The organism is Streptomyces hyderabadensis (genome assembly GCF_020404845.1).
Taxonomy (GTDB): domain Bacteria; phylum Actinomycetota; class Actinomycetes; order Streptomycetales; family Streptomycetaceae; genus Streptomyces; species Streptomyces hyderabadensis.
The window spans coordinates 1-115,343 of the sequence record NZ_JAIOJZ010000011.1 but is presented as its reverse complement, the minus strand read 5'-3'; the positions used below and the strand labels follow the sequence as shown (position 1 = coordinate 115,343).

Genomic DNA, 115,343 nt, shown 5'->3' with positions numbered 1-115,343 from the left:
GCGAGCGGCATCAGCGCCAGCGTCGCCACGAGCAGGACGAGCGAGCCCCGCAGCGCCGTCGCGGACCGTACGAGGGCGGGGGCGGCGATGCCGATCAGGGCGCCGGCGAGGTAACCGAGGAAGTTCGCGGTGGCCAGGTCCGCCCCCAGCGAGGCGGAGACTCCGGCCTGCTCGTGCATGAGGGGCAGGATCGGGGTGTAGACGAACCGGCCGACTCCCATGGCCGCGGCCATGGCGGCCGCCGTCCGGGCGACGGTCCACCAGGGCGACGGAGTGCGCGGGCCGGGCGGTGGGGGCGCGGCCCCACGGCTCGTCGGTGACTGCGCGGCTGCGGGCGGCTTCACGACTGGGCACCTTCCTGGCTGAGTTCGCGGGGACGCCTTGGACGCTAGGCCTCCCGCGCACGGCTGTGAAATGCCGGTTACGCTGTCACTATGCGTCCCAGGCATGAATGAGGGAGGGGGTGCCGGAGACATGGACGTCGAGCTGCGGCACCTGCGGGCCTTCTCCCGAGTGGCCCGGCTCCGCTCGTTCTCCCGGGCCGCCGAGGAGCTTGTGATCACCCAGCCGGCGTTGAGCCGCACCGTCGCACAGCTGGAGGACAGGCTGCACGTGCGGCTGCTGGAGCGGTCCTCGCGCCACGTCGAGCTGACCGAAACCGGCGCCGAGTTCCTGGCGCACGCCGAGCGGGTGCTCGCGGCGCTGGACGAGGCCCTCGCGGTGGTGAGCCACCGTGTCACCCTGCGGCTCGGCTTCAGCTGGCTGCTGCCGGACCCCTGGGCCCAGCGCACCGTCAGCCGCTTCGAGGAGAGCACGGGCGCCTCCGTCGCCCTGGTCCGGACCGACGATCCGGGTCAGGCACTGCGGCAGCACACCGTGGACATCGCCCTGGTCCGCGGGGACGTCGCACTGCCGAAGGGGGCGCGCAGCGTGCGCCTGGCCGACGAGCCGCGCACCGCCGTGTGCTCCGAGCACAGCGCACTCGTCGGCCGCGGCCGGCTGGCCTGGTCCGACGTGCGGCACTGGCCGCTCGTGGTGAACACGGTCAGTGGCACCACCGGCCCCTGGTCGTGGCCGGCCGACCAGCGCCCGGAGCGGATCGTCGAGACGGCCAACTACGACGAGTGGCTGGAATCGGTGGCCGCCGACCGCGGCATCGGCATCGTCCCCGAAGTCGCCCGGCGCCGCACCCGGCACCCGGCCCTGCGCTTCGTGCCGCTGACCGGCGCACCGCCGAGCCCGGTCAGCCTGGTCCACCTCGCCGACGCCCCGCGCGCGCTGATCCGCCCGTTCCTGGACGCCGCGCTCCGGACCGGGCACTGAGGGGACCGGCGGCCGGGAGGTTGTGGGCGGGGAGCGCGACGGGGGACACTGAGGCATGCAGTTCGCCTTCTTCATGACCCTGCCCGGGCTGGTCGTCGCGCTGACCCTGCTGGCCTTCGTCGACCAGTTGCTGTTGCGCGCGGGCCGGGCCGGAGCGCTGCCGTGGCGCAACGGTGCGCGTCAGGGCCAGATCTCCGCGACCGGGTTCGAGCAACTGCACGCGAGCCTGTCCCCGGGCAAGCAGAACGAGCTCAAGGAACGGCAGTCGGCCCTGGTGATGCCGGACGACGAGGACGACGGGGCGCCGCCGAACCGGACGACCGTGGATCTGGACGCGGGTACCGCGGTCGTCCGGATGCCGTCCCCCGGACAGTAGCCACCCGGCCGTACGCCGCCCGTCAGGCCCCCGCGGCCGCCGACGATGATGGAGGCATGGCCACACAGGAACCGAACCGGCCCGACGGCGGACCTTCGCTGGAGCAGATCCTCGCCCTGATCGCCCCCGGAATGCTGGATGTCGTCGTCGCGCCGCGCGGCGCCCGGGTGCCGGTGGCCGACGTGGTGCTGCACGACCCGGGCGAGGAGCGGGACGACGGCAGCTGGGCTGCGTCCGGACTGATCCTGCTCGCGGTCGGCGTGGACGTCGCCTCACCGGAGGCGATCGACGTGCTGCGCGGTGCCGACCGGGCCGGCGCCGCGGCCGTGGTGCTCAGACGCGGTGCTCGCGGGCCGCGGACCGCGCTGCTGGAGGCGGCCGCATCGGGGCGTACGGCGCTGCTCACCCGGCGGCCGGGCCAGGGCTGGACGGAGGTGCTGGGCCAGCTGCGCACCGCTCTGGCGCACAGCGTCCCGGCCGGCCCGGCCGGGGTGGAGGGCCTGCGCCTCGGCGATCTGCCGGGGCTCGCCAACACCGTGGCGGCCCTGGTCGGCGGCGCGATCACGATCGAGGACCCCCAGTCACGGGTGCTCGCCTACTCGCGGATGGACCATGAGCCCGATCCGATGCGCAGGCTGACGATCCTCGGACAGGAGGTGCCCCGCTGGCGGGTGGACGAACTGCGGGAGAGCGGCTTCTTCCAGGCCCTGTGGAGCACCGACGGCGTCGTACGTCTGCCCGCCGACGAGCGGTACGCGGAACGGCTGGCCGTCGCGGTGCGCCACGGGTCGGAGGTCCTCGGGTCGCTCTGGGCGGCCGCCGACGGACGGCCCCTTGCCGAGGACGCGGCGGCGGCGCTGCACACCGCGGCGCGGGCCGCCGTGCCGCACCTGTCCCACCACCAGACCTGGGGCCGGGCCGCGGCCAGGGCACGGGAGAGCGCGGTGCGCGCACTGCTCGACGGGAGCGGGCAGGCGGCGCGCGTGGCGCACGAGGCCGGGCTCGCGCCGGGGCGGCCGTACACGGTGATGGTCGCGGAGGCGTACGACCGCCGGGAGCTGCGCGGCGTGCCCGCCGCGGCGCCGGGCGGCACCGCCGAGGAGCGGGTGCTGGACGTGCTCGCGCTGCAGGCCGCGGCGTACCGGCCGGGCTGTGTGACGGCACGGTCCGGGCGACGGCTGTACGTGCTGCTTCCGGCGGGCGAGGACGAGACGGACCCGGCGCGTGCCCTGCTGGCGGCCGCTCGCTCGGTGCCGCGCGGTGTGGTGTTCGCGGGCGTCGGCCCGGTGACCGCCGACCTGTCGCGGCTGCCGGCGTCGCGCGAGGCCGCGGAGCTGGTGGTGCGGGTGCTGGCGGAGCGGGCCGCGCGGCTGCCGGCCGCGGACGTGGGGTCCGCGGGGGCGGCGTTCGGCGAACTGGTTCCCGAGGTGTCCGCGCTGCGGGTGCTCGACCGGATCGCGCCGTTGTGGGAGAGCCTGTCGGGCCCCGTGCACGCGATGGTGGAGCACGACCGGGCCCACGGCTCGGAGTACGGCGCGTCCGTCGCCGCCTACCTCGACGCGTTCGGTGACACGGGCACGGCCGCCGGGCGGCTGAACGTGCATCCGAACACCCTGCGGTACCGGCTGCGGCGGGCCCGGGAGCTGTTCGGCGTCGACCTGGCGGACCCCACCCTGCGGTTCCTGGCGGACATCGGACTGCGGCTGGCACGGCGCACGGGGTGACGGCCTCCGCCCCGGGGGTGCGCGCCCCGGGCCGCGCGGGCATCCGAGGGATCATGATCGGCACATGGTCGAGCCGGACAAGGAACCGGCCGTACCGTCGTCGTGCGGGACGAAGACATGACGGGTGACGCGGAACGAAGCTGTGCGAGGCAGAACGGCCGGCCGCCCGACGAGCGCCGTGCACGACCGACACGTCTGGAGAGTGTTGACAGTGACTTCCGGTTCCCCCCACCGGCGCGCCCGCGCCCGCGAGGCCGCGCTCGCCCGGGCCGTCGAGGACGGCCTGCTGGGTCCGAGCGCCCCCCTGGTCGGCCTCCTCGACGTCGACGGCGTACTCGCCGCCGTCCAGGCGCTGAACGAGGCGTTCGAGGGACCGGCCGAGGTGCGGCACACGTTCGCCGCGAAGGCGTGCGGGCTGGTGCCGGTGCTGCGGCTGCTGGCCGAGGCGGGCATGGGGTGCGAGGTGGCCTCGCCGGGGGAGTTGGAACAGGCGCTGGCGGCCGGGTTCACCCATGACCGGCTGGTCTTCGACAGTCCCGCCAAGACGGTCGGGGAGCTGGAGTTCGCCCTCGCCCACGGGATCGCGATCAACCTCGACAACTTCCAGGAGATGGCCCGCGTCGACCGCCTGCTGGCCGGCCGCGAGGCCCGCGGGCCCATCGGGCTGCGGGTGAACCCGCAGGTCGGGTCCGGCGCGATCGGCGCGATGAGCACGGCGACGGCGACCTCCAAGTTCGGCGTCGCGCTGCGCGACGAGGGGGCCGTCGACGCGGTGATCGAGGCCTTCGCGGGCCGGCCGTGGCTCAACCGGCTGCACGCCCACGTCGGGTCCCAGGGCTGCCCGCTGCCGCTCATCGCCCAGGGGGTGCGGGCGGCGTACGAACTGGCCGAGCGCATCAACGCGGAACTGGGCCGCGCCCAGATCACCGGACTCGACATCGGCGGTGGCCTGCCCGTCAACTTCGGCGGCGAGGACGACCGCCCGACGTACGCCGATTACGTCGCCGAGCTGCGCTCCGCCGTGCCCGGCCTCTTCGACGGCCGCTACGCCCTGATCACCGAATTCGGCCGTTCCCTGCTCGCCAAGAGCGGCACCATCGGCTCGGTCGTCGAGTACACCAAGTCGGTCGGCGGCCGGCGGATCGCGGTCACCCACGCGGGCGCCCAGGTGGCCACCCGCACCGTCTTCATGCCGGACGCCTGGCCCCTGCGCGTCGGGGTGTTCGACGCCGAGGGCCGGTCCAAGCAGGGCCCGGCCGAGGTCGTCGACATCGCGGGCCCCTGCTGTTTCGCGGGCGACCTGACGGCGACCGGGCGCGAGCTGCCGGCCGTCGAGCCGGGCGACGTGGTGGCGCTGTACGACACCGGCGCGTACTACTTCTCCTCGCACTTCTCCTACAACTCCCTGCCACGGCCCGCTGTGTACGGCTATCGCACGGATGCCGACGGCCGGGTCGCCTTCGCACTCGTGCGCGAGGCCCAGAGCGTGCGCGGCGTGGTCGAGGAGAGCGGTCTCGCCCAGGCGGACGCCCTGGTGGAGCTGGGCTCGGGCGGGGCCGTGTAAAAGATTTGCGCTGCCGTATACAGTTCTTGCTTCGCTGCGCGTACAGTTTGAGCGCCCGTGGTGCGGATGTGACGCATACACGTCAGTCGCATGTGCCGCGGCGCAAGGTCGTACCCCGCGCTTCTCGCTTCGACGACCAAGGAGGTCGTTCCATGCGACTACTTCGAACCACCGGCCGATTACTCCGTCACCGATCCGTCCCGACGGCAGCGGGGCTGGCCGTGGCGCTGGGACTCGGACTCGTCCCGGCCGGGGCAGGACCGGCCGATGCCGCCCCGGCCGGTGCCGGGGCTCCGGCCGCCGCCCGGGCGCCGGCCGACCGGACGGTCCTGCTGGTCACCGGCGACCGGGTGATCGTCCAGGGCACGCCGGAAGGTCAGGGGGCCCAGGCACAAGGCCGGCAGACCGTCACCGTCGTGCCGCGGGAGGGCTCCACCGACTCCTACGTCACCGAGCGGCGGGCCGACGGGGACGTCTACGTGATCCCGTCGAGCGCGCTGCCCTTCCTGGGCGACGAACTGGACCCGTCACTGTTCGACGTCTCCGCGCTGGTGCGCGAAGGAGCCACGGACCGGGTGCCGGTGGAGATCGAGGGACGGGCACCCGGCGTCGTCGACGGCACGGTCACCGCACAGAGCGCCCCGGAGTTCGGCGCGGCACTGGCCGAGGCGGCGGCGAGTGCCGCTCCCGACGGCGCGAGCGGACGGCCCGGGCGCCTGTTCGGGACGGCCGAGTCCCTCCGGCTGGACACGTCCACCCAGGACGCCGTGGACGCGCCGTCGTCCGAGGACGCGACGCACCCCCTGGAGCTGCGTGCCCTCGACGCGGCGGGCGCCCCGTACGGCATGCAAGTGTCCGTCGCCAACCTCGACGACGGCAGCAAGTACACCAATTACGTGACCCTCCCGGACGGCCGGACGACGATCGACGTACCGGCGGGCCACTACGAGATCGCGGGCTACTTCCCGACGTACCGGTCCGGAGTGCTGACCGAGTTGCGGTTCGTCGTCCGCGACATCTCCGTCACCGGCGCCGGGACCGTCACCCTCGACGCCCGTACGGCGACCGCCGAGGTCGGCACGACCACCCCGCGCCCTGCCGAGACGGTCACCAACGGGATGACCTACCTCCTGCAGGACGACTCCGGCGACACCGTGGTCGCCTACGGCTGGATCAGCAAGGAGGCCGCGCCGCTCCTCCTCTCCCCGGCGGCCGCGAGCCCCGTCGGCACGCGCCGGATCGTCCTGGAGGAGCACGACCGCTCGCCGCAGGACGCCCGGCACCCGTACACGTACGATCTGTCCTTCACGCTGGAGGGAAGGATCGGCGAGGACCAGCACCGCGTCGTGCGCCGGCGCGACCTGGCCGCCCTGGACCGCGGCTACTACGCCGACGTACCGCGCCGCACCGGACAGGCGCGGTTCGCCGCCCACACCTTCATGGACGGAGGTTTCGCCCTCTACCAGTACTTCGCGGCCCCGCAGCGACGCACGGAGTACGTGCTCGGCTCGCCGGACATCACCTATGGGGACACCATCACCGCCACCCCGGACGGCAGGGCGGCCACCCGCCTGGCGCCGGCCACCTACCGGGCGGGGAGCACCGTGCGCACCGACCTGCTGCGCGGCCCGCTGGCCCCCGGATTCGCCGAGCCGATCCTCTTGGACGCCGCCTTCTCCTGCGGAGCCTGCCGGCAGGACGACTCGCTCCAGCTCCGCGTGGACCAGCTGCTGGACTCCGACGGCCATGGCTACCTGGACCTGAACAGCCCCGGGAAGATCACCTCCCGGCTCACGCTGCTGTCGCCGGACGGCACACCGCTCGCCGACACGAAGCACCCCTACGCCACGGTCGGGGCACCGGCGGAACCCGGGACCTACCGACTGGTGTACGACCAGACCAGAACCGGCGACTGGTTCCGGCAGGCCTCGGTCAGCCGGACCGAGTGGACCTTCACCTCGGGCCACTCCGCCACCCGCACGGTGCCCGCCGGCTACCAGTGCGCGGACGGCACCGCGGAGCGCTGCTCGGCGCTGCCCCTGGTGACCGCCACGGCGCGCCTGCACACCGGGATCGACGGAACGATGCCCGTCGGCCCCGCGCGGATGGACCTGGCCTTCGGGCACGCGCCGTCCGCCAAGGGCGGCGCGATCCGGGACGCGAAGGCCGAGGTCTCCTTCGACGGAGGAACGACCTGGCGCACGGCCCGGCTGTCCAGGCAGGCGGACGGCCGGTACACGGCCCGGTGGTCCAACCCGCGCTCGGCGCAGGGCCAGGACGTGATGCTGCGGCTGTGGGCCCGGGACGCCGACGGGGGCACCCTCACCCGGACCGTGACGGCCGCGTACACCGTCGCCTCAGGAACCGGAGGAGGATGACGAACCGGGTCCTGTGCCAGGCGTCCGCCGTTGGAACGTGGCGTACAGCAGCCACAGGGAGGGGACGAGCAGGACGGCTCCCACGGCCAGGACCACCAGGCAGGCCGCCAGGACCGCACTGTCCGAGGCGGCCTGCCCGACCGTCGTTCCGCCGACCAGCATGGCGGGGTACTGCGCCGCACCCCACGCCCACAGGATCGCGGCGACCGCCAGCGCCGCGGCGGGACGGGCCGCCACGAAGCGGTCGCGGTGCAGCAGGAAGAGGCCGGCGAGACCGGCGACGGCGCTGAGCACGACCAGCGGCAGCGCGCGATGGGTCAGCCCGTGGAAGAGCTCGGGGGCGTCGGCGTGCAGCACCGCGACACCGGCGCCCGCGACGGCGCCGCTGACCAGACCGCTGACGACGGCGCGGCGGGCGAAGAGCGAGGCGAGTGCCCGCTCGCCGTCGCGGGCGGCGTCGGCACACAGGTACACCGCGGCGAGGTGGGCGCAGGTGGTGACCGCCAGGACGCCGCCGAGGGCGGACGTGGGGTTGAGCCAGCTGGTGAGCACGTCGCCACCGGCGAGGCCCGGCGGCACCCGCCCGGAGGCGACGGCCCCGGCCACGGTGCCCAGGAAGAACGGAGTGACCAGGGAGGACAGCGCGAAGAACGCCCCGAACAACCGCTGTTGCCACAGCTCGGTGCTCGCCTTGCGGAAGGCGAACGCGGCGCCGCGCGCGATGATCCCCAGGGCGGCGAACGTCAGCGGCAGGTAGAGCGTGGACATCACCGCGGCGAAGACGGGGGAGAACGCGGACCACAGCAGCACGATCACGAAGATGAGCCACACGTGGTTGGCCTCCCAGACGGGACCGATGCTGTGCTCGATGAGACGGCGCTGCGGCAGCCCGCGCCGGGAGCCCCCGGCGAGCAGGTCCCACACGCCGGCCCCGAAGTCCGCCCCGCCGAACAGGGCGTAGCAGGTCAGGCCCACCCACATGACGGCAAGAGCCGTGTCTGCGAGCACGATCACCTCCAGTGCCGGCCGGCGGGGCGGCACGAGTAGCGGTTGGGGCGGCGGAGCCGGCCGGCGGGGGAGCGCGCCGGGGGACGCGGACGGAGCGGAGCGCCGGCAGGCCGCGCGGCGGTCATACGACGGGATACCTCTCGACGTCCTGCTCCTGGGGTGCCGCCGGCACGGGGGTGCCCCTGGCCAGGCGGCGCAGGACGTAGACGGTGGCGACGGTCATGCCGGCGTAGACGACCAGCACCAGCCACAGGCCGGTCATGAGCCCCGGCGCCGGGTTCACGGCGTCCCGCACGCTCATGATTCCCCAGACGATCCAGGGCTGGCGGCCGAGTTCGGTGACGCACCAGCCGCTCTCCAGCGCGACCACCGAGGCCGGACCGCCGACCGCGGCCAGCGCCAGGAACAGCCGGGACCCGCGCTGGTCGAGCGGCTTCGCCCGCCTGTGGCGCCCGCGCCACCAGGACAGCAGCAGCCAGGCCCCCAGGGCGAGCAGGAACAGCCCGATCGCCACCATGACGTCGAACGCCCAGTGCACACCCGTCACCGGTGGCCACTGGCTGCGCGGCACCTTGTCCAGGCCCTGGACGACGGTGTCCGGCGAGTAGCCGACCAGCAGGGAGAGGCCGTTGGGGATCTCGAGCCCGTAGTGCAGGGCATCGTCGCGGGCGATGCCGCCCAGGGTCAGCGGCACGTGCGAACCGGTGGTGAAGACCCCTTCGATCGCCGCCAGTTTCGCCGGCTGGAACTCCGCGAGGAACCGTGCGGCCCAGTCGCCCACGACGAGCTGGAAGGGCGTCACCACGGCGCCCAGGGTGAACGGGATGTAGAACCCCGCCCGGTGATAGGCGTCCCGGCGTCCGCGCAGCAGCGCGACCGCGTAGACCGAGGCCGTCAGGAAGGACGCCACCATGAACGCGGCGAGGATCATGTGCACGGTCTGCGGCGGGCTCGCCGGATTGAGCATGGCGGCCCACGGGTCCACGTCGACGACTCTCCCCTCGCGCAGCACGAAACCGCGGGGCTGGTTCATCCAGGCGTTGGCGCAGACCACGAAGAACGCCGAGGCGACACCCGCCACCACGATCGGCAGCCCGGTGAGCAGATGCCGTCGGGGCGGCAGCCGGTCCCAGGCGTAGAGGTAGATGCCCAGGAAGATCGCCTCGATGAAGAAGGCGATGCCCTCCAGCGCGAAGGGCAGCCCGATGACCTGGCCGAACCTGCCCATCAGACCGGGCCACAGCAGCCCCATCTCGAAGCTGAGGATGGTGCCGGAGACGGCGCCCACGGCGAAGAGCACGCCCATCGCACGCGCCCACCTGCGTGCCAGCAGCCGGTGGGCGGGGTTTCCGGTACGGATGCCGTACCACTCGGCGATCAGCGTGAGTGCGGGCAGGCCGACCCCGAGACACGCGACGACGATGTGCCAGGCGAGGGAGAACCCCATCTGTGCCCGGGCCGCGGCGAGGTCCCCCTCGGACACGGCCAGGAGATGCATGACGGCCACGCCTGCCTCCCAAGGAACGAACCCTGCCCGGAGCCGTGAGATATGCACCGGTTTGTTCCGTCGAAGGTAGCGACACGAGCCCCTGAAGCCGTTCGCGCCACGCCTCCGCATGCCACGTCGAATGTGATGCGGGCCACTTGGCGGACCGTTGACGGTCCGCTTCTCAAACCGGTTCAGTGAGTGCCGATCGGCCCGGGCCCTGTCCCTCGGCAAGGCCGGTGCCTTCGGACTGGCCTCGCCCGCGAGCCCGAGGACACCGACCTGCGGCACGACGACCCGCGTCCCGCGCTGGTCCACCGGCTCGGACTGCCGGCGGTCGTGGTCGGACCGAGCGAGTGGAGCGACGGACTGACCTCGGTGAGCCTGGACGACCGGCCCGCCTACGTCGACGCGGTACGACGCCTGGCCCAACTCGGCCACCGCCGGATCGCGCACATCGAGGAACCCCAGGAGTTCCGCCACGCGCACCGGCGCCGGTCCGCCTGGGAGGAGACGCTGCGCGAGCTGGGGCTGCCCGAGGGGCCGGTGCTGCCGGGCGGCTTCACCGCGGAGGGCGGCGCCCGGGCCACCCGCGCACTGCTGACGCTGGCCGAGGCGCCCACCGCGATCGTCTACGGCAACGACCTGGCCGCGACCGCCGGACTGTCCGTCGCCCAGGAACTGGGCGTCCCGGTACCGGAACGGCTCTCGGTGGTCGGCTACGACGACACCCCCCTCACCCGCCACACCCACCCCCCCGCTGTCCTCCGCCCGCGCCGACGCACGCCGCTGGGGCGAGGCGGCGGCACGGGCCCTGGACCGGGTCCGGGCCGGCGAGGAGGTGGCACACGCCGTGCTGCCGCCGGCCGAGTTCGTGCCCCGCGCCTCGACAGGCCCGGCACCACGACCCTGACGACGGGCCGCCACGCCGGGGAGCGTGGCCGAGGATGTCCCGCCCGGCGACGAGGCCGGGTGTGCAGAGTTCGGAGGGTCTTCATGCTGAGGAGAACGGCGTACGCGCCGCCTGGCAGGACCGGCCGGGCGTCACCCTCGACGACCTCACCGTCACCGGACCCGACTGGTGGTACAACCTCCCCGGGTCACCGCGGAGGCCGCGCCGACAGCAGGACGTGCCCGCCCACGCGGTGGTCAGGCGAGCAGATCAACGAGGGCGTCACCGCGCGGGGTGCGCCCGAGCCGCACGTACTGGCCCTCGCGCCGCCGGACGATGAGGCCGCTCTGCTCCAGCCTGGCGCAGTGGTGGGTCAGGTTGGCCGGCGAGCAGCCGACGCGGACGGCGACGTCGCCCATGGTGGCGGGGGCGGCGACGGCGCGCAGGACGCGGGCGCGTACGTCCCCGACGACCAGGGCGAGCGTGTCCCCGTCCGGGTCCGGCCGGGGCCCGGCGTCGGCGTCCCAGAGGCGCCCGAGGCCCGGCAGCGGGTAGCCGATCCACACCAGGTCGGTCCGGTCGAGCGCGAACATGCAGGTCCCGGGGCCGGACACGACGGGGACGAGGACGACCCGGCGACCGTCGAGGGTGTAGGTGTCGCTCTGCGGATCCGGAAGCAGCAGGAGGTCGTCGGTCAGCCGGGAGCGGCTGCTGAGCCCGGACAGCACGGTGTCGGCGCAGCCGCGGACCACGGCACTGCCCACACGCTCGGTCTCACGTTCCAGCAGCGGCCGGGCTCGCTCCCACACCGGCACGAACGCCCGCCACACGGCCTGGACCACCTGGGCGTAGGCCCGGATCCACTGGGCGGGGCGGTCGACGACGGGGCGCCACTGGGCGGGGACCGCGCCGCCGAACTCCGTCTCCAGTTCGGCCAGCAGCACGTCCGCGGACAGGTCGCGCAGTTGCTCGCACTGCGTGAGGACGTCGCCTCGGGGCATGCTGGCGGTCGGCGTGACGCAGTCGGGGATGACGGAGTAGCCGGGATCGAAGAGGGGGCGCAGCACCCGGCCGGCCGCGGCCGGCACCGCGTCGAGGACCAACTGCCGCCACTGGACGGGCACTCCGTGGCCGCGACCGCCGAAGACGTCCGCGACGAGCGACAGCACCGTCGCCCCCTGGTGGTCGGCCACCGACACCCGGACGTCGTCGAGCTTCCCGAGGTGCAGTGCCGTGTGCCCGCGCATTCCCCGCCGTCCCGTCACCCTGCCGTCCCGTCGCCCGTCCATTCTCGCCGAGCCCGGCACCGGTCCCGGCGGCGGCTACGCACAACTGCGTAGCGGCTTTTCCTCCTATGCTGAGGGTCCGAGGCCGAAGGGGGTGCGCAGGCACCGTGGGACTGGAGCACCGTGACTACGAGGTACTGCTGGCGATCTCGGTCCACGCGCTGGAGCAGGACGCCGCCGCGTCGCCGTGGCCCACGCTGACCCGGACGATCCGCGGGCATCTCGGCGTGGAGGCGGTGACGTTGACGGAGATCGCCCCTCACCGCAGCCGCCCGCTGGCCTGGGCGCCGGGCGAGGTCGGTGACGGGCGCATCCGCGCCTTGTCACGGCGGTCCATGCGATGCGGCAATCCGCTCATCGGCCACTACCGCCAAGCGCGCGACCCCGTGCCGCGCACCGCGGAGGACCTGACCGGAAGCGCGGGGTGGCGCAACAGCGCGGCGCGGTCGGTGGCCCGCGAGTACTTCGGCGCGGAGCACGTCCTGGGGGTGCCCTGCGCCCTGCCCGCCGGACACTCCGGTGTGCTGCGCGGCTGCGTGGTCTACAGCCGGACCCGCTTCTCACCGGCGCAACGGGCGTTCCTGCACCGGGCGCAGCCGCTGCTGGCCGCGGTGGACGCGCACGAGCGGGCGACGGTCCGCGCCCTCGAGCGGGCCGGCCGGGACTCGACGGACCGGGCACGGGCGTACGGGCTGACCCGGCGCGAACTCGCGGTACTGCTCCTGCTCGGCGAGGCGCTCCCCGCCAAGGCCATCGCCACCCGGCTGAGCATCTCCGTACGCACCGTGCAGAAGCACGTCCAGAACATCTACCGGAAGCTGGGCACCAAGGACCGCATGGAAACCGCGCTGCTGGCCCAGTCGCTGGGGCTGCTGCGGCCGAGGCCCCCGCTCGGCGGTCCGGGGCCGGGTACGCCGGGGGACTCCTGACGCCGCGACCGTCACCGCGGGAGGACGACGCCCGCCCGCCGGGCACTGTGCAGCAGGTCGACGATGCCGAGCACGCCCGCGGCGTCCGTGCGCCGGAAGGAACCGTCGATGACGTCGGCCACCAGGCCGGCCAGCCGCTCGAGGTCGGCCTCCGCACCGCCCCGGGCCAGGCTCAGGGCCGCGTTGAGCCGCTCCAGGCGTGCGGCCACCTTCAGCCCGTCGCCCGCTTTCCAGGGCTCCTGCAGCACCAGCCGGACCAGGTGCGCCACCTGCTGGGGGCCCAGCCCGGCCGAGAGCGCGCGTACGGTGTCGATGAAGCGGGGGACGCCCCACAGCACCAGGGTCGTCTCCTGCAGCCCGGTGGTGACCGTCACCTTGCGGGTGACGGCGAAGGAAGTGTTGCGGACGTCGAGGACGGACGGCAGGAAGACACTGAAGGAGCCCCTGAGCCGGTTGGCGGGGTGCGCCTTGAACACCAGGCGGTAGTTGGTCAGGAAGCAGCGCCCGCCGATGGCCTCCTTGCCGCTCATCCCGATCAGCCACATCAGGTCGTCGAACGCGAACTGGGTGAGCCCGGACTCCTTCACGTCGATCACCGCGTTGGCGTTCTTACGGAGCACCAGGTGTTCGCCGGGGAACATGCTGTCGGGCGGCAGGGACAGGAATGACACGGTCGCTCTCCACGTACTCGGTCGTCAAAGGGGTGTCGTCTCCCCGGGGAACCACTCGGACAGGTCGAGAAGGAGACGGCGGTGCGTGTGGGCGGCCACGGCCGCCGCGATGTCCTTCCACTGCTGCGCGGACAGGGCCGTGGCATCCAGGACCCGCCGCGTCGGCAGGTCCTGGAGCCTGAGGCACAGGGCGACGGGGCCGCCCGGCCGCTCGCGGGCAAACTCCATGGCGGCGATCCGTTCCCACTCCAGTTCCAGCCGGACACGCCACCGCGGGGCGCCCCCGGGCCCGGTCACGGCCTGCTCGACGACGAAGCGGTCCGACGCCGCCGTCACCCGGGCGGACGCCGACGTCGCACTCACCGTGCCCGGAGCGGGGGAGGGCTGTCCGGGTGCCGAGGGGCCAGGGGCGCGCAGACCGAGCGTCAGCGGGATCAGCAGGGCGGGCGCCGAGGCCCACGCCAGCCAGGGCAGGGGCATCCGGCCCAGCGGGGCGAAGTGGGTGGGTGTCAGTCCCGTCGTCACATAGGCGTCGTCGCCGACGATCCGGACGTCGATCTCGATGTTCCCGGCGGACGAGCCGATCCCGGCCAGGGAGTAGTACTTGCCGTACTCCGCCCAGGCCGCTTCGCCGAAGTGGACGTCGATCCTGCGGTACTCGTCGTCGATGACCTCGTCCGGGTCGCCCCGCTCCAGCCGCCGCCAGTCGGAGCAGGTGGCCGTGGTGCCGCCGGTCGCGCACTTCTGCGGCAGGTCCAGCCGGTCCTCCTCGCCGTACGCCATGGCGTAGCCGCTGGAGTGGTGGAGGGAGAACGCCACCCACCCGAGGACCGCGAGGGGAGCGGCCAGGGCGGCCGCCAGGACGGCCAGGCCCAGCCGTCGGCCACCCCCGTCGGCCGACGGCCGGCCGCCCCTTCGAGCCAGCGCCTGGCACAGCAGCCCCCACAGGGGACCTGCCAGCAGGCACAGGAGCACCACGCCCACGCGGGCCCACGGCGGTGGACCCAGCACGCCGACGAAACCGCCCACGGCGAGAACCGCTACCGCGGACGCCACCCACTCCGCCCGCCACGCGACCCGCTCACTCGTGTCCGCGGCTTCGTCCGGCCGTCCCATGTCCTGCCGCCCTCCCCCTTCGGGCCCGGTGGAAGGTGCCCAGGACACCTTCCCGTGCGGGGAAAGCGCAGTTCAACGATTTAAAGGATCGTCGAAATCCGGGACTCGACCTTGTTGAATATGGATGTCATTACCGTCTAATGTCTGACTGACGAACAGGTGCCCGCACGGGCGCCACCGGGGAGGGGTCCTCATGTCCTTGGCAGGCCGGGCGTCCGAAGCCGCCGCGATCAGTGCTGCGCGACACCGGTGCGTCGGGGCGGGGCAGTGTGTGCTCGCCGCGCCGGCCGTCTTCGACCAGGACGAGGAGGAAGGGCTCGTGCTCGTCCTGGACGAGAAGCCTCCCGCGTCGCAGTCGGACGCGGTGCGCGCGGCCGTGCGGGCCTGCCCGTCCGGCGCCCTGGCCCTGCGGTAGCGGCACCCGCCGAGGCTCGCACCACCGCGTCCCGATCGGCTCAGCAGAACGTCAAGGAGAAACATGTCCAGACAGATCGACCGTCGTGCCTTCCTCCGTCGCGGCGCGGCGGGTGCCGCGGCGCTGGCGGTGGGACCCGGCCTGCTGGCGGCATGCGCCACCGACGAACCCGGCTCCGCCGGGCGGTCCGGAGCGGATTCCTCGCCCCGTTCGGGCGGCACGCTGCGGGCCGCCTTCGTCGGGGGCGGCGCCTCGGAGACGCTCGACTTCTTCAACGGCCCCTCCGCGCTGGACCTCGTGCGTGCCCGCGCCTGGCACGGCACCCTGGGCAACCTCGATCCCGGCGCGCCCGACGGGGTGCGCTACGGCGTGCTCAAGGCGATCGACATCTCCGACGACCTGTCGGCCTACACGCTGCACGTGCGGCCCGGGGTCCGCTTCACCGACGGCTCCCGGCTGACCTCCGCCGACGTCCTGCACTCCCTCAGCGCGCTCGCGGGCAAGAGCAAGCTGCCCGTGTACCGGCTCGCCGCCGCCAACTTCGACCTCGCGCGCGCCCGGGCCGACGGGGACCTCAAGGTCGTACTGCCCACCCTGAGGCCCATCGCCGACGGCCGCCTGATCCTCTGTCAGGGCAACTTCCTCGTCGTCAAGGACGGCACCGAACGGTTCCGCCCCGGCATGCCCAGTTGCGGCCCCTTCCGGCTGACCGAGTTCACGGCCGGCCAGGGTTCGGCGTTCGAGCGCTACGACGACCACTACGGCCACGTGCCCCACCTGGACGGTCTGGAACTGCGGTCCATCGCCGACTCGACGGCCAGGGCGGGGGCGCTCACGGGCGGCGAGATCGACTTCGCCCACGACCTCTCGCCGGTCACCGCGCGCACCCTCGCCGACGACGCGAAGGTCGAACTGGCTCCCACGAAGAGCCCTTACCTGGTCGGCCTCTCCTTCCAGATGAACATGAGCGCCAAACCCTTCGACGACCCGCGGGTGCGTCAGGCGTTCAAGCTCGCGGTCGACCGCGAGGCCATGGTGAAGACCGTGTTCTACGGAAACGCCGAGATCGGCAACGACCTGCCCTCCCTCGGCTTCCCCGACTACGCCGACGGCATCCCCCAGCGCGCCCACGATCCCGAGCGGGCCCGCGCACTCCTCAAGGAGGCCGGTGCCGACGGGATGGAGGTCCGGCTGACCACCGGCCCCGAGACACCGGGCATGGTGGAGATGGCCACCCTCTTCGTCGAGGACCTGAAGAAGACCGGTGTGCGGGCCTCCGTCCGTGAGCTGCCCCCGGGCCAGCTCTACGCCGACTTCCCCGCGTACTCCGCGCTGCCGCTGGCCGGTTCGTACCAGATGCCCATTCCGGCGCTGTCGACCTACCAGATGAACACCGCGGGCGGATCGCCGTCCGCGTTCGGCTGGAAGAAGTCCGAGACCGACGCCCTCGTGGCGAGGGCACGCGCCGAGAGCGACCGGGAGCGGGCGAAGCAGCTGGGCACGCAGGCCCAGCGCACCCGCTGGGAGGAGGGCAACCAGGTGCTGCCGGTCTTCAAGCCGAACCTGAACGCCCAGGCCAAGGGCGTCGACGGAATATCCGACGACCTCTTCGAACAGTTCCCCGGCTTCTCCCGGGCGTCGCTGGCGTGAACCTGCTCGCCTTCGCCGTCCGCCGCCTGGCGGGGGCCGCCGTCCTGCTCGTCCTGCTGTCGGCCGCGGTCTTCGCGGCCACGGCGGTCCTGCCCGGTGACGCCGTCAGCGCGGTGGCCGGCGTGGACGCCTCCGCGGCCCAACGCGCCGAAGTCCGGGCCGACCTGGGACTCGACCGGCCCGCCGCCGAGCGGTACGCGGCCTGGGCGGCTGACGCGCTCCGGGGCGATCTGGGCCGCGGCTTCGTGGGGGAGCGGCCGGTCGCCGACGTCCTGGCCACCCGCCTGCCCAACAGCCTGCTCCTCGCCGAACTGACGCTCGCGGTCACCGCCCCGCTCGCCGCGCTGCTCGGCCTGTGGACGGGGATGCGCGGCGGCGGCGCGGACCGCGTCGTCTCGGCGTCCGCCCAGATCCTGGCCGCCGTCCCGGAGTTCGTCGTCGCCGCGTTGCTCGTCGCGGTGCTGGCGGTGTGGCTGGAGGTCCTGCCGCGTGTCTCCGTCATCCCCCTGGGAGGCACCCCGCTCGACGTCCCGCACGCGCTGGTCCTGCCCGTACTGACGCTCAGCACGGTCGGTCTCGCGGTGGCCACCAGGCTGCTGCGGGCCTCCGTCGCGGACACCGCGGCCACCCCGTACTGCGAAGCCGCCCGGCTCAACGGCGTGCGCGGCGTCCGGCTCGCGGTTCGCCACATCACGCCCAACGCGGCGGGCCCGGCCGTGCAGGCGCTCACCCTCACGACGGGGGCCCTGGTCGGCTCCGCGGTGGTGGTGGAGAACGTCTTCGACTACCCGGGGATCGGCCGGGAGCTGCAACTGGCCGTCGCGGCACGGGACGTACCGATGGTGCAGGGCATCGCCACCGCCCTGGTCGCGGTGATGCTCGCGGTGCTGCTGCTGGGCGACATCTGCGCGCGTCTGCTGGGGGCACGGGAGGAGCACGGCCGATGACGACGGTCCTGACACCACCATCGAGGAGGGTTCGCCCGAACCGTCCCGGCACGCCCGCGCGCCGACGGCCGCCGCTGGTCACCGGGGCGGTCGCGCTGCTCCTCCTGCTCCTCGCACTGCTGGGGCCGCAGGCCGCGCCGCACAGCCCCACCGCGCAGCTCGCCGCGCCCTTCCAGCAGCCCGGCGGAGAGTTCCTCCTGGGCACCGACGTGCTGGGCAGGGACGTGGCGAGCCGGGTGCTCAGCGGCGGCCGCGGCATCGTCCTCACCGCGCTGGCGGGAACGGCGGCGGCAGGCGCCGTCGGACTGACCGCCGGTGTCCTGGCGGCCATGGTCTCCCGCCGGCTGGGCGACCTGCTGGTCCGCTGCGTGGACGCGCTCGCCGTGCTGCCCGCCCTCCTGGTCGTCCTCGTCCTGGCAGCCGGGTTCCCCGGCAGCGCCGCCGCCCTCGTGGCCGCCGTGGCCCTGGCCACCGCCCCCTTCTCCACCCGCGTGCTGCGCGCCGCCGCGGACCCGGTGCTGAGCAGCGGGTACGTCGAGGCCGCGGTGGCCCGAGGGGACACCCGGCGGGCCGTGCTGCGCCACGACGTGCTGCCCAACATCGCCGGACCCGCCCTCACGGACACCGCGCTGCGCCTGGTCGCCTCGCTCCACCTCACCGCCACCGCGGGCTTCCTCGGCCTCGGACCGGGAGGAGCGGAGCCCGACTGGGGACGCATGGTGAGCGAGAACGCCCCCGGGGCGACCCTGGCCGTCGCGCCCTTCCTGGCTCCGGCCCTGCTGCTCGTACTGCTCTCGGTCTGCGTCGGCCTGCTGGCCGGCCGGCTGGCGGACACGGTGGGAAGGGGAGCGGCATGACCGGCGAGGTGACCGTCCGGCCACCGGGTCAGGACCCGATCGCCGTGATCAGCGGACTGTCCCTCGGTCCCGCCGCAGGCGGCCCGCCCGTCCTGCACGACGCCCGTCTGACGGTGCCGCGCGGCGGAGTACTGGGGGTGGTGGGCAGGTCGGGATCCGGCAAGAGCAGCCTGGCGTACAGCCTGCTCGGACATGTCCGCCCCGGCCTGGAGGTCCGGGCCGGAACCGTCCGGGTGGCCGGCCTCGACCCGTTCGCCCGCCCGGACGCCCGCGCACTGCGGGGGCGCGTGGTGTCGTACCTCGGACAGGACCCCGCCTCCTCGCTCAACCCCGCGCTCCGGATCGGTACGCAGATCGCCGAGGCGGTGCGTCTGCGCTCCTCCGTGACGGGTGCGCACGAGGTCCGCTCGCAGGTCGACGCACTGCTGCGGTCCGTGCGGCTGCCGGACGACCCGGCGTTCCGGCGGCGGCTGCCCCGGCAGGTGTCCGGCGGCCAGGCCCAACGGGTGGCTCTCGCCGTCGCGTTGGCCGGCCGGCCCGGTCTCCTGGTCCTCGACGAGCCCACCAGCGGCCTGGACACGGTCCTGGCGGACGGGATGCGGGACCTGCTGGCCGAGGTCCTGTCCGCCGGGGACCGCTCCGCGTTGCTGGTCAGTCACGACCCCGCGTGGATCGCCTCCGTGGCGGACGACGTGATCCGCCTGGAAGCGGGCCGCATCGTCGCCGCCGGGCCGCCCCGTGCGCCCGCACCGCCCTCGTCCCCGCGGCGCGGGTCCGCGGGCGCCGGCCCCCGGAGCGCCCGGAACACCGGCCCCGGCGGAGCCCTGTCCGTACGCGGCCTGGACGCGGCGCACGGGCGGGCACCCGTGCTGCACGACATCACGCTCACCGTCCCGGCGGGCTCCTGCACCGCCGTGGTGGGACCCTCGGGCTCGGGCAAGACCACCCTCGCCCGGTGTCTCGCGGGGCTGCACCGGCCCGCGCGGGGGAGCGTCGAATGGCGGGAGGACGGTGCGGAGCGAGGACGCGCGTCCCCCGTGCAACTCGTCGCGCAGGACGCCCGCGGCGCCCTCAACCCACGGGAGTCGGTGGGTGCCGCGCTGCTGCGCCCCCTCAGGGGAGTGGGGCGCCGTTGTGCCGCCGACGCCTCCCGCGAAGCCGTACGGCTGCTCGGCCTGGTCGGTCTGGACGCGGAGGTGCTGGACCGCCGGCCGGGCCAGTTGTCGGGAGGCCAGCGTCAACGCGTCGCGCTGGCCCGGACCCTGGCGGCCGGGCCGCGCGTCCTGGTCTGCGACGAGATCACCTCGGCGCTGGACCCGGAGACGGCCGGGGCGGTCCTGGACCTGCTGGACTCGCTGCGGCACACGCTGGGAGTGACGGTCGTGATGGTGACCCACGACCTTGCGGCCGCCGCCGGTCACGCGCAGCGGGTCGTCGTCCTGGACTCGGGGCGGGTGGTGGAGACCGGTGCCGCGGACCGGGTGCTGAGGGCCCCGGAGCATCCCGTCACCAGGGAACTGCTCGCCCACACCGCCGGTTCCGTCCCCGTCGCGGCGGACCAGCCGCGGTGAAGGCCTTCTTACGGCCGGCGGGAGGGGCGCCCGGATCGCCGGGCGCCCCTGCGCGCGGCGCGTCACGGACGGGGCAACCCCCGTGCCAGCGCGGCCTTGTCGACCTTCCCGACCGCGGTGAGCGGAAGCCCGGGAACCTGCACCACCTCGTCCGGAGCCTTGTACCCGGCCAGCCCCCGCTCCTTGAGATGGGCGGCGACCTCCCGGGCGCCGGGCGCCGTGCCCGCACAGACGACGAAGGCGACCGACCGCTCACCCCACCGCTCATCCGGCACACCGACCAGCGCCGCCGCCGTGATCGCGGGATGCGTCAGCAACTGCTCCTCCACCTCGACCGCGGCGACCTTCTCCCCGCCGCGGTTGATCTGGTCCTTGATCCGCCCCACCACCACGAGGTGCCCGGAGGCCAGGCGCCGCACCACGTCCCCGGACCGGTAGTAGCCGTCCGGGGTGAACGCCGTGCGGTTGTGCTCTTCGGCGCGGTAGTAGCCGCGCAGTGTGTACGGACCCCGGGTGAGCAGCTCACCCGCCGTACCGTCCGGCACGGGCCTGCCGTCCGCGTCCACCACGAGTACCTCGTCGTCCGGCGAGACGGGCCTGCCCTGGGTGGCGCAGACCAGGTCCTCGGGGTCGTCGAGACGGGTGAGGTTGATCAGGCCCTCCGCCATGCCGAAGACCTGCTGCACGGTCACCCCGAGCGCCGGTCCGAGCGTGCGCGCGTGGTCCTCCGGCAGCCGCGCCCCGCCGACCTGCACCACCGAGAGGCTCCCGAGGTCCCAGCCGCCCGCCGCGGCCTCCTGTGTCCAGTGCGGGACCAGCGGTGGGGTCAGCGAGGTCAGGGTCACGCCCTCCCGCTCGACGAGGGCGTACCCGGTCTGGGGGCTGGGGTCGGGCGCGACGACGACGGTTCCCCCGGCCATGAGGGTGCCCAGCACGCCGGGGCAGGCGAAGGTGAAGTTGAACCCGAGCGGAAGCACCGCCAGGTACACGGTCCGCGCGTCGAGTGCGCAGACCTCCACACAGGCGCGCGCGTTGTAGGCGTAGTCGTCGTGTGTGCGCGGGATGAGCTTCGGAAGTCCCGTGGTGCCGCCGGACAGCAGCAGGAGGGCGACGTCGGCGGCGTCCGCTCCGCCGGCGTCGCCGGAGACGGGACCGGACGCGGACGGTGCCGGTGTGCGCAGCGCCGCGAAGGGGACGAAGCCCTCGTCGTTCCCCGGGTCGCCGACCACCACGACGTGCCGCAGCGAACCGCCCGGCCCCTGCTCCGCCCGTACCTCGCGCATCAGCTCCCGGTGGTCGAACCGGGCGTGCCGGTCGGGCACCACGCAGGCCACGGCGCCCGCCACGCGCACCAGATGCCCGATCTCCCGCCGCCGGTGGCCGGGCATGGCGTGCACCGGAACGGCACCGAGCCGCTGCAGCCCGAACCAGACGAGCAGGAACTCCGCGCGGTTGGGGAGCTGGACGACCACGCGGTCACCCCGCCCGATCCCGAGTCCGTGCAGTCCGGCGGCCACGCGGTCCGCCTCGGTGTCCAGTTCCGCGTAGGTCCACCGCCGGTCGCCGTCGACCAGGGCGACACGCCCTCCGTGGGCGGCCGCCCAGGTGCGCAGCCGGGCGCCGAAGGTCACCCCCTGCCAGTGCCCGGCGGCTCGGTAGCGCGCCGATTCGGCCTCGGACCAGGTCCGTTGAGTCTCGGTCATGGGGCTTCGCCTCTCATTGCCGGGCCTCTGGCTCTGGCGCCGAGCCCCGTCGTGTGATTACGATGTGAAGTATAGAAATGATAATCATTTCAATCTAGCGGGGGTTCCGCCTGTGCCGTGACGGCTCCCGGCACCGCGGCCTGCGCGTCGCCGGCTTGCGCGTCGGCGGCTTCGGCGCGGGCGGACTCCGCCGCGGCTCCCACCCCATCCGACCGGAAGGCAGCACCAGTGAGCGATGAAGCAGTCGTCCAGGCGCGGACAGTGGAAGGAGACACCGGCAGCCCCGACCGCCACGCGCCCGCCGCGGTGCGTGACGCCGTGGCACGCGCGCTGGAGATCGCACCGGAGGAGCTGGACGACGACCGCGACCTCTTCGAACTCGGCCTCGACTCACTGCTGCTGATGTCCCTGGTCGGTGCCTGGCGGCGCCAGGGCAGCGAGGTCACCTTCCAGGACCTCACCAGCAGCCCGACCCTGCGGGAGTGGACGAGACTGCTCGCCCAGGCACGGGACGGCGCAGCAGCCCCCGCCGCCCCGCCCCCGCCGTCCGCCCCGCAGCCCGCGGCGGCGGCCGGGGCGGAGCCGGACCCCTTCCCGCTGGCCACGATGCAGCACGCCTACTGGATCGGACGCCAGGACGGACAGCCCCTCGGCGGCGTCGCCGCGCACTTCTACGTCGAACTCGACGGCCACGACGTCGACCCGGCCCGCCTCGACACCGCGCTGCGGGCGCTCGTACAGCGGCACGGCATGCTCAGGGCCGTCTTCGACGAGGACGGCCGCCAGCGCTACGGTGCCGCGAGCGGGCCGCTCACCGTCCACGACCTGCGGGACCGCACCCCCGTCGAGGCCGAGGCCGAGCTGGCCCTGCTGCGTGAGCGCAACACCCACGCCCGCCCGGACATCAGCGCCGGCGACGTCTTCCGCGCGGGCCTGTGCCTGCTCCCCGACGGCCGGACCCGGCTGCAGATCGACCTGGACATGATGGCCGGCGACGCGCTGAGCCTGCGGGTCCTCCTGGCCGACCTGCGCCGCTTCTACGAGTGTCCCGACGACCCGCCGCGCGAACTGGGCCTGGACTACCGGCGCTACCTCGCCGAGACGGACGTCCGCAGGCGCGCGGAGCGCGAGCGGGCCGCCGCCTGGTGGCGCCGGCGCCTGCCGGAGCTGCCGCGGGCCCCGCGGCTGCCGACGACCGTCGACGCCCTGACCCCGGTCAGCGGCCACGACCGTGCACTGACCCACTCCCGCCGCCTGCACCACTGGCTCGGTCCCGCCGACAAGGCCGCGCTCGTCGGCGCCGCCCGCCGGCACGGCCTGACCCCCGCCGCCGCCCTCGCCACCGCCTTCGCCGAGGTGATCGCCGCCTGGAGCGACAGCCGCCGCTTCCTCCTCAACCTCCCGCTGTTCGACCGGGAGTTGTCCATGCCCGACGCCGCCGCACTGGTGGGCGACTTCAGCAGCTCGGTCCTGCTCGACGCGGACATGAGTGCTCCGCTCCCCTTCTCCCGCCAGGCCCGCGGGCTCCAGGAGAGGTTGCAGGAGGGCATCTCCCACGGCGCGTACGGCGGTGTCGAGGTACTGCGCGACCTCGCCCGCGCCGAGGGAGCCCCGGTGCTGGCCCCCGTCGTGTACACCAGCGCCATCGGACTCGGGGAGATCTTCGAGCAGGACGTCCAGAAGTCCTTCGGGCGGCCCTCCTGGATCATCTCGCAGGGCCCGCAGGTCTATCTGGACGCCCAGGTCACCGAACTCGACGGCGGCCTCCTGCTCAACTGGGACGTGCGGGACGGCGTGTTCGAGGCCGGGGTGCCCGACGCCGCTTTCGACGCCTACCGCCGCCTGGTCACCCGCCTGGTGACGGACCCCGGCGCCTGGTCCCGGCCGGTGGACGGCCTCCTCGCCCCCGACGTCCTGCCCCGGCGCGCGGTGGCGGCGCTGCCCCCGGCACCCGTTGCGGACCGCGCCCTGCACACCCGCTTCTTCCGGCTCGCCGAGACCGAACCGGACCGCACCGCGGTCGTCCCTGCCACCGGCGCGACGCTCACCTACGGCGAACTCGCGCACCGGGCGCGGCAGATCGCCGCACTGCTGGCCGACCACGGCGTGCGGGAGGGCGACACCGTCGCCGTGACCCTGCCCAAGGGCGCCGACCAGATCACCGCGGTCCTCGGCATCCTGGCGGCGGGCGCGGCCTACGCACCCGTCGGCGTGGAACAGCCCGCCCTGCGCCGGCGACGCATCCACTCCGTGGCCGCTGCCGCCGCCGTCCTCACCGACCGGGACCACGCCCACCTCTGCGCGGACGCCTCCCCGGCCCCGGTGCTGCTGGTGGAGGACACGGCCGGGGCCCGGCCCGCGCCGGTCGTCGAGCCGGACCCCGCCCTGCCCGCCTACGTGCTGTTCACGTCCGGCTCGACGGGACTGCCCAAGGGCGTCGAGGTGTCGCACCGGGCGGTCGTCAACACCGTCGAGGCGATGGCGGAGCAGCTCGGCCTCGGCCCGGCGGACCGCACGCTCGCGATCTCCGCGCTGGACTTCGACCTCGCCACCTGGGACATCTTCACCCCGCTGTCCCTCGGCGGCCAGGTGGTCGCCGTGGGGCAGGAGCACCGCCGCGACGCCCACCACTGGGCGCGGCTGGTGCGCACCCACGGCGTGACGCTGGTGCAGTGCGTGCCCGCCCTGCTGGACCTGCTGATGGCCGCCGGGGAGGACGAGGGCCTCGGCGACTGCCTGCGCATGGTGCTGCTCGGCGGCGACTGGGTCGGGCTCGACCAGCCCCGCCGACTGCGGGCCCTCGTACCCGGCTGCCGTTTCGTGGCGCTCGGCGGCATGACGGAGGCCGCCGTCCACTCCACGGTGTTCGAGGTGGAGCGGACCGACCCCGCCTGGAGGTCCGTCCCCTACGGCGTCCCGCTGCGCAACATGCGGGCCCGCGTCGTGGACGGCCGCGGACGCGACTGCCCCGATCTCGTCCCCGGCGAACTGTGGATCGGCGGCCCCGGCGTGGCCAACGGCTACCGCGCGGATGCCGAACGCACGGCGGAGCGCTTCGTCGACCACGACGGTGAACGCTGGTACCGCAGCGGCGACCTGGCCCGCTACCGGCCCGACGGCGTGCTGGAATTCCTCGGCCGCGCCGACCACCAGGTGAAGATCGGCGGCCACCGCATCGAACTGGGCGAAGTCGAGACCGCGCTGGAGGACGACCCCGCCGTGCTCCACGCGGTGGCCTGCGTCCTCGACACACCGGTACGCCGCCTCGCCGCGGCCGTGTCCGCCCCGGCCGGGGCCCTGGACCCGGACCAGGTACGGCTGCGGGCGGCGGAACGCCTCCCCGCCCACATGGTCCCCGAACGCGTCCTCGTCCTGCGTGAACTGCCGCTGACCGCCAACGGCAAGCTCGACCGGGCGGCCGTCCACCGGGCGCTGACCGAGGCCGCGGGGCAGGACGGCCCCCGCACGTCGCCGCCGGACGGACCGGTGGAGACCGCCGTGGCGGCCGAGTGGGCCGACCTGCTCGGCGTGGCCGAAGTCGGCCGCGAGAGCAGCTTCTTCCTGCTCGGCGGCGACTCGCTGGTCGCGACCCGCATGATCGGACGGCTGCGGGCCCGCGGCTTGCCCGGCGCCCGCGTGGCCGACCTCTTCGCCCGGCCCGTGCTCCGGCACTTCTGCGCGACGCTGCACACCGCGGCGGCCGCCGACGGCCGGACGGGACCGGACACCGCTCCCGCCCTCGTGCCCGATGCTCCCGTCCTCGTGCCCGATCCGGAGCACGCGCACGAGCCGTTCCCGCTCACCGACGTCCAGGCCGCCTACCACACCGGCCGCGACCCCCGCTTCACCCTCGGCGGCGTGGGCACCTGGCACTACACCGAGTTCGACGGCACCGACGTCGACCTGGAGCGGCTGGAGCGCGCCTGGAACACCCTCGTCCGACGGCACGGCATGCTCCGCGCGGTCGTCGAGGACGGACACCAGCGGGTGCTGCCCGAGGTCCCCCCGGTGCGGCTGCCGGTGGCGGACGCCCGCGCGGGCACAGCGGCCGAGGCCCTGGCCGGTCTGCGCTCCCGTCTGTCCCAGCAGGTCCGCGACCCCGCCCGGTGGCCGCTCTTCGCCGTCGAGGCGGTGCGCTACCGCGCGGACGAGGCCACCGACGGCAAGGACGCCGAGGTACGGACCCGGATCGGCATCGGCCTGGACTACCTCGTCCTCGACGCGCTCTCCATCACCACGCTCTACGCCGAACTGAACGCGCTCTACGCCGACCCGGAACACCGGCTGCCGCCCGTCGACGTGTCGTTCCGCGACTACCTGACCCGTCTCCCGGCGGACCCGGAGTCCACCGCCCGGGCCCGCGCCCACTGGCAGACCCGGCTGCCGCAACTGCCGCCACCGCCCGCCCTGCCCTTCGACCGCGACCCGGCGACCCTCGACGCCCCCGTCTTCACCCGGCGCCGGACGAGCCTGCCCGCCGAGGACTGGCAGGCCGTCAAACGGGAGGCGGCCCGGCACGGTCTGACCCCGTCCACCGTCCTGCTCGCCCTGTACGCGGAGGTCCTCGCGGCCTGGAGCGGCACCGACGCCGTGACCGTCACCCTCACCCTCTTCAACCGGCGTGACGTCCACCCCCACATCCACCGGGTACTGGGCGACTTCACCTCCCTGTCCCTCGCCGGCTACCGGCGCGAAGGGGCCGCCGCCTGGACGACCGCGGCCGCCGCGCTGCAACGGCGGCAGGCGGAGGACCTCGACCACGCCGACGTGCCGATCGACTGGCTGCTGCGGGAGTTCGGCCGGCGCACGGGCACGGTGGACGCCGCCGCACCCGTGGTGTTCACCAGCGCCATCGGCGTCGGCGACGCGACGCTGGCCCAAGGGGGCACCGGACTGCCCCCGAAGGTCCACGGCATCTCCCAGTCCCCGCAGGTCTGCCTGGACAACCAGGTCACCGAGGAGTCCGGGAGCCTGGTCGTCACCTGGGACGCGGTCGAGGAACTCTTCGCCGAGGGCGTGCTGGACGCGATGTTCCGCGCGTACGAGCGGCTGCTGCGGCATCTCGTGGACGGTGGCTGGCAGACACCGCTGCCCGACCTGGTACCCGCGTCCCACTACGCACGGCGGGCCGCCGCGGCACGGGAGGCGGCCCTGGAACCGGTGGCGCCGCGGCCGCTGCACCGGATGTTCTTCACCCACGCGGCGGCCACGCCCGAGCGCACCGCCCTCGTCAGCACGGCGGGGGAGGAGGTGACCTACGGCACCCTGGCCGCACAGGCGCTGCGCACCGCCGCCGCGCTCGGCGACGCGGGAGTGCGGCCGGGCGACCTGGTCGCGGTCACCCTGCCCAAGGGCCCGGAACAGATCGCGGCCGTCCTCGGCGTCCTCGCGGCCGGCGCTGCCTACGCCCCCCTGAGCCTCGAACAGCCCGCCGCCCGGCTGGAGCGGGTGCACGCCACCGCCGGTTTCGACGCCGTGCTGGGAAGCTGGCCCACGCGGGAGGGCACCGGCCCCCGCAGCCTGTCCTTCGCGGACACGCAGTGCGTCGAGCCGCAGACCACGCCGGCCGAGACGCCTCCCGAGTCGCTTGCCTACGTGATCTTCACCTCGGGCTCCACGGGCGAGCCCAAGGGCGTCGAGATCACCCACGCCGCCGCCTGGAACACGGTGGCGGACATCAACGCCCGCCACCAGGTGTCCGGGGACGACCGGGTCTTCGCCCTGTCGGCACTGGACTTCGACCTCTCCGTGTACGACGTCTTCGGCCTGCTCGCCGCGGGCGGCTCCCTCCTGCTGCCCACCGACGACCAGCGCCGCGAACCGGCCCGCTGGCCGCGCCTGCTGGAACGGCACGGCGTGACCGTCTGGAACACCGTCCCGGCCCTGCTCGACCTGCTGCTCGACGCCGACGAACAGGATGCCCCGGACGACGGTGACAGCCGGGAGGACGGCGACCGGCGGGCGGGCGGCAGACTCGCGGGGCTGCGGACCGCACTGGTCTCCGGCGACTGGATCGGCCTCGACCTGCCCGCCCGGCTGCGGGCCCGGACCGCGCGGAACTGCGCCTTCGTCGCGATGGGCGGCGCCACCGAGGCCGCCATCTGGTCCAACACCCTGACCGTCGACGAGCCGGACCCCCGGTGGGTCTCCATTCCCTACGGACGTCCGCTGACCGGGCAGCACTACCGGGTGGTCGACCGGGACGGCCGGGACTGTCCCGACTGGGCACCCGGCGAGCTGTGGATCGGCGGCGCGGGACTGGCCCGCGGCTACCTGGCCGACCCGGTACGGACCGCCGAGAAGTTCGTCGAGCAGGACGGCCGGCGCTGGTACCGCACCGGTGACCTGGGCCGGTTCCGGGGCGACGGACTGCTGGAGTTCCTCGGCCGGCTCGACAGCCAGCTGAAGATCGCCGGCCACCGCATCGAGGCGGGCGAGGTCGAAGCCGCCCTGGAGGCACATCCGGCCGTCGCGCGGGCCGCCGTCGTGGCCGCGGGGGAGCGCACCGCCCGGCGGCTGGTCGCGTTCGCCGTACCGCACGAGCCGCCGTCCGCCGAGGGCGCCGCTCGCGTCGAGGACCCCGAACTCACCGAGGCCCTCTTCGGGCTGCTGGCCGAGCGGGTACCGGCCTATGCCGTCCCGTCCCGCATCCTGCTCCTGCCCGCCCTGCCCCTGACCGGCAACGGCAAGGTCGACCGGGCCGCCCTCGCCCACCTCGCCGGACCGGAGCCGGTCCCGGCCGCCGCCGAGCCGCCACGGGACGGGACCGAGACCGCCCTGGCCGCGCTCTGGCACGCGTACCTGCCGCACACCGAGCCGGACCGCGAGGCCAACTTCTTCACCGCGGGCGGCGACAGCCTCACCGCGCTGCGCCTGCTCACCGCGATCGAGCGCCGGTTCGGGGCCGCCGTGCCCGCCCGCCGCTTCTTCGCCGCACCGACCATCGCCGCGCTCGCCGCGGACATCACCCGAACCCTCGCGGCCCACGGGACCGCCTACGAGACCGGAGAGCTGTGAACATCGCTGAACTGCTGGCCCGATACGCCGACGAGGGCGTGACGCTGTGGGCCCAGGACGGACAACTGCGCTTCCGGGCCCCGCAGGGCACGCTCACGGACACCCACCGAGCCGAACTGCGCACGCACAAGGAAGCCATCCTGCGCCACCTGGAGGCGGCGGAGCCCGCGTTGCGGGCCGACCCCGGCAACCGCCACGAACCGTTCCCGCTCACCGACATCCAGGCCGCCTACCTCATCGGCCGCACCGACGCCTACGCCTACGGGGGTGTCGGCTGCCACGCCTACGTGGAGCTGGAATACCCCGACCTGGACGTGGACCGCGTGACCTCCGTGTGGCGGGAACTGGTCCAGCGGCACGACATGCTCCGCGCCGTCGTCCACCACGACGGCTACCAGCGGGTGCTGCCCGAGGTCCCCGCACTGACCGTCGGCACCGACGACCTGACCGCGCTGGAGGCCGCCACCGCCGAGGCACAGCTCGCACGCACCCGGGCCCGGCTGGCCACCCGCGAGGCCCCCACCGACCAGTGGCCCCTCTTCGACGTGCACGTGACCCGGACCGCCGAACGGGCGGTGCTCCACCTCGCCTTCGACATGCTCGTCGTCGACCACGCGAGCCTGCGCCTCCTGCTCGCCGAGTTCCGGCGCGGCTACGGCGGCCACGCGCTGTCCCACGCCCCGGGCGTCACCTTCCGCGACTACGTCCTGGCCCGCCGTGCCCTGGCCGACACCGACGGCCACGCCCGCGACCGGGCCTACTGGACCGCACGCCTCGACACCCTGCCGCCCGCCCCCGAACTGCCCCTCGCCGAAGCCTGGGAGGCCGCCGTGACGGCCCCGGACGAAGGCGGCCGCACCCCTGCCCCCGACGACCCGGTGACCTTCCGGCGGCTGGAGGTCCTGCTGCCCGCGGCCGACCGGGACCGGCTCGCCGAACGGGCCGCACGGCGCGGCCTGACCGTGTCGGCGGCGCTGCTCGCCGCGTACGCCGAAACGGTCGGCGCCTGGTCGCGGACCAGCCGCTTCACCCTCAACGTGCCCACCGTCGACCGGCCGGCCCTGCACGAGGACATCGACCGCCTCGTCGGCGACTTCACCTCGCTCGAACTCCTCGCCGTCGACCTCGGCGCCCGGGCCAACTTCGCCGAGCGCACCCGGGCCGTGGCGCAGCAGCTCCTCGAAGACCTGGCACACCCGCTGTTCACCGGCTCGGAGGTGCTCGCCGAACTCTCCCGCCGGGCCGGCGCCCCGGTGCTCATGCCGGTCGTCTTCACCAGCGCCCTGGGCTCCGGAGCCACCGCCGAGGGCGTACCCCCCGAGGTGTCGTACGCCGTGACCCGGACGCCCCAGGTGTGGCTGGACTGCCAGGTCATGCACCGCGGCGACGCGCTGAGCCTGTCCTGGGACATCCGGCAGGGCGCGCTCGCCCACGGGGTGGCCGACGCCATGTTCGAGGCGTACACCGCACTCGTACGGTCGCTGGCGGCGCCGGGCGGGGCCGGGGAGGCCGCCTGGGACGCGCCGGCCCGGATCAGCCTGCCCGCGGCGCAGACGGCGCGCCGGGCCGCGGTCAACGCCACCGAGGGCCCGCTGCCCGACACCCTGCTCCACGAACCCGTACTCGCCCAGGCACGAAGGACACCGGACGCCATCGCGGTCCGCACCCCCGAACTGGCCCTCTCCTACCGGCGGCTCGTGGACCGTGCGACCGGCCTCGCCAAGACGCTGACGGCGTCCGGACTGCGCCCCGGGGAACCGGTGGCCATCTGGACGGACAAGGGCTGGGAGCAGGTCGTCGCCGTCCTCGGCACCCTCATGGCGGGCGGCGCCTACCTGCCCGTCGACACCGCCCAGCCGCCCGCCCGGCGCGACACGATCATCGCGGACGCGGGCGTGCGCACCGTCCTCACCCAGTCCTGGCTCGCCGAACTCGAAGACCTCCCGGACACGGTGTCGGCCGTCGCCGTGGACCGCGCCGAGGAGTCCGGCGCGGACGGTACGGCGGTCACCGCACCCCGGGACCCGGACGACCTCGCCTATGTCATCTACACCTCCGGCTCCACCGGCACGCCCAAGGGCGTGATGATCAGCCACCGGGCGGCCCTGAACACCGTCGAGGACATCAACCGCCGCCACCGCGTCACCGCACACGACCGCGTCCTGGGCATCGCGGGGCTCGGCTTCGACCTGTCCGTCTACGACCTGTTCGGACCGCTCGCCGTCGGCGCCGCCCTCGTCCTGCCCCGCGCCGACCGGCGCGGCGATCCCTCCCACTGGGCCGAACTGGTCCGCGACTTCGGCGTCACGGTCTGGAACTCCGTGCCGGGCCAGCTGCACATGCTGTGCGACTGGCTCCGCTCCGAGCCTCCCGCCGAAGACGGTTCCCTGCGGCTCGCGCTGATATCCGGCGACTGGATACCGGTCGCGCTGCCCGACCAGGCCCGTGAACTGCTGCCCGGCCTGGAGGTCGTCTCCCTCGGAGGGGCCACCGAGGGCGCCATCTGGTCCATCGCCCACCCGATCGGCACGGTGGACACGGCCCGCCCGAGCATCCCCTACGGCAAGCCCCTGACCAACCAGACCTTCGCCGTGCTCGACCGGCACCTGCGGCCACGGCCCGAGTGGGTGCCCGGCGAGCTGTACATCGGCGGCGCCGGCGTGGCCCTCGGCTACTTCGGCGACGCGGAACGCACCGCGGAGCGGTTCCTCACCGACCCCGCGACCGGAGAGCGGCTCTACCGCACGGGCGACCTCGGCCGGTACCTGCCCGACGGGACCATCGAGTTCCTGGGCCGGGAGGACGCCCAGATCAAGATCCGCGGCTACCGGGTCGAACTCGCCGAGGTGGAGGCCGCCGTACAGGCCCATCCGGCCGTCGCGGCGGGCGCGGTCGTCGTCGACGACTCGGCGGCGGGCGGACGACGCCTGGCCGCGTTCGTGGAGACGGCACGCAAGGACGGCGGGGCGGCGCACCGGGATGGCACAGCCTCGGCCACCCGCCGGGACCGGGCACGCGCGGCCGCCGCCGAGGCGGTGCGCGAAGCCTCCGCGGCCGTCGACGCCGCACGGCTCACCGACTTCCTGGCCGCCCTCGACGACGTGGCCGTCGCCGAGACGACCCGGGTACTGGCCGCCTCCGGAGTGTTCGACGGGGGAGCGGCACGCACGGCGGAGGAGGTGGGCACGGCACTGCGGGCCACGCCCCGGCACCGGCACATCGTGCGCCGCTGGCTGCGTGCCCTCGCCGCCCGGGACCGGCTCACCCACCGGGACACCGACGACGCCTACACCGGCCTCGTCCCCGTCTCCGCGCCCGAGGCCGAGCGCCGCTGGCGGCTGGCCGCCGAGCTGGAGCACGAGATCGGCTGGAGCACCGAACTGCTCGCCGTCATGCGCACCTGCGCCGAGCGGCTCCCCGAGCTGGTCTGCGGGGACATCGGCATCCGGGACCTGCTCTTCCCGGGCGCGGCGACGGAGGCCGCGGACGCCGCCTACCGGGACAACCTCGCCATCCGGCACCTCAACCGCGCGGTGGTCGCCGCGCTGCGCGAGATCGCCGCGAGCCACACCGGTGAGGAGCGGCTGCGGGTGCTGGAGGTCGGCGGCGGCGTCGGCGGCACCACCGGCGAACTGGTGCCCGTCCTCGCCGAGTACGGCGTGGACTACCTGTTCACCGACCCCTCGGCGTTCTTCCTGAACGAAGCCCGCGAGCGCTTCGCCGACCACACCTGGGTGCGCTACCAGCGCTTCGACGTCGACGAGGACCCGCGCGCCCAGCACCTGCTGCCCAACACCTTCGACGTCGTGATCTGCGCCAACACGCTGCACGCCGCCGCCGACGCGGACGCCGCCGTGGGCAGGCTCCGGGAACTGCTGGTACCGGGCGGACAGCTCGTCTTCGTGGAGAACACCCGCGACGAGAACCTCCCGCTGCTGGTCTCCATGGAGTTCCTGGAGGTCGCCGGCCGCCCCTGGACCGATGTGCGCGAGCACACCGGACAGTCCTTCCTCACCCACACCCAGTGGCGTGAACTCCTCGACGCTCACGCGGCGTCCGAGGTCGTCACACTCCCCGACGCCCAAGACGCCCTGGCGGCCACCGGGCAGGAGGTCTTCATCGCCACGCTGAAGGACGACCGGCACCACGTTCCGACGGGCGAGCTGGCCCGCACGGCGGCCACCCGGCTCCCGGAGTACATGCTCCCCTCGGTGTGGCAGGTCGTCGACACCCTGCCCCGCACGGCCAACGGCAAGACCGACCGCGCACGCCTGCAGTCCTGGCTGCCCCGGGACAGCGCACCGGTCGTCGTGGACGAGCAGCCGAGGGACGAGCTGGAGAGCGGCCTGGCCGACCTGTGGACGGAACTCCTCGCGGTCGACCGCGTCACCCGCAACGACGACTTCTTCGACCTCGGCGGCGACTCGCTCCTGGTGGCCCGCATGGTGGGCCGCCTGCGCGAACGGATCCCGCAGGCGGCGGACCTGGAATGGGACGTCGTCCTGCGCCACATGCTGCGCCGCCCCACGGTCGCGGGCCTCGCGGGGTTCCTGCGCGGCCTCGCCGGCGCCCAGGAGGCGCCCGCCACCGGGGCCCCGCGCACGGACCCGGTGATCCACCTGCACGGCTCCCGCACGCAGGACGAGCCGACGACCGTGCTGGTGCACGCCGGAACCGCCACGATCATGCCGTACCGGGCGCTGATCACCGAGATCAGGCGCCGCTCGCCGGGCCTCGCCGAGGTCGTCGGCGTGGAGGTGCCCGACCTGAGCGCCTTCCTCGCCGCACCGCCCGACGGACTGATCGAGCGGATGGCGGCCGACTACGCGCGGGCCCTGACCGCGGACGGCCGCGGCCGCTTCCACGTCGTCGGCTACTGCCTGGGCGGCCTGATCGCCACCGAAGTGGCCCGCAACCTCGCCGAGTCCGGGGCGGAGGTGGAGAGCCTCACCGTGATCAGCAGCCACAGCCCCCGCTTCCGCCTCGACGACGAACTCCTCGCCGAGTACTCCTTCGCCGTCATGATGGGCATCGACCCGGCCGAACTCGGCTTCCTGGACGACCAGTACCGGGTGGCCGCTGCGGCCGACGCCGTCCTGGCCGCAAGCCCCGGTGTGCTGCCCGACGGCGGACTCGCCGCACTGCCCGCGCAGTTCGAGGACGTCGCGGGCTGCTTCCGCCGGCTCGCCGACGTCCCCCGCGCCACCCGGATCGCCCGGATGTGCGAGGCGGTGCCCGCGTCCGCCGGCACCTACGAACCCGACCACATGACCCGGCTCTTCCTCGCCTTCCGCCAGAGCGTCTTCGCCATCACCCGCTACGACGCCGAGCCCTACGCGGGCGACATCACCTTCCTGCGCCACGACGGCGCCTACCCCTTCCCCGGCAGCAAGGACGCCGTCACCGCCTACTGGGAGGAACTGACCCTGGGCGACCTGGACATCGTCGACATCGGCGGCGACCACTACAGCTGCCTGTCCGTCGAGCACGCGCCCGGCATCCTCAAGACCCTCGGCGAACTGACCCAGGGGGCGATCACCCGATGACCAAGCCCCTGATCGGAGTCCTCGGCGCATCCGGGGCGGTCGGCCGGGCCGCCGTACGGGAACTGCGCGCACTCGGGCACACCGGACTGCGCCTGGGCGGCCGGACCGCGGCGGCGCTGTGCGCGGTCGCCGAGGAGGACCCCGCCGGCCACGACGAGACGGTGTGGGCGGACGCCACCGCACCAGACGGCCTGCGTGCCTTCACCGAGGGCTGCGACCTGGTCCTCAACTGCGCGGGCCCCACCTACCGGCTGCGCGCCACGGTCGCCGCCGCCGCACTCGCCGCCGGGGCGCACTGCGTCGACGTGGCCGGGGACGACCCGGCCGCCGAGGACCTCCTGGCGGCGGGCGACCCGGCCCGCGACGGCCGCACGGTCGTCCTGTCGGCCGGGGCCCTGCCGGGCCTGTCCAGCCTGCTGCCCCGCTGGCTGGCCGGGCAGGGCCTGGACCGTGTCTCCGCGCTGACCGCGTACTGCGGCGGCCTGGAGACCTGCTCGCCGACCGTGGCGCACGACCTCATGCTCTCCCTCACCTCCGGAGGCGCGGACGGCGCCGCCTACGGCGAGGCCCTCGCCGCCGTCCGCGGCGGCCGGCGCGTCCCGCGCACCCTGCGCACCGCCGAGGACACCGAACACCACGCCTTCCCCGGCCGGGTGGCGCTCCAGCCCTACCTCAGCGGCGAGAGCGAACGCCTCGCCACCGCCCTCGGCCTGGACCGCCTCGACTGGTACAACGTCCACCCCGGCCCCGCCGTGCGCGCCCTGCTCAACCGGCTCCCGGGCCGCCTCGCCGCCGGGGACGACCCGGCGGAGCTGGCGGACCGGCTGTTCCTCGCCGCCGACCTCGACCTGGCCGGACGGGCGCCCTACTACGTCATGGACTTCGCACTGTCGGGCACCGCGTCCGGACGGCCGGCCACCGCGGGAGTGACCCTGCGCGCGGCCAGCAGCTACCGGCTCACCGCGACCGTGGGCGCGCTCGCGGTGGACGCCGTGCTGCGAGACCGGGTGCCCGCAGGGGTCCACTTCGCCTGCGACGTGCTGGACCCCGGCACCGTGGTGCGCCACCTGCGTGGCCGCGGCGCCGCGGACCTCCGGCCCACCGGCACGGCGGCCGGCGCCGACCACGTGGAAGAGGGCGCGCTGTGAACACCACCTCCACCCCCTTCCGGGTGCTGGTCTGCGGCACCAACTTCGGCCGCTTCTACGCCGAGGCCGCACACCGCCGCCCCGGATACCAGCTGGCTGGCCTCCTGAGCCGGGGCTCGGCCGCCTCCCGGGCGTACGCCCAGCGACTCGGCGTCCCCCACTACACGGACACCGGTGACCTCCCGGCCGGCATCGACGCCGCCTGTGTGGCGGTGAGTTCCTCGATCTCGGGCGGCCGGGGCACCGATCTGGCCCGCGCGCTCATGGACCGGGGCATCCACGTCCTCCAGGAACACCCCGTCCACCTCACCGAGCTGACGGACAACCTCACCCACGCACGCCGCCGGGGAGTGCAGTACCGGCTCAACACCCACTACCCGCACGTCGCCCCGGTCCGCGACTTCGTCGACGCGGCCCGCAGACTCGTCGCCCAGCAGCAACCGCTCTTCGTCGACGCCGCCACCCCGGTCCACCTGATGCACCCCCTGGTGGACATCCTCGGCCGGGCGCTGGGCACCCTGCGCCCCTGGCGCTTCGCGGACCCGGCGCCGCTGCCCGCCGAGATCGGACCGCAGCCGTTCCGCTCCCTGCACGGCATGCTGGCGGGCGTACCCCTCACGCTGCGCGTGCACCACCAGCTCGACCCGTCCGACCGGGACAACCACGCCCTGCACTGGCACCGGATCTCGCTCGGCACGGAAGGCGGAGTGCTCACCCTGGCCGACACCCACGGCCCCGTGCTGTGGAGCCCCCGGCTGCACGTCGGGCGCGACGCCGACCGGCGCTTCGTCCTCGACGGACCGGGCACCGGACGGCTGGGCCTGGGCACCACGGCCGTCGTCGGGACCACGGGCACCTTCCGGACCGTCTTCTCCGACCTGTGGCCGCAAGCGGTCGGCGGCGCACTCGACGGGCTCCGCGATGCCGTCGAGCAGGACGGCGACGCCCTGCGCGCGGGCCAGTACGACCTGGCCGTGTGCCGCATCTGGACCGACCTCGCCGCACGGCTCGGACCGCCCGAGATCGTACGTCCGGCCACCCCGCGGCCCCTCGCGCTCAGCGACGTCTTCCCCGCTCCCCGGCAGGCGCGCACCGACGCGCACCGCGCCGAGACGGATCGCGCCGACGCGCACCGCGCCGAGACCGATCGCGCCGGCGACCCGGAACGCACCCGCGGCCCTGCGGGTGCCGCGCCCTACACCCCGTCGGCCGAGTTCTTCGACCTCGTCGCCGCCGAGCACACCGCGACCGCGAGCGCGCCCGCCGTCGCCGCGCTCCTCGCCGACGCCGACCTCAGCACCGGACCCGTGGTCGACATCGGCGCCGGGACCGGCCTGGTGACCGAGGCCGTCGCCCGTGCCCGGCCGGACGCCGAGATCCTGGCCTGCGAACCGGCGGTCGGCATGCGCGCCGTACTCACCAGCAGGGTCTTCAGCGACCCGGACCTGCGCTCCCGCGTCACCGTCACCGCGGACGCCGCGCCCGACCTGGACCTGCCGGACCGGATGAGCGTCGTCCTGCTGTGCGGAGTCCTCGGCCACCTCGACGCCGACGCACGGGCCCGGCTCTGGCGGCGAGTGAACCGGAGGCTGGCTCCCGGAGGGCTCGTGATCGTCGAACTCATGCAGTTCGAGGAGCCGTTGACCCTTCCCGACACCAGGCTGGCCACCGCCACCGCCGGACGGCACCGCTACGAGTGGTCGTTCGGCGCAGCGCCGGACGACGCGGAGGACGGCGTGCTGCTGCTGCACTCCACCTGGCGCGTCTACCGTGACGACGCCCCCGAGGCGGAGCGCGAGGTGCACGACTCCTACCGGTGGGCCCCCATCGGGCTCAAGGAGGTGGTCGCCGAGTCCGGGATGACCGCACGCGCCCTGCCCACCCGCCCCGGCGCACCCCCGCTGGCCGTACTCACCCGCGCACCGGACGCGCCGCACACCCCTGCCCCCGTCACCACCTCCATCCACCGCTGAGGACCACCGATGACATCCCCCGAATCCCCGACGGCGTCCGACGCCCCCGGCGCCCTCCCGCCCCGCGCCTTCCCGATGCGGCGCGGCTGCCCCTTCGCCGCGCCCGCCGAGTACGCCGCGCTGCGCACCGACGAACCGGTCGCCCGCGTCACCCTGCCGACCAAGCGGGAGGCCTGGGTGGTCACCCGCTACGACGACGTGCGGGAACTGCTCTCCGACCCGCGTGCCAGCGCCGACATCCGCCGTCCGGGCTTCCCCGCCCTGGGTGAGGGCGAGCAGGAGGCCGGGGCCAGGTTCCGGCCCTTCATCCGCACCGACGCCCCCGAGCACACCCGCTACCGGCGCATGCTGCTCCCGGCGTTCACCGTGCGCCGGGTCCGCGCGATGCGGCCCGCCGTACAGGCCCGGGTGGACGAGATCCTGGACGCCATGCTGGACGCCGGCGGCCCGGTGGACTTCGTCACCGCGTACGCCAACGCCGTCTCCACGTCGGTGATCTGCGAACTGCTCGGCATCCCGCGGCACGACCTGGAGTTCTTCCGGGACGTCACCCGGATCTCCGGCTCCCGCAACAGCACCGCCGAGCAGGTCTCCGAAGCCCTCGGCGGCCTCTTCGGCCTGCTCGCCGGGCTGGTCGCCGAGCGCCGGGAGGAACCCCGCGACGACCTGATCTCCAAGCTCGTCACCGACCACCTGGTGCCCGGCAACGTGACCATGGACCAGCTGCTGTCCACCCTCGGCATCACCATCAACGCCGGCCGCGAGACCACCACCAGCATGATCGCCCTGAGCACCCTGCTCCTCCTGGACCGGCCGGAGCTGCCGGCCCAGCTGCGCGAGGACCCCTCCCTGATGCCCGCGGCCGTGGACGAACTCCTGCGCGTCCTGTCCGTCGCCGACTCCATTCCGCTGCGCGTCGCCGCCGAGGACATCGAACTGTCCGGCGTCACCGTCCCCGCCGACGACGGTGTCATCGCGCTCCTCGCCGGTGCCAACCACGACCCCGAGCAGTTCGACGAGCCCGAGCGGGTCGACTTCCACCGCACGGACAACCACCACGTGGCCTTCGGCTACGGAGTGCACCAGTGCATCGGCCAGCACCTGGCGCGGCTGGAGCTGGAGGTCGCCCTGGAAACGCTCGTCCGCCGCGTCCCCACGCTCCGCCTCGCGGGGGAGCGGGACCAGGTCGTCGTCAAGCACGACTCGGCCACCTTCGGCCTCGACGAACTGATGGTGACCTGGTGACCGCCGCCTTCCGCCCGAACGCGTCCGCCCGCGCCGACAGCCCGTGGATCAGGCGGTGGAACGAGGGCGCTGCCGCCCGGCTCACGCTGATCTGCCTGCCGCACGCCGGCGGCAGCGCCGGCTTCTACCGGCCCTGGGCGGCGCTGACGCCCCCCGAGGTGGAACTGATCGGCATCCAGTACCCGGGCCGCGAGGACCGCTTCGACGACCCGGCGAGCACCGGCATGGGCGAGCTGGTGACCGCGGTGGCGGACGCCGTCCTGCCGCTGCTCGACCGGCCGTACGCCCTGTTCGGGCACAGCATGGGCTCCGCCGTGGCCTGGGAGCTGGCCCATGAACTGGACCGCCGGGGGGTCCCCGGCCCACGCCGGCTCTTCGCCTCCGGCCGGGCCGCGCCCGGCACGGCGGTGACCGGACAGCTGCACCGCCAGGACGACGACGTCCTGTGCGCGGAACTGGCCCGGCTCGGCGGCACCAGCCGCGAGGTCCTCGACGACCCGGGGCTGCGCCCCCTGGTCCTCACCGCCGTCCGCCACGACTACCGGATCATCGAGACCCACCGGCCCGAGCGGCGGCCGCCGCTGTCCTGCCCGATCCACGTGCTGACCGGCGACGCCGACCCGGAGCTCGGCGCGGAACGCAGCCGCGAGGGGGCCGGCGGCTGGGCGGACCTCACCACCGCGCGCACCGAGGTCCGGGTCTTCCCCGGCGACCACTTCTACCTCACCCCGCGACGCCGTGAGGTGGTCGCCACCGTCCTGCGCCGACTTGACCCCTCGCTGACCACGGACGCCCGGCGCACCTGGCCGAGCACCCCTTGAACCCCGCCGCCAGGAGACTGACGTGATCGACTACTACTCGACCTCGGCCGAGTTCTACGAGCTGGTCGCCACCCGGCACACCGCCAGCAGCGGCCCCCCGCTGACCCGCGTCCTGACCGGACTGGACGTCTCGCACGGTCCCGTCCTGGAGATCGGCGCCGGCACCGGGCGCGTGACCGAGGTCATCGCCGCCGCGCTCCCCGACGCCGAGATACTCGCCGCCGAACCGTCGGCCACCATGCGGGCCATGCTCACCTCCCGGGTCGCCCGCGACCCGGACCTGCGCCGCCGGGTGACCGTGGTCGACGCGGCGGCCCAGGACCTCGCGCTGCCCGAACGGCTCTCCGCCGTCGTCATCTTCGGCGTGGCCGGCCATCTCACCGTCCCCGAACGCACGGCTCTGTGGAAGCGGCTCGCCGCCCGCCTGCCCGAGGGGGCGCCCATCGTCGTGGAACTGATGGGGGTCTCCTCGCCCCGCGTCATCCCTCCGGTGATGTCCCTGCGGGAGACCATCGGCCGCCAGACCTACGAGTGGTGGATCGGCGGCGAACCCACCGAGGGCGACGCCATGCGGTTCACCACGACCTGGAAGGTGCTGCGCGACGGCCGCACCGTGCGCGAGGTCGCCGACAGCTACGACTGGCACACCTTCGACGTCGCCCGCCTGGCCCGCGAGGCGGGCATGACCAGCCGCCGCATCACCGAGGCGGGCGGCCGGCCCATCCCCGAAATCGGAGTACTCGTCAAGTGAAGTCACAACCGCCCGAATCCGGCCCGGACCCGGTGACCCGGACCCCGGCAGCCCCCGGCACGGGCACCGGGGCACCCCCGCGCCCCCTGCGCGAGCTGACCGAGCCCGTCCGGGGCCGACTGGCCGTCGCCGTCGGCCTCCAGACCGTCGCGGCCCTCGCCGGAGTGGTGCCGTTCATCGCCGTCTCCGAGATCGCCGACCGGCTCACCGCAGGGGCCCCCGCCGACGGCGACACCCTGTGGCCGCTGGTCGCGCTGGCCTGCGCGGCCGGACTCCTCGCCCTGGTGTGCGGCACGGCGGCCGGCGCCCTCGCCCACCTCGCCGACAACGACCTCCAGCTCACGCTCCGGCGCCGGCTCGCCCGGCACATCGGGCGGCTGCCGCTCGGCCGGCTCACCGAGCGCGGCACCGGCGAGGTCAAGCAGGCGGTGCAGGACGACGTGAGCGCGCTGCACACGCTGTTCGCCCACACCCTGCTCGACGTCGTCGCCGTGCTCAGCGCGCCGCTCCTGGCACTGGCCTACCTGTTCACCGTCGACTGGCGCCTCGCCCTCCTGAGCGTCGTGCCGTTGCTGCTCGGCGTGTTCCTGTTCAGCCGGGCGATGGCGGGTGCCGCGGCGCAGATGGCCGAGTTCGGAGCCGCGGTGGGGCGCATCTCCGCCGCCGCCGTGGAGTTCGCCTCCGGCATCGCCGTCTTCAAGAGCTTCGGACGCGGCCGCAAGGCCCACGAGCGTTTCGTCGACGCCACCGAGGGCTTCGCCGACTTCTTCTCCCGCTGGGTCCGCACCACCCTGGTCAGTTCCACCGCCGCCGTGCTGGTGGTCGCCCCGGCCGTGGTCCTGCTGCTCCTGACCTTGCTGGGCGCCGTGTTCGTCACCCAGGACCGGCTGCCCGGCGCCGCACTCGTCCCCTTCCTCCTGCTGGGCCCCGCCGTCGCCGCCCCCATGGGCGTCGTCGGCCCGCGCATCCAGCAGATCCGGGCCGGTCAGGCCGCCGCCGTCCGCATCACCGAGCTGCTGCACGCCCCGACCCTCCCCGAGCCCACGACCCCCGTCCTGCCCGACGGCCACCACGTCCGCCTGCGCGGGGTGTCCTTCTCCTACGACGGGCGGACCGACGTCCTGCGCGACGTCGACCTCGACCTCGCCCCCGGCACCGTCACCGCACTCGTCGGGCCCTCCGGCTCGGGCAAGTCGACCCTGGCGTCGCTGCTGCCCCGCTTCCACGACGTCACCGCCGGCACGGTCACCCTCGGCGGCGCCGACCTGCGCGACATCCCCGCGGCCGAGCTGTACCGCCGGGTCGGCTTCGTCCTGCAGGACGTGCGGCTGCTGCGGGCGAGCGTCACCGACAACATCGGCCTGGGCCGCCCGGAGGCCACCGACGCGGAAGTCGAGCGGTGTGCCCGCGCCGCCCGCATCCACGACCGGGTCATGGCCCTGCCCGACGGCTACGCCACCGAACTGGGCACGGCCGTCACCCTGTCCGGCGGCGAGGCACAGCGCCTGTCCATCGCCCGGGCCCTGCTCGCCGACGCCCCGGTCCTCGTGCTCGACGAGGCGACCGCGTACGCCGACCCGCACTCCGAGGCGCTGATCCAGGACGCGCTGTCCGCGCTCGCGGCCGGCCGCACCCTGCTCGTCATCGCCCACCGATTGTCGACCGTCCGCTCCGCCGACCGGATCGTGGTGCTGGAGGACGGGCGCGTCACCGAACAGGGCCGCCACGACGAGCTGCTGGCTGCCCGGGGCCGCTACGCCGCCCTCTGGGACGCCCAGAGCAGCGCGGACGACGTCCGAGAAGGAAGTGCACGATGATCCGTCAGCTCTACCGGGTCCTGGGACCGGAAGGCTCCCGCCCGCTCAACCGGCTGCTCGTCCTGCAGTGCGGCGCGGCCGTCCTGCAAGGCGTGGCCTTCGCCCTCCTGGTGCCCGTCCTGCGGGCCCTGCTCGGCCCCGGCCCCGGCGACGTGTGGCCCTGGCTGACGGCGTTCGTCGCCTGCGCCCTCGCCCACACCGTGCTCCAGGGCGCGGCCATCGGCGGCGGGTTCACGGTCGGTTCCCGGCTCTCCCGGGTCCTCCACCGCCGTATGGCGGACCAGGCCCTGCGCCTGCCCCTCGGCTGGTTCACCGCCGGCCGCACGGCCGAGTTCAGCAGGCTGGCCGGCCAGAACGTCATCCAGGTGATGAGCACACCGGCCCACCTGCTGCGCCCGTTCATCAGTTCCCTGCTCACCCCGGCGACGCTGGTGATCGCCACGTTCTTCTTCGACGTCCGCACCGCCCTGGTGCTGCTGGTCTGCGCACCCGTGCTGTTCGCCGTCCAGGCGGCGAGCAGCGCCGTGATGCGCCGCCTCGACCTCGGCCGCGACGCCGCCATCGGCGAGTCCGCCGACCGGGTCCTGGAGTACGCCCGCAACCAGCCGGTGCTGAGGGCGTTCGGGCGGACCGCCGAAGGCTACGGAGCGCTGGACGACGCCCTGCTGGCCGAGGCGCGCGCGGACCGGCGGCTCATCGCGCGGGGGCTGCCCGGCCTGGTCTCCTTCTCCTTCGCCACCCGGCTCGTGTTCGCCCTGCTGCTCGCCCTCGGGGTGTCCTGGCAGCTCGACGGTTCGCTCACCGTGCCCACCCTGCTGGCGCTCCTGGTGCTGCTGGTCCGGCTGATCGACAGCGTCTCCTCCGCCGCCGAGGCCGGTGCCGGGATGCGCATCGCCCGCAACACCCTGGAACGCCTCGGCGCGGTCCTCGACGAACCGCCCTTCCCCCAGCCCGCCGAGCCGAGGACCCCTCGCGACGCGAGCGTGGAGTTCACCGGGGTCGGCTTCCGCTACGACGGGGACGACGGCGGTCCGGCGGACGCCCCGGCCGCACGACCGGTCCTGGACGACGTGACCTTCCGCCTGCCCGAGCGCAGCATGACGGCGCTGGTCGGTCCCTCCGGCGCGGGCAAGACCACGATCGCCGGGCTGCTCGCCCGCTTCCGGGACACCACCGAGGGCACCGTCCGCATCGGCGGTGTCGACGTCCGCGAGATCGCCGCCGACGACCTGACGGCCCATGTCTCCCTCGTCTTCCAGGACGTCTACCTCTTCGACGGCACCATCGAGGAGAACGTCCGCGTCGGCGCCCCCGACGCGGAACCCGGCGCACTGGCCGAGGCCGCGGCCCGCTCCGGCCTCGACCGCGTGATCGAGGAACTGCCCGACGGCTGGGCCACGAAGGTGGGGGAGGGCGGCGCACGTCTCTCCGGGGGCCAGCGCCAACGCGTGTCCATCGCCCGCGCGCTCCTCAAGGACGCCCCGATCCTCGTCCTGGACGAGGCCACCGCCGCTCTCGACCAGGAGAACGAGGCGTTGTTCGCGGACGTCGTGCGGACCCTGGCGGACCGCAAGACGCTCCTGGTCATCGCGCACCGGCTGAGCACCGTCGTGCGCGCCGACCAGATCCTCGTCCTGGAGGACGGCCGGATCACCGAACGGGGCACGCACGACGACCTGGTGACGGCAGGCGGCACGTACGCCTCCTTCTGGGAACGGCGCGCGCGGGCCCACGGCTGGCGCCTGGCGGCGGCACCGTCATGACCGCTCACCCGACACCCGCGGCCACCCCGGACCGAACGGCAGAAAGAAGGCACGACACGATGAGCACCGGATCCCGGAACACCTGGGAGGGATGGGCCAGGTCCGTTCCGCCGCTCGCGCACACGAGCACCCGGGAGCCCTGCCACGACCCGGCGGCCACCGCCACCCGCCTCGCCCGCGCCGGACTGGCGGACCAGTACGTGGTGTACGAGACGGAGGGCGGAGCCTGGCACTTCGCGGCGGGCTCCGACGTGCGGGTCACCGCGGACACCGCCGGCATCACCGCGCAGGCCGCCGGGCGCATCTGGACCTCGCGCACCGGCGGGCGGCCCCTGGCGGCGTTCGCCGACGCCCTGTCCGCCCTGCGCGACGAGGGCGGCGAGGGGGACGACGAGGACGAGGGCGGCGAGGGATGCAAGGGCGGCGAGGGGCGCCACTTCTACGGCTGGGCGGCCTTCGAACTCGCCCACCTCCTGCACGCGGACCCGGCCTCGGCCGGGGACCGGCCCCTGCTGCACGCACTGATCCCCTCCGTGGAGGTGACCCTCACCGGCGACTCGACGGTGATCCGCGCGGTGGACGAGGCCTGGGCGCGCAAGGTCGCCGACCTGCTCGCGGAGCCCGCAGACGGACGGGCCGCCCACGACGGACCGACGCCGGACCGGACCGAGGGCATCATCGCCGTCGGCAGTGCCGCCTACGGCCAGGCGGTCGCCCGTACGGTCGAGGACATCCGCGCCGGGCTGCTGGAGAAGGCCGTGGTCTCCCGGAAGGTCCCGCTGCCCGCCGAGCCCCGCCCGGACTTCGCCGCCACCTATCTCGCGGGCCGCCGGGCCAACACACCGGCCCGTTCCTACCTGCTGGACCTCGGCGGTTACCGGGCAGCCGGATTCAGCCCCGAGACCGTTCTCGAGGTCGGGGACGACGGGCGCGTCAGCACCCAGCCGCTCGCGGGCACCCGCGCTCTGGGCGCCGACCCGGCGGAGAACGAACGCCGATGCGCCGAACTGCTCAGCGACCCCAAGGAGATACACGAGCACGCCGTGTCCGTGCGTCTGGCCTGGGACGAGATGGCGGCCGTGTGCCGCCCCGGTACCGTCGTGGCCGAGGAGTTCATGTCGGTGCGCCGACGCGGATCGGTGCAGCACCTCGCCTCGCGGGTGACGGGACGGCTCCGGCCGGACGCCGGACCCTGGGACGCCTTCGCCTCCCTCTTCCCGGCGATCACCGCCACCGGGGTGCCCAAACGCGCCGCGCTCGAAGCCCTGGCCCGGCACGAGGACGGGCCGCGCGGCCTGTACGGCGGCGCGGTGTTCCGGGGGAGCAGCCGCGGCGCCCTGGACGCCGCCCTCGTTCTGCGCACACTCATCGGCACCGAGACCGAGGCGTGGCTGCGGGCGGGCGCCGGGGTCACCGCCCAGTCCAGCCCGGAACGGGAGACCGAGGAGACCTGCGAGAAGCTGCGCAGCGTCGCCCCGTATCTGCGCCTGTCCGCCGACTGAAGGCGGGCGACGGGCGGGCGCGGCCCGGCTCCGGCCCCGGCTCAGGTGATCAGGGGCAGGTAGATCGTGTCGACGATCTCCCTGATGTCCTCGGACGGCACCGGCTCCAGTTCCATGAGGACCTGGTGCCGGAGCAGGTCGAAGGGGAGGCGGGTGATGCGCGGGGTGAGCTTCGTGCCGTCGATCTCCCCGCGTGCGGCGGCGCGGTGGGCGACGGACTCGATCAGCGCCCATCGCGCCTCGACCAGTGAGGCGCGCAGTTCGGCCGGTGTCGTTCCCGTTTCCTCGAAGTAGGCGGCCAGCTGCGCCGTCATGGCTGCCGCGAACGCGGTGAACGCCCCGTTGAGCTGTTCGAGGAGGGCGATCGTGTCGTCGCGCAGGGACCCGGTGTCCGGGTCGGTGAGTGCGAAGTCCGCGCTCGCGCGGCGGATGGCGTCGCGGACGAGGAGGTCCTTGGCCGCCCAGTGGCGGTTGACGACCGGCCGGCTGGTACCGGCGCGTTCGGCGACTGCGGCGAAGGTGAGCCCCGCGTATCCGTGAGCCATCAGCTCGTCCCACGCGGCGTCGAGGAGCGCGGCCCGCAGTTCCGCGCCGCGTCGGCGGCGGGGGGTGGAATCCGACCTTGCAAGATGCATGGATGCATCTTATGGTCGGTGGCAGGCACCCGGCAAGCGAGCGGTGCCCCCTCTCTCCTGAACGGGTAGAAAAATGACCTCAAAAACTGATGCGCACCAGTCCGTCCCGGTCACGGTCGAGGTGCACACCATGGGCCGCAGTTTCGACGAGTCCGAAGTCGACCGGTGGGAACTGAAGGCGGCACGGCGGGCCCTGAGGAACCTGAAGGACGTGGCCGGCGGCCAGGTGATGATGGACCTCCTCGGCGAGCAGATCGACGACGGCGACCGCTACCACAAGGAACTCGTCGCGGCCTCCGGCGGCACCTACCGTGAATCGCGGACCGAATTCACCGTCCGCGGCCTCAGCGGCACCCGCCTCGCCCAGTGGTTCGGTGCGCAGGCCGGTACCGGCCGCTTCCAGGACAAGTCGCTGCTCGTCAACGCCCATCCCGAGCACTACGTCGAGCCGCCCGCCTACACGGGAGGCATGGTGGAGACGATCGGCGGCCACCTCACCCGGTTCAAGGTCTCCGTGGCCCGTGAACTGCCCGCAGCGGTCAGCGCCTACCTGGACGCGGCCTACCCGGTGACCCTGATGAACGCGCTGCTGAGCCTGGACGACGGCACGCCCTTCGCGTACTGCCTGCACCAGGCCCGGGACACCGACGCCGGTGCCGACGTGGTGGTACGCGTCATCTATCCGTCGGCCGCCCCCGACTCGATGATCGAGGGCCACTGCGAGCACCTGGCGATCGAGTTCCGCAGCTGGATCCGCAACGCGGCCGCCGCGACCCGCTGACGGATCAGTCCGTGGCGCGGTGCAGTTCGAGCTGCCGGTTGACGAAGAGGTGCACGAAGCCGCACCGCAGGCAGATCAGCCCCGTGGCGGTCTCGTCGGCCCAGGCCAGATTGAACAACTCCCCGCCCGTGCTGTTGAGTTTTACCCCTCGTTCGCGGAACAGGTCGCTCTTGCAGACCTGGCACGTGATCTGAAGCTCTCCCAGCGAGGCCCGCACCGCCTTGGCCATGCCATCTCCCTTCCCGGGCCCGGCACGGTGGCCGAGCCGACGCATACCGCCGCTCCTGCTCGGCCCATCTTCGGTCATCGCTGAGTGGATCCCCGCGCCGGTGCCGGTCAGGGCCAGCGCGTCGCCTGCTCACGGAAGACGTCGGGGTCGCTCTCCGTCGGCAGAACGCACAGCAGGTGTCCGCCGGGGGCCCGCAGGACACGGCACTCCTGCCATTGCGAGACCTCCTGGGCGCCCAGGGCGATCAGGCGGGCCGTCTCCGCCGCCACGTCGTCGGTCTCGAAGTCCAGGTGCATACGAGGGGCATCGTCAACCGCCTGAACGGCCGTGACCAGACCCGGAAGCGGCGGGACACCTCTCCCGATGGCGAGCGGTCGAGTGATGCGGTCGTACGGCCCCGCGCCATCGTACGAGGGGGCGGCGGCGTGCCGTTCCGCCGGTCAGGTGCGGTCGTGGAGAGTGACGTGGTAGCCGTCGGGGTCGGCGAAGGTGAACGTCCGGCCGAACGGGCCGTCGATCGGCGCGGAGACGATGGTGTGACCGTCGGCGGCGAGAGCGTCGTGGATGGCCTGGACGTCGGTGGCGTGGAGCCAGATCGCGGCACCGATGCCGGGCTGGGAGACGGATGCGAGGTCGGTGCCGGGCACGACCTCGCGGAGGGCGAACGCGATCGGCTTCGTCTCGAAGACCACGGCGTGCGGCGGCCCGGCCGGCGAGCGGACGAGACCGAGGTAGTGCTCGTAGAACGCCTGTGAAGCGTCCAGATCGCGTGCCTGGAGCGAGAGGAAGTCGGGACCGGTGGCGGGCATGGTGATGCTCCTTCTCTTCATGTCAGTTTTCTGACACGAAGCGTATGTCAGAATACTGACATGAGTCAAAAGGGTGCCGGCATCGACCTCGACAAATCACTGGGCTACCTGCTGAAAGAGGCTTCGAGCGCCCTGCGCACGGCCATGGAGGAGGTGCTGCGGCCGCTGGGCATGAGCGTGACGCACTACTCCTGTCTGGAGCTGCTGGCCCAACGGCCGGGCCTGTCGAACTCCGAGCTGGCGCGCGGCGCGTTCGTGACCCGCCAGACGATGAACACGTTGCTCCAGACCCTGGAGCGTGAGGGCTACGTGACCCGGCCCGCGGAAGCGGCCGTCGGAAAGGTCCTTCCCGCGCGGCTCACGCCGAGCGGCCGACGCAGCCTGGAGAAGGCGACCGTAGCCGTCAGGTCCGTCGAGGTCAGGATGCTGGCCGGCATGACCGAGGCGGAGCAGGCACACGCCTTCCGCAGTCTGCAGAGCATGATCAGTTCCCTGCGCGAGCGCGACGAGGATGCCTCCTAGCCCGGGCCTCGGCCCATGTCCCGCCGCGCCCGGCCGGGAGTGCGGATCAGGTCAGCGGCTCGTGGTTGGCCCAGACGGCCCGGTACGGGTGGCGGGCCTGCCAGCGCCTGATGAGGTCGACGGCCCCGGGCATGGTGAAGGTCGCGTTCAGGGCGTCCAGGTCGGTCAGGTGCAGTTGCACGACGGCGCTGGCGACGGCCACCGGGGCGTGGTCGTCACCCGGGACGCGGATGTGGTGCCGGGTCGCGACCGACTCGACCAGACCGGAACCCATCACGAGCTCCTCGAACTCCTTGAGGTACTGGTCCAGCTCATTCGCGGGAATCGGATTGTCGAACGCGACGATCATGGTGTGGTGAATCATGCCTCCAGCGAACAGGCATTTTTCCCGCCCGTCCAAGATCCATCCGATCTCGTTCCATGCCTCATGGGAATGGATCAGGCGGTAGCCTTACGTCATGGCCGAGCTGGAGACCCGCGAGCTGGAGTACTTCGTCGCCGTGGCGGAGGAGTTGCACTTCGGGCACGCCGCGGCCCGTCTGGCGATCGCGCAGCCGGCCCTGTCCAAGGCGATCCGGCGCCTGGAATCCCGGCTCGGAGTGCGGCTGCTGGAGCGCTCGAGCAGACACGTCGCCCTCACTCCCGCCGGTGACGCGCTCCTGCACCACGGCCGGCACGCACTCAACGCCGTCGGCGCGGCTGCCGAGAAGACGCGCCGGGCCGGTGATCACCAGGCCCGCCTGCGCCTGGTGATCAAACCCGGCGGTGACGCGAACCTCCTGTCCGGCATCCTGGCCGCATACGCCGACCGTCCCGACGCCCGCCAGGTGGACATCCTGTTCGGGGGTGCCACCGACCGCGCCGACCACGTACGCGACGGCCGCGCCGACGTCGCCCTGCTCTACGCGCCGTTCGACGACATGACCGGCCTGGACCACGAAACCCTGATGGTCGAGGGACGGGTCGCGATCCTGCCGCCGGACCACCGGCTCGCCTCCCGCTCGGAGGTCACCCTCGCCGATCTCGCCCAGGAAACGCTGCCCCGCTGGAAAGGTGTGCGCTGGACCGGAGCACCCGAGGCCGGACAGGGGCCCGAGGTCACCGACGCGGCCGAAGTCCTGCACATGATCAGACTGGGCCGCACCGTCGCACTCCTGCCCCGCTCACTCGCCCAGCCGATGCAGCCCGACCTCGTCTACCGGCCAGTGCCCGATGCTCCCGCCAGCGAACTGGTCCTGGCCTGGTCGCAGGACGACCGCCGCCCCCTGGTCGCCTCCTTCGTCGCCGCCGTCGCGGAGGCGAGCGCACGATCGGCTGGGGCGTGAACGGCCGCCTCGACGCACGCGACTGCGCGCCCGCCCGTCGCCGCGGGGACCGTCCGGACGCGTAGGGTCGGCTCGACGGGGAAGCGGCGAGGCAGGGAAGGGGCAGGAGATGGCACGGACGGGTACGACGGCCGTGCTGGCGCTGTTGCCGGACGCCGAGCCGCTGTTGCGGTCGGCCGCCGAGGTGGACGCACTGGCGGTGCGACCGGGTGTGCCCGCACATGCCGCGCTGCTCTATCCCTGGCTGCCCGCCGACGAGGTGGACGGGTCGGACATGGACCGGCTGCGGGGCGCCCTGCCGGCCGGCCCGGTACCCGTCGGGTTGGCCGCGGTCGAGCGAACCGGCGGGTTCGTCGGTGTCCCGGTACCCGAACTGGGCCAGGCGGCCGACGCCGTACGCACGGCCTTCCCGGGGCAGGTCCCTTACGGCGGCCGGTTCGGTCTGCGCCCGCCGGTGCACCTCACCGTGGCCCTGGACGCCGACCTGCGGGCCGCAGCCGAGATCGCCCGCCGTACCGCGGCCGCCCTGCCGATCACCACGGAGGTCACCGCCCTGCACGTGGTCGCCCTGGCCCGCACGGGGTGGCACAGCCTCGCCGAACTGCCGCTCAGCCGCTAGTTGCCCGCTCCCGGTCAGGCCGCGGCCGTGACAGCCCGGCACCGGGCGGATGCCGACTCTGCCCGGCTGTTTGCTGCCCGGTTGCCCGGCTGTCTGCGCCCGTATACCGCACCACCCGCCACCAGGCGGCCCGTATCCGTGACTTCAGCCTGATTTCGTCCACGACACGGCGATCCGGCCAACCTCCTCCCCGTTCCCGCCTCCTGGACAACCGGGCATCCCACCGCTCCCTCTCACAGCGCGGGCACAGCAAGTGCCCGCCTGCTTCCTTCCCACAGCACCCCCCAGCACCTGAAGGACGAGGGATCGATGACCAGAACGCGCACCACCCGGCTGCGGCGTCCACTGCTCGCAGGCACCACGGCCGTCGCCGCCATGGCCGTGACCGCCGGGCTCGTGGCCGCGACCACGGAGCCGGCGAAGGCGGCCGCGACGGGGCCGAAACTGAGCCTCATCGCCGCGACCAACTCACTCACGCTCACCTCCTGGAAGGAGGACCCGGGCGTCTATCTCGACCTCGGCACCTACCTCACCGCCGAGGGCAGTCCGCTGGAGCTGAAGGTGACCCGCAAGTCCTACAAGGACCCGGTGACCATCACCCAGACCGTGTACGAGGGCGGCAAGGCCAAGGCCAAGACGTTGCCCAAAGGCACGGTGAAGGACTTCTCCGGGCTGCCCGGCTTCGCGGAGATCACGGTCACCGACAAGGCGGGCAAGAAGGTCCTCAGCCGGACCGAGGACTTCTGCCCGAACAACGCCAGCGGCCGGGTACGTCCCGACGCGCCCGCGACGTCCAAGTATCCGGAGAGCTGCCCCACCAACCCGTTCACGCTCGGCTCGGTCTGGGGCGTGGAGAAGGGCTGGGCGGCCAACACCTACGCGGGTTCCTACACCGACCCGGCCGCCCTGGCGCCCGGGACCTACACCGCGAAGGTCACGGTCGCCAAGAAGTACCGCGACCTGTTCGGCATCGCGAACAAGCCCGCCAGCGTCAAGGTGACCGTGGTGGAGCGGAGTTACGAGGACGACCAGGGTGCCGTCGGATCGGCCGCATCCCGGTCCGCGACGGCGGGCGAGCACGCCGGTCACGAAGCCGCCCACCAGGCTCCGGCCGCGCACGAGGGCCACGGACCGGGGCACGCCCCGACCCCCGCCCAGGCGGCGGCACCGGTCACGAGCGGTGCGGGCCCCTCGTACAACGTGGGCCACGGACCGCTCAAGGCGGCGCCGCCCGCCCTGCCGTGGGCGCTGAAGAAGAAGCAGGCCGCGCGTTCGATGCCGGTCGGCGACAAGGGCGGTCAGACCGACGGCTCGCGCAAGGCCCCGGCGCTCCAGCCGCTGGCGAAGCGGCCGGCCGGCAAGCCCGCCGTACCGGACGTCCCCAAGCCCGACCTGCGCTCACTGCCGGCCTACGGCATCGTCGTCACCGACGGGGAGAAGGACATCCCCGGCAAGGACTACCTCGCCTTCAGCGCCAACGTGTGGAACGCCGGTCCGGCGCAACTGGTGGTGGACGGCTTCCGGACGCCCGGCAAGGCCAAGATGGACGCCTACCAGTACTTCTACGACGCCAAGGGCAAGCAGGTCGGCTACACCCCGACCGGCACCATGGAGTGGGACCCGCGTCCGGGGCACGTGCACTGGCACTTCACCGACTTCGCCAGCTACCGGCTGCTGAAGGCGGACAAGAAGGAGGCCGTGCGCAGCGGCAAGGAGGCCTTCTGCCTGGCCAACACCGACGCGATCGACTACACGGTGAAGAACGCCAACTGGCACCCGTACAACACCGACCTGGCCACCGCCTGCGGGGAGGAGAACTCCATCTCCGTCCGCGAGGTTCTCGACGTCGGCTCCGGCGACACCTACTCCCAGGACCTGCCGGGCCAGTCGTTCGACATCACGGACGTACCCAACGGCACGTACTACATCCAGGTGCTGGCCAACCCGGAGAAGCGACTCAAGGAGACCAACCTCGACAACAACAGCGCGCTGCGGAAGATCGTGCTCGGCGGCAAGCCGGACGCACGGACCGTGACCGTCCCGGCGCACGACCTGGTGAACGCGAACTGACCTGACCCCGGGGGCGTCAGCGCCCCGCTTCGAAGAGCCGACGGCCGCCCGCGGTGGCCGTCGGCTCCTCCGTGTCACCGATGGGGTGGTACCAACCGCTCCCGCAGTGCCGTCAGTTGGTGCGAGTGCTCGACGGCCCGGGTCTCGTCCAGGGTGGTCATGGCCAGCAGCAGGGCATCGGCGACCAGGAGGCCGGTCAGGGACTCGTTGGTGTTGCCGGTGGGGGTGTGCGGCGCGGTGAGCACGGCGTCGACGCGGTCGCCGAGCGTTTCCCCGAGTTCGTCGGTGATCAGGACGACGGCGGCCCCCACCGCCCGCGCCCGTTCCACCAGCACGGTCAGTTCGTGCAGATGGCGGGCGGGCTGGAAGACGACCACCGCGTCACCCTGGGACAGCGGCAGCAGATCGTCGGCGAAGGCGAATCCGGTGGCTCCGCTGAACCGGGAGCGGCGCCCGAGCCGGCCCAGGGACAGGGCCAGGTGGCGGGCCCCGACTTCGCAGGCGGCGACACCGTAACAGAGGACCTCGCGGGCCGAGGCCAGCGCTTCGACGGCCCGTTGGAAGGACTTCGTACCGGTCAGACGCCTGGCCTGCTCGATGCGTTCTAGCGCCTCGTCGAACACGTCGCCCCAGATGCTCTCCAGGTCCTGGCCCACGTGGGAGATGCGCTGCTTGAGGCGGACGTCGGGCGCCTGGGAAGCGGTGAAGTCCGCGGCAAGCTCCCGCTTGAGGGCCGGGAGCCCGGCGTAGCCCAGGTGCTGCAGGGCGCGGACGACGGTGGCGTTGCTGGTGCCGCTGGCGGTGCCCAACTGCTGGGCGCTGGCGAACATGATCTGCTCCGCGGGCGCACTCGCGAGGTACTGGGCGACGGTGCGCTCGGACGCGGAGAGTTCCTCCCACAGATCTCGGATCGCGGTCCGCAAGCGGGCCAGACCGCCCGGACCCACACTGCCGGCCTCTGGAACATCCATTACGCCTCTTGACTTAATCGGTTTCCTGATTACGCTCTGAGCAACTTGTTCCAATGATGTTCATCCTTGGAATGAATGTTACAGCACCGCAGTCCCCCGAGGAGCCCCGTCATGCACCACGCCCCCCTGCCCGTCATAGAGATCTCCGGGACGCCGGAGGAACGCGGGCGGCAGTACGGCGAAGCGGTGCGCTCCCGCATCGACGAGGCCATCGCCTACTACACCGAAGCCTTCGGCGAGGCCTCCGGCCTGACCTGGGACCAGGTCACCGCCCGCGCCCAGCTCTGGCTGGAGCCGGTGCGCGACCACGCTCCCGAACTGGTCGAGGAGATGCAGGGGATCGCCGACGGAGCCGGCGTGGGCCTGCTCGACGTCCTGGCGCTCAACGCACGCGGCGAGGTCATCTACGACTCCACCTTCAGCCGGCTGCCCGAGGACGAGGAGGCCGCCGAGGGCTGCACCTCCTTCGCGGCCCACGGACCGGCCAGCGGCGACGGCCACGTGTGGGCCGGACAGAACTGGGACTGGCGGGCCGCCGTGGCCGGCACCGTCGTGATGCTGCGAATCGTCCAGCCGCCGAAGCCGACCCTCGTCATGCAGGTGGAGGCCGGACAGATCGGCCGCCAGGGCGCCAACTCGGCCGGCATCGCGCTCAACGCCAACGGACTGGGCGGACGCTTCGACGACACCGTCGGACTGCCCCAGACGGTGATCCGCCGCAGCGTCCTGGACCAGTCCAACATCAGCGACGCCCTGCGCGTGCTGAGCCGGACCCGCGCCCACATCGCCGGGAACGCGCTGCTCACCTGCCGGGAGGGCTTCGCCATCGATGTCGAGACCACCCCGGCCGGACACCGCTGGATGTATCCCACCGACGGCCTGCTGGTGCACGGCAACCACTACCAGGCCGGCATCCCCGCCGCCCTCGCCGCCGACTACCGGCCATTGGCCGCCGACTCCCTGGTCCGGGTGCCCCGCGCCGAGCAGGGGCTGCGGCGGCTGCGCGACTCCACGGGCCCCGACGAGTCCCGCAAGACCATCCAGCAGGCCATGTCGGACCACCTCGGCTTCCCCGAGTCCCTGTGCACCCACCCCGATCCGCGCAGGTCGCCCGTACGGCAGTGGCAGACACTCGTCTCCTCCTGCGTCGACCTGACCTCGGGCGACTACCACGTCACCGCCGGCACCCCCTGCGACCGCGACTACCAGCACCTGCCCTGGAACCTCTACGACGGCCCCCACGCCCCCCGTTAGACCGGACCGAAGGTCACCGGGAACCCACCCCCGCAGAAACGAGCAGTCTCCGCACCACCCTTCCCGCTCAGGAGCCACCGTATGAAGTTGAAGACCTCGATCGCCGCCCTCGGGCTGGCGGGCCTGACGGCCGTCGCCACCGCCTGCAGCGGCGCCGACACCGGCCCGGCCGGGGGCACGGCCCGTGACGTGACCCAGCTGGAACTCACCCCGACCACGGCCGCGGCCGCCGGTGCGGTGGACAGCGTCGACTGGCTGCTGGAGGACGAGCCCGACTCCCTGGACCTGGACACCCAGGGCGGCAGCGCGGGCCGCACGGTGCTCACCAACGTGTGCGAGCGCCTATACCAGTTGCAGCCCGACATGACCGTACGGCCCTGGCTCGTCGACAAGGCCACCAGGCCCGACCCCAAGACCCTGGTCCTGACCGTGCGCGACGGCGTCACCTTCCACGACGGCTCCGCCATGACCGTCGACGACGTGCTGTTCAGCCTGCGCCGGCACGCGGACCCGGACATGTCCGAGGCCGACGAGTTCGAGAACGTGACGTCGATGAAGAAGACCGGCGCGCACGAGATCACCGTCCGCTTCAAGGAACCCGACGCCCTGTTCACCAAGGCGCTCGCCGGCGACGCCGGACTCGTCTACCAGCAGAAGCGAGTACAGGAACAGGGGAAGGACTTCGGCACGCCGGGCCAGGCCGACGCGTGCAGCGGCCCCTACCGGCTCGCCTCCTGGAAGTCGGGCGACTCCGTCACCCTGGAACGCTACGACGGCTACTGGGGCGACAAGCCACTGACCCGCAAGGTCGTCTTCCGCTGGGCCGAGGACAGCGCCATGGTCAACGCCCTGCGCACCGGCGCCGCCGACGGCGCCTACACCGACTCCGTGGGCACGGCCGCCGCACTCGACGGCAAGAAGGGCATCGACCTGCACTTCGGCCCCAGCACCGCGACCCTCGACCTCATCCCCACCGAGCGCGGCGGTCTGGCCGACCCCGACATCCGCAAGGCCCTCTCACTGAGCCTGGACCGCGCCGGCATCGCCAAGTCCGGCTACGGCGGCCTGGCCCAGCCCTGGGCCACCCCCGTCGGCTCCGGCGCCTGGGGCTACGCGAAGTCCGTCTTCACCGCCGCACAGAAGGAGCTGACCGGCGCCCCCGCCTCGCCCACCCCCGCCGACATCGCCCGGGCCAAGAAGCTCGTCCAGAACGCCGAGCACAAGCCCGACGGGCCGATCGTCATCGGCACCGACAGCACGCAGGGACGCCTCGTCATCGCCAACGGCGTACGCGCCGCCCTCCAGCAGATCGGCCTCAAGGCACAGATCAAGACCGTGCCCTCCGCCGAGTACGGCGAGTTCTACGGCGACAAGTCCGCCCGCGCCGACATCGACGTCCTCGTCGCCGACTGGTACATCTCCAAGAGCGACCCCGTCGGCTTCTACGACAACGGCGTCTCCGACGACTCCAACAACTGGGTCGGCTTCCACAGCACCGCCTACGACGCGAAGGTCGAACAGGCCAAGCGGACACTGGACGACGCCGAGCGGGCCGAGCTGGTCGTCGACATCCAGCGCCGGTTCACCGACGCCGCCGTCTGGATCCCCGTGGCGCAGACCCCCACCGCCCTGGCCCTCAGCGACAAGCTCACCGGCCCGCCGGCCTCGATGGCGTACCTCTACCACCCGTGGGCCGCGTCGCTCGGCGCGAAGAAGGGCTGAGCCCATGATCGTCCGAATCGGCAGACGGCTCGCCGGCCTCCTCGCCACCCTCCTCGCGTCGTCGTTCGTCATCTTCGCCGCCATCTACGCCGCCCCCGGCGACCCCGCCGTCTTCCTCGCGGGCGGCCGCGACACCCTCACCCCCGAGCGGCTGGCCGCCGTACGCGAGCAGTACCACCTGGACGAGCCGCTGGTCGTCCAGTACGGCCGCTGGCTGTGGGACTGCCTCCACCTGGACCTGGGACGCTCCTTCCAGTACGGCGACGAGGTCGCCGACCTGCTGGCCGCCCGCTTCCCCACCACCCTGGAACTCGTCGCCTACGCCACCGTCCTCTTCGTGGTCCTGGGCGTGAGCGCCGGCGCGCTCGCCGCCCTCAACCGGGGCCGCTGGATCGACTCGGCCGTCGTCGGCGCCACCACCCTCGCCGCGTCCGTGCCCTCCTTCGTCGGCGGCATCGCCCTGGTCGCGCTGTTCGGCGTGCAGCTGGGCTGGTTCCCCGTAACCGGCAGCGGGGAGGGACTCGTCGGCACCCTGCACCACCTCACCCTGCCCGCCGTCGCCATGGCCCTGGGCGCCCTCGCGGTCGTCAGCCGGGTCACCCGGCAGGCCGTCGTCGACGCCGACGGAGCCGACCACGTCGCCGTGGCCCGCTCCTCGGGCCTGCCCGAGCGCGAGATCGTCCGACGCCACGTGCTGCGCAACGCCCTCGGCCCGATCGTCACCATGTGCGGCCTGGTCACCGCCGGCATGCTCGCCGGCACCGTGGCCATCGAGACCGTCTTCGGCCTCAGCGGCATCGGCTCCCTGCTCGTCGGCGCCATCAACAGCCACGACTTCCCCGTCGCCCAGGCCGTCCTGCTGCTGATGGTCACCTGCTACGTGGTGGTCACCACCCTCGTGGACCTCGCGCACCCGCTGCTCGACCCGCGCCTGAAGTCCGCAAGGAGCGCCGCATGACCGCCGTACCCGCCGACGCCCCCGCGCCCGCCCCGACCGTACGGCGTGTCCGGCGCCCGGTCGCCGCACTCGTCGCCACCGGCTTCCTCGCCCTGGTCGTGCTCGCCGCCGTGTTCGCCCCGCTGCTCGCGCCGTACGCCCCCGACGCCGTCGACCTCTCGTCCTCCCTGGTCGGCACCGGCGGCGAGCACCTGCTGGGCACCGACGCCTCCGGTCAGGACCTGCTCTCCCGGGTGCTGTACGGTGCGCGCACCAGCCTCGTCGCCCCCGTGCTGCTGCTGGCGCTCGCCGCCGTCATCGGGGTGAGCCTGGGCACCCTGGCCGCCTGGCGGGGCGGCTGGATCGACACCTTCGTCTCCCGCCTCACCGACGTCATGTACGCCTTCCCCGGGCTGCTGTTCGTCGTACTGATCATCGCCGTCTTCGGCACCGGTGTGACCACCTCGGTGCTCGGGCTCGGCCTCGCCTTCGCGCCCACCATCGCCAAGTACACCCGCAGCGTGGCCCTGGCCGAGCGCGCCAAGCCCTACATCGACGCCTACCGGGTGCAGGGCATGGGCGGCGCGCGGATCTGCGTACGCCACCTCGTGCCCAACCTCGCCCGGTCGATCGCCGGATACCTGGTGGTCCTCTTCGGCGAGGCACTGATGAGCCTGGCCACCCTCAGTTACCTCGGCTTCGGCACCCAGCCGCCCAGCTCCGACTGGGGACTGATGGTGCAGGAGGGGCAGTCGGCCATCGTGCAGGGCGCGCTGCTGCCCGCGCTGGTGCCCGGCACCGCCATCGCCGCCGTCGTCGTGGCCTTCAACGTCGCCGGGGTGCACCTCGCCGACCGGCTCGGAACCAGGAGGTAGCCACCCGTGCTGCTCGACATCGACGGACTCACCGTCCAGTTGCCCGGCGCCGCCCGGCCGCTGCTCGCCGACGTGTCCCTGCGGGTGGCCGCGGGCGAAGTCGTCGGCCTCGTCGGCGAGTCCGGCTCCGGCAAGTCCACCACCGCCAAGGCCGTACTGCGCGTGCTGCCCGACGACGCCGCGGCGCACGGGCGGGTGACGGTCGCCGGAGCCGACGTGCTGACCATGACCGGCTCCGCGCTGCGCGAGCACCGGGCCCGGCGCGTGGCGATGATCCACCAGAACCCGCGCTCGGCCCTCAACCCGGTCCACCGCGTGGGCGACTTCCTCGTCGAACGCCTCCTGCGCACCGGCGACCACGACCGCCGCACCGCCCGCGACCGCGCCGTCGAACTCCTGGACCGCGTCGGCCTGAACGATCCGGCCCGCCGCCTGCGCCAGTACCCGCACGAGATGTCCGGCGGCATGCTCCAACGCGTCGTGATCGCCGGCGCACTGGCCGCCGACCCCGACCTGATCCTGGCCGACGAGTCCACCAGCGCCCTGGACGTCACCACCCAGGCGGAGATCCTCGCCCTGCTGCGCGACCTGGGACGCCGACGCGAGACGGGCATGCTGTTCATCACCCACGACCTGCACCTGGCCGCCGCGTACTGCGACCGCGTGTACGTCATGTACGCCGGCCGCATCGTGGAACACCGCACGGGGCACAGCCTCTTCGACCACGCCCGCCACCCCTACACCCGCGGACTGCTCGACTGCTCGCCCGAACTCGGCATCTCCCGCCCCCTGCGCCCCATCCCCGGCCGCCCCCCTTCCCTCGCGGACAGAGCCGACGGCTGCCCGTTCGCCGCACGGTGCCCCGAGGCCGAGCCCGCCTGCGAGACGTGGACCCCCCGGGCGACCGAACTGCCCGACGGCGGCGAGGCCGCCTGCCGCCGGCTGCCCGAAGCGGCGGCGGCCACCGCCGGAGCGACTGCGAGGAACAACCCGTGACCACCCCTCAAACCCCGGCCGCTGCCCAGCCGCTGCTCGTCGCCGACGGGCTGCGCAAGACCTACCACCTCCCCGGCAAGGACACCCTGGTCGCCGCGAACGACGTGTCGTTCACCCTGCCGACGGGCGGATCGATCGGCATCGTCGGCGAGTCCGGCTCCGGCAAGACGACCGTGGCACGCATGCTCGTCGGACTCGTCCGACCCGACGCGGGAACGGTCCGCGTCGACGGCCGGGACCGGACGGCGGGGCGACGCCGCGGCCGTGGCGAACGACTCGCCCGGGCCAGGGAGATCCAGATGGTCTTCCAGGACCCGTACCTCTCACTCGACCCGCGGCTGACCGCACGCCAGTGCCTGGCCACCTCGCTGAGCCTCCACGACGCGGCCGGCGCTCAGGGACGGATCGAGGAACTCCTCGACCGGGTGGGCCTCGGCTCCCGCGAGGCCGCAGCCCGCCCGCACGAGATGTCGGGCGGGCAGCAGCAGCGGCTGGCCATCGCCCGGGCCCTGGCGGTGAACCCGCGCGTCCTCGTCCTGGACGAGGCGGTGGCCGCCCTGGACGTGTCCATCCAGTCGCAGATCCTGCGGCTGCTCGTCGACATCCGGCAGGACACCGGTCTGGCCCTCGTCTTCATCAGCCACGACCTCGCCGTCGTCCAGCACGTCACCGACGAGACGGTGGTGATGCGCCGCGGCACCGTCGTCGAACAGGGCCCCACCGAGCGCCTGCTGACCGCGCCCGAGAACGCGTACACCCGGGCGCTGCTGGCCGCGGTTCCCCGCCGCGGCTGGGACCCGGCGGCCGCGGTACGGGACCGCGGCGCCGCCCCGGCGGGCGGCCGGCGCTCCGGGAAGGCACAGGAGGACTGACCGGAGTTGTTCAGTGCCGTGCACCGCTTGGTGAACAATGCGGGAGCGCGGTGCACTGGGGCCTGCAGTCCAGGAGGTGTGGAGTGTCTTGGTCCCTGTTCGCCGCGCTCCTGGCCGGTGCCGTGGTCGCGGCGGCTGCGGTCGGGCTGCGGCCGTCGGCACTCCGTCCAGCGGGCACCCGCACGCCGCGGTTCCGCGACACGCGCCGGCTTGCCCGGAGGCTTCTCGGTGTCACGGCGGCGCTGGGGCTCGCGGGCCTGCTCTCGTGGGCACTGATGCTCCTGCCACCCGTCAACGACGCCGTCCTCGGTGACCTGCCCCGCGATCTCGACGACTTCGCCCGGCTGTGCGAGGACGGGAGCGGGGAGAGCGGTGAGCCCTTCCCGCGTGCGGCCTCCTACCGGCCGCAGGACCCGGAGGACCGCTCGCGTCCATGGGTCGCCGTCGAGGACGATCGGGCCGCTCACGCCTCCTCCGGAACGGTCCCGGAGGAACCGGTCGACCGGGACCACGAGCCGTCCCCGGAATCGGTCCAGCTGGTGATGTGCAGCAAGGTCTCGGGGAGTGTGCCGGGTACGGAGATCAGCTGTTCCTACACCAACGGTCCGCTCGGCTACGGCCCCGTGACCCAGACGGTCGAGTTCGCCCGGGGCCGGTACACCGTGGACGTCTTCGAAGCCCGCAACGGCGAACGGGTGGCGACCCGCACCCTGCGGGGCGACAGCGAGGTCCAGTGCGCCCGGCTCGTCACAGCGGGGGAGTCGGAACCCAGGTACACCACCCCCGGGTGGCAGGCGTACGCGCAGCTGGCCGCAGACCTGCCCTCCCCCAGGCCGGACGGAGCGACGTGAGCATGCTGCTCCCGCGTCAGCGGGCGATCGACACGGCGAAGGGCGCGAATCCGGCGGAGCGGATCACATGCGGGACGAAGAGCACCGCGGCCTCGGTGGCCCGGGCGGTCCTGATCCCGCCGAGGTCCGTGACCCATTCCGGCGGCCATCCCAGGTCTCCCAGGAGCCCCAGGACGACCTGCTTGGCCTCCGCGCTCTCGCCGGAGAGGAAGGCCGTCGGCCGCTGCGTGAGGGCGGCCGGTGCCGTCATCACCGGGTAGAGCATCGTGTTGAGCGTCTTGACGACGTGGGTGTCCGGCAGCGCGTCCTGCAGCTGCTCGGCGAGGCTGGAGCCGGGGTAGAGCAGCTCGGCGGGCAGTCCGTCGGGGCCGTCGACGGTGGCGTTGGCCAGGTCCACGAGGATCTTTCCCCGCAACTCCTCGCGCAGAGCGGCCAGCCGCTCCAGTGAGCTGTCGCCGGGTGTGGCGTTGATGACGATGCGCGCCTTCCGGGCGTTGTCGGCCGCCGAGCCGGGGGCACGTCCCCCGACGGCCACCTCGTGCCCGGCCCGGGACAGCGCCGCGCTCAGGTTGGCGCCGACTCGGCCGTTTCCGAGAACTGCGATCCGGTCCATGGTGATCCGGTCCTTTCGTTGGTGATGATCTGTTGCGGTGGTCAACGGGTCAGGGTGGCGACGGCGGCCGCGTGCACTCCGGGGGCGGTGGCCAGGAAGCTGTCGCTCTCCGGCGTCCACGCGCGCCCTTCGGCGTCGGTGATCCGGCCACCGGCCTCGGAGACGAGAAGTGCCCCGGGAAGCAGGTCCGCGCGAGCGCCGGCGAACTGCCAGAAGGCGTCGATCCGGCCGGCGGCCACGGACAGCAGGTGCAGGGTCGCCGGCACGGACGTGCGCACCACGAGCGCGTCGAGGAGCATCGCGGTGACCGAGGAGCCGATGCGCCGCACGGTGCTCGCGTCCTCGTCCGGCCTGGCCTGGCTGGTGGCCACGAGAGCGAGCCCGAGGTCGGTCTGCTCCGACACCCGCAGGGCCCGGCCGTCCAGGTGGGCGCCGGCACCGGCGAGCGCCGTGTAGGTCTCACCGGTCAACGGCAGGTGAACCACGGTGAGCACCGGACGGTTCTCGCGCACGAGGGTGGCGGTGACCGCCCACTCCGGCAGTCCGTGCAGGTGGTTGACGTTGCCCTCGGCCGGATCCACCAGCCACCACTCGCCCGGAGGCAGTGAGCCGCCCTGCAGTTCGTCCGCCACCCAGCGGGCGCCGGGCCGCAGGAGCGTGAGGCGGGGCCTCAGCACTGCGAGCACCGCCTCGTCGTTGGCGGCGAGAGCCCGCATCAGCTCCGCACGGCTCTCGTGGCGCACCACATCGCCGAACCGCTCCCGCAGGACCGTACCCGCCGCACGAACGGCGTCCGAGGTCCGTGCGAGCACGACGGCGTCGGCCGAGGCCCCTTCCCCGACTCCTGCTGCGGCTGCCGCTTGGGCTGCCGCAAGGGTGCTGCGTGTCGTTTCGGACATGACTGTCTCCCGTCGAAGAAGGGGGGTGTGGGGCGGGTGGCGAGCCGCGTTGCCGCTCCGTTCCCGCATCTCGACGGTAGGGGCCCGGCCGATTAACAACAAGTGCATGTAAGGAACGCCTAACATGACTCCCATGCAATTGGACTTGAACCTGCTGACAGCGCTCGACGCGCTCCTGGAGGAGGGCAGCGTGGCCGGGGCGGCGGCGCGGCTCCACGTGACCGCCCCTGCGATGAGCCGGAGCCTCGGCCGGATCCGGCGCACGACGGGAGACCAGATCCTGGTCCGCACCGGCCGCGTGATGACCCCGACGCCCTACGCGGTCGCCGTCCGGGAGCAGGTGCACGACCTGCTGCTGCAGGCCCGGACCGTGCTGGCGCCCAGCCGCGAGCTCGACCTCGACTCCTTGGACCGCACCTTCACGCTCCGCTGGCACGATTCCCTGGTCACCCTCGGCGGGCCCACGCTCCTGTCCGCCGCGCGCAGCCAGGCACCGGGGGTGCGACTGCGCTTCATCGCCGAATCGAGCGTGGACACACCCGAGTTGCGGCGCGCTCAGGTCGACCTGGAGGCCAACGCGGACCGCCCGGCCACGCCGGACATCCGGGCCGAGCACGTGACGGAGAGCCGGCACGTGATCGTGGTACGTCAAGGACACCCGCTGACCCGCGCCGGGACGGTCACCGCCGCGCAGTACGCCGCGGCCGAGCACATCACCGTCTCGCGGCGCGGCCATCTCGGCAACGCCCTCGACGACGCCTTCACCGAGCTGGGCCTCAGCCGGCAGGTGGTGGCGGCCGCGCCCACCGAGGCGGCCGCCTTCGCGTTCGCGCGCGACTCCGACTTCCTGCTCACCGTCCCCGAGATCACGATGCGCCCGGCAGCCACGGCTTTCGGCCTGACCGTCCTGCACCTGCCGGTCGAGCTGCCGCCGGCCCCGGTGTACCTGTCGTGGCACCAGCGCTACGACAGCGACCCCGCGCACATGTGGCTGCGCGACCTGGCACGGACCGCACTGCGCGGCCCCGACGGAGAGTGAGACGGACGGGTGGCCCCGCCGGCCGGCCACCGCTGCGCGGCGGCTGGTGGTCGGGGGAGCCTAGGGCGGAGTGGTGCGCCGCAGGACGAGGAGAGTGGCGTCGTCGGTGCGGTGCGGGCCGTCCAGGCGCGCCACGAGGTCCTCGGCGTAGCCGTGCAGCTCGTCCAGTCCGGGGCCGGGGGCTTTCGTCCGCAGGGAGAGCGTGGCGGCGTCGAGCAGGCGCAGGGTGTCCTGGTCGGGATCGCTGTCCCGCCGTTCGGTCAGGCCGTCCGAGTACATGAGGACGATGTCGCCGGTCCGCAGCGGCGCCACGGCGGCGGTGTATTCCGTGCCGGGCAGGACGCCGAGAGGGAGTCCCGGTCCGCCGGCGGGGGAGGGCAGGGGGGTGGCGCGTCCGTCGCGGAGCAGCACCGGGTTGGGATGTCCGGCGCAGGTCCAGCGCAGCAGCGACCGCTCGGGGTGGTACCGGGCGATGACGGCGGTGGCGGTGGACTCGATGCCGTCCGCGCACGCGGTGTCGTTCAGCCAGTACGTCAGTTGCTCGACGGGCTGCTCCGTGTAGGCGAGTCCGGCCAGCGCATAACGCAGTTTCGCCATCAGGGTGACCGCGGCCAGTCCGTGTCCCCGGGCGTCGCCGAGCGCCACGAGCAGCCGGTCGTCGGGCAGTGTGCGGACCTTGTACCAGTCTCCTCCCACTCCGGCCTCGCGGGCGTCGGGCCGGTACACGACCGTCGCCTGCAGACCGTAGGCGGCCGGCTCGTCGTGGAACTGGGGGAGCACCGCTTCCCGCAGGGCCTCCGCGACCTCGCCGAGAGTCCTGGCGTGCTGGCGCTGACGGTGTGCTTCCCGCTCGGCGTGGTCCGCCGACTCCCGGCGCAGGCGCTCGGCGGTGACGTCGGTGAACACGGCGCGGACGCCCCACACCAGACTGCCGGGAGCGATCCGTACGGGTTCGGCGGTCATCCGGGTGATCCGGCCGGGCGTGCTGCGCAGGCGCAGGTAGCAGTCGGCCGTCCGCTTGCGCAGGGTGACCTCGTAGAGCATCTGGTAGAGGCCCGGCAGGCTCTCCGGCGTGGCGGCGCCGGCCAGGTCGGCCAGGGTGGGCAGCGGGCCGTTCTCCGGCAGCCCGAGTGCCTGGCGGAACCCCCGGGAGGGTTCGACGCCGTCGTCCCCGAGATTCCACTCCGCCCAGCAGGTGCGCACCAGCCGCTGCGCCGCGGCGGCCATGAGGAGACGGTGGCCGCGTTCCCAGGTGAGCAGCAGTTGGTCACCGCAGGGGCTCACCCGGACATCGGCGATGAGCCGCACCGGACCTGATGGACCGTTGACGACCCACTCGACGGCTTCGGGCCCCTGGGCGTCCCGGTCGTGGTGGGCGCGGCTGATCATCCGGGGGACGGGCGTCCGGTGGAGGGAGGGCAGCCGCTCGTACAACGACACCGGACCCGGCCACCGGGGGAGCGGGCTGCCGGGAAACCGCTCGGCCACGTAGGCGACCGCTGCCGCGTTGTGGCTCGTGCAGTGGACATCGACGACGTCCCCGGCCTCCCCGCACACGGGGGTCAGCAGCAGGGCGGGCACGGGAAGGGCGTCGAGCACCTCGCGGCCCGTGGGGAACCCGGTGCCCGGCAGCGTCCTCGGCCGGCCCGGCTCGCCGGGCGGGGGCCCGTGCCCCCGGGGATAGGCGCGGATGCGGCGCCGCTGGGACCGCAGCAGCTCCCTGATCGCCCTCAGTTCCAGACGGGCCCGTGCGTCGGGCGCCGGGGGCAGGTCATCCATGGGGGCTCGGGCCTCCAGCGGGGCGCAACGGGGGAGTACGGAACAGTTTCGGCACCGGGAGCAGTGATCGGCCACCGGGGATGGGCCGGGCGGCGGACCCGACCCGCCCGGGGGTGCCCGGGGCCCACCGGGGCGCCGGGGCGAACACGGCGATTCCCGCGGGAGCGGGGGCTTCGTTCACCCCTCCGCCACGGATCCGTCGGCGGCGGGTCGCCCGGGCGACGCTCGCTCTCCGCCCGCGTTCTCGATCATGTGACGTCGTCCCAGTGGTGGGTGCGGTCGAGCCCGACGCGGATACGCGCCGGCCCCGCCCGCTCCCTGACGAAGGAGACAGCCCGTGCACGCGTTCACACGACGCCGTTCCAGTGCCGTCGCGGCGACGGCGACCCTGGTGCTCACCGCCGCTGTCGCGGCCGTACCCTCGGCGCAGGCCTCGGCGCTCGCCGCACCGCCCGAGGTCCTGCCCCGGGCCGAGACCGCCGCGCTGTTCGACGACGACGAGGGCGGCAACGCGAACGCGGACGACCCGGCGATCTGGCGCAACCCCGCCGACCCGGACGCGAGCCTCGTCATCGCCACGGCCAAGGAGGGCGGCCTGCGGGTCTACGACCTCGACGCCCGGCAGGTGCAGTCGGTCCCCGCGCCCGCGGCGCCCGGAGCGGACGACGCTCCCGGCCGCTTCAACAACGTCGACCTGGTGCACGGCACGCCCTTGGGCTCCGGCACCACGGACCTGGCGGTCGTCAGCGACCGCGGCAGCGACAAGCTGCGCATCTACCGCGTCGACGGTGACCGGCCGGGCGCCCCGCTCACCGACGTCACGGACCCCTCGGCGCCGTGGATCTTCTCCGGTTCGCAGGAGGAGGTCAACGAGGAGCGCACCGCCTACGGCCTGGCCACGTACACCGACTCCGCGACCGGCAGGTCCTACGCCCTGGTCAGCCAGAACGCCACCACCCGCATCGCGCTGCTGGAGCTGACCGCCGAGCGCGACGGCAAGGTGTCCTACCGCAAGGTCCGCACCCTGGCCCTGCCCGCCGCCTTCACGATGCCCGACGGCACGCGGTGGTCCCCCTGCGCGGAGCCCGGCGAAGGACCGCAGGTCGAGGGCATGGTCGTCGACCCGGAGACGGGTACCCTCTTCGCCGGGCAGGAGGACGTGGGCATCTGGCGTATGCCGGCCGGCCTCAAGGGCGCTCCCGTCCTGCAGGACAAGGTCCGCGAGTACGGCGTGCCGGCCACCTACGACGAGGCGTCCGACGAGTGTGCGGCGGGGGAGGACCCCGGCTTCGGGGGTGAGCGGGTGTCGGCGGACGTCGAGGGCCTCACCCTGCTGAAGCAGGACGACGGGGACGGCTACCTTCTCGCCTCCAGCCAGGGCGACGACACCTTCGTCGCCTACGACCGCGAACGTTCCGACGACCACGAGTACGAGGGCGGCTTCCGGGTGGGTGCCGCGTCCGAGTCGCTGGACGGTTCCGAGGAGTGCGACGGCGCGGACGTACTCGCCGAGCCCCTCGGCAGCAGGTACCCGAACGGTCTGCTCGTCGTCCAGGACGGTCACATGGCTCCGGAGGACGGCGACCGGGAGGCCACGGGCTTCAAGTTCGTCGACCTCGCCGACGTCCTGGAGGCGCTCGACGACTGACGGCCGCCGGGGCGGCCCGGCCCGCCGTCACGCCCGGTACCCCGGACCGGCGAGGCCGGCCGCCGACGCCTTCGGCCGCCGCCGGTGCCGCCCCCGCCGGTGCCGCCCGGAGGCCGGTTCCGAGGAACGGCGAAGAACGGCCCGCTCGCCGCACGGCCCAGGAGTCCGCCGTGCGGCGGGCGACGCCGGCGCGTCGGCGCGTCGGCGACCGGCCGGGCTCACGCCGAGGCGCGCCGTACCACCTGATGGGTCAGCACGACTTCCCGCGCGGGACCCGTGTCCCCGTCGAGGCGGTCGACGAGCAGCCGGGCCGCGGAACGGCCGATCTCCCGCGCCGGATTGACGACCGTCGTCAGCGCGGGGGAGACCATCGACGCCGCGTCGATGTCGTCGTACCCGGTGACGGCCAGCCTCCCCGGCACGTCGATCCCCCGGGCACGCGCGACGTCCAGCGCCCCGATCGCGATCAGGTCGTTGGCGCACACCACGGCGTCCGGCGGCTCGGCGGCGTCGAGGAGGAGGGCAGCCCCGGCACGACCGCCCTCCCGCGTGAAGCCCGTCCAGGCGACCAGTTCCTCCGGCACGGCCCGCCCCGCCTCGGCGAGCGCCTGCCGATACCCCTCGTAGCGCTCGCCGCCCGGCTCGACGCCCGCCTCGCCGCCGATGAAGCCGATCCGCCGGTAGCCGCGCTCGCCGACGAGACACCGGACCAGGTCCCGCATGCCCTCGGTCTCTGCGCCGCGCACCACGTCGCCGGGACCGTCGGCGATCCGCGTGCCGAGGCGGACCAGACGGGCCCCCGAACCCGCGATCAGGTCGAGGTCCGCCCGCCGCGCCCCGAACCGCCCGAGCACGATCCCGTCGAGCCGACGAGCGGTCAACTGCCCCAGCACCGCCGGAAGTTGCGGTCCGCCCGTCATGGGCGCCTCGCACACCACCGTCAGCAGGCCGCGAGCGTACGCGACGGCCTGGATGCCGGCGGCCAGCTCGGTGTTGAACGGGTTGGTGATGTCCGGGACCACGAGCCCGACGGTGTCGGTGCGCTGGGTGCGCAGGCCGCGCGCCGACGGGTCGGCCTGGTAGCCGAGGCGGCGCACCGCGTCCTCGACCCGGGCACGGGTGGCCGCCGACACCGGGCGCCGACCGCTGATCACATGCGACACCGTCGTCGCGCTGACCCCGGCGGCGGCCGCCACGTCCACGATCTTGACGCGGCCCGAGCCGTGCACATCCGCCTCCTGGTCGTCGGTGGCGCCCGGGCGGCGCCGTGGTCGGTGTCACCCTACCCAGAACGCAAAACGTTTTGTATCGTGCTCGCCATCAAGGTGTCGCGCATTGCCGTGAACCGGTGTCTGTCTGCCCTCTTCTCGTCACCTGTCATGCAAAACGATTTGGATACGTGATGGCCATAGCACCCCCTGGCGGGGTCCCGAGCGATGCACAGTGGTCGCCATGAACCGTTCTCAGGGCGCCGCGCGCCCGCTCAGCCGCAGGACGCTGCTCGCCGCGGCCCTCGCGGCCACCGCCTCCGGCGCGGCCCTGACGGGGTGCACCGCCGACGCCTCCGGCGACGGCCGGGCCGTGCGGTTCCTCGGACCCGAGACCCCGGAGACGTTCCGGCCGGTCATCCGGGGCTTCGAGCAGGCACACCCGGGGCTGCGGGTCGCGTACACCGCCGTACCGCCCGCGCAGCTCAACGACGTCCTCCAACTGCGGCTCTCCGCGAAGGACTCGGCCATCGACGTGTACTGCGTCGACCAGCCGCGCGTCCCCGCGCTCAGCGCCCGCGGCTTCCTCACCGACCTCAGCGGCGTCGGCCGGCGGGCCCGCGCGGCCGTGACGACGGAGCAGTACGAGATCAGCTCCTGGAACGGCACCCTGCGCGCGCTCCCGGTGTGGACCTCCACCCAGTACCTCTTCTACAACGCCGACCTGCTGGAGAAGGCCGGCGTCGGCGCCCCGTCGGCGGACCCGGCCGAGCGCTGGACCTGGGAGAGGATCCTCGACGCCGGGCGCCGTGCCATGCAGCGGGCGGGCTGCGCGTACGCCCTGATCCTGGAGCAGACCGACGCCTACTACGGCCTGCAGCCGCTGGTCGAGTCCCTCGGCGGCGGTTCCGGCATCACCGGCGAGGACATGCTCTCGCCCGCCGTCACGACGGACGGCTGGGTGAAGGCGATGCGCTGGTACCACGACCTGTTCGCGGACGGCCTCTCGCCGCGCGGCGTCACCTCGTTCCAGCTCGCGTCCTTCTTCACCTCGGGCAAGGTGCCGTTCTTCGTCGGCGGCCCGTGGAACCTGGGCTCCTTCGCCGGGCTGAAGGAGTTCGCCTGGGGCACGGCGCCGCAGCCGTACTTCGAGGGCGGCCGCCCGGTGACCCCCACCGACTCCTGGTCCTGGGGCGTCAACCCGTACAGCGGCCGCCAGGAGGAGGGCCTGAAGTTCATGGAGTACGCCTCGCTGACCACCGCGGGCAGCCTCGCCACGGTCGCCGCGTCCCCGCTGATCCCGGCCCACCGCGCCGCCTTCGACGCGTACGCGGCGCGCCTGGACGAGCAGGCCACGAAGTCCACCGAGGGGGTCGCCGCGATCATGCGGCACGAGCTGGAGCACACGGCCGTCAGCCGCCCGCGCTCCGTCGGCTACACCCAGTTCGAGACCGTCCTGGCCTCCGCCTTCTCCGACATCCGCAACGGCTCGCCCGCCGAACCCCGGCTCGCCAAGGCCTCGGACGAGCTGGTGCGCACCTGGGAGCGACTGCGATGACGAGTACGACCCGGCCCCCGGACACCGACGGCCGTCCCACCGGCCCCGCGCCCGCCGTGCGCCGCCGCACCCGCTCCCAGGCCCGCACCGCGCTCGCCTTCCTGGCCCCGGCCCTGCTCGCGCTGCTCGTCCTGCGGCTGCTGCCCGCCGGGCTCGCGGTCGTCGACAGCCTGCGCCACCACAGCCTCGTCGACGGTGTCACGCGCTTCGTCGGCCTCGACAACTACGGCGACCTCTTCGGCGACCCGCAGTTCTGGCAGAGCGTGCGCGTCACCCTGCTCTTCAGCGTGATCGTCAACCCGCTCCAGGTGCTGTGCGCGCTCGGCCTCGCCGTCCTGTTCAACCGGCGCTTCAAGGGCGCCCGCTTCTGGCGCTCACTCGTCTTCGCGCCGATCGCCGTGCCGCCCGCCGTCTCCGCCGTGATCTTCGGCATCCTCTACCGCCCCGAGGGCCCGCTCAACGCCCTCCTGGGCGTCTTCGGACTGCCCTCCCAGCCCTTCCTCACCAGCCCGACACAGGCGCTGTACGCGCTGATCGTGCTGATGAGCTGGGTCGGGGTCGGCTACTGGACGACGTTCCTCATCGCGGGCCTCCAAGACATCCCGCAGGAGACGTACGACGCAGCCGCCATGGACGGCGCGAACGCCTGGCAGCGCTTCGTGCACGTCACGCTGCCCCTGCTGCGCCGCCCGCTGGCCTTCGTCCTCGTCGCCGACACCGTCTCCAACTTCCTGGTGTTCGCCCCGGTCCAGCTGCTCACCGGCGGCGGCCCCGAAGGCTCCACCAACCTGCTCATGTACGACGTCTTCCGCCGGGCCTACAGCGTCGGCGACATCCACTACGCCCAGGCCGAGGTGGTGCTGCTGGTCGCGCTCACCCTCGCCGTCGTCGCCGTCCAGTACCGGCTGATGCAGGGCAAGGGGGAGGAGTAGCCATGACGACGCCTCACCGCTCCACGGTCCGGGGCCGCCCCACCCCGGCCCGGCACATGCCCGCGATCGCCGCCGTCGTCATCGGCGTGCTGTTCGCGCTGCCGCTGCTGTGGGTCCTCGCCGGCTCACTTCGCCCGGGCTCCCAGGTCCTCGGGAGCCTCGACGAGCTGTCCTGGCGCTCCCTGATCCCCACCGACGCGACGCTCCACAACTACGCCACCCTGTTCCAGGGCGACTTCGGCCGGGCCGTGCTCAACTCGGTGCTGGTCGCGGCCGTCACCGTCGCGCTCGGACTGCTGGTCTCGGCGAGCGCCGCGTTCGGCCTGTCGGTCTTCGAGTTCCGCGGGCGCGGCCTGGTCTTCGCCGTCATCCTGCTCAGCTTCATGATCCCGTTCGACGCGATCGCGATCCCGCTGTCGTCCCTGTTCCGCGACTGGAACCTGCAGAACACGTACGCGGGCCTGATCCTGCCCGGCATCGGCAACGGTCTGGCCATCTTCCTGCTGCGCCAGTTCTTCCTCGCCGTACCCAGGGAACTCGTCGAGGCCGCCCGCATCGACGGTCTGAGCTGGTGGGACGTGTTCACGCGCATCCACCTGCCGCTGTCGCGCCCCGCGCTGATCGGCGCGGGCCTCACCCTCTTCACCTTCCAGTGGCAGGCGTACATGTGGCCCCTGCTGATCGGCACCGAACCGGCCAAGCAGCTCGGCCCCATCGCGCTCGGCACGCTCCAGGGCCAGATGGTCGTCGACTACGGGCAGGTCTTCGCGGCCGCCGTCGTCCTCACCGTCATCCCGCTGGTCGTCCTGCTGCGCCTGCAGCGCCACTTCACCCAGTCCATCGCGAGCAGCGGCCTCAAGTAGCGCCGAAGTAAGGACCCCCACGCATGACCACCCCACTCCACCACGTCCTCCTCGACACCGACATCGGCAGCGACGTCGACGACGCGCTCGCGCTCGGCGTGCTGCTCGGCTCGCCCGCCGACGTCCGCGTCGAGGCCGTCACCACCGTCTACGGCGACACCCTGCTGCGCGCCCGCCTCGCCCACCGCCTCGCCGCCCTCGCCGGGCACGAGCTGACCGTGGTGCCCGGAGCCGAGGACACCCTCTCCGGCAAGGAGGTGTGGTGGGCCGGGCACGAGGGCGCCGCCTTCACCGACCTGGAGACGGAGCCCGTACGCGACGACGTGCCCGCCGACCGCTTCCTCGCCGAGGCAGTCCTCGCCCGCCCCGGCGAGCTGGACGTCATGGGCATCGCCCCGCAGGCCAACCTGGCCCGCGCCCTCGCCCACGCGCCGGGCTTCGCCCGAGCCGTCCGCACGCTCTACCTCATGGGCGGCCACTTCGGGCCCGGCGCCAGGCCCGAGCACAACATCGTCAGCGACATCACCGCCGCCCGTGCCGTCTTCGCCGCCGGCATCCCCACCGTGATCACCGGCATCGAGACCACCCGCCGGGTGCGCATCGGCCGCGACGGCATCGAACGCATCCGCGCCGCCGGACCCTACGGCGTCGCGCTCGCCCGCGAGATCGACGCCTGGACCGGCTTCACCGGCGAGGGCTGGAGCGTCCCGCACGACCCGATCACCGCCCTGTCGATGCTCCGTCCCGAGCTGTACCAGACCGAGCCGGGCTCGGTCACCGTCGACGACGAGGGCGTCACCACCTTCCACCGTGATCCGGCGGGCCACGTCCGCCGCGTCGTGGACGCCGACCTGGACCAGGTGGCCGAGGAGATCGTCGCCCGTATCGAGCGTGCGGGAACCGCCACCGCTTCGTAACGGCGCCGGGAGACGCCGCGCCGCACCGGCTCCGGTGGGCGCGGCACCGCGCCTACCGGAAGCCGAGGTCCGGATCGGCGCCGACCAGCGCACCGCTGGCGGCCCACAGGCGGGCGGCGACCGCCGGATCGGCCATGTGCGGCGGGACGGGCTCGCTCCCCGGCATGCCGCGCAGACCGAAGACCCGCGGACCCCACAGCTGCCCTCCTCGCACCTCCGGGTCGAGGACGGCGCGGACGACGGGCCACGCTCCGGCCTCCTTGCCCTGCACCATGAGCCTCGCGGGCGCGGCGCGCAGCCGTGCGCCGGCGGTCGTCACGCACACCGGGGGACGGGACGGAGTCAGGGAGTCCAGCGCTCCGCCGGGGTGGGCCACCACGCTGAGCACCGTGCTGCCGACGGCACGCAGGCGGCGGTCGAGTTCGAAGCCGAAGCACATCTGCGCCAGCTTCGACCGTCCGTAGGTGCGCTTGGGCCGGTAGTCCCGGGTCGACTGCAGATCGTCCAGGTCCAGGCGCTCGGACCGCGCCGCGAAGCTGCCCACCGTCACGACGCGACCGGCCGGCGCCGCGGACAGCAGGGGGGCCAGCCACTGGGTCAGCGCGAAGTGGCCGAGGTGGTTGGTGCCGAACATCAGCTCGTGGCCGTCCCCGGTGTCGCGACGCGGCGGGTGGTCGAGCGCGACCCCCGCGTTGTGGACCACCGCATCGAGACGGTCGAGGTCCAGCCGGTCCACGGCGGTCTGCACGGACGCCAGGTCGGCGAGGTCCAGCGGAAGGTGCCGCAGCTGCGCACCGGGGACGCGCGAGCGGATCGAGGCCATGGCCTCGTCGGCCTTCGCGCGGTCCCGGCTGCCGAGGACGACGACGGCGCCGGTGGTGGCGAGCTGCTCCGCGGTGAAGTAGCCGATCCCGGCGTTGCCCCCCGTGACCAGGAAGGTCCTGCCCTCGGCTGACGGCAGACGGTGAACGTCCCACGACCGGCTCCGGGATGCGGAAGACATGAGTACGGGCTCCTTGCGCTTGGGGGCAGTGTGCTCACGAGGAGCAACGACCCGACCAAGGTCGCAGCCCCCGCCTACATGTCGCCGACAGATCACGCCCGCCGCCGACAGATGTCCGACACCGCGGCGCACGGCAGCGCGGTACCAGTCGGTGCGCGGCCCCCTGCTCGGGTTCCGCCGGCCGGGCCGACCCGGGCTTGTGGCCCTGAGCCGACCGCGACAGGTGTGGCAGGACGGCTCACGATGTCCGCATGGCGTACCGGAGTGGCTGGCGGTGTCGCGAGCCGCTCGGCGGTGCGGGGACCGCGCCGCCCTGGCGCGGGGGACCGGCTGTCAGGCGCCACAGGGACGTGGTTTCCGCGCTGCGTGCCGCGTGGAGCGGATCAGTGACATCTCTGGAGCGGGGGTGCCGGGGCTTGGTGTCGATCCTGCCCGCCACATGGAGGCCTGCCGCGTGCACGGCGTCGAGCAGTTCCTGCCGTGTGCGCAGGCCGAGATGCTCCGCGAGGTCGGACAGGACCAGCCAGCCCTCACCCCCTGGGCGCAGGTGTCCGGCCAGTCCGGTGAGGAAGCCGCGGAGCATGGTGCCGTCCGGGTCGTAGACACCCTGCTCGACCGGACCGGTCGGCCGGGCGGGAAGCCAGGGCGGGTTGCACACGACGAGGTCGGCGCGGCCCTCGGGGAACAGACCGGGGCCCCACACCTCGACGCGGTCGGCCAGTGCGAGCCGGTGGGTGTTCTCCCTGGCGCAGGCCAGGGCGCGTGTGCTGATGTCGGTGGCCACGATGCGGTCGATCCCGCGGGCAGCCAGCACCGCGGCCAGGACCCCGGTTCCGGTGCCGAGATCGAACGCCGTACTGGTGGCGGGAGCGCGCCGGGTCGCCGGCGGCAGCGGTGCGCGGGCCACCAGATCGACGTACTCGCCTCTGACCGGGGCGAAGACGCCGTAGTGGGGGTGGATGCGGCTGCCCAGCGCGGGCACGTCGACCCCCTTCGCACGCCACTGGTGGGCGCCGATCACTCCCAGCAGCTCCCTGAGCGGGACCGCGGTGGGTCCGGTCGGCGGACCATAGGCCTCCAGACATGCCTGGCGGACATCGGGGGCCCGGCGCAACGCCAGGGTGTAGCCGTCGTCCAGCAGTACCAGCAGCTTGCCGAGGACCCGGGCGCGGTGGCGGCTGTGCTGCCGGTTCCGGAGGAAGGTCTCGCCCGGGGACGAACCCGGCCCGGACGCCTTGCGGTCGACCCGGCGGCCGATCGCCCGCAGCAGCTGCCGGGCGTTGTGGAAGTCCCCCCGCCACAGGAGGGCGGTTCCCTCGCAGGCCAGACGGTAGGCGTCGGCGGCCTTCACCCGGTCGTCGGCGACGACGGTTCGCTTGGGCAGGGGGGTGGCGTTCTCGGAATGCCACCGGGCGGACTGCTGTGTGTGGTCTTCGATCCAGCGGATGGTGGACACCACGTACTCCTCGTGGTCGAACGTGCAGGGGGCACGAAGAGCACTTCGACGCGGAGCAGACCGAAACCACGCCTGGCCACATGACAGCAGCGACGGGCGGGTGTGCTGGGGCAGGGAGCCGTTACCGCTCTGGCGTCGAAGCGCGAGAGCGGACGTCCCAGACAACCATGCCGAGCATGAGGGTCAGCCCTTCCGGAGGAGTGGCCTGCAGATTCGCACAGGTACCGCCGTTCTTCCAAAAACTCCCGTACGGCCAGGCCGCAACGTGCGCCCTCAGGGGCGCGGTGCGAAGGTGACGGTGCCGACGCGGGAGCGGTGGCTGCGGATCTCCGCGTGGTGGTCCGTGACCCAGCCGATCAACCGCATGACGATCTCGCGCAGACCGCGGCCGAGCGGGGCGAGGGCGTACTCCACTCGCGGCGGCACCTCGGCGTAGGCGGTGCGGGTGACCAAACCGTCCTCGACGAGCTGGCGCAGCGTGTGGGTGAGCATGCGCTGGGAGATGCCGGGGATCTGGCGCTGCAGGTCGGTGTAGCGCAGGGGGCCGTTCTCCAGGACCGCGATGATCAGCATGCTCCACTTGTCGCCGACGCGGTCCAACACCTGCCGGACGAAGGGCATGTGCTCGGCGGGGATGCTCGCACACGGCCCGGCCGCGGCCGCCATCCCCTTGTCGGTCCTGTCCGGCATGGCGTCCGTTCCTCTCCGTTGCGCACATCCGTGTGCCTTTTGTAACGCCTTCCATACTGCCGCATCATGGCGCTACGAACGAAAAGTAGGAATTGGAGTTCAGCCCATGAGAGCGGCGGTCTGTTCCGGGGCCACCTCCCCCTGGCGGCGGCTCGGCGCCACCGCCGCCCCGAGCAGCGGCGCACCGGCCAGCGGCCCTGAAGGGCGTGCCGTCCAACCCCGCCGCCCCTGACCACCACATCCCCATCCCCTGATTCCGTCCATGTCTGGGAAAGGCCTAACCACCATGTCGTACCTGCTGCACATCGACTCCTCCTCGCTCGGCGAGGCCTCCGTTTCCCGCCAGGTCGCCCAGTCCTTCCGTGACCGGTGGCCCGGTCCGGTCGTCCACCGTGACCTGGCCGCCTCACCGGTGCCGCACCTGACGGCGGCGGGCGTCACCGCCCGCGACACCGCCCCGGACCGGCACACCCCCGAGCAGGCCAAGGCCCAGGCACTGCAGGACGAGCTGATCGAGGAGTTCCTCGGTGCCGGCGCGTACCTGTTCACGGTGCCGATGTACAACCTGTCCATGCCGTCGGCGTTCAAGGCGTGGCTGGACCAGATCCTCGTCACGGACCGGACCTTCAGGCACACCGGCGCCTCCCCGGCCGCTGGCCGCCCCGCCCTGCTGATATCCGCCCGCGGCGGCAGCTACGCCCCCGGCGCTCCCCGGGAGGGCCTGGACTACCTGGTGCCCACGCTGGAGACCGTCCTGGGCCACGAGGACCTCCTCGGCCTGGACGTCATCACCGTGACTCCCGAGCTGACCATGGCCCTCCACGCACCGGCCCTCGCCTCGCTCCTCCCGCTGCACGAGGCGTCCATGGCGGCCGCACACGACCACGCCCGCGCCCTCGCCACCGCCTTCGCCACCCGGGCGGCCTGACCCCGCACCGGGCCGGACGACGACCCTGGAGCCCCGGAGGTCTCACGCCCGGGGCCCAGTCGGTCGAACGCTTCGCCGGGGCGGTCGTGTCAGCGGGAAGGCCGGCCTATGCGTCGGTCCTGTCCCGCCCCGTGCCCGGCGATCGCGGTCGCTGGAGGAGCACACATAGGTCAAGGGGAGGACGCAACGGCCGTGCAGCCGGCCATGACCCGCCCGTGGCCGACGCCCCCGTCCAGTGAACACGGGGACAGGCTGCGGACCCGCATCGAGTGGTTTAGGTATCTCGTCCGTGTGAGGGCGCTACCTCCCGGTCGCCCGAGCACCAAGGGTGGGACCTGATGAACACTCAGAACGCGAACACCACAAGCGCGAACACGCCGTTCGGGAAGAATCCCCCCGCAGCCGGGGAGGAGCAGCCCGCTTCCGGCGACCACGGCACGCCGCTTCGACCACCGGCACCGCGTGGCAGCACGCCCTCACGCCGCTCCGTGGTCACGGTGACCGGTGCCTCGGCGCTCGCCGTCGGGATCACCGCAGCCTCCGCCGGCTCCGCGACCGCGCTCAGCCCCGCCGTCGCGCCCTCGATCTCGCCGGCCGCGCCGCCGCCCGGCACCGACCCCGAGGCGTACAGGACGGTCGCACGCGCGGTCGTCGTCTACGACGAACACGACAAGCCCCTGGTCCCCTCCTACGTGAAGGCCGTCAACGACGGGCTGCCGGCCAGCCGGGGGAAGGCCACGAAGCGGGTCCTCATCGTCGGGGCCGGCCCGGCCGGGCTGCTCGCCGCCGACCTGCTCAACCGGGCGGGCCACGACGTCGTCGTGATCGAAGCCAACGACAACCGGGTCGGCGGCCGTATCAAGACCTTCCGCAAGGGCGGTCACGAGAACGGCAAACAGCCCTTCGCCGACCCCCGGCAGTACGCCGAGGGCGGGGCCATGCGGCTGCCGGAGAGCCACCCGCTCCTCATGGCCCTGCTGAAGAAGTTCGACCTCCCCCGCCAGGAGTTCTACCTGGTGGACGTCGACCCCGACGACCCGGCGAAGAAGACCAACCGCGCCTGGATCCACGTCAACGGCATCCATGAACGCCGGGCCGATTACGAGAAGAACCCGGAACGGGTCAACGACACCTTCAAAGTCACCGGCGCCAACCGGAATAAGACCGCCGCCGCCATCCTTGCGGACGCCCTCGAACCCGTACACCGGCTGATCCGGGGCAAGGAGGGAACAGCACTCGTCGACGGTTGGGCCGAGGTCCTCGAGAAGTACGGACACTGGTCCATGTACCGCTACCTCACCGAAGTGGTCGGGCTCGACGCCAGGACCATCGACCTGGTCGGAACCATCCAGAACCTGACCTCGCGGCTGCACCTCTCCTTCCTGCACAGCTTCCTGTCCAGTGCGCTGATCGACCCCAGGACCAAGTTCTGGGAGATCAAGGGCGGCACCGCGCTGTTCGCCGACGCGCTGTACGCGCCGGTGAAGGGAAAGGTACGGCTCGACCGGCGCGCCGTGCGCATCGAACGCGCCGACGGCAAGGTGCGGGTGCACACCGTCTCCGAGGACTGCCAGACGGGCAAGGGCGGCACCACACAGGTCTTCGAGGGCGACGAAGCGATCATCACCGTGCCCTTCTCCGGACTGCGCCACGTCGCCTTCGACCCCCCGCTGTCGTACGGCAAGCGCCGCGCCATCACGGAGCTGCACTACGACGCCGCGACCAAGGTGCTGCTCGAGTTCTCCCGGCGCTGGTGGGAATTCACCGAGGCCCAGTGGAAGCGGGCCCTCGACAGCATCGAGGACGGCCTGTACGCCAAGTACCGCTCGGGCAAGGTCAGGGACGCCCGGTACCTCGGCGCGCACAAGTCCGTGAAGGCCCTGGGGGTGACGGTTCCCGACGCGTACAAGCACTGCTTCGCCGCCTTCCGGCCCGCCGCGGAGGGCGAGGTCGAGGCCGCCCACGTCCGCGGGGGCGGCTCCGTCAGCGACAATGCCAACCGCTTCATGTACTTCGAGCACGCCCACCCCATGGAAGGCAGCGACGGCGGCATCGTGCTCGCCTCCTACAGCTGGTCCGACGACGCCCTCAAGTGGGACGCCTACGCCGACGAGGAACGCTGTCTGCGTGCCCTCGCCGGGGTGCAGGCCGTCTTCGGCCGCCGGTGCGAGGTCTTCTTCACCGCCAAGTGCCAGACCCAGTCGTGGATGCGCGACCACTACGCCTACGGCGAGGCGTCCGTGCTCTTCCCCGGCCAGCACACGGAACTGTTCCCCGACATCCCCACCTCGGAGGGACCCCTGCACTTCGCGGGTGACCACACCTCCATCAAGCCCGCCTGGATCGAAGGCGCACTGGAATCGGCCGTGCGCTCAGCCATGAAGGTCCACACCGGCTGACCTGGGCGGGCGCCGCCCCGGGCCCCAGGCAGCGTCCGGGCACCGGAACGCCACCGGTTGCCCCAGGCCTGGGGCCCGGGACCAACTGCAAGGTGAGCACGCCGCCGTGATCCGCGCCGTGGAGTCGACGCTCCCGCCGGGCCCTTCGGGTGTACGGCCCTGATCACGCCGCCGCCCTGGCGTGGGCCACGGCGGCCGTCGCGAAACCGCGGACGAGGGGGTGCGGGCGGGTACCGTCCCCGGCGAGTTCCGGCTGGAAGAGCGTGGCGAGGAAGAACGGGTGATCCGGCAGCTCGGCGATCCGTACCTCGCCGTCGGCGTCGATCCCGGTGAACCGCAGCCCGTGGGTGCGCAGCAGTTCCACGTGGCCGGGGCTGGCGCCGAAGTTGCAGTGGTAGCGCTCCAGGGACCGCTCGGCGCCGATGAGCGTTCCGGCCCGGGAGCCGGCGACGAGATGGATCGTGCCCTCGTGGCCGACCAGGGAGCAGGCGAGCGGAACCACCACGGCATCGGCCGCCGTGGTGTCCGGCTCGTTCTCTGCGTGGCCCGCGGTGGCGAGGCCCGCCACGTTGCGGGCGTATTCGAGCAGTACGTGCTGGAAGCCGCCGCAGGTGCCGAGGAGCGGGATGCTGCGCGTACGCGCCGCGCGGATGGCGGTCAGGGCGCCGGCCTCGCTGCGGTACGGGCTGCCTGGCACCACCCACATCGCGTCGAATCCGGCCACGGCCGTGGCGTCGGTGATGTCCTCGGTGGGGATCCAGTACGCGTCCAGATCCAGGCCGTCACGCTCGCGCAGCGCGTCGAGCAGGCCCGGGATGCGGGTGTGGGAACGGACATGGGGCGAGCGGTCGCCGACCAGGGCGACGCGGGCGGTGTGCGTCATGCCGACCATCCTGGGCTGCACCCTGCATCGCGTCCAACGATGATTACTGCACCCTGCATCAGAAATACTGATGTGCATGAATTCGCAGCAGCTGCGCACCTTCGTGACCGTGGCCGACCATCGCTCCTTCTCCGCCGCCGCCCAGGCTCTGGGCTACACCCAGTCCGCCGTCTCTCAGCACATCGCCGCCCTGGAGGCCGACCTGGAGGCGCCACTGCTCACCCGCCGCCCGGTGGCGCCGACGGAGGCGGGCGAGCGGCTGCTGGAGCACGCTCGGCCGCTGCTGCTGCGCCTCGACGCGGCCCGGGCCGATGTCGCACGCCTGCGGCGGCCGCGCCCGGGGAGGCTCGCCGTGGCCGGCGCGCCCGGCGCGCTGACGCCCGCCGTCACGCGTGCGCTGGCGCGCGCCCGCACCGAGTCCCCGCAGCTCGTCGCCTCGATGCGGGTGTGCGGGCGCGGCGAGGCGGTCCAGGCGGTGCTGACCGGTGCCGCGGATGTGGCGCTGGTCGACGGGGCGGTGGCGGCCACCGACCCGTTGCCGCTGTCCGGGGCCGACTTCCTGACCGCCCTTCCTGTGGGCGAGGAACCCCTCGCAGTACTCCTGCCCGCCGCCCACCCGCTCGCCGGCCGCACGACGCTCCGGCTGGCCGACCTTGCCGCGGCCCGCTGGATCGACGCCCCCGACGCCGCCGCGCCTCTGGCCCAGCTCCGGTCCGCGGCCCAGTCCGACGGCTTCGGCGTTCAGTTCACCTACACGGGCACCGACACCCGCGGGCTGTCACTGCTGGTGGCCGCGGGAGCCGGCCTCACCACAGCCGCCCTGTCCGCAGCCGCTGACCTCCCTGGCCTCACCGCCGTGCCGATCACCGAGCCCCGGATCGTGCACCGAACCGAGCTCCTCCACCCCAGGACACCCACCAGCCCGGTCCTGGAGCTTGTCGAGCTACTGCGACGCGCCTGACCGCGGCCGAGTCAGGACTGTTCGCTCTCCGGCGGGTTGCCGTGGGACTGCATCTCGCGCAGAGCCTGGTCGGCGGCGTTGACCTCCGGGTACCACTGCCGATGCACCCGGTGCGTACGGTCCAGCTCGAACTCGTAGTACAGCCCGGTCGGTCTGCCGAACCAGCAGTCACGCGGAAGGCGACGTGCCTCGCCGCGGCCCACGATCAGGCGTCACCGGTCGCATCCTCAAATCGCTTGTGAAGCCGACTGGTTGGCAGCCGGGGCGAACATGTCGAGCGACCGTCAGCCGGGATCCGGGCGCCCCCAGGGGCATGGCGGACACGTGAAGCCGGGCCACCGCCCCATGGTCACGGCGACTCCGGGCCGGGCGGCGGGTACGTCAGCCGGCCGTCGCGGCGGACCCGGGCATGCTCGTTCAGAACGGCCGGTTTCGCGGTCGTCCTTGAGATGATGTGCACGACCTCGACTCCGGCGGCCAGCAGTGCGTCCGTGATCAGCCGACGGTGGCACCGCCACGGCACCGCCTCGCTGCACATGATCGCGGGCCGCTCATGCTCCGCCAGTGCGATGAGTTCGTCCAGGCCCTCCGCGAATTCTTCCCCTGCCATGTAGTCGGCGTAATCACGGAACGCTTTCACCCGCCACGCACCATTCTCGCTGGTGACCCCCTTGGGGGTGTGCCGCCGACCACCGAGCTGGCGAATCCAGCGGTACCCGATGTCGGACGGCAAATTCTCCACGACAGCGGACTGGTTCCACTGCGGGTGTTTCCTCGACGAAGGGTAGGAGCGCACATCGACCAGGCAGGTGATGTCATGGGTGCGCAGCATATCCAGCACCTCGTCGAACGAACGCGTCGAGTGCCCGATCGTGTAGACCTGACCACCACCCATGGGTCATCGCACCTTCGTCAGTGCTCCCCCCTTGTGCATGGCGACATGATCGGTCTTGTCGCTTTTTATCTCGTACTGCGGGTCGTCCGGCGAGCAGTGACGGGTATGGCCCTTGAATTCCACATCGTGGGTGTGCTTTTTGACGATGACGCCTTCGACATGACCGGCCTCGGAGTTCCAGCGCACGTGGTCTCCCACGGAAAAGTCGTCCGCCATTTAATGGTCTCTCCGTTCCGCTCCTCGGCCGACGGGATGCGAAGTCTCTGCATCTCGAATCTCGTACTGCCCTCCAGAATCTCACGCGGCCAAGGGGGCGGCTATCCGGTGAACCGCCGAACTTCAGAGCCTGCCCGTCGACTGTCGCGCCCGCCCGCCCGAACAGCACGCTGTGGGTCTACCGGGTCAGCCGCGGAAAGGGGAGCCACGTCACGTCCACGGCCGACCGTGCAGCTTCTCCAACAAGAGGTATGCGCTCTCTTCGGTCGCCGCGACCTCGGCCGGGTCCAGCCCGGCGGGCCACAGCTCTCCGGCGGCCGCATCGTCGGCCTCGCGCAGTTCCACCACGGCAGCGGCCAGTTCCGCCTGGACGGCGGGCGACGGTTCCGACGTCTCCGCGAGCGCCGACTCGGCGCGTTGGGCCGACCTCCTGCACGCGGCGAGGGCGCGTTCGGTCCGCAGGGCGGCGTGGTCGTGGACGACCACGGTCGCGCACAGCAGTCCGACGACGATCCCCAGGAGGCTGCCCAGCAGCCGGTGGGACACCAGCTCCCCGGCGGGTGCCGGTTCGGCGAGATCGCTCAGCAGCAGCGCGATCGGGGTGATGAAGACGACCCCCAGGCCGTAGTTGCGCACCACGATGTACTCCAGGAGGAACTCCATCAGCACGACGACCGCGGCGAGCACCACGGGAGTCGGATGCATGGCCAGGATGGCGAGGGCCAGCAGCACTCCCAGGACTGTGCCGATCGTGCGCTGCAACGCCCGCTGGGCGGTGGTCCTCAGATTCACGGAGTGCAGTACGGCGGCCGCCGAGATCGCCGCCCAGTAGCCGTGCTGCAGCCCCAGGAGGACGGCCAGCCCGCCGGCGGCCGCGGTCCCCAGCGCCATTCGCAGCGCGGGCACGGCCAGGACGGCGACACGGTCCGGGCCGCCGAGGCGCCGTAGGCCCAACAACTCGGCCGCCCGACGGGCCAGGGGATCGACCGGGGGCTGCCCGGATCCCGTCGACGGCGTCCCTCGCTCCGCGTACCGCGGCGGCCACGGCAGCCCGGGCAGCAAGCGCGGAGCCTTGCGACGCCGGTCCGTCAGGAGGCCAGCTTGCCGACGCAAGAGAGCCGCAGTACCGGTCGGGTCGGTGAGTCCATGGCGTGCCGAGCCGACCAGCAAGGACCAGGACAGGTGACTGAGCCGTACGCAGGCGGAGGCGCTGGTCCGCCGCAGCGGTGCTGTGGCCGGTACGAGCGCGAGCGATCGGTAGGCATGGAGCACGGCGTGTGTCGCCAGGTGCCGGGCCCGTCGCGCATCGGCCTCGGACGGGGCGACCAACAGAGCGGCCACGGCCCGCAGCGCCGCGGCCACGGCAAGCCGCTGCGGACGGTCGGGGTGGATCAGCCACCCCGACAGGGCAAGCAGCCAGGCCGCCGCGGAGCCTGCGGCGGCCAGTGCCGTCTGGGGGAGTACGTCGGACCAGGCCGAGGGGTCGTTGGCCGCCACCGCGAACGAGAACAGGAGCATGACCGCCCCCAGCCCGCTGAGCTGTGCCGCGTCACACGCCAGCTTCGCCAGGCCGGCGACGACCGCGGTGGCCGCGACCACGACGGCATCGCCCGCCCCGCCCGCCCACGGCCGTGCCCAGACCCCCAGCGCAGAGCCGCAGCCCACACAGGCGGTCATGGCCACCGCGACCAGCGCGAGCACCCGAGCGCGCCGCGGGTAGGGCAGGTTGCGGCCGAACGTGGTCGTGAAACTGCCCAGCATGGCGTACACGGCGAGGTCGGGCCGCCCCGCCTCCGTGAGGGGCAGGGCGAGCCAGCCCATGGCCAGCGCCGAGCGCACCGCGAAGAGGAGGGCACCGTCTGCCGAGTGCAGGGCGAAGACACCGCGAGGCGCCAGCGTATGGATGGCGTCGGCCGCGAAGCGCCTGTAGCCGTGCCGGGAAAGGGTCCGAAGGACGTGGCGCGGGGAGTGCATGCTCGGCTGGTCACCCGACCCGTTCGCGCGGAGGCCGCCGACGGGAGACGGAGCGGCACCGAAACGGCTTCCGCACGGACGGAACGGACAGGCGCACCATGACCTCGGGGGCGGGTGAAGAGGGGGTTTCGCACATCGAACGAGGCGGGTCGGCCGGCCGGTCTGAGCGGTACGAGGACGTCCCGTCCTGAAACCGCAGCACCCGTCGCCGCGCGGTGAACGCAGGCCTAGGCCAGCTCGTCGGAGCGGCCGGCTTCGATGCGGGACCACTGGGCGATGGGGCGCCCGTTCGTACGCCACTCCTCGGGGTTCTCGGCGGAGTACCAGGGCTGGGGCCACCCGTGGGGAGAGTCCTCCCACGCCTCCTGGCGTCCGTAGACGGTCATGTCCAGCAGTCCGTGAGTGGGCGCCATGACCTCGACGCCCCGGCCGCCGGTGTAGTACGTCTCGAACACCCGATTGCCGTCGCGGACGTAGCAGACGAGGTGGTGACGCTGCCAGTCACGCCCCTCCAGGAGTTGCGGTGCCGACTTCTCGACCGAGTACCACGGCATGTCCAAGCCCAGGAAGTCACGGTAACGGATGCTCTCTTGGAACGGGCCCTTGCAGAGCGTGGCGTAGGTGGCGTCGCGGGAGTGGATGTAGGACAGCTCGCGGACCTGGCTGTTGAAGAACGTGCAGCCCTCGCACTGCTCGGCGGCGGGACGCCCGGGCCACCAGGCGTGGAAGTACGCGATGAGTTGCTTGCGGCCTTCGAAGACGTCGAGGATCGTGATCGGCCCGTCGGGGCCGATGACTTCGATGGTGGCATCGACCTCCACCATCGGCAGCCGCCGCCTCGCCGCCGCGATCGCGTCTCCTTCGCGGGTGTGCGCCTTCTCCCGCGCGAGCAGAGCTTCCTGCGCCTCCTGGTAGGCCGATCTGTCCACCACGGGCGGGAGGGCCGGGCTCGGTGACTGATCGTTCACGAGCGTCTCCGTTCGCTTCAAGGGAGGCTGGCAATGGCCATCCGGAAGCACCATGTTCTCCGGGCTGCGCCGCACTCCCGGGCGCCACGCAGCAGCCCCCCGGTGGCTCGCTCGTTCGGTCCAACAGCCGCGCGCCCCAACGACGTGCACGATCAGGCTCCGCCACCGGGGCGACGGCGGGGCCGTGGGCGGACCGGCACCGGCCTCGTCACCGATCCGCCGTTGCGCGAGGGCTCGCGACGTCAACCGCCTGGCTGATTGGTGTACTCGGGGCCGGGGGAGTGCGCGACGATGCTGCCGTGTCAGAAGCGATGTACGGTCTCATGGGCGCCCTGGGCGGCGCCCTGCTCGGCGCGGCGGCCACCGTCTCCGCGCCGGTCCTCACCGGCCGGCAGACCCGACTCCAGGCCCAACGCGTCCGCAACGAAGCCGAGTTCGACCGGATGATGGAACTGCGGCGGACCACCCGGGACCTCCTGCTGATCCTCGATGACGGCCGGCAGGCGATGCACCGCGGGGAGCCGGTCCGCCTCGGCGATCGCCTGGACGAGGCGATCAGGAGGACGCGCGAGAGCGCGGACCGGTGCGAGATGTACGGACTCCGGTTCGAGCACTCCCGCAGCAGTGCCGAGTCGGCCGGTGGCCGGGAACCGTCGCCCGAGACGGAAGCCCTGCGAGAGCTGGTGCGGTTCGCCCGCGCGACGGCCTCCTGGATCGATGCGGCCGGCCGGGCGGACAGCGCCCGGCGGCCGGCGTTCGAGCAGCGCGCGGACGGTCACTACGAGTCGGCGGAGAATGCCCGGCGGCAGCTTCTCGGCGTCCTCATGGACCGCATGGAAGAGCTGCGGGAGGAGCTGGGCCGTTCCTGAGGAACGTCCGACCGCCTTCCTGAGATGGTGTGCCGCCTCTTCCCCGGTCACCGCCCGCGGGAGGGCAGAGGCGTCCCAGGCGCCCTGCCCGGGGCGCCTCACTTCCGGTGGGTGGTGGCCAGCGCGGCGGTGAGGCTGTCGGTGAGAGTGGTCTCGTGCCCCGCGTCGCTCGCCCAGGCGATGTGCCCGTCGGGACGGACCAGCACGGCGCGGACGTCGGTGAAGTCGGCCGGGGGCTGGTACGGGGCGGCCGTGTGGACGTGCAGTCCGGGGCGGGCGTACCCGGTGAGACGGCCGCTGCCGGTGAGGTCCAGCAGGAGGTGGCGGTCGGCGCGCAGCAGGGCGAAGAGACTGGTGTCCGCGAGGGTGAGGTCGGGGGCGCGGGTGCCGGTGAGGGGGTGGGCGTCGGGGGTGGTGGCCGGGTAGGCGACGGCGAGGGAGCTGACCGCGGCCGCCAGGTGGTCGTTGAGGTCGGGCAGGGTGGTGATCAGCCGGGTGAGCAGGCCCCGCAGGTCGAGTCCTTCGGGGGTGAAGGCGGTCATCAGGGCGACCTGGGCCCGGCTGGTGGCGGTGAGGTCGGCGCCGACCGGGTGGCGCTCGGCGTGGTAGCTGTCGAGGAGGGCCTCGGGAGCCCAGCCGTTCAGGGTGGCGGCGAGTTTCCAGGCGAGGTTGGCGGCGTCGTGGATGCCGACGTTCATGCCGACACCGCCGGCGGGGAAGTGCTGGTGGGCGGCGTCACCGGCGAGGAAGACGCGGCCCTTGCGGTACTGGGCGGCCAGGCGGGTGGCGTTGCCGAAGCGGGAGAGCCAGACCGGGTCCCGCATGCCGAAGTCGGTGCCGGCCATGGCGGTGACGTTCTCGCGCAGTTCTTCGAGGGTGAGGTCGCCGGGCCAGCTGGTGGTCAGGTCGCGGGGGGTGATGCCGACCACGCGGTGAATGCCGCCGGGCATGGGAACGGCCATCAGGGTGCCGGCGGGGCCGAAGTGGCTGTAGCCGGGGGCCGGAGGCGTGTCGAGGACGACGTCGCCGAGCCAGCCGAGCACCGTGGAGGGTGTGCCGGGACAGTCGATGCCGGCCGCGGTGCGCACGGTGCTGCGGACGCCGTCGCAGCCGACCAGGTAGGTGGCGCGCAGCGTCGAGGAGCCGTGGGGCCCGGCGGTGTGCACGGCGACGTGGTCGGAGTGCTCGGCGAAGCCGGTGACCTCGTGCCCGCGCAGGATCTCCGTGCCCAGGTCGCGGGCTTCCTGCTCCAGCAGCTCCTCGGTGCGCTCCTGGGGCAGGGAGAGGGTGTAGGGGAAGGGGCTGGGCAGGCGGCGGAAGTCCAGGCGGGGGTCGAGGACGGCGAAGTGCCCTCCGGGCAGGGGCACGCCCTCCCTGAGGAAGGGCTCGTGCAGGCCGCGGGAGGCGAAGGTCTCGATGGTGCGGGGGTGCACGGTCAGGGCGCGGGAGCGCGGATCGCGTTGGGTACGCGGCTCGACGATGGCGACGGTGATGCCGGCGCGGCGCAGCTCCCCGGCCAGCCACAGTCCCGTGGGCCCGGCGCCCGCGACGACAACCTGGTAGTCCATGATCTCTTCCTTCCCGAGACGCTCTTGGTCGGCGACCAAGAGTGGAAGGCCTGCAGTAAACTAGGTCAGTGACCAATAAGCAAGCCGGGGAAGACGCTGCGGGCCGGCTCACCCGCACGGACGTGATCGACGCCGCCCTCCGCGTGCTGGATGAGCGCGGACTGGACGGCCTGTCCACCCGGGCGGTCGCCGACCGCCTCGGGGTGCGCATGAACACCGTGCTGTGGCACGTGAAGACCAAGTCCCGGATGCTGGACCTGATGGCGGACGCCGTCCTCGCCGGCATCCGCTACGACGACCTGCCCGACGCCCCGCTGGAACGGGCCCGGGAACTGGCCGCCCGCTACCGCCGGGCGCTGCTCTCCCACCGCGACGGCGCCGCCCTGGTGACCGGCACCTACGCGGCCGAACCCCACACGCTGCGCTTCGCCGACCGACTCGTCGACGCGCTCCTGGCCGCCGGTGCCGACGATCGGCGGGCGGCATGGACGGCGTGGACGGTCAACTACTTCGTCCTGGGCCTGACCCAGGAGGAACAAGCCGCCCCGCAGGACGGCGACGACAGGCTCTTCCGGGCCGTGAACCCCGCGGCCCAGCCGGCGCTGCAACAGGTCCTTCCCCACCTGCATCAGGACAACTTCGAGGACCGCTTCACCTTCGGCCTGGCGGCGATCCTGACCGGCCCACCCGCCTGACGGCGCGCTGCTTCGGAGGGCTCAGGTGCTGGGGTGGCACCGGGGGGGGCGACCTCGGGGACCGGGGGACGGGCTGGTGCCATGGAGGCGCGGAAACGGCGGTAGAAGCCCTTCGGTGTCTCACGGCGCGGCGGTCGCGAGGAACGCGTCTCTGGCAGGGCTGGTGGTCCGTGGGGAGTACAGGGCGTGCAGGGGCACGTACAGGGGTGGGTCGAGGGCGAGGATACGGGCGGCGCCGCCGGCGGCGGGGCCCGGGGCCGTGGTGACGAAGGCCAGGCGGTCGGTGCCGATGACGGCAGTGGCTGGCGGAGTGCCTTGGAGAGCGGTGCGCTCGGTACGGGGTTCGAAGCCGGCGGCGTGGCAGTGGCTGATGAGCAGGTCGGTGTAGCCGGAGTGGCCGGGCTGGCCCCAGACGATGAAGCGCTGGTCGGCGAGTTCCGACAGGGCCACGGAGGGCCGTGCGGCGAGTGGGTGGTCGGCGTCGACGGCGATACTCAGCTTGTGTTGGCCCAAGGTGGTGCGGGCCAGCCCGTGGGGCGGGGTCATGGCACGGCAGAGCCCGATGTCGAGTTGCCCGGCCAGCAGGGCCTCGGTCAGTTCGGCCGGGTAGCGCTGGTTGACGTCGGTGGCCAGGTGAGGGTGGGCGTCACCCACCTGCCGCAACAGCGCGATGATCTCTTCCCCGGTGACGGCCGGGGTGTGCCCCAGGCGCAGCACTTCCGCCTCGCCGCGGCCGATGCGACGGGCGCGCTGGAGGGCGGAGCGTGCCGTGCCCCGCAGGATGCGGGCGTCCTCGACCAGGGCGGCGCCGGCGGGGAGCAGCACCACGCCGGTGGCGGTGCGTTCCAGCAGGGGGACGCCCACTTCGCGTTCGAGGACGCGGATGGAGGTGGACAGTGCTTGCTGGGACAGGTGGAGGCGGGCGGCGGCACGAGTGATGCTGTACTCCTCCGCCACCGCGATCAGGTGTTCCAGCTTGTTCAGGTCCAAGCTCACGCGGTCAGACCACCCTCCTGCGGCGTCGAATCGCTCCGTCTCGCCATTCTCCGCCCACGCCCGCACGTGCCGGCCCCAGGTGGCGTCGTCGAGCCTCGCGGCGCGGTCGGTGAGGACGGCGCGGCACGCCGCTCGGTCGCTCGCGCCGACCGGTGGCAAGGCCTATCGAGTGGTGTACCCGCCGTTGGCGAACAGCGTCTGCCCGGTGATCCACGAACCCTCGGTGGCCAGGAACTTGACCAGCGGGACGATGTCCTCGATGTGGGTGAGCTGGTTGCCCATGGCCTGCGACTTGTGGAACTCCACCCGCTCCGGCGTTTCCTGCGGGTAGAAGAACGGCGTGTCCATCGGCCCGGGCGCCACCACGTTCACCGAGATCGACCGGTCGGCGAACTCCTTGGCCGCCGCCCGGGTGAAGTGCTCCAGCGGTGCTTTGCCGCCCGCGTAGGTGGAGTACCCGTCGGTGAAGGCGGCCAGCAAAGACGTGCCGAGGCTGATGATCCTGCCGTGGTCGTTCAGGCGGCGCCCCGCCTCCTGAATGAAGAAGTACGCCGCCTTGGCGTTGATGCCGAACATGCGGTCGAACTCTTCCTCGGTGGTCTCCAGGATCGGCTTGCGGAGCACCATCCCGGTCGTGTTCACCGCGACGTCGACGCCGCCGTAGGTGTCCACCGCGGTGTCGAACAGTCGCCGTGCACTCGCCACGTCCGTCAGGTCCCCCTGTACGGACACGGCCTGACCGCCGGCGTCCTGGATGGCCCGGACGGTCTCGTCTGCCTCCTTCTCCGAGGTGTGGTAGTGCACCACGACTTTGGCCCCGGCCCCGGCGAACGACCTGCTGAGCAGTCCGCCCAGATTCTTCTCGCCCCCGCCGACGACCGCGACCTTGTCCTTCAGCGTGTGCTCGGCCATGTCCGGCACCTCCTCGTATCACCATCAGTGACCAGCTTGATCACTTCCACTCACGAGGCTAGGCAGACATACCGTAGCCAGGCCAACACGATCTGTGCGTCACCCCACAAACATCGTCGATAACCGCTGGTCACACCGGCGCGTACCGGCTGTGGGGGCGAACCACCGTCGGCGCGTGCCATGCTCCTTCGCCCCCGGTGCCACGGAGCGGACTGCCGCCGGGTTCGGCCGGGACGCGAGTCAGCCGGTCTCGAGCCCGGAGCCCTCGGCCGTGAGGGGGCCCAGATCGAGGACCAGGGCGGCCGTTCCGAGCGCCGGTACATCGACCGGTATCGCGCCGTCCGGGTCCGGACCGATGTCTCGCAGTGGCGCGCCCAGGTAGGTGGTGCGGACCGCGCGGACGACGGGGAAGGGCGTGCTCAGTCGACAGGTGACGGGGACGTCGGCCAGCGACTGCAGACGCACCAGGAGCTTGCCGCTCTCGGGGACCGTCACCCCGACGAGCCGCACCCGGGGTTCGTCCAGGGCAAGGAATCGTTCCTGCGCCGGCGACGCGGCACCGGCGCAGGCGCGGGCGCGTACCGGCACGAGGGGGTGGCCGGTGACGGCGGCGACGCGTACGGCGAGTTCGTCGGCCCGCGCCGGGTCGTCCTCCATGGTCGTGGCGAAGCCGACGCTGTAGCGGAAGACGTGGTCGAAGGCCTGCTGGGCGGGGAAGTTGGTGTCCCAGACGTTGTTGTGCACCCAGGAGAAGACGGTGGCCGGCTCCGCCTGGGGCAACGACTGCGGATAGGGGACGTAGGGGATCGCGATCCCGCCGAGCTGGACCAGGGGGGCGTCGGCCGTCGCCAGTACCGCGTGCCGGGTGCCGTCGCTCAGGCTGATCCAGCGCCGCACGGCGCGCATGTGGGCCGCGGAGCCCGGGACGGTCTCGCGGTCGGTGCCCAGGACGCCGCCCGTGGCCTCCGTGTGCACGGCGGGGTCGTCGAGGGCGAAGGGGAAGGCGAAGAAGGCACTCTCCTTGGTGAGGGTCGCGTTCTTGTCGATACGGTTCTCGATGTCGATGCGGGCCGCGTGGTGTGGCAGGTGCACGCGCACCCGGAGCCGACGGGTGCCGGCCGGGGCGCATTCGTAGACCAGGGTCTGCCCGGTGGCGTCCGTGGTGCGGTCGACGAGGGCGGCGGGCGGCGCGGTGCTGCGGGAGGCGAGCAGGTGCATCGAGTCGTCGGCCACGGTCTTGCTGGACTGGTGGTTGAAGGCGCCGGCCGTGGCGTACTCGTCGTAGACGTAGCCGTTGAAGCCGACGACGGCGTCCTGGCGGACCATCTCGCGTCCGGTCGCCTTGTCGACGACGGAGGAGATGCAGGCCTCGTGCAGGTCGACCGTCACGCGCAGGTGGTCGTTCTCCAGGACGGTGGCCTCGGCGGGCGGGTTCGCCCCGTCGGCTGGTGCGGGGAAGCCGGCGCCGGTGACGACGTCCAGGCGCACGGCGCCGCAGGCCGGCACCTCCGCGACCGGCACGTGCAGGAACCGCCCGGCCGCGCGGTGACGCTCGTTGCTCTGCGCCTCCTCCGCGAAGGGCAGCGGTTCGCCGCTGCGCCCGTCGAGAACCCGTACCGCGTCGCCGAGCGCGACCGTGCTCTCCGGCAGGAAGAGGCGTGCGGTCTCGGTGCGCGGCCAGCTGCACGTGTTCACGACGTAGAAGGACGCCGCCGCCTCGTCGGCCGGGGCGAAGGCCTCGCCGAGCAGGGCGGAAGCGGCGTCCAGGAGCGTCTCGGCGTCGTCGTGCGCGCGCATGGCCTGGGAGTACTTCCAGTGCCACTGCTTCTCGCCCGACCCGTGGCCGTGGTCGCCGTGGGTCCAGGGGTCGCCGGCGCCCCAGGTGTGCTCGTTGAACAGCGATGCGGACCGGTAGACCTCCGGGGCGGCCGCGGCGACGGCCGTGCTGCCGGGTACGCCCATCAGATGGGCGTACCCGGCCACGGTCTGCGCCTCGGCGAGGGCGGCCTGCCCGCGCCGGGTGGCCGCCAGCGGCACGGCGCCCGCGCCGACCCCGTCGACCCACCAGTCGCTCCAGTCGCCCCGGTAGGTCTCCAGGCGGTCCCCGACGCGCTTCTCGGCGTCCTCGAAGAAGTCCTGGTTGCGTGAGGCGCGCAGCCGCGGGTAGGCCCACTGTTCGTTCCAGCGGCGCACGGTGTCGGAGATGATGCGGCGCGGCGGGCCGTTGTCCGCGAACTTGCCCAGCACCCGCAGGTGCAGCACGTCCCACGGGTAGGGGTCGGCGGTGCCGGGCAGGTCGAGGGCGGGGAAGCCGGGGATCCCGCGCCCCTGGTGGGGGTAGGGGAAGCTGGCCAGGGCGCCGAGGTAGGCGGGCAGCAGGTCGTCGACGTGGCCGTACGACTCGTCGAAACCGAGGATCGAGCCCTCCATGTAGGCCAGGCCGTGCGGGGTGTCAGTCCGCCAGACCAGGACGCTGTTGCCGCTCGGCGCCTGCCAGCGGAACAGCCGGGGCAGGTGTTCCCCGCCGACGAGGTGGGGCACCGCGCGCCCGGCCCAGTTGTGCGCCACGGACAGGTAACGGATGCCGTAGTCCGCCAGGACGTCGGGCAGGCCCACCACCTGGCCGGGCACGTCCGTCTGCATGGCCGTGGTGATGTCGATGCCGTGCCGGGCTCGCAACGCGGTCACCGGGCGCAGCAGTTCGTGCAGTTCGTCGGTGGAGCAGGTCTCGGTGTGCAGGTTGAACGGCATGGCCGTGAGTTCGACGCGCCCCTCGCGCACCCGGTCCAGGAGGTTCTCCACCTGGCGGCGGGGCCGGTTGGCCTGCCAGTCCTGGAAGGAGTGGAATCCCTCCACGGCCCAGCGGAAGCGGGCCGGTTCCGGCCAGTCGTCGGTGTCGCGGCACAGTTCGAGGAGCGAGTCGAGGTAGGCGCGGCTCTCGGCCATCACCCTGCCCTGCGGGTCGGTGTAGCCGATGTCCAGGTGGGAGTGCTGCACCAGGTGCAGCGTCCAGTGGCGCTGCGGCCGTGCCTCGAAGGCGACCTGGGTTCCCTCTTCGAGTTCCGGGAGTTCGATCAGGAGCGGGGTGGGCGCGTCCACTTCCGGGACCAGGAGCCGGGTGTCGTCTCCCGGTCCGGGCACGATCTCGCAGTGGACGGGGGCGCCTGTGACGGTCGTGACACGGGCCCGGGTGACGCGCAGCCGCGGGTGTGCGCCGGGGTGGTGTACCCCGAGCCGGATGGACTGCAGCAGTCCTCCCCTCCCGTCGTGGCGCAGCAGCGGCTCTCCCGACAGGCGCACCTGGCGGCCGCCGAGGCCGGCCGTGGTGGCCACGCGCTCCTTCAGGATGTCGCGCGCGAGGTCGGAGTCCCACCAGGACGGCCGGGTCAGCGGTGGCTTGGGCATGGTGCGTGAGTGTCCTTTGCGTCGAGGGGAGCGGGGGCGGTGCGCCGCGTCAGGAAGTCCGGTGGGCCCGGTGGGTGGCGTCGGCGAGGGTGGCGAAGATCTGGACCATGGCCGACTGGTTGAGGGTCGCGGCCGGTGCGGCGGGGTCGTAGTCGCCGCCGTTGGAGGGCTGGAAGCGGAACAGGCCGGTGGCGCTGTCGCGGTTGGACCGGTAGGTGCCGTCCGCGTACGTGCTCATGGCCTTCAGATAGGCGGGGTCGGGGCGGACGGCGTCCAGGTCGAGCAGGTCCTTGAAGTAGAAGGCGTTGAAGACGGCGGGCTGGTCGTGCAGGCGGGTGCCCCCGGTCCAGTACGCCAGGGAACCGCGGGCGTCTTCCACCGCCTTCCTCAGGTACCCGGCGTCACCGGTGCCGCGGTAGAGCGCGGTGGCAGTGCCGATCATGGACCCCGAGTTGTAGGTCCACAGCGTCTCGTTGGTGCTGCCGTCGTCGCCGCGGTCGTTGGCGTACAGGCCGGGCGCCTTGCGCATGCACGAGTACACCCAGCCGTACCACTGCTCCGCCTTGTCGAGGTAGGCCGGGTCGCGGGTGTGCTCGTAGAGCCGGGCGGCGAGCTGGGCCGACAGGGCGGTGACGTTGGTGGCACGGATGTTGTTGCCGGGCGCGTCGTACCAGTCCATGCCGCCCGGGCACGCCTTGGTGGCGTCGCCGTCCCAGGCCCGGGAGACGACGGGCACGACCTGCTCGGCCCGCCGCAGGTACCGTGCGTCGCCGGTCTCCTCGTACTGGTCGAGCTGGCTGAGGGCGACCACGGCGTTGTCGTCGTAGTACACGTCGCCGCCCGTGCCCAGGGGAGCGGGCAGGTACGACTGGTAGCCCGGGCGCTCGCCGCCCGTGTGGTACAGCTCGGCCGTGTCGAACCGCTCGGCCGCGTCCCGGCGGTAGGCGGCCCCGGTGCGCGGCAGTCGTTGCATGTCTACGGCTGCCTGGGCGGCCTCGCGGAACGGCCACAGGTAGGAGTGCTCCGGGTCGGCGGTCTGCCGGGGCGTGTGCTCCAGGTACAGCCCGTGGCTGCCGGGGCCCTCGTACAGGTGCTTCTGCAGGGCGCGGTAGGCGCCGATGGCCCGGTCGGCCCAGGTGCCGGAGGAGACCGGGCGGGTGTGTCCGGGGCTCTGGGCGTGTGCGGGGGCGGCGGTCCAGAGCAGGCCGGCGCAGACGACGGGGGCGGTGGCGCGGACGAGCAGCGAGCGCAGCATGGGTGTTCCCTTCGCGACGATGACGGGGGAGGAGCAGGCGTGCGGGCTCAGCGGTGGATCTTGAGGCTGCTGACGAAGAAGCGCTGGGCGGAGAAGAACAGCACTACGGTCGGCAGCGACACCAGGAGGGCGCCGGCCAGGACGATGGGCGGCCCGACGTTGGAGTAGTTGCCCTGCAGGTCGGCGAGCGCGGCCATGACGGGGCGGATGTTGCGGCTCGTGACCATGGTGATGCCGAACATCAGGTCGTTCCAGACGGCCACGAACTGGAACACGAACACGGCGATCATGGCGGAGCGGGTCAGCGGAACGTGGATCTGCCAGAACACCCGCCACCACGACGCACCGTCCATGCGGGCGGCTTCCACGACCTCACGCGGCAGCGTCAGGGCGTAGTTGCGCATGACGAAGAACGCGAACGGGACCGCGATCGCCGTGTAGATGAGCACCAGGCCGGTCTGGGTGTCGTAGAGCGAGGTGTGGGCGTAGGACAGGAACAGGGGCCTGATGAAGACCTGGAGGGGCAGCAGGGTGCCGGAGTAGATCACCCAGAACCACAACGCCTGCCGTTTGACGGGCATCACGATCGTGGCGAAGGCGGCGAAGCCGGCGATCACCGCGGCGGCCGCGGCGCTCACCACGGAGTACAGCAGGCTGTTGCCGAGGGCCGGGCCCAGGTTGGCCTTGTCCCAGGCCTGGGACATGTTGCCGAACAGCCCGAAGTGCTGGGGCAGCCAGTGCGGACTGCCCGAGTAACTCCCGGCGGGCACCAATGCGTTGACGACGAGGAGCCAGGTGGGCACCAGCCACAGCAGGGCCAGTACCGCGATGACGGCGTTGCGCAGAACTCGGCCGAGGGACATCGTCACACGCCTTTCACGTCGAGCTGGCGGCGCAGGTACAGCCAGGAAGCGGCCAGCACGATCACGGTGAGGACGACCGCGATCGCCGCTCCGGCGCCGGGCCGCAGTTCGAGGAAGGTCTCGTTGTACATGGACACGGCGAGCGTCTCGGTGGCCCGTCCGGGGCCTCCTTGGGTGAGCACCCAGATCAGGTCGAAGGACTTGAGGCCGTTGACCAGGCTCATGCCGATCACGATGATCGACACCGGGCGGAGCTGGGGCAGCACGATGTGGCGGAACTGCTGCCAGCCGCTCGCGCCGTCCAGGGCACCGGCCTCCAGGGTCTCGGGCGGGATGGACTGCAGGCCGACCAGGAAGAGGATGACGGCCACGCCGGTGGCCTGCCAGGCGTTGGCGAGGATCATCACGACCGTGTTGCCCGGCCAGGTCAGCAGCCAGCCCTGGGCCAGCGAGTCGAGCCCCAGACCGGTCAGGACCTGGTTGACGGCACCGTCGGTGGTGAGCATGAAGTTCCACACCACCGCCACCGCGGATCCCGAGAGCGCGTAGGGGAGTACGACGCACAGTCGCGCGAGGCGTGAGAACCGGCCGGCGTTGGTCATGCAGGCGATCGCGAGTCCGAGCACGAACGGCAGCGCGACCGTGCCCAGCACCCACATCAAGGTGTTCTGGATGGAGCGGGACAGGGCCGGATCGGACGCGAACAGCGAGTAGTTGTCGAACCAGCTGAACGGAGAGGTCCGGGTGTCGCTGAAGAAGCTGCGGTAGACGGTCCATACGAAGGGGGCCAGCAGGAACAGCGTGACGAGGAGGACGGCCGGAGCCATGAACCCGCCCGCCGTCACACGTTCACGCGCGGTGGCCCACCCCTGCGTCAAGGGGGGACGCCGTTTCGTGCGCCGGGGCGCTCCCGGTCCGCCGGCCGGGGTCGGCGGACGTCGGTCGGTCACTGAGGTGCTCATGCTTCGTCTCGCTTCCAGGCCGCCCATTCGTCGTGTGCGCGCTCCTGCATCCGGCGCAGGGTGGTGGCCGGTGAGGTCTGTCCGGCCATGAATCCGCCGAGGTCGTTGGTGTTGCCCTGGATGAGGCTGGGCGGGCTGGCCTCCCAGTAGCGGACCAGCGCCGTCCGGCGGTTGCGGGCGATGTCCCGCTGGAGTGAGGCCACCACCGGATTGGACGCGCGTACCTTCGGGTTGGCGGAGCTGTCCTGGAGGAAGTCGCTCCACACCCGCTGGACGGCCGGGTCGAGCCAGGCCCCGACGTTCGCCATCGCCGCCTCGTGGGAAGAGGCGCGGCTGGGCACCACGAAGACCCCCGACTCGGCGATCACGCTCTTCTGGGAGGCGGGACGCACCGTCGGCAGGATGAAGGCGCCGTAGTCGGTGCCGGGCTTCATCCCGGCCGCCGACATGCCCGACGCCTGCCAGGTGCCGTGCAGGAACATGCCCACCGTGCCCTCTTTCAGCGCGCCGGGGCCGCGTGCCTGGTCGAAGTCGGGAGACGTCATCCAGCCCTTGCGCATGAAGTCGTGCCAGATGTCCATGGCCCGGCGGGCACGGTCGTCCGTGTAGGAGGCTTCGCCGGCGACCAGTTGCTGGTAGAAGCCGGGGTCGACCTTGCTGACCAGCTCCTGGAACCACTCGATCGCCGGCCAGCCGCCCACCTGGCTGGCGAGGAAGGGGGTGATCTTGTTGCGCTTGAGGACCTCGGCGCAGTGCAGCAGCTCGTCCCAGCTGCTCGGGGCGGACAGGCCCAGCTTCCCGAACACCGGCTTGCTGTAGAAGAGCACGTAGTACGACTCGTACAGCGGGATCCCGAACACCTTGCCCCGGTAGGAGACGGACTCCCGCGACGTGCCGCGCACCCAGCCCTTGGCCGCGTACCCCTTCCACACGGGCGTCAGATCGGTGAGCCCGCCGGCGCGCGCCAGGCGCTTGAGCTGGTAGCCGGACGCCCACTTGACGAGGTCGGAGGACTTCGAGGTCTGCAGGGTCATCTGCACGACCTGCTGGTACGAGGTGACCGACGGGTTCGACAGCGGCCTGAGCGTGTATCCGGTGATCTTCTTGAGCTCGCGGCCGGCCGCCCGGTAGCCGTCGTCCCAGGTGGCGTTGTCGTTGGAAATGCTCGTGGTCCCCGGCTGCGCGGACGTGCTGGCTCCTCGCGCGCAGCCCCCCGCCGCCAGGGCGGCCGCGCCGGCGGCCACCCCGGTGAGGAAGCGGCGCCGAGCGAGCGGCACGGCCGCACTGCTGGTCCTGCCCGATGCTGACATTGATCACCTTCACGGAATCGGGCCACCTGCATGGCCGGATGTGAATCGCAGGACGTGTGCGGCGTCGGAGAGACCCCGGAGCAGCCCCGGTGTGTGTTGCGTGGAGGTTAACGACACCATTCCGCCGGTAGCAAGAGTTCGAGGGGAAAAGAATCGCCATGAGGTACGAGGGTCGAAAAATGTGCAGCTCATACGCGGTAGCGCGCCTCTATCAAGTCGCGGATCGAGCGTGGACACCTCCAGCCAAGCACTGTTATCGTTAACGCAAGTGGAGCCGAGTAAGGAGCAGATGTGCCCGCGTCCCGTTCGTATGACCCCCTCCCCAGCTACCAGCCGGTCGACGGCAAGGTGACCGTCGGCTGGCCGGCCCTGGCCGCGGAGCTGCCGCCGGGTCCGCTCGTCCTGGCCGTCGACGGTCCCGCGGCCCTCGACTGGAGCGCGCTGGCCGACGGCCTCGCGGGAGCCGTACGCACCGCGGGCCGCGACGTCGACCTGGTCGACGTGCGCGACCACTACGCGGCGGCGGCCGACGAGCGGATCGGGACCCGGCCCGTCCCCGCCGACGACCCGTTCTTCACCCCGCTGTCCCAGGCGCAGGTCGCGGATCTGTTCGACTCCCCTCCACGGCCCGAGCGGCCCGCGCGGGACGCGGTGGTGCTGGTGTACGGGCCGGGCGCGTCGCTGTGCGGACCGGATCTGCTGTGGTACGCCGACCTGCCGAAGCGGTACGCCGAGGCGGCCGTGTCGAAGGGTGAGCTGCCCGTCGGGGTCAACCTGGGGCGCCCCGCCGCGCCCGGCGACCTGGTGCGCCTGTTCTACACCGACTGGCCCGTGCTGGACCGGCACCGGGACACGATCGCGGGACGGATCGACCGGTGGATCGACGTCCAGGACGCGGCCGGCCCGGCCGCACTGGACGGTGCCGCACTGCGCAGCACGCTGGCCCACCTGGCCCGGGGCCCGGTACGCACCCGTCCGTACTTCAACTCCACCCCGTGGGGCGGCCAGTGGGCGGCGAGCGAACTCGGCTTCACCCCGCAGGCGGGGAACACGGCCCTGGGCTACGAGCTGATCGCGCCCGAGGCGGGGGTCCTGATCGGGGACAGGGACGCGGCCCAGGTCGAGGTCCCCTTCCAACTGCTGTGCGCCGCACACCCCGAGGACATGCTCGGCGAGGACGTGCACCGCGCCTTCGGCACCTCCTTCCCGATCCGGTTCGACTACCTGGACACGATGGGCGGCGGCAACCTGTCCCTGCACCTCCACCCGCGGGAGCGGTACATGCGGGAGGTGTTCGGCTGGCCGTACACCCAGCACGAGACGTACTACGTCACCGCGAGCGAGGACGGCGCCCGAGTGCTGCTCGGCCTCACCGGGGAGGCGGACCTCGACGTCATGCGGCGTCAGGTGGAGGACTCGATAGCCAACGGCACCCCGATACCCGTCGAGCAGCACATCCAGTCGCACCCCGCGACGGTGGGCCAGCTGTTCATGATCCCGGCGGGCACACCGCACGCGTCCGGCGCGGGCAACCTGGTGCTGGAAGTGAGCGCGACCCCCTACCTGTACTCCCTGCGGCTCTACGACTGGCTGCGCAAGGATGCCGCCGGTGCCTCCCGGCCCCTGCCCTACGAGCACGGCTTCGCCAACCTGGACACGGCCCGGCGCGGTGAGGACGTCACGAAGGACCTCGTCCAGCAGCCGCGGGTGCTGCGCTCCGGCGAGGGCTGGCGCGAGGAGGTCCTGGGCGCGCTGCCCGAGATGTTCTACGCGGTGCACCGCCTCGTCGTGTCGCGGGGCTGCGACATGCGCGACGACACCGCCGGACGCTTCCACATCCTCAACGTGGCCGCGGGCGAAGGTGCCGTTGTCGAAACCCGCGACGGCCGCACGCACACCCTCGCCTTCGCGGAGACCATCACGATCCCCGCCGCGGTCGGCCCGTACCGCGTCCGCGCCCTGGGCGGCGACGAGGTGCGGATCGTCAAGGCGCTGGTGGTCGAACCGTGAACACGGCACTCACGACGCAGGCCCCGGCGCCGGTGCCGGTGCTCGACATCGGCGGCACGCACGTCACCGCGGCCCTCGTCGACCCCACCGCGAGCCGACCGGCTCCCTCCGCGGTGATCCGCAGGCCGCTGAGGTCGCACGCGGCAGCGGACGACGTCCTCGACGCCATCGCCAGGGCAGCCCTGGCGCTGCCGGCCGGGCACCGCCCGCGCTGGGGCGTTGCGATGCCGGGCCCCTTCGACTACGCCACCGGCGTCGGCCGTTTCGCCGACGTCGGCAAGTTCGAATCCTTGAATGGCGTCGACGTCGGGGCGGGCCTGCGCGAACGCCTGGCCGACCGGTGCGAACGACTGTGCTTCCTCAACGACGCCGACGCGTTCGCCGTCGGCGAGTACGGCTCCGGCGCCGCCGCGGGTCACGACCGCGTCGTCTGCCTGACCCTGGGCACGGGCGTGGGGTCCTCGTTCCTGTCCGGCGGCCGTCCCGTCCACTCGGGTCCCCTCGTCCCGCCCGGCGGACACGCCTACCGCCTGACCGTGCACGGCCGACCACTGGAGGACACGGTCTCGCGTCGCGGCATCCGCACTCACTACGCACGTCTCACCACCGCGACGGAAGACCAGCACCTCCCCGACGTCCGTGACATCGCCGCGCGCGCCAGGAAGGGCGACGCCGCCGCACGGGAGACCTTCCGCTACGCTTTCGACGCACTCGGCCAGGCCCTGGCGCCATGGATCGACCGCTTCGCGGCCACCGCGGTGGTCATCGGTGGCTCCATGGCCCGGTCGTGGGACCTGATCCACCCAGCGCTCACCACCGGGCTGGCACCGGCCGACGGACCGGACGTACCCGTTCTGGCGGCCCGGCAGCCCGAGGAGGCTCCCCTGCTCGGGGCCGCCCACTGGGCACAGGGCGCGCCGGACGCGTCATGAGGACGGGGGACCGGTGCAGGAAGGCAGAGGAAGGGGCAGGAGCATGACCGCTCGCCGGGGCAGCGGGCCGACCATGCACGACGTCGGCAAGCTGGCGCAGGTCAGCGCCATGACCGTCTCGCGTGTGCTCAAGGACGACCCCGGCGTGTCGGAAGCGACCCGCGAGCGCGTCTTCGCGGCGGTCGACCGGCTGGGGTACCGCCGCAACCAGACGGCACGCAGTCTCCGCCTCGGGGGCAGCGGGATGATCGGCCTCGTCGTCACCAACCTCGCCAACCCGTTCTACTCACGCCTCGCCCTCGGCGTCCAGGAAGTGGCGACCGACTACGGCCTGCGCGTCCTGCTCGGCAACTCCGGCGAACGGGCCGACCGGGAACCCGGACTGATCGACGGGCTCGTGGACCACCAGGTCGAAGGGCTGATCGTCGTCCCGGCCGGCAGCCGGCAGCAGCATCTGGCCCGAGCCATGCGGCACGTCCCCGTCGTCCTCGCCGCCCGCCCGCCCGCCGGACTCGACACCGACTGCGTCCTGGTCGAGGACTTCCACGGCGCACGCGAGGCCACCGCATGCCTCCTCGCCGAGGGACAGACCCGCATCGCCTTCCTCGGCAACCCGCCGGCGCTGTACACCGGTGCCGAACGGCTGCGGGGATTCTGGGCGGCACACGAAGAAGTCGGCGTCGAACCGGACAACGCCCTCATCCGCCAAGGTCTGGTGGACGCCGCTACGGCGGAGCGCGCCACCTTCGACCTGCTCGGGCTGGACGAACCCCCCACCGCGCTGTTCTGCACCAACAACCGCATCAGCCAGGGAGCGATCCGGGCCCTGTACAAATCCGGAACCACCCTGCCCGTCGCCGGTTTCGACGACTTCGACCTGTCCGACGTCCTCGGCCTGCCGCTGACCCTCGTCTCCTACGACGCCGACGAGATCGGCCGCCAGGCCGCGCGGCTGCTGATCGACCGACTGGAACAGGACGGTGACGCGGCGCCGCGGGCCTCCCGCCGTGTCACCGTCCCCACGCGGGTCGTCCGCCACGGCGCACCCTCCGCGGACGGACCGGGTCACCCGCCCACCGGCGCCTGACCCACCGTCAAGATCTCTCCGACGGCCGCTCGCCGACCGCCGAAAGGCCGACCCATGAGCTTTCCCACCAGCGTCACGGGCCACCCGATCGTCCAAGAGGCCGTTCACCGGCTGGACGACCTCGGTGATCCGCGCTTCGGTCAGACGTTGACGCGCTGCCTGAACGACACCCTGGCCCGCACCATCCGGCCGATGCCCGACGGCACCGCCTTCGTCGTGACCGGTGACATCCCCGCCATGTGGCTGCGTGACTCCTCCACGCAGATGATGCCCTACCTGGCACTCCTGAAGGACGACGCCGCCCTGCAGGACCTTCTGCTCGCCGTGCTGCGCCGCCAGTTCCGGCAGATCGCACACGATCCCTACGCCAACGCGTTCAACGCCGAACCCTCCGGCCGGGCCCACGACCCCGAGGACCTGTGCGGGGACCCGTGGGTGTGGGAGGAGAAGTACGAAGTCGACTCCCTCGCCTTCCCCCTGCTGCTGGCCCACCGGTTCTGGGCGGTGACCGGGCGGACCGACCACGTACCCGGGATGCTCACCACCGCGCGCACCGTCATCTCGGTGTGGCGCACGGAGCAGGACCACGAGCGTCTCTCCGCCTACCGCTTCCGCCGTGAGAACGGCCCACCGAGCGACACGCTGCCGAACGCGGGACGAGGAACGCCCGTCGCCCGGACCGGGATGACCTGGAGCGGGTTCCGGCCCAGCGACGACGCGTGCGCCTTCGGCTACAACATCCCGGCGAACCTCTGCGCCGCCGCCGCTCTCGACGGCACCGCCGAACTGGCCCGCCACGCCCAGGACGCCGAACTCGCCGAGGACGCCGCCCGCCTGGCGGCAGAGCTGCGAGCGGCCACCGGACGGCACGGCACCGTGCGCCACCCCGACCTCGGCCCGATCTACGCCTACGAGGTGGACGGCAACGGCAACGCGGCACTGATGGACGACGCGAACATGCCCGGACTGCTCTCCCTGCCGCTCGTCGCGAACATCCCCACCACGGACCCGGTGTACCTCGCCACACGAAGGTTCGTCCTCTCCCCGCGGAACCCCACCTGGAACCGGGGGACGGCGGCCGAAGGCATCGGCAGCCCGCACACATCCGAGGGGCACATCTGGCCGATCGCCATCGCCGTGCAGGGGCTGACCAGCAACGACACCGGCGAGCGGATGAGGGCCCTCACGACCCTCCTTTCGACCGACGCCGGCACGGGGCAGATGCACGAGTCGTTCCACAAGGACGACCCGCGCCGGTTCACCCGCCCCTGGTTCTCCTGGGCCAACGCGATGTACGCCGAACTCGCCCTGGACACGGTCGGACTCGGCACCCGGCCCCTGTGGCAGAAGGGGGCCTGAACCCGGCCGGAACCCGCCGCGGGGTGTCCGCCCGCCGTCGTGAGTGCGCGCATCGGTGGGATGACCGATGTGCGGGGGACGGGGGAGTGGCCATAGTCCTCGGAAGATCGTTTCGCGGGTGCCGCCGTGCGCCCGATGACGGAAAGGACCTTCTGTGGACGCGTATGCGGATCTGGTGTTCCTCGGCGGACGGGTGGTCACGGTCGACGCGGAGTTCTCCGTCGCCTCGGCCCTGTCGGTGACCGGAGGACTCATCAGTGCGGTCGGCGACAGGGACGACGTCGCACCGCTCGTCGGACCAGGCACCCGCGTGGTCGACCTGCGCGGGGCGACGCTGCTCCCCGGCATCAACGACTCCCATCTGCACGGATGCGCCTTCGGCATGGCGACACCGCCGCTCTCCCTCGACCTCGGCCATCCCGCCGTGTCCTCCCTCGCCGACGTGGCCGAAGCGGTACGAGAGGCCGCCGCGCGGGTTCCGGACGGGCGGTGGATCACCGGGCACGGCTGGGACACCGGTTACCTCGACGAGTGCGCCCTCGATCCGTCGCGGCAGCCCTCCCGGCGTGACCTCGACGCCGTGAGCCCGCACCACCCCGTCGCCCTGTACTCCTTCTCCGGGCACGCCACCTGGGTCAACTCCAAGGCACTGGAGCTCATGGGCATCGACCGTCACACCGTCGCGCCGCCCGGCGGGGCCGTCGTCGTGGACGAAGCCGGGGAGCCGACCGGGCTGCTCCACGAGGGAGCCCAGGCCCTCGTCCAGAACGCGCTGCCCGCGCTCAGCTGGCAGGAGCGGACCGACGCGATCAGGTCGACCCTCGCCACGCTCGCCCGGCTCGGTGTGACCAGCTACACCGAGCCCGGGCTCGGACCCGGCGGCGACGGCATCATGCGGGGCGCGCTCGGCGCGGAGACCCTCGACGTCTACCGCCGGCTGCTGGCCGACGGCGAACTGACGGCCCGCGTCGGCGTGCTGCTCCTGCCCACCGGAATGGCCAGTACCGCCGAGGAGTTCGCCCGCGCACTCACCGCCCACTCCGACTCCGGTGACGCAGATCCGCGCCGCCTCGCGATCCACGGCGTCAAGATCTTCGCCGACGGCATCGTCCCCAACAGGACGGCGTGGATGCACGAGCCGTACGTCGGTGGCGGCTGCGGCTCCCTGTGCGTCGGCGGCGAGACCGACGCCGAGCGGGTCGCCGAGATCGAGGCCATGATCCGGCACGCCCACGCCGCCGGGCACCAGATGGGAGTGCACGTCACCGGGGACAGGGCCATCGACACCGTCGCTGACGCCTTCGCCGCTGCCATGGCCGAGCAGCCGCGACCCGATGCCCGCCACTACGTCATCCACGGCGACTTCCTCACCGCGCACAGCATGAAGGTGCTGGCCGAGCACGGCTTCGGCGTCAACATGAACCCCACCATCAAGTGGACCGTCGCCGACATGGAGGAGGCGTTCGTCGGCCCCGGCCGGGCGGCGTACGCCTGGCCCTACCGCGATGCCATCGATGCCGGCGTGCGCGTGGCGAGCGGGTCCGACGCCCCCGTCACCCACCCGGACTGGCGCCAGGGCGTCGCCACCATGGTGCTGCGCGAGTCGAAGGCCGCCGGCCGCATCAGCGGTCCCGAGCAGCGCATCGGCCTGGCCGAGGCGATCCGTACGTACACGATCGACGCGGCGTGGCAGGACTTCGCCGACGACTGGAAAGGCTCCCTGGAGCCGGGCAAGGTCGCCGACCTCTGCGTGCTCGACGGGGACCTGCTCACCGCCGACCCCCACGACATCCCTTCGATGCCCGTCGTCCTGACCGTCGTGGACGGACAGGTCGTCCACGACACCCTCCGCGGTTGACGCACTGCCGGCACATGATCATCCTTGGAGGATGGCGGCGGAGCGGAGTACGGCGGGCATCCTGGAAGCGGCCGTCCACGTCCGTGAGGCTGCCAGGGGTGCCATGAGCGGCACGACGGGCGCCGGTGCGGTCCTGGCGGCGCTGTCGGAGGTGATGGAGTACGACCACGCCTCTCTGGCCCGGTGGGATCCGAAGCTGCGGCGCCACACCACCCTGGCCGGGAGCTATCCGGGCGACGCCACGGCCTACATCGAGACCTGCCTTCACCACGACCCGGTGTTCTCCGTGCTCCGAGACCCGGCCCGAGGCGGCCTCTGGCTCACCGACGTCCCCCGGCAGCTCCTGGCGGTGTCCCCGGGCTTCCAGAATGTGCTGTGTCCCCTCGGCATCGAGGACGGCGTGGCCCAGTGCCTGTTCGCCGCCGACGGCCGGTACGTCGGCATGCTGAACGTCAGCACTCGCCGGCCGCGGCGCGCGCCCGACCCGGCGCGCGCCGTGGTCACCCTGCTCACCGAGGCCCTCGCCGCGGCCGTCGACCCCCACGCGGGCCCGTCGCCCGAGTCCCTCGCCGCGGCCGACGGCGCCGCCGATGCACGACGGCCCGGCGGCCTGTCGCCACGCGAGCTCCAGGTGCTGGCCGAACTGACCGCCGGTCGCACCAACCGGGAGATCGCCGAGCGGCTGTACATCACGCCGCGCACCGTGGGGACCCATGTCGAGCACATCCTCGCCAAGCTCGGCCTCCCCAACCGAGCGGCCGCCGCCGCCCGAGCCGCCGCCTGGGGAATCACGGACCTGCCGTGTCACCAGCGGTGTCGCTGACCGGTGTCAGGCCGTCGGCGGCGGTTCCAGGCGAGGATGTCCGTGTGCCGGCCGAGGACGACGGCCGGCGTGGTCGGTGGGCAGGGGGAGGGTCCCGTCGAAGTGGGAACCGACTGACGGCCGTTCACGGGCGTCACACGGACGGTGCCGGGGCGTACTCGAACCAGTCGAAGGCGACCGTGCCCTCGGTGGCGTACATGCCGATCACACGGCCGGTGAAGCCGCAGGCGACCTCGGTGGACAGGTAGCGCCCGTCCAGTTCGGCGAGCGGGCGGGCGTCGGGGGCGTCCGGATCGCCGAGCCCGAAGGCGATGGTGTCGGGCCCCGTGGTCCCGCCGTCGGTGAGTTCGGGCGACGCGGGCACGAGGCCGGACGTCCGGATCGCCACGGTCAGGCGCAGCGGCCCGGCCGGGGCCGCCCGGCGGGCGACGGTCTGGCGCAGCGGTCCGATCCGTGCGACGACGCGGACTTCTCCGTCCCCGGCCTCCACCTCGTAGTGGTGGGCCTCGTCCAGGCGTACGCAGAGACCACCGCGTCCGGTACCCGGGTCGATCAGGGCGGTGACGCGGCAGTCGTGGTGCTGCTGGCGCCGCCCGACGAAGGTGTACCCGGGGCGGTCGAGGGCTGGGCCGGTGGCGCCGATCAGCAGCCAGCCAGGCCGCTCGGTGAGCGACCAGGAGCCTTCCTGGCGGGCGAAGGGTGAGATCCAGTGCGGTGCGAGGGCGGGCCCGTCGAAGTCGTCGCGGGCGGGCGGGGCCGGCAGGGGGTGCCAGGCACCACCCGGGGCCGGATGGCTCACCGGAACGGGTGCGACGACCGGCCATCCGTCCGCGTCCCATTCCACCGGGGTCAGGAACGTCTCGCGGCCGAGGACGTGCACGTCGGGCGTGAAGCCGCGGGGGCGGACACCGAGCAGCACCATCCACCAGCTGCCGTCGGGAGCCTCCACCAGGTCGGCGTGGCCCGTGTTCTGGATGGCGCGGGCGGTCCCGCTGTGGGACAGCAGCGGGTTGGCGGGCGCGCCTTCCCAGGGGCCGCGCGGGGAGCGGCTGCGGGCCACGGACACGCTGTGACCGCGTTCCGTGCCGCCTTCCGCGATCAGCAGGTACCACCAGTCGCCGATGCGGTAGAGGTGCGGTGCCTCGGGGAACTTGAGGCCGCTGCCCGACCAGGTGGCGAAGGGCTTCTCCAGCACCTCGCCTTTGACCGGGTCGATCCTGGCCATGTTGATGCCCCCTTCGGGGCCGGAGAAGGCGCACCAGCAGGTGCCGTTTTCCTCCCATGCCAGGTCGGGGTCGATGCCGGTCAGGTCGATCCACACGGGGTCGCTCCAGGGCCCGTCGGGCCGCTCGGCCGAGACGATGAAGTTGCCGCCACCGTCGATGTTGGTGTTGATGACCCAGTAGCGGCCGTCGTGGTGACGGATGGTCGGGGCGTAGAGGCCTCCGGACGCTTTGGAGCCGGGCAGGGGCAGCGGCAGTTGCCCGGGCCGGTCGAGCACGTTGCCGATCTGCTCCCAGTGCACCAGGTCCTTGCTGTGGAAGAGCGGCAGACCGGGGAAGTACTCGAAGCTGGAGCAGACCAGGTAATAGTCGTCACCGACCCGGCACACGCTCGGATCGGGATGGAACCCACTGAGCACCGGATTGTCGTACGTGCGCATCGAAGCGTCTTCCCTTCAAGTAGCCGGGTGCCGAGAGCTTGCGGGTGAGAACAATCCGGCATCGCCCCACCCGCCAGGGCGTCGAGTCGGCGCAGCGGCTGGACCGTCCAACGGCGTCAGCGCCAGTGCCGCCATCCGCCCCCGCTGTGGGCCTGACGTCCTGAGACCGTCGAAAGTTTCGGTCGTGATGCAGGTGATTGCGTGCTGTCTCTCTCATTTCTCCTCTCATCACTCGCGACAGGTCGGGCGAGAGGGAGCCTGACCTGCGGGATAGTGTTTACCAGGGAATCTGTCTGTGTGGGGAATGTTTCCGAAAGGATGTCGAAACTGTTGACAGGCTCATGGCGTCCTACGAAAACTGTGGCCACTGAACGACAGGGAGGCCAGACCGTCGGTCCGGTCGCGTCATGTGGCCGGGTACGGCAGTCGGTTGTCGCGGCGTGACGACCGGGCGGCCCCCGCCGTGGTTCGGGCAAGGCCGCGGGCGGCAGAAGCCGCCCGCCCCCCACCAGCCTTCATCGGGAGAACGCATGCAGCAGGACGGCACACAGCAGGACCGGATCAAGCAGAATCCCGCCCCCCTCGACGGAGTGAGCCGACGAGGCTTCCTCGGCGGCGCCGGCACCCTCGCGCTCGCCACCGCGTCCGGGCTGCTGCTGCCCGGCGCCGCGCACGCCGCCACCACCATCACCACCAACCAGACCGGCACCGACGGCATGTACTACTCGTTCTGGACCGACGGCGGCGGCTCCGTCTCCATGACGCTCAACGGTGGCGGCAGTTACAGCACCCAGTGGACCAACTGCGGCAACTTCGTGGCAGGCAAGGGCTGGAGCACCGGCGGACGCAGGACGGTCCGCTACAACGGCTACTTCAACCCGTCGGGCAACGGCTACGGCTGCCTCTACGGCTGGACCTCGAACCCGCTGGTGGAGTACTACATCGTCGACAACTGGGGCAGCTACCGGCCCACCGGTACGTACAAGGGCACCGTCTCCAGTGACGGCGGCACCTATGACATCTACCAGACGACGCGGTACAACGCCCCCTCCGTGGAAGGCACCAAGACCTTCCAGCAGTACTGGAGTGTCCGGCAGTCGAAGGTGACCAGCGGCTCCGGCACCATCACCACCGGCAACCACTTCGACGCCTGGGCGCGCGCGGGGATGAACATGGGCCAGTTCAAGTACTACATGATCATGGCCACCGAGGGCTATCAGAGCAGCGGAAGCTCGAACATCACGGTCAGCGGTTGACCTCGGTCCGGCGGACAACGGGCTGTGGGCCCCGGCTGCGTGCCGGGGCCCACAACCATGGTCGTTCGCGGGATCGTCAGTGAGGTGTCGCGAGTACGTCCTGGAGCACGTTCTCGAGGGTGACGAGGGACAGCTCGTGTCTCAGGGTGTTCTCGATGCCCTCGTAGATGGCCTGCATCGCGGGCTGGATGCCGTGGCCCACCACGCATCCCTGGTCCGGGGTGGTGCGGTGCATCGCGAACAGCGGGCCGGGTTCCACCGCCTCGTACACGTCGAGGAGGGTCATGGACTCCAGCTCGCGTGCCAGTGACCAGCCCGCGCCCACGCCCCGCCGGGACTCCACGAGCCCGGCCCTGCGCAGCTCGCCGAGCAGCCGTCTGATCACGACGGGGTTGGTGTTCGCGCTGGCCGCGATCTGTTCGGAGGTGGCGACCTCGTGGCCCTGGCGCTGGTAGAGGCCGATCCAGGCCAGCGCGTGGGCGGCGATGGTCAGCCGGCTGTTGGCGCTCATCGACTCCTCCTCCCAGCCGCAACACTTCGCGTTACGACAGAATGCCACACTCGTGCAGTCGTAACAGTGAAGGTTGCGACTGCCCGTCGTAACAATTACTGTTGCGACAACCGGAAGGGCAATCAACGAGGTGGGAAGAATGAGCAAGTCACTCACGGGCAAGGTCGCTGTGGTCACGGGGGGCAGCATCGGCATCGGATTCGCGACCGCACGTGCGTTCCGCGACGCGGGCGCCCAGGTCTTCATCACCGGTCGCCGCAAGGACGCGCTGGACGCCGCGGCCGCCGAGCTCGGACCTGCCGTGACCGGCGTGGTCTGTGATGTTTCGGTGCCCTCGGACCTCGACGCGTTCTACAGCACCGTGCGCGACCAGGCCGGCCGCATCGACGTGCTGGTCGCCAACGCCGGTATAGGCACCGCGGCTCCGTTCGGCGAGGTGACGGAGGAGCTGATCGACTCGGTGTTCGCGACCAACGTCAAGGGAGCGATCTTCACCGTGCAAAAGGCGCTGCCGCTGCTCAGCGCCAACGCTTCGGTGATCCTCACCGGTTCGACCGCCACGACACGGCCCAGCCTGGGACTCGAGGTCTACGCGGCATCGAAGGCCGCAATCCGCAACCTGGCCCGCGGTTGGGCCCTCAGTTCGCGGGCGCACGGCTTCCGGGTCAACGTCGTGTCCCCGGGCGGTACACGCACCCCTGGTCTGTTCGAGCTGGTCCCGTCCGAGGTTCTCAAGCAGGCCGAAGGCGAAGTCCCCCTCGGCCGGCTCGCCGAACCCGAGGAGATCGCCGCGGTGACTACGTTCCTTGCCTCGGACGCGTCGAGTTTCGTCAATGGTGCCGAGTTCTTCGCCGACGGCGGCTACGCGCAGGTGTGAGGTCTACCGGTACTCCGCCGCTGAGCCGCCCGGAACGCGGGCGGCCGGCCCGTCCCAAGGAATCGCACAACGCGCGAGGGTGCCGTTGCACGCCCGTCAGGCGTCGAAACGGGCGCGTGCACTCTCGATGTGACCGAGGTGCTGGTGGGTCCAGCCGCAAATGGCGTCGACCGCGGTGCGCAGGGCCCGGCCCGGCTCGGTGAGGGTGTACTCGACCCGCGGCGGCACGGTGGGGTGCACCTTCCGGTCGACCAGGCCGTTGCGCTCCAGCATGCGCAGGTTCTGGGTGAGCATCTTGTGGCTGACGCCCTCGACCTCGGTCCGCAGCTCGCTGAAGCGCAGGGTGCGCTCGCCGAGCGCCTCGATGATCAGGAGCGCCCACTTGTTGGCGACGTCCGAGAAGATCTCCCGTGCCAGGGAGTCTGCGCGCCGCAGGTCAGCGTCCTCGGGCAGGCCCTTGAGCAGTTGCTTGGTCACCATCAGGTTCCTCAGTCACCGAAAAGTGCGTTCTTCCAGGTCAGCCTTCACTCTCCTACAGTTCCCGAGTAACCACAAGAGAGCAAGCGAACTGGAAGGGCGAGCACCATGGCCACCATTGACGTCTTCAATCACCACGTACCGGCCGAGAGCGACTTCGGCTACTCACAGGCGATCAAGTCCGGCGAGCTGATCCATGTCTCTGGACAGCTCGCGTTCGACGAGGCAGGCGAATTCCTCCACGCGGGCGACTTCGCCGCCCAGCTCCAGCAGACCTACGCCAACATGGACAGGGTCCTGGACCACTACGGCGCCACCCGGAGCCAGGTCGTCTCGCAGACCCTGTACGTGGTGAACCTGCGGCAGAATGCCGCGGCGACGGCAGAGGGCAACCGGGAGTACTTCGGTGACCACCGCCCGGCCAGCACGGTCGTGGGCATCACTGAACTGACCTTGCCCGGCCAGGTCATCGAAATCAGCTTCGTCGTCGACACGAAACTGCCCGCCTGAGGTCTCCTCCTCGCACGTCTCACAGCCCTCGGGGGCTCCGTTCGTGTGACCGCCACGGAGCATGAGTCGCTACCCCTGAGGGCGGCGGACGTTCGTCGAGCCGGTGGGCAGCGGATCCCGCCCGGGGCCGGGCGGCCGGGCCGAGAGCTGGGGCCACATGGGAGTTTCATGTGAAGTCTGAGACCCTCGGCGGCCGCCGTCGGCGTTTGGCCACGTCAGAGGGCCGAGGCTCCGACGAGGCTTTCATGTTCGTCCAGATCCGGCTCACGTTGTGCGGCCACATTGGTGGCGTGCGGCGGGTGACCGTCACGTGCACAACACCACCGGGTCTGGAGTTCCGATGATCGAAGTACGAGGTCTGACCAAACGCTACGGCGAGGTCGTCGCCGTGGACGATCTGACCTTCGCCGTGCGTGGCGGGGAAGTGACCGGCTTCCTGGGACCCAACGGTGCCGGCAAGTCGACGACGTTGCGCATGATCCTGGGGCTGGACGCCGCCACGTCCGGTACGGCGACCGTGTCCGGGCGGCCCTACTCGGCGCAACCCGCGCCCCTGAAGGCGGTCGGGGCCCTGCTGGACCCGGGCGCCGTGCTGCCCAGCCGTACGGCCTTCCACCATCTGATGGCGCTCGCCGCCGGCAACGGCATCCCGCGCGCCCGGGTGGACGAGGTCCTCGCGGAAGTCGGGCTGGAAAAGGTGGGCCGGCGCCGGGCGGGGACCTACTCCCTGGGGATGCGTCAGCGGCTGGGCATCGCCGCCGCACTGCTGGGCGACCCTCCCGTGCTGGTCTTCGACGAGCCGCTCAACGGGCTGGACCCGGAGGGCATCGTGTGGATCCGCTCGCTGATGCGGAGGATGGCGGCCGAGGGACGCGCCGTGCTCATGTCCAGCCATCTCATGAGCGAGATGGAGCTCACCGCCGACCACCTCATCGTGATCGGCCGTGGAAAACTGATCGCCGACATGACCATGAAGGACTTCATCGCCGCGCACTCCGAGCGCGAGGTCCTGGTCCGCACCCCGCAGTCCGAGGTGCTGCGCGAGCTGCTGCTCAGTGCCGTCGAGGTACGGGTCGAGGACCGCGACACGCTGGTCGTGACCGGGCTGGAGGCCGCGGAGATCGGCGCGCTGGCGTCGGTGAGCGGCGTGGAGCTGCACGAGCTCACCCCGCGGCAGGTGTCCCTGGAGAAGGCGTTCATGGACCTGACCAGCGAGGCCGTGGAGTATCGGACGGAGTCGGAGAAGGAGACGGGCCGATGAGACAGAGCACCGTACGGCCCGCCTCCGATCCCACGAGGTTCCCGCCCGGACGGCGGCTGCGGGCCATTCCGCGTCGCGAGCGTGAGCGTGGCGGGGCGGCGACCTTCGCGCACTGCCTGCACGCCGAGTGGATCAAGATCCGGACGATGCGGTCGACGCTCTACGTGCTGCTCGGCACCTTGGCCTGCTGCGCCGGGCTCGCCGCGCTGAACGGCTCGTCGGCGGGCGACGAGTTCGCTGGCCTGAGCCCCGCGGACCAGGCCGCCTTCGATCCGCTGGCCACCAGCCTGCGGGGCTATCTGATCGCGCAGATCACCCTGGGCCTGCTGGGCGGTCTGGTCGTCACCTCGGAGTACGGCGCCCGCACGATCGTCTCCACCCTCGCCTCCGTTCCGCACCGCGGGCGGGTACTGACGTCCAAGGCCGTGGTGCTGGTGGCCGTGGCGTTCCCGACCGGGCTGGTGGTCTCGCTGATCGGGTTCCTCGTCGGGCAGGCGGCTCTGTCGGGGGCCGGCGCCCCGCATCTGGCTCTGTCCGACGGCGTGGCGCTGCGGGGCATCCTCGGCGGGGGGCTCTATCTCGCACTGGCCGGGCTGTTCGGACTCGCCCTGGGCAGCGTGATCCGCTCCACGACGGCGACGGTGACGACGCTGTTCGCAGTGATGCTCATCGTCCAGGCGTTCGCCCCGGCGCTGCCCGGCGGGCTCGGCGACTGGGTGTCGACGTACTGGCCGCCGATCGCCGGCGGGCAGATCGTCACCGCCTACCAGGACCCGGACCTGCTCGCCCCCTGGGCGGGGCTGGGGGTCATGGCCGGGTGCGTGGCGGTCATGATGGGAGCGGCCCTTGCCGTCTTCCGCAAGCGTGACGCCTAGCGGGGCGCGACAGTGAGGACAAGAGGCCACCGACCGGGGACGGGTGCCATGACGGTGAGACAACGACTGCTGCTGGTGGAGGACGAGCCCACACTGCGTGAGCTGCTGTCCGCCAGCCTCCACCTGGCGGGCTTCCAGGTGATCCCGGCCGAGACGGGCGCGCAGGCCCTCGACGCGGTCCGCGCGGAGCGGCCCGACCTGATCGTCCTGGACGTGATGCTGCCTGACTTCGACGGCTTCGAGGTGGCCCGCCGCCTGCGGGAACAGCCGGTCGGTCACCACGGCACGCACCCGCCGATCCTCTTCCTGACCGCCCGGGACGCCGCCGAGGACCGCATCAGCGGTCTGCGGGCGGGCGGGGACGACTACGTCACCAAGCCCTTCAACCTCGAAGAACTGGTCCTGCGCATCCAGGCCGTGCTGCGCCGCACCAGCGGTCGCCGCACGGACGGTCTCCTGGTCGTGGACGACCTTGAACTCGACCCGGACAGTCATCTGGTGACCCGGGGCGGCCGGCCGGTCGCTCTGTCCCCGACCGAGTTCAGTGTGCTCCGCGTGCTGATGGAGAACACCGGGCAGGTCATGTCCCGGGAACAGCTCCTGGACCAGGTGTGGCACTTCGACTTCAACGGCGACGACTCCATCGTCGCCTCCTACATCAGCTACCTGCGCCGCAAGATCGACACCCGGGAACCGAAGCTGATCCACACCGTGCGCGGCACGGGATACGTCCTGCGCAGGCCACGCTCGTGAGCGCCACGACCTCGCGCTGGTCCCTCGGCCGGGTGTCGCTGCGCGCACGAGTCGTGACCATCAGCCTGCTGCTGGTCGTCGCCGCGCTGCTGACGAGCAACGCCCTGCTCGTCACCCTGCTGGAACACCAACTGACGCAGCAACTGGACGACCGTCTGCGCACCATCGCCACCGCGGCCGCGCGGCTGCCGGTTCCCGCCGACGCGCCGGACGGGACGCCCTCGGTGACGACCGACACGGCGGAACGCGAGCTGGTCGGCGACGTCTACGTGGCCTACCTCGACGCAGAGGGCCGGGCCCGGCGCACGTTGCGCCCGGCTACGGAGAGCCTCCCGGACCTTTCCACGCTCGACTCCGAGGCCGTCGCGGCCCACGACGATCACCCCTTCACGGCCTCGGCCGAGGACGACGGCGAGTGGCGTGCGATCGCCATGCCGCAGCAACCCGTACGGTCACCGGTGACCGACCCGTCCGCCGCCAACGGCAGCGTGGTCGTGGCCGGTTCGCTGGCCGAGGTCAATTCGACGATGCGGCACCTGGGCGTGTGGATGCTGGTGATCGACTCCCTCGTTCTGGTCCTGCTGGGCGTCGTCGCCTGGTTCGCGCTGCGGGCCGGTCTCGGACCGCTGCGGCGCATCGAGGCGACCGCGGCGGCCATCGCGGGCGGTGACCTCACCCGCCGCGTTCCCCGGCCGGCCACCACCCGCACCGAACTCGGCCGGCTGTCCGCAGCGCTCAACGGCATGCTGGACCGGATCGAGGCCGGCGACGCCGCCCGCGCCGCCACCAACGAACGCATGCGCACCTTCATCGCGGACGCCAGTCACGAACTGCGCACCCCCCTGTTCGGCATCAAGGGCTTCACCGAGCTGTACCGGATGGGAGGTATGCCCCGGCGCGAAGACGTCGACTCCGCGATGAGCCGGATCGAGCGCGAGGCGGCCCGGCTCGTGCGCATCGTGGAGGACCTGCTGCTGCTCGCCCGGCTCGCCGAGGACCCTGCCGGCGACGGGCACCTGCCGCTCCAGACCACCCCGATGGACCTGCGCTCACTGGCCGCCGACGCCCTGCACGACCTGCGGGCCCTGGCTCCCGAACGTCCCGTCACCCTGACCGGCCCGGACGGCGGCCCACCCGGTGTCGCACCGGTACTCGGCGACGAGTCGCGGCTGCGCCAGGTGACCTCCAACCTCGTCGGCAACGCCATCGCCCACACGCCGCCCGGCACCCCGGTACGCATCGGCGTGGGGACGCTGGGAGACCGGGCGGTCCTCGAGCTGAGCGACCAGGGGCCGGGAATGACGGCCGAGCAGGCCACCCACGTCTTCGACCGCTTCTACCGCGCGGACACGGCCCGCACCCGCACACACACCGGAGGAGCCGGGCTCGGCCTGTCCATCGTCCACTCCCTGGTGACCGCACACCACGGCCGAGTGGACGTACGGACCGCCCCCGGCCAGGGAGCAACCTTCCGCATCCT

94 protein-coding genes and 1 pseudogene (1 of these 95 running past the window's edge) are annotated in these 115,343 nt (G+C 72.6%); 58 read left to right on the top strand and 37 right to left on the bottom strand.

Features of this window, described 5'->3' with window-relative positions; all coding sequences use genetic code 11:
* A protein-coding gene (locus K7854_RS11380; RefSeq protein ID WP_345604018.1) for a YbfB/YjiJ family MFS transporter crosses the window boundary here: on the bottom strand, positions 1 to 233 show its 5' end (the start). The gene continues 883 nt to the left of window position 1, outside the view; 233 of the gene's 1,116 nt are visible here — the first part of the coding sequence; it begins with the start codon at positions 231 to 233; the stop codon falls past the left edge of the window.
* Between the two features lie 241 nt (positions 234 to 474).
* Between K7854_RS11380 and K7854_RS11375 the strand changes: the two genes are divergently transcribed.
* From K7854_RS11375 to K7854_RS11355, 5 genes are all read left to right on the top strand, one after another.
* Positions 475 to 1,323 carry a LysR family transcriptional regulator gene (locus K7854_RS11375; protein ID WP_226026291.1) on the top strand — a complete coding sequence of 283 codons (849 nt, stop codon included), beginning with the start codon at positions 475 to 477 and terminating at the stop codon, positions 1,321 to 1,323.
* A gap of 55 nt (positions 1,324 to 1,378) precedes the next feature.
* Positions 1,379 to 1,699: a DUF6191 domain-containing protein gene (locus tag K7854_RS11370; protein ID WP_226026290.1), complete on the top strand. Its 321-nt coding sequence runs from the start codon at positions 1,379 to 1,381 to the stop codon at positions 1,697 to 1,699.
* A gap of 56 nt (positions 1,700 to 1,755) precedes the next feature.
* Positions 1,756 to 3,423 carry a PucR family transcriptional regulator gene (locus K7854_RS11365; protein ID WP_226026289.1) on the top strand — a complete coding sequence of 556 codons (1,668 nt, stop codon included), beginning with the start codon at positions 1,756 to 1,758 and terminating at the stop codon, positions 3,421 to 3,423.
* Positions 3,424 to 3,634: 211 nt separating this feature from the next.
* Positions 3,635 to 4,987 carry a type III PLP-dependent enzyme domain-containing protein gene (locus K7854_RS11360; RefSeq protein WP_226026288.1) on the top strand — a complete coding sequence of 451 codons (1,353 nt, stop codon included), beginning with the start codon at positions 3,635 to 3,637 and terminating at the stop codon, positions 4,985 to 4,987.
* A 152-nt stretch (positions 4,988 to 5,139) separates the two neighbouring features.
* On the top strand, positions 5,140 to 7,365 hold the full coding sequence (locus K7854_RS11355; RefSeq protein WP_226026287.1) for a hypothetical protein: 2,226 nt from the start codon (positions 5,140 to 5,142) through the stop codon (positions 7,363 to 7,365).
* On the opposite strand, the gene K7854_RS11350 is transcribed toward K7854_RS11355, so the two are convergent.
* Both K7854_RS11350 and K7854_RS11345 read right to left on the bottom strand, forming a co-directional pair.
* Positions 7,345 to 8,373 carry a cytochrome d ubiquinol oxidase subunit II gene (locus K7854_RS11350; RefSeq protein ID WP_226026286.1) on the bottom strand — a complete coding sequence of 343 codons (1,029 nt, stop codon included), beginning with the start codon at positions 8,371 to 8,373 and terminating at the stop codon, positions 7,345 to 7,347. The two genes, K7854_RS11355 and K7854_RS11350, sit on opposite strands and share 21 nt — an antisense overlap.
* Before the next feature lie 121 nt (positions 8,374 to 8,494).
* Positions 8,495 to 9,871 (bottom strand): cytochrome ubiquinol oxidase subunit I, encoded by a 1,377-nt coding sequence (locus K7854_RS11345; RefSeq protein WP_226026338.1) that lies wholly within the window; start codon positions 9,869 to 9,871, stop codon positions 8,495 to 8,497.
* Between the two features lie 189 nt (positions 9,872 to 10,060).
* Between K7854_RS11345 and K7854_RS37480 the strand changes: the two are divergent.
* Positions 10,061 to 10,772: pseudogene (locus tag K7854_RS37480) on the top strand (LacI family DNA-binding transcriptional regulator).
* 236 nt (positions 10,773 to 11,008) lie between these two features.
* Here K7854_RS37480 and K7854_RS11335 read toward each other — a convergent pair.
* Positions 11,009 to 11,998 carry an ArsR/SmtB family transcription factor gene (locus K7854_RS11335; protein WP_226026285.1) on the bottom strand — a complete coding sequence of 330 codons (990 nt, stop codon included), beginning with the start codon at positions 11,996 to 11,998 and terminating at the stop codon, positions 11,009 to 11,011.
* A gap of 146 nt (positions 11,999 to 12,144) precedes the next feature.
* Here K7854_RS11335 and K7854_RS11330 point away from each other — a divergent pair, with 146 nt between their 5' ends.
* Entirely contained in the window at positions 12,145 to 12,966 is an 822-nt protein-coding gene (locus tag K7854_RS11330; RefSeq protein ID WP_226026284.1) for a helix-turn-helix transcriptional regulator, read from the top strand.
* Between the two features lie 11 nt (positions 12,967 to 12,977).
* On the opposite strand, the gene K7854_RS11325 is transcribed toward K7854_RS11330, so the two are convergent.
* Together K7854_RS11325 and K7854_RS11320 are read right to left on the bottom strand one after the other, a co-directional pair.
* Complete coding sequence (locus K7854_RS11325) at positions 12,978 to 13,637, bottom strand: PH domain-containing protein (RefSeq protein ID WP_226026283.1); 660 nt, start codon at positions 13,635 to 13,637, stop codon at positions 12,978 to 12,980.
* 24 nt (positions 13,638 to 13,661) lie between these two features.
* Positions 13,662 to 14,753 carry a hypothetical protein gene (locus tag K7854_RS11320; protein ID WP_226026282.1) on the bottom strand — a complete coding sequence of 364 codons (1,092 nt, stop codon included), beginning with the start codon at positions 14,751 to 14,753 and terminating at the stop codon, positions 13,662 to 13,664.
* Between the two features lie 193 nt (positions 14,754 to 14,946).
* Here K7854_RS11320 and K7854_RS11315 point away from each other — a divergent pair, with 193 nt between their 5' ends.
* From K7854_RS11315 to K7854_RS11295, 5 genes are all read left to right on the top strand, one after another.
* On the top strand, positions 14,947 to 15,168 hold the full coding sequence (locus tag K7854_RS11315; protein ID WP_226026281.1) for a ferredoxin: 222 nt from the start codon (positions 14,947 to 14,949) through the stop codon (positions 15,166 to 15,168).
* Between the two features lie 63 nt (positions 15,169 to 15,231).
* Positions 15,232 to 16,818, top strand: coding sequence for an ABC transporter substrate-binding protein (locus tag K7854_RS11310; RefSeq protein WP_226026280.1), 1,587 nt, complete (start codon positions 15,232 to 15,234; stop codon positions 16,816 to 16,818).
* Positions 16,815 to 17,765 (top strand): ABC transporter permease, encoded by a 951-nt coding sequence (locus K7854_RS11305; protein WP_226026279.1) that lies wholly within the window; start codon positions 16,815 to 16,817, stop codon positions 17,763 to 17,765. The genes K7854_RS11310 and K7854_RS11305 overlap by 4 nt, the downstream gene beginning before the upstream one ends.
* Positions 17,762 to 18,622, top strand: coding sequence for an ABC transporter permease subunit (locus tag K7854_RS11300; protein WP_226026278.1), 861 nt, complete (start codon positions 17,762 to 17,764; stop codon positions 18,620 to 18,622). The genes K7854_RS11305 and K7854_RS11300 overlap by 4 nt, the downstream gene beginning before the upstream one ends.
* Complete coding sequence (locus tag K7854_RS11295) at positions 18,619 to 20,193, top strand: ABC transporter ATP-binding protein (protein WP_226026277.1); 1,575 nt, start codon at positions 18,619 to 18,621, stop codon at positions 20,191 to 20,193. Before K7854_RS11300 ends, K7854_RS11295 begins: the two co-directional genes overlap by 4 nt.
* A 62-nt stretch (positions 20,194 to 20,255) precedes the next feature.
* On the opposite strand, the gene K7854_RS11290 is transcribed toward K7854_RS11295, so the two are convergent.
* Positions 20,256 to 21,896 (bottom strand): (2,3-dihydroxybenzoyl)adenylate synthase, encoded by a 1,641-nt coding sequence (locus tag K7854_RS11290; RefSeq protein ID WP_226026276.1) that lies wholly within the window; start codon positions 21,894 to 21,896, stop codon positions 20,256 to 20,258.
* A gap of 261 nt (positions 21,897 to 22,157) precedes the next feature.
* Between K7854_RS11290 and K7854_RS11285 the strand changes: the two genes are divergently transcribed.
* From K7854_RS11285 to K7854_RS11240, 10 genes are read left to right on the top strand one after another with little or no spacing between them, the layout of a single operon-like run.
* Positions 22,158 to 28,913: a non-ribosomal peptide synthetase gene (locus K7854_RS11285; RefSeq protein WP_226026337.1), complete on the top strand. Its 6,756-nt coding sequence runs from the start codon at positions 22,158 to 22,160 to the stop codon at positions 28,911 to 28,913.
* Entirely contained in the window at positions 28,910 to 34,459 is a 5,550-nt protein-coding gene (locus tag K7854_RS11280; protein ID WP_226026275.1) for a non-ribosomal peptide synthetase, read from the top strand. Before K7854_RS11285 ends, K7854_RS11280 begins: the two co-directional genes overlap by 4 nt.
* Positions 34,456 to 35,607: a saccharopine dehydrogenase NADP-binding domain-containing protein gene (locus tag K7854_RS11275; RefSeq protein WP_226026274.1), complete on the top strand. Its 1,152-nt coding sequence runs from the start codon at positions 34,456 to 34,458 to the stop codon at positions 35,605 to 35,607. The genes K7854_RS11280 and K7854_RS11275 overlap by 4 nt, the downstream gene beginning before the upstream one ends.
* Complete coding sequence (locus K7854_RS11270) at positions 35,604 to 37,580, top strand: Gfo/Idh/MocA family oxidoreductase (protein ID WP_226026273.1); 1,977 nt, start codon at positions 35,604 to 35,606, stop codon at positions 37,578 to 37,580. Before K7854_RS11275 ends, K7854_RS11270 begins: the two co-directional genes overlap by 4 nt.
* A gap of 9 nt (positions 37,581 to 37,589) precedes the next feature.
* A complete protein-coding gene (locus K7854_RS11265; protein WP_226026272.1) occupies positions 37,590 to 38,825 on the top strand; it encodes a cytochrome P450 in 1,236 nt (411 codons plus the stop codon).
* Positions 38,822 to 39,646, top strand: coding sequence for a thioesterase II family protein (locus tag K7854_RS11260; RefSeq protein WP_226026271.1), 825 nt, complete (start codon positions 38,822 to 38,824; stop codon positions 39,644 to 39,646). Before K7854_RS11265 ends, K7854_RS11260 begins: the two co-directional genes overlap by 4 nt.
* Before the next feature lie 22 nt (positions 39,647 to 39,668).
* Positions 39,669 to 40,397, top strand: a complete 729-nt coding sequence (locus K7854_RS11255; protein WP_226026270.1) for a class I SAM-dependent methyltransferase — start codon at positions 39,669 to 39,671, stop codon at positions 40,395 to 40,397.
* On the top strand, positions 40,394 to 42,214 hold the full coding sequence (locus K7854_RS11250; protein WP_226026269.1) for an ABC transporter ATP-binding protein: 1,821 nt from the start codon (positions 40,394 to 40,396) through the stop codon (positions 42,212 to 42,214). Before K7854_RS11255 ends, K7854_RS11250 begins: the two co-directional genes overlap by 4 nt.
* Positions 42,211 to 43,977 carry an ABC transporter ATP-binding protein gene (locus K7854_RS11245; RefSeq protein WP_226026268.1) on the top strand — a complete coding sequence of 589 codons (1,767 nt, stop codon included), beginning with the start codon at positions 42,211 to 42,213 and terminating at the stop codon, positions 43,975 to 43,977. The genes K7854_RS11250 and K7854_RS11245 overlap by 4 nt, the downstream gene beginning before the upstream one ends.
* A gap of 59 nt (positions 43,978 to 44,036) precedes the next feature.
* Complete coding sequence (locus K7854_RS11240) at positions 44,037 to 45,479, top strand: salicylate synthase (RefSeq protein WP_226026267.1); 1,443 nt, start codon at positions 44,037 to 44,039, stop codon at positions 45,477 to 45,479.
* A gap of 41 nt (positions 45,480 to 45,520) precedes the next feature.
* On the opposite strand, the gene K7854_RS11235 is transcribed toward K7854_RS11240, so the two are convergent.
* Positions 45,521 to 46,114, bottom strand: coding sequence for a TetR/AcrR family transcriptional regulator (locus tag K7854_RS11235; protein WP_226026266.1), 594 nt, complete (start codon positions 46,112 to 46,114; stop codon positions 45,521 to 45,523).
* 73 nt (positions 46,115 to 46,187) lie between these two features.
* Between K7854_RS11235 and K7854_RS11230 the strand changes: the two genes are divergently transcribed.
* Complete coding sequence (locus tag K7854_RS11230) at positions 46,188 to 46,895, top strand: hypothetical protein (protein ID WP_226026265.1); 708 nt, start codon at positions 46,188 to 46,190, stop codon at positions 46,893 to 46,895.
* 4 nt (positions 46,896 to 46,899) lie between these two features.
* Here K7854_RS11230 and K7854_RS11225 read toward each other — a convergent pair whose 3' ends face one another.
* From K7854_RS11225 to K7854_RS11215, 3 genes are all read right to left on the bottom strand, one after another.
* A complete protein-coding gene (locus K7854_RS11225) occupies positions 46,900 to 47,124 on the bottom strand; it encodes a hypothetical protein (protein WP_226026264.1) in 225 nt (74 codons plus the stop codon).
* Positions 47,125 to 47,231: 107 nt separating this feature from the next.
* A complete protein-coding gene (locus K7854_RS11220) occupies positions 47,232 to 47,459 on the bottom strand; it encodes a VOC family protein (protein WP_226026336.1) in 228 nt (75 codons plus the stop codon).
* A 105-nt stretch (positions 47,460 to 47,564) separates the two neighbouring features.
* Positions 47,565 to 47,933 (bottom strand): VOC family protein, encoded by a 369-nt coding sequence (locus K7854_RS11215; protein ID WP_226026263.1) that lies wholly within the window; start codon positions 47,931 to 47,933, stop codon positions 47,565 to 47,567.
* Between the two features lie 60 nt (positions 47,934 to 47,993).
* Between K7854_RS11215 and K7854_RS11210 the strand changes: the two genes are divergently transcribed.
* Positions 47,994 to 48,455, top strand: coding sequence for a MarR family winged helix-turn-helix transcriptional regulator (locus K7854_RS11210; RefSeq protein ID WP_226026262.1), 462 nt, complete (start codon positions 47,994 to 47,996; stop codon positions 48,453 to 48,455).
* A 46-nt stretch (positions 48,456 to 48,501) separates the two neighbouring features.
* Here the strand turns inward: K7854_RS11210 and K7854_RS11205 are convergent, their stop codons facing one another.
* Positions 48,502 to 48,819, bottom strand: a complete 318-nt coding sequence (locus tag K7854_RS11205) for a hypothetical protein (protein WP_226026261.1) — start codon at positions 48,817 to 48,819, stop codon at positions 48,502 to 48,504.
* A 94-nt stretch (positions 48,820 to 48,913) separates the two neighbouring features.
* On the opposite strand from K7854_RS11205, the gene K7854_RS11200 reads away from it, so the two are divergent.
* The 3 genes from K7854_RS11200 (at position 48,914) to K7854_RS11190 (ending at position 52,469) form a co-directional block, all read left to right on the top strand.
* A complete protein-coding gene (locus tag K7854_RS11200; protein ID WP_226026260.1) occupies positions 48,914 to 49,780 on the top strand; it encodes a LysR family transcriptional regulator in 867 nt (288 codons plus the stop codon).
* Between the two features lie 109 nt (positions 49,781 to 49,889).
* Positions 49,890 to 50,399 carry a 2'-5' RNA ligase family protein gene (locus tag K7854_RS11195; protein ID WP_226026259.1) on the top strand — a complete coding sequence of 170 codons (510 nt, stop codon included), beginning with the start codon at positions 49,890 to 49,892 and terminating at the stop codon, positions 50,397 to 50,399.
* Between the two features lie 309 nt (positions 50,400 to 50,708).
* Positions 50,709 to 52,469, top strand: coding sequence for a lysyl oxidase family protein (locus tag K7854_RS11190; protein ID WP_226026258.1), 1,761 nt, complete (start codon positions 50,709 to 50,711; stop codon positions 52,467 to 52,469).
* Positions 52,470 to 52,543: 74 nt separating this feature from the next.
* On the opposite strand, the gene K7854_RS11185 is transcribed toward K7854_RS11190, so the two are convergent.
* Positions 52,544 to 53,440: a MurR/RpiR family transcriptional regulator gene (locus K7854_RS11185; RefSeq protein ID WP_226026257.1), complete on the bottom strand. Its 897-nt coding sequence runs from the start codon at positions 53,438 to 53,440 to the stop codon at positions 52,544 to 52,546.
* A gap of 111 nt (positions 53,441 to 53,551) precedes the next feature.
* Between K7854_RS11185 and K7854_RS11180 the strand changes: the two genes are divergently transcribed.
* From K7854_RS11180 to K7854_RS11150, 7 genes are all read left to right on the top strand, one after another.
* A complete protein-coding gene (locus K7854_RS11180; RefSeq protein ID WP_226026256.1) occupies positions 53,552 to 54,694 on the top strand; it encodes a C45 family autoproteolytic acyltransferase/hydrolase in 1,143 nt (380 codons plus the stop codon).
* Between the two features lie 81 nt (positions 54,695 to 54,775).
* Positions 54,776 to 56,416, top strand: a complete 1,641-nt coding sequence (locus K7854_RS11175) for an ABC transporter substrate-binding protein (RefSeq protein WP_226026255.1) — start codon at positions 54,776 to 54,778, stop codon at positions 56,414 to 56,416.
* Positions 56,417 to 56,420: 4 nt separating this feature from the next.
* Positions 56,421 to 57,374 (top strand): ABC transporter permease, encoded by a 954-nt coding sequence (locus tag K7854_RS11170; protein ID WP_226026254.1) that lies wholly within the window; start codon positions 56,421 to 56,423, stop codon positions 57,372 to 57,374.
* On the top strand, positions 57,371 to 58,228 hold the full coding sequence (locus K7854_RS11165; protein ID WP_226026253.1) for an ABC transporter permease: 858 nt from the start codon (positions 57,371 to 57,373) through the stop codon (positions 58,226 to 58,228). The genes K7854_RS11170 and K7854_RS11165 overlap by 4 nt, the downstream gene beginning before the upstream one ends.
* Before the next feature lie 6 nt (positions 58,229 to 58,234).
* Entirely contained in the window at positions 58,235 to 59,224 is a 990-nt protein-coding gene (locus K7854_RS11160; protein WP_226026252.1) for an ABC transporter ATP-binding protein, read from the top strand.
* Positions 59,221 to 60,096 carry an ABC transporter ATP-binding protein gene (locus tag K7854_RS11155; RefSeq protein WP_226026251.1) on the top strand — a complete coding sequence of 292 codons (876 nt, stop codon included), beginning with the start codon at positions 59,221 to 59,223 and terminating at the stop codon, positions 60,094 to 60,096. Before K7854_RS11160 ends, K7854_RS11155 begins: the two co-directional genes overlap by 4 nt.
* Positions 60,097 to 60,179: 83 nt before the next feature.
* Positions 60,180 to 60,947 carry a hypothetical protein gene (locus K7854_RS11150; RefSeq protein WP_226026250.1) on the top strand — a complete coding sequence of 256 codons (768 nt, stop codon included), beginning with the start codon at positions 60,180 to 60,182 and terminating at the stop codon, positions 60,945 to 60,947.
* A gap of 16 nt (positions 60,948 to 60,963) precedes the next feature.
* On the opposite strand, the gene K7854_RS11145 is transcribed toward K7854_RS11150, so the two are convergent.
* Together K7854_RS11145 and K7854_RS11140 are read right to left on the bottom strand one after the other, a co-directional pair.
* On the bottom strand, positions 60,964 to 61,560 hold the full coding sequence (locus K7854_RS11145) for an NADPH-dependent F420 reductase (protein WP_226026249.1): 597 nt from the start codon (positions 61,558 to 61,560) through the stop codon (positions 60,964 to 60,966).
* Between the two features lie 41 nt (positions 61,561 to 61,601).
* The gene (locus tag K7854_RS11140; RefSeq protein WP_226026248.1) at positions 61,602 to 62,459 is read right to left on the bottom strand and encodes an inositol monophosphatase family protein; all 858 of its coding nucleotides are present in this window, start codon (positions 62,457 to 62,459) and stop codon (positions 61,602 to 61,604) included.
* A 133-nt stretch (positions 62,460 to 62,592) separates the two neighbouring features.
* Between K7854_RS11140 and K7854_RS11135 the strand changes: the two genes are divergently transcribed.
* Entirely contained in the window at positions 62,593 to 63,498 is a 906-nt protein-coding gene (locus K7854_RS11135) for a LysR family transcriptional regulator (RefSeq protein WP_226026247.1), read from the top strand.
* A gap of 60 nt (positions 63,499 to 63,558) precedes the next feature.
* On the opposite strand, the gene K7854_RS11130 is transcribed toward K7854_RS11135, so the two are convergent.
* The gene (locus K7854_RS11130; protein ID WP_226026246.1) at positions 63,559 to 65,277 is read right to left on the bottom strand and encodes a PP2C family protein-serine/threonine phosphatase; all 1,719 of its coding nucleotides are present in this window, start codon (positions 65,275 to 65,277) and stop codon (positions 63,559 to 63,561) included.
* Positions 65,278 to 65,614: 337 nt separating this feature from the next.
* On the opposite strand from K7854_RS11130, the gene K7854_RS11125 reads away from it, so the two are divergent.
* Positions 65,615 to 66,925, top strand: a complete 1,311-nt coding sequence (locus K7854_RS11125) for a phytase (RefSeq protein WP_226026245.1) — start codon at positions 65,615 to 65,617, stop codon at positions 66,923 to 66,925.
* Positions 66,926 to 67,143: 218 nt separating this feature from the next.
* Here the strand turns inward: K7854_RS11125 and K7854_RS11120 are convergent, their stop codons facing one another.
* Positions 67,144 to 68,154 (bottom strand): LacI family DNA-binding transcriptional regulator, encoded by a 1,011-nt coding sequence (locus K7854_RS11120; protein ID WP_226026244.1) that lies wholly within the window; start codon positions 68,152 to 68,154, stop codon positions 67,144 to 67,146.
* A gap of 223 nt (positions 68,155 to 68,377) precedes the next feature.
* Between K7854_RS11120 and K7854_RS11115 the strand changes: the two genes are divergently transcribed.
* The 4 genes from K7854_RS11115 to K7854_RS11100 are packed head-to-tail and all read left to right on the top strand — an operon-like array spanning position 68,378 to position 72,403.
* Positions 68,378 to 69,691, top strand: coding sequence for an ABC transporter substrate-binding protein (locus K7854_RS11115; protein ID WP_226026243.1), 1,314 nt, complete (start codon positions 68,378 to 68,380; stop codon positions 69,689 to 69,691).
* Entirely contained in the window at positions 69,688 to 70,623 is a 936-nt protein-coding gene (locus K7854_RS11110; protein WP_226026242.1) for a carbohydrate ABC transporter permease, read from the top strand. The genes K7854_RS11115 and K7854_RS11110 overlap by 4 nt, the downstream gene beginning before the upstream one ends.
* A gap of 2 nt (positions 70,624 to 70,625) precedes the next feature.
* Complete coding sequence (locus K7854_RS11105) at positions 70,626 to 71,486, top strand: carbohydrate ABC transporter permease (protein WP_226026241.1); 861 nt, start codon at positions 70,626 to 70,628, stop codon at positions 71,484 to 71,486.
* A gap of 23 nt (positions 71,487 to 71,509) precedes the next feature.
* Positions 71,510 to 72,403, top strand: coding sequence for a nucleoside hydrolase (locus K7854_RS11100; protein ID WP_226026240.1), 894 nt, complete (start codon positions 71,510 to 71,512; stop codon positions 72,401 to 72,403).
* 52 nt (positions 72,404 to 72,455) lie between these two features.
* Here the strand turns inward: K7854_RS11100 and K7854_RS11095 are convergent, their stop codons facing one another.
* From K7854_RS11095 to K7854_RS11085, 3 genes are all read right to left on the bottom strand, one after another.
* Complete coding sequence (locus K7854_RS11095; RefSeq protein WP_226026239.1) at positions 72,456 to 73,406, bottom strand: SDR family NAD(P)-dependent oxidoreductase; 951 nt, start codon at positions 73,404 to 73,406, stop codon at positions 72,456 to 72,458.
* A 238-nt stretch (positions 73,407 to 73,644) separates the two neighbouring features.
* Complete coding sequence (locus K7854_RS11090) at positions 73,645 to 74,862, bottom strand: methyltransferase (protein ID WP_226026238.1); 1,218 nt, start codon at positions 74,860 to 74,862, stop codon at positions 73,645 to 73,647.
* A 273-nt stretch (positions 74,863 to 75,135) separates the two neighbouring features.
* Entirely contained in the window at positions 75,136 to 75,552 is a 417-nt protein-coding gene (locus K7854_RS11085) for a winged helix-turn-helix transcriptional regulator (protein WP_226026237.1), read from the bottom strand.
* Positions 75,553 to 75,838: 286 nt separating this feature from the next.
* Between K7854_RS11085 and K7854_RS11080 the strand changes: the two genes are divergently transcribed.
* Entirely contained in the window at positions 75,839 to 76,480 is a 642-nt protein-coding gene (locus K7854_RS11080; protein WP_226026236.1) for an FMN-dependent NADH-azoreductase, read from the top strand.
* Positions 76,481 to 76,818: 338 nt separating this feature from the next.
* The gene (locus K7854_RS11075) at positions 76,819 to 78,879 is read left to right on the top strand and encodes a flavin monoamine oxidase family protein (RefSeq protein ID WP_226026235.1); all 2,061 of its coding nucleotides are present in this window, start codon (positions 76,819 to 76,821) and stop codon (positions 78,877 to 78,879) included.
* A 163-nt stretch (positions 78,880 to 79,042) separates the two neighbouring features.
* On the opposite strand, the gene K7854_RS11070 is transcribed toward K7854_RS11075, so the two are convergent.
* Complete coding sequence (locus K7854_RS11070; RefSeq protein WP_226026234.1) at positions 79,043 to 79,762, bottom strand: CTP synthase C-terminal region-related (seleno)protein; 720 nt, start codon at positions 79,760 to 79,762, stop codon at positions 79,043 to 79,045.
* Positions 79,763 to 79,838: 76 nt separating this feature from the next.
* On the opposite strand from K7854_RS11070, the gene K7854_RS11065 reads away from it, so the two are divergent.
* Positions 79,839 to 80,723 carry a LysR family transcriptional regulator gene (locus K7854_RS11065; protein ID WP_226026233.1) on the top strand — a complete coding sequence of 295 codons (885 nt, stop codon included), beginning with the start codon at positions 79,839 to 79,841 and terminating at the stop codon, positions 80,721 to 80,723.
* Between the two features lie 11 nt (positions 80,724 to 80,734).
* Here the strand turns inward: K7854_RS11065 and K7854_RS11060 are convergent, their stop codons facing one another.
* From K7854_RS11060 to K7854_RS11040, 5 genes are all read right to left on the bottom strand, one after another.
* The gene (locus K7854_RS11060; RefSeq protein ID WP_226026232.1) at positions 80,735 to 80,926 is read right to left on the bottom strand and encodes a hypothetical protein; all 192 of its coding nucleotides are present in this window, start codon (positions 80,924 to 80,926) and stop codon (positions 80,735 to 80,737) included.
* A 146-nt stretch (positions 80,927 to 81,072) separates the two neighbouring features.
* Positions 81,073 to 81,618 (bottom strand): DUF488 domain-containing protein, encoded by a 546-nt coding sequence (locus K7854_RS11055; RefSeq protein ID WP_226026231.1) that lies wholly within the window; start codon positions 81,616 to 81,618, stop codon positions 81,073 to 81,075.
* Between the two features lie 3 nt (positions 81,619 to 81,621).
* The gene (locus tag K7854_RS11050) at positions 81,622 to 81,834 is read right to left on the bottom strand and encodes a hypervirulence associated TUDOR domain-containing protein (RefSeq protein ID WP_226026230.1); all 213 of its coding nucleotides are present in this window, start codon (positions 81,832 to 81,834) and stop codon (positions 81,622 to 81,624) included.
* A 210-nt stretch (positions 81,835 to 82,044) separates the two neighbouring features.
* Positions 82,045 to 83,808 (bottom strand): FUSC family protein, encoded by a 1,764-nt coding sequence (locus K7854_RS11045; RefSeq protein WP_226026229.1) that lies wholly within the window; start codon positions 83,806 to 83,808, stop codon positions 82,045 to 82,047.
* A gap of 227 nt (positions 83,809 to 84,035) precedes the next feature.
* A complete protein-coding gene (locus tag K7854_RS11040) occupies positions 84,036 to 84,776 on the bottom strand; it encodes a DUF899 family protein (RefSeq protein ID WP_226026228.1) in 741 nt (246 codons plus the stop codon).
* Positions 84,777 to 85,075: 299 nt separating this feature from the next.
* On the opposite strand from K7854_RS11040, the gene K7854_RS11035 reads away from it, so the two are divergent.
* Positions 85,076 to 85,645 carry a hypothetical protein gene (locus K7854_RS11035; RefSeq protein ID WP_226026227.1) on the top strand — a complete coding sequence of 190 codons (570 nt, stop codon included), beginning with the start codon at positions 85,076 to 85,078 and terminating at the stop codon, positions 85,643 to 85,645.
* Between the two features lie 98 nt (positions 85,646 to 85,743).
* Here K7854_RS11035 and K7854_RS11030 read toward each other — a convergent pair whose 3' ends face one another.
* Positions 85,744 to 87,213 carry an FAD-dependent monooxygenase gene (locus K7854_RS11030; RefSeq protein ID WP_226026226.1) on the bottom strand — a complete coding sequence of 490 codons (1,470 nt, stop codon included), beginning with the start codon at positions 87,211 to 87,213 and terminating at the stop codon, positions 85,744 to 85,746.
* 68 nt (positions 87,214 to 87,281) lie between these two features.
* Here K7854_RS11030 and K7854_RS11025 point away from each other — a divergent pair, with 68 nt between their 5' ends.
* Positions 87,282 to 87,908 carry a TetR/AcrR family transcriptional regulator C-terminal domain-containing protein gene (locus K7854_RS11025; protein WP_226026225.1) on the top strand — a complete coding sequence of 209 codons (627 nt, stop codon included), beginning with the start codon at positions 87,282 to 87,284 and terminating at the stop codon, positions 87,906 to 87,908.
* A 120-nt stretch (positions 87,909 to 88,028) separates the two neighbouring features.
* Here K7854_RS11025 and K7854_RS11020 read toward each other — a convergent pair whose 3' ends face one another.
* From K7854_RS11020 to K7854_RS10990, 7 genes are all read right to left on the bottom strand, one after another.
* Positions 88,029 to 88,904: a LysR family transcriptional regulator gene (locus K7854_RS11020; RefSeq protein ID WP_226026224.1), complete on the bottom strand. Its 876-nt coding sequence runs from the start codon at positions 88,902 to 88,904 to the stop codon at positions 88,029 to 88,031.
* A 162-nt stretch (positions 88,905 to 89,066) separates the two neighbouring features.
* Positions 89,067 to 89,816 (bottom strand): SDR family oxidoreductase, encoded by a 750-nt coding sequence (locus K7854_RS11015; protein ID WP_226026223.1) that lies wholly within the window; start codon positions 89,814 to 89,816, stop codon positions 89,067 to 89,069.
* 240 nt (positions 89,817 to 90,056) lie between these two features.
* Complete coding sequence (locus tag K7854_RS11010; protein ID WP_226026222.1) at positions 90,057 to 93,221, bottom strand: glycoside hydrolase family 38 N-terminal domain-containing protein; 3,165 nt, start codon at positions 93,219 to 93,221, stop codon at positions 90,057 to 90,059.
* Between the two features lie 49 nt (positions 93,222 to 93,270).
* Positions 93,271 to 94,476, bottom strand: coding sequence for a glycoside hydrolase family 76 protein (locus K7854_RS11005; protein ID WP_226026221.1), 1,206 nt, complete (start codon positions 94,474 to 94,476; stop codon positions 93,271 to 93,273).
* A 47-nt stretch (positions 94,477 to 94,523) separates the two neighbouring features.
* Positions 94,524 to 95,339 carry a carbohydrate ABC transporter permease gene (locus tag K7854_RS11000; RefSeq protein WP_226026220.1) on the bottom strand — a complete coding sequence of 272 codons (816 nt, stop codon included), beginning with the start codon at positions 95,337 to 95,339 and terminating at the stop codon, positions 94,524 to 94,526.
* Positions 95,340 to 95,341: 2 nt separating this feature from the next.
* A complete protein-coding gene (locus K7854_RS10995; RefSeq protein ID WP_226026219.1) occupies positions 95,342 to 96,301 on the bottom strand; it encodes a carbohydrate ABC transporter permease in 960 nt (319 codons plus the stop codon).
* A complete protein-coding gene (locus tag K7854_RS10990) occupies positions 96,298 to 97,611 on the bottom strand; it encodes an ABC transporter substrate-binding protein (RefSeq protein WP_226026218.1) in 1,314 nt (437 codons plus the stop codon). Before K7854_RS10990 ends, K7854_RS10995 begins: the two co-directional genes overlap by 4 nt.
* Before the next feature lie 291 nt (positions 97,612 to 97,902).
* Between K7854_RS10990 and K7854_RS10985 the strand changes: the two genes are divergently transcribed.
* The 6 genes from K7854_RS10985 to K7854_RS10960 all read left to right on the top strand — a co-directional run bounded on the left by K7854_RS10985 (position 97,903) and on the right by K7854_RS10960 (position 105,680).
* Entirely contained in the window at positions 97,903 to 99,621 is a 1,719-nt protein-coding gene (locus K7854_RS10985) for a class I mannose-6-phosphate isomerase (protein WP_226026217.1), read from the top strand.
* Entirely contained in the window at positions 99,618 to 100,553 is a 936-nt protein-coding gene (locus K7854_RS10980; RefSeq protein ID WP_226026216.1) for an ROK family protein, read from the top strand. Before K7854_RS10985 ends, K7854_RS10980 begins: the two co-directional genes overlap by 4 nt.
* Positions 100,554 to 100,596: 43 nt before the next feature.
* Complete coding sequence (locus K7854_RS10975) at positions 100,597 to 101,640, top strand: LacI family DNA-binding transcriptional regulator (protein ID WP_226026215.1); 1,044 nt, start codon at positions 100,597 to 100,599, stop codon at positions 101,638 to 101,640.
* Positions 101,641 to 101,694: 54 nt separating this feature from the next.
* Complete coding sequence (locus tag K7854_RS10970) at positions 101,695 to 102,999, top strand: glycoside hydrolase family 125 protein (RefSeq protein ID WP_226026214.1); 1,305 nt, start codon at positions 101,695 to 101,697, stop codon at positions 102,997 to 102,999.
* A 154-nt stretch (positions 103,000 to 103,153) separates the two neighbouring features.
* Positions 103,154 to 104,857, top strand: a complete 1,704-nt coding sequence (locus tag K7854_RS10965) for an amidohydrolase (protein WP_226026213.1) — start codon at positions 103,154 to 103,156, stop codon at positions 104,855 to 104,857.
* 103 nt (positions 104,858 to 104,960) lie between these two features.
* On the top strand, positions 104,961 to 105,680 hold the full coding sequence (locus K7854_RS10960) for a helix-turn-helix transcriptional regulator (protein WP_226026212.1): 720 nt from the start codon (positions 104,961 to 104,963) through the stop codon (positions 105,678 to 105,680).
* Positions 105,681 to 105,813: 133 nt separating this feature from the next.
* On the opposite strand, the gene K7854_RS10955 is transcribed toward K7854_RS10960, so the two are convergent.
* The gene (locus K7854_RS10955; protein WP_226026211.1) at positions 105,814 to 107,343 is read right to left on the bottom strand and encodes a glycoside hydrolase family 43 protein; all 1,530 of its coding nucleotides are present in this window, start codon (positions 107,341 to 107,343) and stop codon (positions 105,814 to 105,816) included.
* A 530-nt stretch (positions 107,344 to 107,873) separates the two neighbouring features.
* On the opposite strand from K7854_RS10955, the gene xynA reads away from it, so the two are divergent.
* Positions 107,874 to 108,599, top strand: a complete 726-nt coding sequence (gene xynA, locus K7854_RS10950) for an endo-1,4-beta-xylanase XynA (RefSeq protein ID WP_226026210.1) — start codon at positions 107,874 to 107,876, stop codon at positions 108,597 to 108,599.
* Between the two features lie 76 nt (positions 108,600 to 108,675).
* Here the strand turns inward: xynA and K7854_RS10945 are convergent, their stop codons facing one another.
* Entirely contained in the window at positions 108,676 to 109,110 is a 435-nt protein-coding gene (locus K7854_RS10945; protein ID WP_226026209.1) for an Rrf2 family transcriptional regulator, read from the bottom strand.
* Positions 109,111 to 109,249: 139 nt separating this feature from the next.
* Between K7854_RS10945 and K7854_RS10940 the strand changes: the two genes are divergently transcribed.
* On the top strand, positions 109,250 to 109,987 hold the full coding sequence (locus tag K7854_RS10940; RefSeq protein WP_226026208.1) for an SDR family NAD(P)-dependent oxidoreductase: 738 nt from the start codon (positions 109,250 to 109,252) through the stop codon (positions 109,985 to 109,987).
* 96 nt (positions 109,988 to 110,083) lie between these two features.
* Here K7854_RS10940 and K7854_RS10935 read toward each other — a convergent pair whose 3' ends face one another.
* Positions 110,084 to 110,467: a winged helix-turn-helix transcriptional regulator gene (locus tag K7854_RS10935; RefSeq protein ID WP_226026207.1), complete on the bottom strand. Its 384-nt coding sequence runs from the start codon at positions 110,465 to 110,467 to the stop codon at positions 110,084 to 110,086.
* Between the two features lie 105 nt (positions 110,468 to 110,572).
* Between K7854_RS10935 and K7854_RS10930 the strand changes: the two genes are divergently transcribed.
* The 5 genes from K7854_RS10930 to K7854_RS10910 form a co-directional block, all read left to right on the top strand.
* Positions 110,573 to 110,974 carry a RidA family protein gene (locus tag K7854_RS10930; RefSeq protein ID WP_226026206.1) on the top strand — a complete coding sequence of 134 codons (402 nt, stop codon included), beginning with the start codon at positions 110,573 to 110,575 and terminating at the stop codon, positions 110,972 to 110,974.
* A gap of 340 nt (positions 110,975 to 111,314) precedes the next feature.
* A complete protein-coding gene (locus K7854_RS10925) occupies positions 111,315 to 112,235 on the top strand; it encodes an ABC transporter ATP-binding protein (RefSeq protein ID WP_226026205.1) in 921 nt (306 codons plus the stop codon).
* Positions 112,232 to 113,110: an ABC-2 transporter permease family protein gene (locus K7854_RS10920; RefSeq protein WP_226026204.1), complete on the top strand. Its 879-nt coding sequence runs from the start codon at positions 112,232 to 112,234 to the stop codon at positions 113,108 to 113,110. Before K7854_RS10925 ends, K7854_RS10920 begins: the two co-directional genes overlap by 4 nt.
* A 48-nt stretch (positions 113,111 to 113,158) precedes the next feature.
* On the top strand, positions 113,159 to 113,863 hold the full coding sequence (locus K7854_RS10915) for a response regulator transcription factor (RefSeq protein ID WP_226026203.1): 705 nt from the start codon (positions 113,159 to 113,161) through the stop codon (positions 113,861 to 113,863).
* A partial coding sequence (locus K7854_RS10910) for a sensor histidine kinase (RefSeq protein ID WP_226026202.1) occupies positions 113,860 to 115,343 on the top strand: 1,484 nt, incomplete at its 3' end. The genes K7854_RS10915 and K7854_RS10910, both read left to right, overlap by 4 nt.

What these genes read in the sequence shown, in the direction of transcription:
- K7854_RS11375 (WP_226026291.1), top strand. Translation starts at nt 475, where the DNA reads ATGGACGTCGAGCTGCGGCACCTGCGGGCCTTCTCCCGAGTGGCCCGG.
- K7854_RS11370 (WP_226026290.1), top strand. Translation starts at nt 1,379, where the DNA reads ATGCAGTTCGCCTTCTTCATGACCCTGCCCGGGCTGGTCGTCGCGCTG.
- K7854_RS11365 (WP_226026289.1), top strand. Translation starts at nt 1,756, where the DNA reads ATGGCCACACAGGAACCGAACCGGCCCGACGGCGGACCTTCGCTGGAG.
- K7854_RS11355 (WP_226026287.1), top strand. Translation starts at nt 5,140, where the DNA reads ATGCGACTACTTCGAACCACCGGCCGATTACTCCGTCACCGATCCGTC.
- K7854_RS11345 (WP_226026338.1), bottom strand. Translation starts at nt 9,871, where the DNA reads ATGCATCTCCTGGCCGTGTCCGAGGGGGACCTCGCCGCGGCCCGGGCA.
- K7854_RS11335 (WP_226026285.1), bottom strand. Translation starts at nt 11,998, where the DNA reads ATGCGCGGGCACACGGCACTGCACCTCGGGAAGCTCGACGACGTCCGG.
- K7854_RS11320 (WP_226026282.1), bottom strand. Translation starts at nt 14,753, where the DNA reads ATGGGACGGCCGGACGAAGCCGCGGACACGAGTGAGCGGGTCGCGTGG.
- K7854_RS11315 (WP_226026281.1), top strand. Translation starts at nt 14,947, where the DNA reads ATGTCCTTGGCAGGCCGGGCGTCCGAAGCCGCCGCGATCAGTGCTGCG.
- K7854_RS11310 (WP_226026280.1), top strand. Translation starts at nt 15,232, where the DNA reads ATGTCCAGACAGATCGACCGTCGTGCCTTCCTCCGTCGCGGCGCGGCG.
- K7854_RS11300 (WP_226026278.1), top strand. Translation starts at nt 17,762, where the DNA reads ATGACGACGGTCCTGACACCACCATCGAGGAGGGTTCGCCCGAACCGT.
- K7854_RS11295 (WP_226026277.1), top strand. Translation starts at nt 18,619, where the DNA reads ATGACCGGCGAGGTGACCGTCCGGCCACCGGGTCAGGACCCGATCGCC.
- K7854_RS11290 (WP_226026276.1), bottom strand. Translation starts at nt 21,896, where the DNA reads ATGACCGAGACTCAACGGACCTGGTCCGAGGCCGAATCGGCGCGCTAC.
- K7854_RS11275 (WP_226026274.1), top strand. Translation starts at nt 34,456, where the DNA reads ATGACCAAGCCCCTGATCGGAGTCCTCGGCGCATCCGGGGCGGTCGGC.
- K7854_RS11265 (WP_226026272.1), top strand. Translation starts at nt 37,590, where the DNA reads ATGACATCCCCCGAATCCCCGACGGCGTCCGACGCCCCCGGCGCCCTC.
- K7854_RS11245 (WP_226026268.1), top strand. Translation starts at nt 42,211, where the DNA reads ATGATCCGTCAGCTCTACCGGGTCCTGGGACCGGAAGGCTCCCGCCCG.
- K7854_RS11240 (WP_226026267.1), top strand. Translation starts at nt 44,037, where the DNA reads ATGAGCACCGGATCCCGGAACACCTGGGAGGGATGGGCCAGGTCCGTT.
- K7854_RS11235 (WP_226026266.1), bottom strand. Translation starts at nt 46,114, where the DNA reads ATGCATCTTGCAAGGTCGGATTCCACCCCCCGCCGCCGACGCGGCGCG.
- K7854_RS11230 (WP_226026265.1), top strand. Translation starts at nt 46,188, where the DNA reads ATGACCTCAAAAACTGATGCGCACCAGTCCGTCCCGGTCACGGTCGAG.
- K7854_RS11225 (WP_226026264.1), bottom strand. Translation starts at nt 47,124, where the DNA reads ATGGCCAAGGCGGTGCGGGCCTCGCTGGGAGAGCTTCAGATCACGTGC.
- K7854_RS11215 (WP_226026263.1), bottom strand. Translation starts at nt 47,933, where the DNA reads ATGCCCGCCACCGGTCCCGACTTCCTCTCGCTCCAGGCACGCGATCTG.
- K7854_RS11210 (WP_226026262.1), top strand. Translation starts at nt 47,994, where the DNA reads ATGAGTCAAAAGGGTGCCGGCATCGACCTCGACAAATCACTGGGCTAC.
- K7854_RS11205 (WP_226026261.1), bottom strand. Translation starts at nt 48,819, where the DNA reads ATGATTCACCACACCATGATCGTCGCGTTCGACAATCCGATTCCCGCG.
- K7854_RS11200 (WP_226026260.1), top strand. Translation starts at nt 48,914, where the DNA reads ATGGCCGAGCTGGAGACCCGCGAGCTGGAGTACTTCGTCGCCGTGGCG.
- K7854_RS11195 (WP_226026259.1), top strand. Translation starts at nt 49,890, where the DNA reads ATGGCACGGACGGGTACGACGGCCGTGCTGGCGCTGTTGCCGGACGCC.
- K7854_RS11190 (WP_226026258.1), top strand. Translation starts at nt 50,709, where the DNA reads ATGACCAGAACGCGCACCACCCGGCTGCGGCGTCCACTGCTCGCAGGC.
- K7854_RS11185 (WP_226026257.1), bottom strand. Translation starts at nt 53,440, where the DNA reads ATGGATGTTCCAGAGGCCGGCAGTGTGGGTCCGGGCGGTCTGGCCCGC.
- K7854_RS11180 (WP_226026256.1), top strand. Translation starts at nt 53,552, where the DNA reads ATGCACCACGCCCCCCTGCCCGTCATAGAGATCTCCGGGACGCCGGAG.
- K7854_RS11175 (WP_226026255.1), top strand. Translation starts at nt 54,776, where the DNA reads ATGAAGTTGAAGACCTCGATCGCCGCCCTCGGGCTGGCGGGCCTGACG.
- K7854_RS11170 (WP_226026254.1), top strand. Translation starts at nt 56,421, where the DNA reads ATGATCGTCCGAATCGGCAGACGGCTCGCCGGCCTCCTCGCCACCCTC.
- K7854_RS11165 (WP_226026253.1), top strand. Translation starts at nt 57,371, where the DNA reads ATGACCGCCGTACCCGCCGACGCCCCCGCGCCCGCCCCGACCGTACGG.
- K7854_RS11145 (WP_226026249.1), bottom strand. Translation starts at nt 61,560, where the DNA reads ATGGACCGGATCGCAGTTCTCGGAAACGGCCGAGTCGGCGCCAACCTG.
- K7854_RS11140 (WP_226026248.1), bottom strand. Translation starts at nt 62,459, where the DNA reads ATGTCCGAAACGACACGCAGCACCCTTGCGGCAGCCCAAGCGGCAGCC.
- K7854_RS11135 (WP_226026247.1), top strand. Translation starts at nt 62,593, where the DNA reads ATGCAATTGGACTTGAACCTGCTGACAGCGCTCGACGCGCTCCTGGAG.
- K7854_RS11130 (WP_226026246.1), bottom strand. Translation starts at nt 65,277, where the DNA reads ATGGATGACCTGCCCCCGGCGCCCGACGCACGGGCCCGTCTGGAACTG.
- K7854_RS11115 (WP_226026243.1), top strand. Translation starts at nt 68,378, where the DNA reads ATGAACCGTTCTCAGGGCGCCGCGCGCCCGCTCAGCCGCAGGACGCTG.
- K7854_RS11110 (WP_226026242.1), top strand. Translation starts at nt 69,688, where the DNA reads ATGACGAGTACGACCCGGCCCCCGGACACCGACGGCCGTCCCACCGGC.
- K7854_RS11105 (WP_226026241.1), top strand. Translation starts at nt 70,626, where the DNA reads ATGACGACGCCTCACCGCTCCACGGTCCGGGGCCGCCCCACCCCGGCC.
- K7854_RS11100 (WP_226026240.1), top strand. Translation starts at nt 71,510, where the DNA reads ATGACCACCCCACTCCACCACGTCCTCCTCGACACCGACATCGGCAGC.
- K7854_RS11095 (WP_226026239.1), bottom strand. Translation starts at nt 73,406, where the DNA reads ATGTCTTCCGCATCCCGGAGCCGGTCGTGGGACGTTCACCGTCTGCCG.
- K7854_RS11085 (WP_226026237.1), bottom strand. Translation starts at nt 75,552, where the DNA reads ATGCCGGACAGGACCGACAAGGGGATGGCGGCCGCGGCCGGGCCGTGT.
- K7854_RS11080 (WP_226026236.1), top strand. Translation starts at nt 75,839, where the DNA reads ATGTCGTACCTGCTGCACATCGACTCCTCCTCGCTCGGCGAGGCCTCC.
- K7854_RS11075 (WP_226026235.1), top strand. Translation starts at nt 76,819, where the DNA reads ATGAACACTCAGAACGCGAACACCACAAGCGCGAACACGCCGTTCGGG.
- K7854_RS11070 (WP_226026234.1), bottom strand. Translation starts at nt 79,762, where the DNA reads ATGACGCACACCGCCCGCGTCGCCCTGGTCGGCGACCGCTCGCCCCAT.
- K7854_RS11065 (WP_226026233.1), top strand. Translation starts at nt 79,839, where the DNA reads ATGAATTCGCAGCAGCTGCGCACCTTCGTGACCGTGGCCGACCATCGC.
- K7854_RS11055 (WP_226026231.1), bottom strand. Translation starts at nt 81,618, where the DNA reads ATGGGTGGTGGTCAGGTCTACACGATCGGGCACTCGACGCGTTCGTTC.
- K7854_RS11050 (WP_226026230.1), bottom strand. Translation starts at nt 81,834, where the DNA reads ATGGCGGACGACTTTTCCGTGGGAGACCACGTGCGCTGGAACTCCGAG.
- K7854_RS11045 (WP_226026229.1), bottom strand. Translation starts at nt 83,808, where the DNA reads ATGCACTCCCCGCGCCACGTCCTTCGGACCCTTTCCCGGCACGGCTAC.
- K7854_RS11030 (WP_226026226.1), bottom strand. Translation starts at nt 87,213, where the DNA reads ATGGACTACCAGGTTGTCGTCGCGGGCGCCGGGCCCACGGGACTGTGG.
- K7854_RS11015 (WP_226026223.1), bottom strand. Translation starts at nt 89,816, where the DNA reads ATGGCCGAGCACACGCTGAAGGACAAGGTCGCGGTCGTCGGCGGGGGC.
- K7854_RS11010 (WP_226026222.1), bottom strand. Translation starts at nt 93,221, where the DNA reads ATGCCCAAGCCACCGCTGACCCGGCCGTCCTGGTGGGACTCCGACCTC.
- K7854_RS11005 (WP_226026221.1), bottom strand. Translation starts at nt 94,476, where the DNA reads ATGCTGCGCTCGCTGCTCGTCCGCGCCACCGCCCCCGTCGTCTGCGCC.
- K7854_RS11000 (WP_226026220.1), bottom strand. Translation starts at nt 95,339, where the DNA reads ATGTCCCTCGGCCGAGTTCTGCGCAACGCCGTCATCGCGGTACTGGCC.
- K7854_RS10995 (WP_226026219.1), bottom strand. Translation starts at nt 96,301, where the DNA reads ATGAGCACCTCAGTGACCGACCGACGTCCGCCGACCCCGGCCGGCGGA.
- K7854_RS10990 (WP_226026218.1), bottom strand. Translation starts at nt 97,611, where the DNA reads ATGTCAGCATCGGGCAGGACCAGCAGTGCGGCCGTGCCGCTCGCTCGG.
- K7854_RS10975 (WP_226026215.1), top strand. Translation starts at nt 100,597, where the DNA reads ATGACCGCTCGCCGGGGCAGCGGGCCGACCATGCACGACGTCGGCAAG.
- K7854_RS10970 (WP_226026214.1), top strand. Translation starts at nt 101,695, where the DNA reads ATGAGCTTTCCCACCAGCGTCACGGGCCACCCGATCGTCCAAGAGGCC.
- K7854_RS10960 (WP_226026212.1), top strand. Translation starts at nt 104,961, where the DNA reads ATGAGCGGCACGACGGGCGCCGGTGCGGTCCTGGCGGCGCTGTCGGAG.
- K7854_RS10955 (WP_226026211.1), bottom strand. Translation starts at nt 107,343, where the DNA reads ATGCGCACGTACGACAATCCGGTGCTCAGTGGGTTCCATCCCGATCCG.
- xynA (WP_226026210.1), top strand. Translation starts at nt 107,874, where the DNA reads ATGCAGCAGGACGGCACACAGCAGGACCGGATCAAGCAGAATCCCGCC.
- K7854_RS10945 (WP_226026209.1), bottom strand. Translation starts at nt 109,110, where the DNA reads ATGAGCGCCAACAGCCGGCTGACCATCGCCGCCCACGCGCTGGCCTGG.
- K7854_RS10940 (WP_226026208.1), top strand. Translation starts at nt 109,250, where the DNA reads ATGAGCAAGTCACTCACGGGCAAGGTCGCTGTGGTCACGGGGGGCAGC.
- K7854_RS10935 (WP_226026207.1), bottom strand. Translation starts at nt 110,467, where the DNA reads ATGGTGACCAAGCAACTGCTCAAGGGCCTGCCCGAGGACGCTGACCTG.
- K7854_RS10930 (WP_226026206.1), top strand. Translation starts at nt 110,573, where the DNA reads ATGGCCACCATTGACGTCTTCAATCACCACGTACCGGCCGAGAGCGAC.
- K7854_RS10925 (WP_226026205.1), top strand. Translation starts at nt 111,315, where the DNA reads ATGATCGAAGTACGAGGTCTGACCAAACGCTACGGCGAGGTCGTCGCC.
- K7854_RS10920 (WP_226026204.1), top strand. Translation starts at nt 112,232, where the DNA reads ATGAGACAGAGCACCGTACGGCCCGCCTCCGATCCCACGAGGTTCCCG.
- K7854_RS10915 (WP_226026203.1), top strand. Translation starts at nt 113,159, where the DNA reads ATGACGGTGAGACAACGACTGCTGCTGGTGGAGGACGAGCCCACACTG.